We start from the raw sequence: 115343 nt of genomic DNA, 5'->3' as shown, positions 1-115343 counted from the left end.
CTGCACGAATGTGGTTGAATTCTATTATCCGGAGGAAATCGCATTATTTGAACGCGATTTTGTTGAAGCCGAACAGGCGGCATATAAAGAAACTGCGCTCGAAGATGATGAGATTTGCCGCTTAATGACCGCGGGACGACGGGCTCTCTATGAGCAGGGTTTGAATGAGACCGGACCGTACCAAATGCCGATGGAAGAGGGCATGAAGCACTTCCATCAATTCCTGCAGCGCGAAATAGGTCCGTATACCCGGTAACATCGCGCGTCTCCGTAATTCTGATTTTCTAGGAAACAGATAAGTGCGTTCATTGTGGATGCTGGTAGCGGCTTTTATGTTTGCTTGCATGGGTGTCCTGGTTAAGTTTGGCGCTGTTTATTTTTCCAGTACGGAATTGGTATTTTATCGCTCGTTGTTCGGAGTCTGGATGACTTACCTGATCATCCGCTATTATGGGCTTCCGGTAGCAACAGCACATTGGCGAGTTCATTGCTGGCGCGGCATCAGCGGTTTGGTCAGTCTGTTGATGTTTTTTTATTGCTTGACGGAATTACCTTTGGCTGCCGCGATTTCGTTGAATTACACCTGGCCGCTTTTTGTCGCTCTGCTTTCCACGTTAATTCTCAAAGAGAATATACATTGGCCGTTAATTTGCGCGATTCTTGTCGGTTTCGTCGGCGTCATTTTGCTGTTACGGCCGACACTGCCGGAGGATCATTGGATGGCAGGTTTATTGGGGATTGCTTCCGGCTTTTTCGCCGCGATTGCATACATCAATGTTAAACAATTGGGTAATCTCGGTGAATCGGAGTGGCACGTGGTGTTTTACTTTACGCTGATCAGTACGCTGGCTACCGGTTTGTGGTTACTATTCACGACATTTAGTCCAATAACCTGGCATGGTTTGTTATTGCTGCTCGGTACTGGCATAACGGCGACTTTGGCGCAGCTTGCGATGACGCGCGCCTATCACAAAGGCGCTACACTGGTTGTGACGTCGCTGGGTTATAGCACGGTATTGTTTGCCAGTTTGTGGGGCATTGTGTTGTGGAATGAGTTATTGTCTCCTATCGCTTGGTCCGGCATGGGATTGATCGTTCTGGGCGGATTGCTGAGCGGTATTTTAGGTATCAAGCTGGCACCCGCTGTTGCGCAAAAGTAACTTTGTAATCTGCTGAGAAGCGGCAAAATTTGCACCGTTCTGCTTAATTCCCTATGATGGGCTTGTTATCATTTGAGGTGAAACCATGATTACGATTCAAAAGAAAGACAATCTCATTATTGTCGCGATTATCGGCGAATTCACGCTTGCTGATTATAATGAATTCGAGCAGCAAGTGCTTTATCAGTCTCATTTTGGCGGTGTGGCGAATCTTTTGTTCGATTGGCGCGATATGCTGGATTACACCGTTGATGTGGCATGGGAGGAAATCAAATTCATGCGCGATCATGGCAGCGAATTCAATCGGGTGGCGGTTGTTACCGACGATGAATGGCAAGCCTGGGGGGCGTGGGTTTCCAATTTGTTCATCAACGCCAATGTAACGGTATTTCACGATTATGAAGACGCGGAAAAATGGGCCTCGGAGGGCGAACCGTCCCGGTAATCCGCCGATTTACAAAAATATAATAAAACCGGCCGGATTGGTTGCGGCGTGGCGCGCCGCATATGATGCGCGATCGGTTTTTTATTGCTCCTAAATTTTTAATCAGGCAGAAAAATAAATGGATGATATTGTTTTTGCCCGGGTGCTGCATGTGCTGGGTGTTGTGCTGTGGATCGGCGGGGTGGCAATGGTGACTTTTGTGCTGTTGCCGAATTTGGCGCGCATGCAATCAGCTACAGATGCCATGGCGTTTTTTTCCCGTTTCCGCCAACGCTTTGCTGCGCAAGCGCGTATTTATACATTGCTGGTCGGTTTGAGCGGTTTTTATATGGTGTATGCATTGAACGTCTGGCAGCGGTTCATGCAGTGGCAATACTGGTGGATGCATACGATGGTTTTGATTTGGTTATTGTTCAGTGTGATGCTGTTTGTCATGGAACCGCGCAGCCGCCGGCAAGCCGGCACATCAACGCAAACCGGTGTATCACCGGAAACGTTTGTCAGAATCCAGCGTAAACACCTATTTTTACTGATACTTAGTTTGCTAACCATCGCCGGTGCAGTAGCGGGAAGCCATGGCTGGTTGATCACCGGGAGTTGAACGTGAGTTACGCATTGTTGAAAATGATTCATGTCAGTAGCGTGATTTTGAGTTATTCACTGTTTTTTCTACGCGGTATCTGGTTGATGCGCGACTCGGATAGTTTGCGCCAACGCTGGGTCAAGGTTTTGCCGCATGTCATCGACACCGTTTTGCTGACCAGCGCCATTCTGCTTGCGATAGCCATTCAGCAAAACCCGCTGCAAAACTCCTGGCTAACCGCCAAAGTTGCCGGTTTGTTGGTGTATATCGGTCTCGGTATGGTGGCGATGCGTTTCGGTAAAAACCGTCAAGTAAAAATCACTGCTTGGGTAGCTGCACAGTGTGTATTTGTCTATATCGTATTGGTTGCGATCACTAAAAGCCCGTTATTAGGCATCGGCTAAAATCTGTCACGTTGCTTCATCCGGTATCATTGATCATCAGCAATGGATTTCTCGACTTTATGCTTTGAAAAAGCCGGTATCCATCAGGCGCAAGCAATCAGCGATTTGATCAATTTAACATATCGCGGGTCCATAGGTTGGACAACGGAAGCCGCGATCATTCAAGGCGATCGAACCAACCGGCAGGAAATCGAAGCCGCCATGTTGAATCCGGCCGGGCATTTTTTTGTCGTTAACCGGCTCTCCGCACTCGCCGCATGCATTTACATTGCAGCGGAAAATGATCGGGCATACATCGGTTTTTTCTCAGTTCATCCCAGTTTGCAAGGACAAGGATTCGGAAGCTATATGCTCGAACAGGCCGAAATGTTCGCCCGTGACTCCTTGCAGGCACAAACATTTGTTTTATTCGTAATATCGCAGCGACCTGAATTGATCGCTTTTTATCAGCGCAGAGGGTATCGCGGCACGGGACGGATAGAGGTTTTTCCTTCATATCTCGGTGTACCGAAAATTGCCGGATTGACAATTGAATATCTTGAAAAAAGCGCTTTGCTTTGTTGATGTTAATCTCTTGATTACAGAAAAATTGTCATCGAATTTATTTTCTCATCACACACTTTTTTTCCATCTCAGTATAGTCCTTTTGCGTAGGATAATTCTTAATCTAAGTTATAATAACATTACTGTTAATAATTGTTTTAGTTCACATTTTTTTCACAGAAAATACGATTTTTCTTGACGTTTTTTTTACAATTACCATGTTATCGTGATTGCTCCTGCAGTGAATAAGTAACCAAACTTCTATATTAACGAGGGAATTATGCTGATAAAAATATTTTTGGCTATCGCAATGAGTTTAAGCGTTTCATGCTTTGCTCAATCCGGGTCGGATAATTCAAAATCATCCACCGATTCGAAACAACAGGCACAAACTTCACAATCAAGTTCATCGACTAAAAAAGAAAATTCTCAGACGACTGAGGATTCTGAAAAGGATAAAAAACCGTCGATGGTGGACTATTGCAGAAAACATACGTGCTAATCAAATAACAACGATTTGACAATCGGAGATAACCCATGAACAGAAAAGTATTGAGGAATCTGGTTTCAGCAATTTTGACATGCTATGCAACTGCAGCCGTTTCTGCTCCGCACTGGACGCATGAGGAGCAAGCCACGTGGGGCGCTATTCAGGATACGTCGCAAACGGTTGTGCCGCTAAATTATCCGTTTGCTGAATGCAGTATTGGTGCTCATCAATCACCGATCGATTTTGCTGAGGCAAAAATTGATAACAAACGGAAATTGAATGATCTGGAAGTTTGGTACGATGTGGATAAACCGGTATTTTTTAATACTGGCCATGCGGTTCAGGTTAATACTTCAACCAATTATAAAGGTGAGTTAAAAATTGGTGAAGAATCGTTTCCGCTGGTTCAGTTCCATTTTCATGAACCCAGCGAGCACGCAGTCGGCGGAACGAAGTTTCCAGCCGAATTACATTTTGTTCATGTCGGGCAAGATGGAAGACTCATTGTGCTGGGTGTTGCGATCAGAGTCGGAGAGGAAAATGCGACATTTCAGACTATTTTAAATAACATGCCAACCACAGGAGGTGATCAAAACAGCAATACCAGCGGCATCCAGATCGATCCGACAACATTACTGCCGCCGCTTGGCCATAATTCATTTGATTATGTTGCGTTAGCCGGTTCGTTAACAACGCCACCCTGCAGTGAGGGCGTACATTGGTATCTTTTGCTCGATCCCATTACGATATCAGCCGCGCAACTTGATCAGCTGAAGGGATTTTATGCGGGTAACGCCAGAGTGCCACAGAATGTCAATGGGCGGACTGTCTCTTCAACTAAATAATAAACCAAAATTAATCCACACTTTAGCTAAACAGTTTAAGCTAAAGTGTGGTTTTTTAACGTTGTTTCATAAACAGCTATAAACCGATCTAGCCGGTAACCACCTTACCAACAATCAAACGCAAGTACCAGCGCAACAAGATTTCATTTTGCTGTTCGGTGTGAATCGGTCTTCGTCATGCTGCCGCCGAACACTACGCCATGCCTGGGCGCTTACGCATCCGCCGTCATAGCCAAATGGGGGTCTATGACTGGAATCACAAAATCATTCAGTACACTTTATTCTGAGGTCAAAAATTGCTGTTTATGCAGTGACCGGCGATCTTGGCAGCGGTAAATCGCTCATCACGGTCGAACTCTTGCGCGACTATGGCGCGGCTAAAAAGCGCATCGCCACCAATATGAACATCAACCCGCAAAACTTGTGGCCGGACAAAAATGTGCAGTATGGCCTCAAACGTTTGGCTAAAGTAGAGCAAACCATCCAGGAACGTCTCAAGCGCGAAGCGAAGCGCTATAACAAATCTTATCCGGGCGAGCTCGTTCACCTAGATAGCAAGCGGCTTCCATTATTGAAAGGACAGTCTGCCAATAAACCTCGCGAGTACCTGTTTGTGGCCATCGATGATTTCTCCAGGGAATTGTATGCCGATATCTTCCCCGATAAAACTCAATACAGCGCCGCTTGCTTTCTCATCGCTACTGTTGCCCAATGTCCTTATCAAATCGATTGCACTTATTCCGATAACGGCACGGAATTTAAAGGAACTGGCGATCATGCTTTTGTCAAAGCTTGCAGGCAACACGGTATCGGTCAGAAGTTTACTCGTGTCAATCGTCCTCAAACCAACGGGAAAGCTGAGCGCGTGATTCGCACGTTCATGGACATGTGGCACAACAAATTCTGTTTTAAAGACACTGCTGACCGACGTATTCAACTTGTCCGTTTCATTAACTTCTACAATACCGTTAAGCCTCATAAGAGTTTGAATAATGCTACCCCTTATGAAATACTCAACGCTTATTTCAATCAACCTCTCTGTAAACAACCCTGAGATTTCTTACAGTTTTGGCTTCTTTTTCATTTGGATTGTTTGTTTTGTGTTCTTGATTCTTTCCTTTTTCTTGGTTAGGAAGAGTGCTTTGAGAAGTTATACCATCAATGCCACGTAAGTAGCTGAAGAAGCTTACATTGTTATTCTCAGTCTTGTCTGCTGGATCGTCAAATTTCTGAATTTTCTCCAAAATGGAGTACCTCAACATCCAAGCGTAGTAAGTATCCGCTTCGCCGATCAAAGCTATTTGACTGGGCTTATCGGATTCATCAAATTTCAGATCGGTCAGCTTACATTTATCTTTTATATCGTTTTCCTTGCCCTTAAAACGATAGGGGGTCACGCCACGCAACGCCAGTTCGCAAAGCAAGGTATGGGCTACTTTATCTTGGGTGCTGATTGTTCTGACAATGGTCTTGTCGAGCCAATCTAAATTTGCTTTTTCGTAACTCGGATTCCATTTTTGAGTTTTGATCAAGTGATCTTGCGTAGCTGTTGCGGAAGCAGTGTACAGATAGCTGTTACTAAGGTGTTTGTAGTGATTCTTCTCTCGTATCTCAGTGTCTAATCGACTGACTTCCTGGTAGATTTTTTCCAATGTGTCGGAGTTGGACGGTCCAATGATATGAAAATTAATTTCTGGAATAGGTGCATCAGATTTAGTAGAGGATTTTTTATCTATTTCGGATGTTTTTTTATACGCAGTGGTAATGAGAGAATTCAATAAATCGATCATATACAGAGGTTTATCTGCTCTATAGAATGCATCGTTATCCAGCCAAAGCACCAAGACTTTGCCGGGGCGGTCTTTTGCACGTTTTGTCGTTTCTAGATTGTCGAACCACTCGTACGGCATAACGGCAGGCAAATTACAAATATCCGGTGTTTCTTTCTGAGTTTGCCCGGTTTTGTTGATCGTTTTCTTGCAGAATTTAGCGAAATGAATGAATCCGATATGATCGGCATCTTCCGGCACATAGCCCTGCGCTAATAATGCCGATATTGTTGCGTAGCGACTGCGTAATCGCATTTCCCTGTCCTCCGCATAAGGCCCTCCCGGTACCATGACCGCAAGAATTATTACTTCTCCAGACTTATTATCTTCATTGGAAACGGCGGTATTGGCGTTGGCAATTTGACACCCCAGTTCTTGTATGGAGTGAGCTGCTTCCTCACCGTTTTGGTATAGGCCGTCGCGATAACAAACGCGTATCGGATGCTGGGCATTCTCAATCGCTTTCTCAGGGATTGCGGGAAATGGATGTTTTTTGAATTCCGGAGAAACGTCTTTATCAGTTTTTCTTTTACTGTGTTGTTCAGCAATATTCTTGAGCTGCTCAGCTATGTCTTGATACGGTTTTTTATTTTTGCCGATGTGCTCGTTAACAACTTCAAAAGGATCCTGCCATAACCGCGCGCGGATATTTTCGGAAAACCACTGATCCGCATTGATCATCCCGGGGCGGGTTGGATTGAGGATGGTATCCTGGAGAAATAAAAGACCCAGCATAACGGCGATTATGGTGAGTCCTGATGTTACCTGAGGTGATTTCTCATCAGATTTGTTTTGCTCGTTCATGATCTAACTCCTTAATAGTTATCATGCGTTGCATAACTTATCTGCATTATGACAAGTGGGTAATCCCCTGTCTGTGATAATAATCACAGGCTTGAGCGGTGTAAATGGAATGGTATATCGATTAGGGAAGCGCTGATTAATTCGACGAACGTGATGAAGGGCGAGGCACACGGAGCGCAACAACCGAGACATATCAATCAGATAGGCGAGGGGTGAGTGCCGCGCAACGAAGCGATTCGCTCGTGCAGTCAATTAATCAGCGCTTCGTTATGTTTTGGGGGGTGTTTGAAATGTACGCGGCGCTTCTTTATGGCTGAAATGACTCAATGAACTGTCGGCCCCGCTTCGCGGAATATGGCGTCGACCGCCAAGGCATCCAGCCGGTATTCGCGATTGCAAATGTCATCGTGCACGACGACTTCGCCGAATTCTTGCAGAATCGAATCGACTTCTTCCCGGCCGAGTGAACGCAGCATGGCGTAGATTTTGGCGGGATCCTCATGGCAACCGTATTGAATGGTTTGCGCATCGAAGATGCGGATGGTTTCCTGATAAAACAGCCGGGTCAGAATTTCTTCCGCGGTCAAATCGAATAATGCATGATCGTGAACCGTTGCCGCCAGCGCTTCGGCGCGCGGCCAGCCGTCGGGATCCTTTTGATCGGCGGCGGGCAATTTTTGCAGCAGCAAACCGAAAATGGTGTTATCCGTGGTGATCAGGAACAACCGAGAAGGCAATTGTTCCGATTGCCGGAAATAATGTTCGAAGATTTCAGCAATGTTATCGCCATCGAGCGGCACGATGCTTTGGTAACACTCACGCATCGACAGCATATCCAATGTGAGCACCAGCCGGCCGTTCCCGAGCAGATCGGGCACAGTTTGCGCGGTGATATTTTGCTCGCATTTGGCCATGCCGCGGAGATGCAGGGTGTCGGTACAGTCCATGACCAGCATCGAAACCGGGCCGTTGCCGTTCAGTTGAATCGTCAACCGGCCGGTTTGCTTCAGGTTTTCACCCAGCAACAGGGTGATTGCGCTCATCTCTCCCAATAGCCGGGTCACGGCTTGCGGGTAATGGCGTCCGGCCAGCATCGCTTGCCAAACGGAATCCAGATGCACCACGGCGCCGCGGATGTCCAGATTTTCCAGAAGAAAGCGCTGTACGTAATTACTCATGGCAAATTCCTAAGCAGTTTTACAAGAAAACGCCATTATACCTGCATGTGTTGCAGCGCTACCCATGCCTGACCTAACGCAATCGCACTGTCGTCCGGTAATACCTGTTGCCCGCTGAATACATTAAAAGATGTGAAAGCCAACCGGCGGACTAAGCCGTTCCGCAATACGGCGTTGTGAAAACACCCGCCACCCAGCGCTAATCGTGAAATGCCGTGCTGCTTGCCAGCTTGTTCCACCCACGCCGCTAATCCGGCAATCAGCGTCGCGTGGAAAAGCGCGGCGGCTAAATTGGTAGGGTAAGCGGCATCGTGATAATCGGCCATCGCTGCCAATAACAGGGAGAAATCGAGATTGTTATTCGCATCAATGCGGTAGCCATCCGCCATTGCTTCGGTTTCGCCGTAATGCTCGGCCAGTTGTTGCAACTGAATCGCGGCTTGCGCTTCGTGCGATTGCACTGCGCAGATTCCAAGCAAACCGGCGGCGGCGTCGAATAAGCGTCCCATGCTGGAAGTGTGCGGACAATTCACGTTGCTTGTCAGCATCGCAGCTACCGTCGCGGCTGCCGGTTGATCCGGGAAACGCCGGGTAATTTCAGTGCCGCGGTCGAGCCGGGCGAGCGCGGCGGCTGCCATGCGCCAGGGTTCCTGCGCGGCGCGGTCGCCGCCGGGTAAAGCCAGCGGTGTCAAATGACCAAGTCGTTCAAACCGGGCACCATCGACCAACAGCAATTCACCGCCCCACGGTGTGTTATCCGTTCCCAAACCAACGCCATCCAGCGCCAAGCCTAATACCGGTCCGGTCAGTTGATGTTCAGTGCAGACGGCGGCGATATGGGCGTGGTGATGCTGCACTGCAAGCAACGGAATTTGCAGCCGCTCGGCATAGGTTTGCGCAAATTGCGTGCTATAAAAATCCGGGTGCAAATCATGCGTAACGATGGCGGGTTGAATGGAATAATCCCGGCACATGCGCTGCACGGTTTCATCGAACTGATTACGCGCATCCGCCGTCGCCAAATCGCCGATGAGCGGAGAAATATACGCGTGGCTCCCTTGCGTCAGGCAGACGGTATTTTTTAACCAGGCGCCGCAGGCTAAAACGGAAGGGCCGCCGGTGGCCAGGGAAATCTGTGTATCAAGCGGATTAGCCAAGCCGGGAATCGAGCGGTTGCGCTGCGTGAGAGGTTGTAGCGGCGCGATGGCAACCGGCCATGATCCAATCGATCCATTCCGGTATGCCATCGCTTTTCGTGGTGGAAATCTGTATCACGGGCAATCCGGGATGAATGCGCTGCGCATAGGCAATCGCTTGGTTAACGTCGAAAGTCAGATAAGGCAGCAGGTCGCATTTGTTCAGCAACATCAAATCGGCGGCGTGGAACATATCGGGGTACTTCAACGGTTTATCTTCGCCTTCGGTAACCGACAGAATCACCACTTTATGCGCCTCACCCAGATCGAAACCGGAAGGACACACCAGATTGCCGACATTTTCGATGAACAGCAGGCTGTTTTGTTGCAGCAGCAATTGCTGCAGCGCCTGGCCGATCATATGCGCATCCAGATGGCATCCCTTGCCGGTGTTGATTTGTAGCGCAGGAACACCAGTTGCGCGGATGCGCGCGGCATCGTGGTCGGTTTGCTGATCGCCCTCAATTACGGCGACCGGGAAGCGGTCTCGCAGCATTTCGATGGTTTTTACCAGCAAGGTGGTTTTGCCGGAACCCGGACTGGAAACCAGATTGAGTGCGAAGATGCCGCGCTCGGCTAAGTACCGGCGATTCTCGTCCGCGTACTGGTTATTTTTCGCCAGAATATCGCGCTCGATTTTCACCATCCGCGTCTGGCTCATACCGGGTGCATGTGTGCCAGCAATGCCTGCTCCGAAATCGATAGTGTTTGGTATCTGCGGTGCAACCGGGGATGGCGCATAATCATGCTCGTGCGGATGCGTATGATCAGATTGCAACGGGCGGAAACGCAATTGCGCATCCGCGCGCTGCCGTGATTGCACCATTTTGCCATTGATGCGGGTTTGTCCAACACCGCAACCACAAGTCGTACACATAATGACTTCCTTTTATTCCACTTCCAGTTCTCGAATGCGCATTTCATCGCCCTGCGTGATTTGCATCGCATAACTGCCGCAATGCGGGCACGCTTGATGGAGCGCAGCAATCAAAATCGCGCGATGACAATCATCACAAACCGCCCGTCCTGCGATGCCGATAATTTCCAGCTTGGCCTGCCGGGCGATGCTGTCTTCAGTTACCACAGTGAAAAAGAAGCGCAGTGCTTCCTGTTCGACACAAGCCAACTCACCGATTTCCAGCCAAACCGTTTTGGCCCGGCTAAATCGCTGTGCAATCGCGGCGTCCTCGATCTGTTGCAAGATATTTTCGGCGAGCGATAGTTCGTGCATCGATGGCTGGATGTGATGGAGTTAGAAAAAATTAAACGCCACTATAACTAAAAAGCTTCAAATTCAAGGCAAGTTTCTCATGCATGCTGTGCATGCCATTGCTGAATTTTGCGGATTGCCGCCGCCAGATTGTTGTTCGCTTGTGCGCTTAAAGTATCGCCCAGTTCAAAGCGATAACCGCGGATACGCAGTAAAAAAGCTGGTGGCGCCGCGTTTTGCCGGATGTGCCTATAGACGTGCAGCAATGCCGCTGGCGTTAAGGCATGACTGGTATAACTATCGTCTTGTTCCGCGTTCACGACAGAGAATTCGAAAGGCTCCCGGCACGACATATCCGCGTCGGCGAAAATAACCTGATCAAAATCTGTTAAATCGGTAGCATGCTCAATCAACAGCTGCATGTCAACGAGGCAAGTGACGCCTGCTAACTGAAGTTGACTGACGCGCTCCGCCAGCATGGGACCCAAGCCGTCGTCCCCGCGTCCGGGGTTGCCGTAGCCGAATAACAGCAATTTATTCATACTGTGCCTTGCAAAGTGATCTCACAGGGGAATAAATTAGCATGGGCGTAAAAAAAATGACAATCGGGAGAGTATCGATGAAGCGTGCAGTCGAGAGGAAAGCACAGGTCATGCAGTGGCTGATGATTCTTGGCGGCGTGTTGCTGGCAATGTGGGTCATGCAGGCAAAAGCGATGGATCAGAACACCATCGCGATCGGCGTGATTTCGCCGAAAGACGGCAGCAGCCTGGTTCTCGCCGGTGAATCGCACGAAGAAAGCATCCGGCTAGCGTTTGAGCATCTCGGGCCGCTGCAAGTAGGCAATTTGCAGATAAAACTCAAGTTGATTCCGTGGAACGATAACGGCAAACCGGAAATGGCTGCCGAAGGTGCGGCGAAACTGGTGCACGAAGATCATGCCGTGGCGATCTTGGGGCCGGTCAACAGCGGTTCGACCAAGGAAACCTTGCAACGGCTGCGCAACGAACAAATCGAGCTACCGGTGATTTCAGCCATGTCGACCGCGCCTGAACTGACGCGCTCCGAGGGCCGCGACAAGAATTTTTTCCGCCTGATTTTCGATGACGCCGACCGCATGGGGCAGTATGCGACGTTTATCAAGCAGGAAAAAGGCAAAGCCGGTGAGCAGCAGTTTTTGTTTCTGTACGAGGATAATCCTTATGGCGAAGGGTTGAAAAATTCGCTCAAAGACCGGTTTTATACGCCCAATGTCATCGCGCTGTCCTGGCTTGAAACGCGGCGGAGAGACTGTGTCAATCCACAAGGCAATCCGTATGCCGGCGATTTTGAAGCTTTGCGCAGCGGCCAGTGCTTTACCGCGGAATTCATCAAACTGCTTGACGACGCCAATATCAACAATATCGTTTTGCTGGGCGAAATCGCCGGTTCGTTAGCGTTGGTCAATGGATTGCGTCTAGCGGTCAGCGATCTGAAATTCGACTATTTCTTCGTCGGCTCAGGTAAGCGGTTGTTCGATGAAGCGCCGGTCGGATCGCTGACGATCGGCGATCCGGTATTGGATTATCAACGCGCCTCGACCGCCGAACTGGAACATAATTGGCGCAAGCTGCTGGGTGAATTCGAAGAGCGCGCCAAAAAAGACCGCGCCGATTTCATGATGACAGCCTACGAGGCGGCGCTGGTATTGCACAGCGCATTGCGCCTGACGCTCAACGGCCATGACGAACTGCCGCAACCGCACGCGTTGCGGCAAAAGTTATTGCGTGTGCTTGAAAGCGAAATGTTCGATTCGTTGGAGCCGTGGCGCAGCATTAGCTTCAGTCAGGGCGATCTGAATCAGATCCCGACCGCGCCGATTTACCGCATCACCCGCGGCGTTACCCGCGAAGACCCGCTCAATTCGCATCCGTGGATACATATTGCGGTCGCTCCGTATAGTCCATGGCTCGAAGCCCCGGTCGAAGTGCAACTGAATGCGCACGGCGTGGAATCGGGCAAATTGGGTGTGTACCGGGTCGAGCCGTTGAGCAATCACGAACACTTGATCGAAGACCGGACTGTGAAATTCTCCGCCGGTAAGGCGGTTGAGCGATTCCACTTGTTCGAGCGCGGCCTGTATCACTTCAAAATGCTCGATGTGCCGTATTATCCGGCTCTCAGCGAAACTCATGTCGATTTATCCAATACCTACCTGATTTCTGCTTGTGCCGCTCTGGTTGGCGCATTGCTCGCGGTCAGCCGCGCTACCGCGACAATCTGGACCTGGCTCATTCGCCTCCCGGCGGGTGTCGCGGCCGGTTTGCTGCTGACGTTTTGTTCTTTCTATGGGCAGCAAGTTTCCGGTTGGCTGCCGATCCCGTCATTCGGCAGCGAACCGGTGGTCAATGCGATGCTCACCGGTTTGCTGGGCGGATTGCTGGGGCCGCACACCATGACCGATTTGCTGTTGGCGTGGGCAAGGCGGCTGCTGCCGGGTAAATCCGTTTAATCTACGGCAGGTATCATGGCGATTTGTTGCCGTCCTGCGCAGCAGCTCTGGTTTTCGCGCCATTGTCGATCTGTTTCAGCGCATCCTGAAACTCAGCCAGCCATTGATCGGTTTCTTGCCGGATGATGGCGTCCACTTGATACAAAAAAGCCTTGCAGCGATTCAGAACGACTTGTGTCTGTTCTACACTCGGTTGTGCGTTATCCCATCCGGCTTGTTCCAGCTCATAATCCATTTGGAATTCGTGTAAACACTGCCTGATCTGGTGTTCGGCGGCGATGAAGCGCATCCATGCAGTCGAATAACCGCAAAACTTATCGACGGCCAACACCACGCCAGCCGAGCCCAAAGCAACCGAAGCCCAAGCCGGTGACAGCGTGGATTGAAATATCTCGCTGATAATCGGTAAAAGACCGGCTAGCGCCGTCAAACCGATCGTGCCAAGCCTAAGTCCCTGCGCCCAGAATTTCTTTTGGCGCTTGGAATGTAAATACCAGTCGATCGCGTCCAATGCATGCTTCTCGGCGCGCTGATACACCGTATGAATCGACTCGCGCCGGTGCTCCGCACTCCAATCGAGCACATTGCTCGCCTCCGGCTGTACATCGCGGCGTTCGGCATTCATCGATGGATCATGTGTGTTTTCAGTCATGCGGAGTCTCCTTAAGTTGCTCGATTAATTAGTGTTCCGGTGCCGTGAACGTTGTCACGCCGAAGCGGCGGTATTTTTCTTCGATCAAGTTGTGTTCATGCATTTATCTAATGCTGCGGCAATTTTATCGATACGCCGCCAAGTCTCATAAGCTCGAGGGCGAGCAACTTTGCGTTCACTATAAATCAAGATCGCTGCGATGAGAATCGTACACCGGAAATTAGTGGTTGATGGTTCCGAAATCCAAGAGCGCATACGATGTGGCGGTTTGAAGCTAACGATAATCTTCAAATATCTTTGCGCGCGGCAGTATAATGCACGGGTTTTATCCCGATTCATTCCCAGCATGAGCGGTTCCGGCAGCATTGAGGCATGGCCTGGTTCTGATTGTCCGCTTTCCTGATTCTATGTTCGATATCGATTCCATTTTTGCACCGGGTGGTGCGCTTTCCCAGCATATTGCAGGATTCCGCACGCGCGCGCAGCAAGTGGAAATGGCGCGGGCGATTGCGGACACGATCGAGCAGCATGGGGTTCTGGTGGCTGAAGCGGGCACCGGCACGGGCAAGACGTTCGCTTATCTGGCGCCTGCATTGCTGGCGGGCGGCAAGGTGATCATTTCGACCGGCACCAAAACCTTGCAGGATCAGTTGTTCAACCGCGATATTCCGACCGTGCGCGCGGCGCTGAAGATTCCGGTCACCGTGGCATTGCTGAAAGGGCGCGCCAATTATATTTGCCACTATCATCTGGAAAGGAGCTTGCAGGATACTCATCTCAGTTTCATCAATCGGGATGAGATCCATTATTTGCAGTTGATCGAACGCTACGCCCAGCGCAGCCAAAGCGGCGATAAAAGCGGTTTGAGCGAAGTGCCCGAGAATGCCGCGGTCTGGCAAAACGTCACGTCGACGCGCGATAGTTGCCTGGGTTCCGAGTGCCCCAATTACAAGCAATGTTTTGTCATGGAAGCACGCAAGCAGGCTTTGGCGGCGGACGTGGTGGTGGTGAATCATCATTTGTTTTTCGCCGATGTGATGCTGCGCGACGAGGGATTGTCCGAATTGCTGCCAGCGTGCAATACCGTTATTTTTGACGAAGCGCACCAATTGCCGGAAACCGCCAGTCTGTTTTTCGGTGAATCGGTCAGCACCGGGCAGTTGCTCGATCTGGCGCGCGATGCCAAAGTAGAAGCGATACAGGCAGCCGGTGATTTTGCCGCGCTCCCCGAGGCGATCGCGGCGATGGAAAAAGCCGCGCGTGATTTGCGCTTGACGATTACGGAAGACAACACGCGATTGTCGCTGGCGGCGATCAAGCAAAATAGCGGTTTTAGTTCCGCATTGGACGATTTGCTGGAAAAACTGATTGTGTTGGCGAAATTGCTGGAAAGTCAGGCGGAGCGTTCCGAAGGTTTGGAAAATTGCCGTCAGCGCGCGGCTGAGCACCTGTATTTGCTAAAACGCTGGCGTGATGAAACGGAAATGCAGGATCATGTGCGCTGGGTGGAAGTGTATCATCACGCCTTGCAGCTCAATGCAACACCGTTGTCAATTGCGGAGATTTTCCAGCGGCAGATGGTGTCGTCGCCACGCGCGTGGATTTTTACTTCGGCGACGTTGTCGGTCAAAAAGGATTTCAGCCACTACACGGACGAAATGGGACTGACCGCAGCGCAAACGGCATGCTGGGAAAGTCCATTCGATTTCGCGCAACAGGCATTGTTGTATGTACCGGTTGGTTTGCCAGAACCTAATCACAGAAGTTATACCGATCAGGTGGTGCAAGCGGCATTGCCGGTGCTGCGCGCAAGCCGCGGACGGGCTTTTTTTCTCTGTACCAGCTTGCGCGCGATGCAGCGTGTGTATGAATTATTACAGGCTGCCGGTGATTTCGATTTTCCATTGTTGTTGCAAGGGCAGGGGGCGCGTTCCAGCATGTTGGAGCGTTTCCGCGCATTGAACAACGCCGTGCTCATCGGCAGCCAGTCTTTCTGGGAAGGTGTCGACGTGCGTGGTGAAGCGCTGTCGCTGGTAATCATCGACAAACTGCCGTTTGCGCCGCCGGACGATCCGGTGTTGTCCGCGCGTATCGACAAGATGAACCAAGAAGGGCGCAATGCATTCATGGAATATCAATTGCCGCGCGCCGTCATCAATCTGAAGCAGGGTGCGGGCCGGTTGATCCGCGATGAAGCGGATCGCGGCGTATTGATGATTTGCGATCCGCGCCTGACGACGAAAACCTACGGTAAACAGATCTGGCAAAGCTTGCCACCGATGAAGCGCACGCGCGATCTGGCGGAAGTCGAACGTTTTTTCACCGCTTGATGTCTGCAGAATAGACGCCGCTTTGATGATCAGAATCAATATCCATTTGCTGAACTATGAGAATTAATTTTATTTCCAATTTGCTTGTTTTCCTTTTCTCCGGCGCGCTGTTGCTGGCTGCGGGTACTGCCGTCGCTAAGATTGATATCCCTTTGATCGCCGATGAAAAGGAATTGCAAAAAGAACTGGCTGTTGCCAAGCTGAATGACATTATCCGGAACATCAAACTGCAAAAAATGGAAGCGGAAGCGAAATCGCATGTACTGATGAAAGCCAAGACGGAGCAGGAAAAAAAACGCATCCAAACCGAACTGAATGAATTAAGCGACACCATCGCGGAGCAGGAATCGTCGTTTGAAATGATACTGACGGCCGGATTGGAGTTAAGCCGGGAGGAGGCGCTGGAAAAGCGCGAGTTTGATTGGAAAAAGGATTTGCTGGAGATCGTGCAACCGATCATGAGCGAGTTGCGCCAGCTCACGGAATACAAACGCAAAACGGACAGTTTGCAGAAAAAAATCGATTTCTATAAATCGCAAATTCGCACTATTCAGGAAGTATTGAAGCATATTGCCGGAATCAACAAAGCAGGATTTGAGAAAGAAGCGCTGATGGAATTTGAGCGGATCGTCGGCAAGTGGCAAAGCCAATTGGAGGAGAATCAGCATTTGCTGGAAGTGGCGCAATTGCAGCTCGATGAAATGATCAAATCGCAATCCGCTAAGGAAGTGTCCCTCGGTGAGCATATTCAGCAATTTGCCGCCGGGCGCGGTGCAACTTTGCTGATGGCGCTGAGCGCCTTCATTGCCGTTTATTTCTCGATGCTGTTGTTGTTAAAGTTTTTGCGCTGGCTTGCCAATCGCAAGGAAGAGGAAAGAAGCACTTACTATCAGCGCATTATCACTTTGTGTTATCACTTCCTGATGGCTGCGCTATCGATCACGGCGGTTTTTTACGTGCTCAGTGCGCGCAGCGATCAGGTATTGATCGGGATTTCGGTACTGCTGCTGATCAGTATTGTCTGGATATTGAAAAGCTCTATTCCCAGCTATATCAACGAGCTGCGGATATTGCTCAATACCGGATCGGTCCGGGAAGGCGAATGCATTATCTATAATGGTATTCCGATGAAAGTGGAGAGTCTGAATTACTACACTAAACTGACCAATCCGGTGCTTCCCGGACTGGAATTGCGCTTGACGCTGGCGGAATTGGCTAACTACGTTTCCCGGCCGTATGCGGTGAACGAGCCTTGGTTTCCGTGCCAAGTGGGTGATTACGTTATGCTGTCGGATAATACTTTTGCCATGGTTAACTGCATTACCTTGGAAAATATTTTATTATCGCAAACGAACGGGTGGATGCCCATTACGTATAGCATTCCCGATTTCCTTGCGGCCAAGCCGAAAAATTTCTCGCTCGGGTTTACGGTTGTCAGCGATTTCGGCATTGATTACCAACACCAGGCGCAGTGCACCACGGTCATTCCAGAAATATTATGCGCCGGTATCCGCCGCGGTTTGCTGCTGGAAACCTATGGTCCGTCATTAATAGATTTGGCGGTGCATTTTGCCCAAGCCAATATGTCGTCGCTGGATTATAAAATTATCGCATCGTTCGATGGCACGGTCGCCGGAGAGTTTTTCGCCATTAAGCGCGCACTGCAACGTTACGCCGTGGACGTATGCAATCAACAGCAGTGGGTCATTCCATTCAATCAATTGGTTGTGCATAACGCCAAAGATTGAGCGGTATGATAAATTCCGGGCGTACGGTATTTTTCCATGATCCGGTATTTTTGAGGTAATGAAAACAGAATGAAGATAGCCACCTGGAATGTAAACTCGCTCAAAGTGCGGTTGCCGCAAGTAATCGACTGGTTGCAGGCGAATCAACCGGACATGCTGTGTTTGCAGGAAACCAAACTGACCGATGAAAATTTTCCGGTTGGCGAAATCGCTGCGGTTGGCTACCAATCGGTATTTACCGGGCAAAAAACTTACAATGGCGTGGCGATACTCAGCAAACAAAAAGGTAATGAAGTGATTGCCGAGATACCGAAGTTTGCCGATGAGCAAAAAAGAGTGATTGCGGCAACGTATGGTGATGTGCGCGTCATTTCCGTGTATGTGCCGAACGGCGATGCCGTTGAATCGGAGAAATACGGTTATAAATTACGGTGGCTGCCGGCATTGACCGAGTGGTTGCAGCAGGAACTTAAAGATTATAAAAAATTGGCGATATTAGGCGATTTCAATATCGCACCGGAGGATCGTGATGTGTATGATCCGCAGCTGTGGCAAGGAAAAGTATTGTGCAGCCAGCCGGAACGCGCTGCTTTCAACGATTTGCTGAGATTGGGATTGGCGGATAGTTTTCGCTTGTTCGAGCAAGCAGAGAAATCTTATACCTGGTGGGATTACCGCATGATGGCTTTCCGCTTGAACCGGGGATTACGCATCGATCACATCTTGCTGAGTAATGAACTGGCCGGAGCCTGTGTGACTTGTGCCATTGATAAAGCGGCACGCAAACTGGAACGGCCATCCGATCATGCGCCGGTAATGGCCGAGTTATCGTTGTGAATTGGGATTATTACTGCTGCCGGATAATTCCTGAAGTTCTTTTCGCAATCCGTTCAGATTTTTTTCCCGGGCATCGATTTCTTCGCGCATCCGCTCGACGCGATTCAGGTAACGCTGGTAATTACGCTCACTGCCCAGACGATCGGGGTTGCCGTCTTTGTATTCGCTTTTGACTTCATTGAGGCGTTTTTCTTCTTCGGTTATTTTGCTTTGAATTTGTTCGCGCTGTTCTCCGATTTTCATCGCTTCCCTGCGTTTTGCGATTCTTTCCTCCACATCGCCGGAATCAACCGATGGCACCACAACCAGCGGAGGTAGAGCAATTTTTTTTGCGTTGCTGGAAGGCACATTGGAGTAAGTGACATTGCCGTGTTCATCGACATGCTTGTAAACTCCGGCTTGAGTCGAACAGGAAAGAAAAAGCAGGGCGGCAAATAAACCGGTATTTCTTTTCATCAATCAAACCTCATAAGCTATTCGTGATTTTTAGAACAGCTATAGTCTGGCAAGTTCTTTTTTCAATGCCGTGATATTTCTTTGGTGCAGAAACAGCTTGTTTTTAAGTTGTACGATTTTTTCCTGGAAACTGCTTGCTTCTTCAGCGCTGTTGCTGAATTGATCCAGATGCGTTTGGGTTTCGGTGAAGTGCTTTTCTTCTGTCACCAATTCTTTCTGCAAGATTTGACGGCGTACCGTATCGCGCTCTTTTTGCGTCGTGTCTTTTACGCGCGGCGCATTTCCGCTGGATTGCATTCGTACCGAATTGGATTCGGAATTTCTCGAATAAGAAGCAACCGAGATTTTTTCCGCATTCGGGATGCGGCGGTTGGTAAACGTGATATTGCCGTCTTTATCGACGTGTTTGTAGATGTTTGTTTGAGCAATCGCTTGCGGTATAGAACCAAACAAAAGAAGGACTGCTAGGATAAATAATGTTTTGGTCTTCATATTTAGCTAGAAGAATGTTGATAATAATTACCGCAATCTGCTCAGTTTACCAATGATTTCTCCAACGAAAAGCAAAAAAAGAGCAAATAAATCCTATTTATTACGCAATGTCATTTTGTTTTTTCATGCATAGCGATTCTGCAACTGCTTGCATCCGGGTTATATTTTGATTCTTTAATCCCCATGTTTACAGGCTGTAGTACATATCGAATTCAACCGGATGTGTTGTTGTACGCAGCAAAGTGACTTCATCCATTTTCAGTTGAATGTACGCGTCGATCATGTCATTGGAGAAGACACCGCCGCGAATCAGGAAATCGCGGTCTTTGTCCAGACAATCCAAAGCTTCGTCCAATGACGCGCAAGCGTTCGGCACTTTGGCCGCTTCTTCCGGCGGGAGATCGTACAGATTTTTATCCATCGGATCGCCGGGGTGGATTTTGTTCTGGATACCGTCAAGTCCCGCCATCATCAACGCGGTAAACGCCAGGTAAGGATTCGCCATCGGATCGGGGAAGCGGACTTCGATGCGCCGTCCTTTCGGGCTACTGGTGTGCGGAATGCGAATGGCGGCCGAACGGTTACTGGCGGAATAAGCCAGATTGACCGGCGCTTCGAATCCGGGGATCAGGCGTTTGTACGAATTGGTGCCGGGATTGCAGATGGCGTTCAGCGCTTTGGCATGTTTCAAAATACCGCCGATGTAAAACAGCGCAATTTCGGATAAGCCCGCGTAACCGTTGCCGGAAAATAAATTCTTACCGTCTTTCCAGATAGATTGATGCACATGCATGCCGGAGCCGGCATCGCCGACGATCGGTTTGGGCATGAAGGTTGCCGTTTTACCGTACGAATGCGCAACATTGTGAATGACATATTTTAGAATCTGATTCCAGTCCGCGCGTTTAACCAGACTGTTATAGCGCGTGCCGATTTCGCACTGGCCCGCTGTGGCGACTTCGTGATGATGCACTTCGACACCGATCCCCATTTCTTCCAGCGTCAGGCACATGGCCGAGCGGATGTCCTGCAGTGAATCGACCGGCGGCACGGGAAAGTAACCGCCTTTGATCGCCGGACGGTGGCCGATATTGCCACTTTCATACTTGATCGCCGAACTCCAAGCGGCTTCCTCGGATTCAATTTTGACCGAGCAACCGGACATACCGGTATGCCAGCGTACCGAATCAAAAATGAAGAACTCGGGTTCCGGGCCGAAGTAGGCGACATCACCGATGCCAGTGGATTTCAAGTAAATTTCGCCGCGTCTCGCCAAGGAGCGCGGATCACGGCTATAACCCTTGCCATCGGCGGGTTCGACTACATCGCAAGTAAGCAGCAGTGTCGGTTCATCCATGAAAGGATCCATGTTGGCGGTATCGGGATCCGGTATCAGCAGCATGTCGGATGCCTGAATACCTTTCCAGCCGCCTATCGATGAACCGTCAAAGGGGTGGCCGTCTTCAAATTTATCCGCATCAAAATTTTGCGCAGGAATGGTGACATGATGTTCTTTTCCGTTGGTATCGGTAAAACGCAAATCAACAAATCTAACTTCATTGTCTTGAATCAATTTCAAAACATCGGCTACCACCATTTTTTCTCTCCAGACTTGCGTCACAAATTATATAAATAAAGATGCATTTAGATAGAATTATACCAGCACAATACCGCGAATGATTTGAAACGATGCAAACGCTTGCCGCCGAATGGATGAATCGAGTGGCGGTTTGTCGGTGTCAGGGCGTGCATTCTACTGTACTATCGCGCGCTAAGTCTTTACGATTCGCACATATACCCGCTCCGCTTGTTCCAAAACTTGGGAAAACAGCGCGTGGAATTCAAAAAAATGGAAAATTCGGCAATTACACCGGGGATGCCCAGCGCACTTACTATACTCAAGGAAGTTTTCGGTTATCCCGCATTTCGCGGGCAGCAAGCGGAAGTGATCGAGCATCTTGCCAACGGCGGCGATTGTTTGGTGCTGATGCCGACAGGCGGCGGCAAGTCGTTGTGCTATCAAATTCCGGCCTTATTACGCGACGGCACCGCTATCGTCGTGTCTCCGCTGATCGCTTTGATGCAGAATCAAGTGGCGGCGCTGCTTGAATTAGGTGTGCGCGCAGCTGTGCTAAATTCCTCATTATCGTTGCAGGAAGCGGCGGAAGTTGAGCAAAGGCTTCTGGCAGGTGACTATGATCTGTTGTATGTCGCGCCGGAGCGGCTGTTGACGGCGCGCTTTTTAAATCTGATCTCACGGATTTCCATTGCCTTGTTTGCCATTGATGAAGCGCATTGCGTTTCGCAGTGGGGGCATGATTTCCGCCCGGAATACATACAATTATCGGTGCTGCATGAGCGCTTCCCGCAAGTGCCGCGCATTGCCCTCACCGCTACGGCGGATATGGATACCCGCAAGGAAATCATTGAGCGACTAGGACTGGATGAAGCTAGGATATTCGTGTCCAGTTTTGACCGACCGAATATCCGCTATCAGATCGTCGATAAAACCAACAGCCGGGCGCAATTATTGACTTTCCTGCGGACGGAACACCCCGGCGATGCCGGTATCGTGTATTGCCTGTCGCGCAAAAAAGTCGAGGAAACGGCAGCGTGGCTGACTGCACAGGGTTTGCGCGCGGTTGCCTATCACGCCGGTATGAGCATGCAGGAACGCAGCCTGAATCAGGAAAGGTTTTTGCGCGAGGAGGGCATCATCATGGTCGCCACCATCGCCTTCGGTATGGGAATCGATAAGCCCGACGTGCGTTTTGTCGCGCATCTCGATTTGCCCCGCAGCATTGAAGGCTACTACCAGGAAACCGGTCGCGCCGGGCGCGATGGGCAGGCAGCCAACGCCTGGATGGTGTACGGTCTCGGCGATGTCATTCAACAACGGCGCATGATCGAGGAATCGGAAGCGCAGTTCAAATTCAAACAAGTTGCTGTGCGCAAATTGGAAGCCATGCTGTCGCTGTGCGAAACGACCACTTGTCGCCGCTTGAGCATGTTGCGTTATTTCGATGAAGCGGTGGATGATACTGCGGCTTGCGGAAATTGCGATGCCTGTCTGAATCCGCCGCAAGTCTGGGATGCGACCGTGGAAGTGCAAAAGGCGTTATCTTGCGTTTATCGCAGCGGGCAGACTTTCGGCGCGGGGCATTTGATCGATATTTTGCGCGGTAATCAAACGGAGCGGATCAAGGAATGGCATCATGATCGGCTCAGCACTTTCGGCATCGGTAAGGATTTGCCGGAGAGCACTTGGCGCGCGATATTCCGCCAGATCATCGCGCTCGGTTTGCTGACAGTGGATAGCGAAAGTCACGGTGCGTTACATTTGACTGAAGCCAGTCGCGCCGTGCTGAAAGGGCAGCAAACGATACAATTGCGGCGGCAGAACAAACAAACGCAGACATCCGGAAAGCAGTTCAGCGCCGATGCTGCGCTACTGAATGGAGCCGAGCGGTATCTTTGGGAGCAACTGCGTGACTGGCGGGCGAAAATGGCCAAAGAACACGGTGTTCCGGCGTATGTGATTTTTCACGATGCTACGTTACACGAGCTGGCGCGCAAGTGTCCGAAAACGGAAGATGAATTGCGCCAGGTGACCGGCATCGGTGCGCGTAAGTTCGATAAATACGGCAACTATCTGATTGAAATTCTTCGTGGTTGTGAGTCCGGGCTAGGGCAGTAAACTACTTGTTTGAATATTTGAAGTTCTGTTATATACTCGAATCCCTGATTAAATTTGGGTTTTTTAAAGAAAGGAACGATTAGAATGATGAAAAAATCAATTTTTGCTGCAACTTTATTAGTTTTCTTAGCCGCTTGTTCAAACGCCAACATGGGTGATCCCAATGCGAGCACAGATGATTGTAAGTTTGGCGTAGGTGGTAATGGTGAATGCCTCAAAGAAGGACAAGATCCACGGCCTTATGGTGGTACCAGCAAACCTGGACATTAACCCTCAAGTATCAAAGCATCGAATAAAAAAACCGCCCGAAGTGGCGGTTTTTTTATGGCTAAGTAAACCGATGCACATCATCCATCGAATACATCAAATTTGCTTGCGGCGTGCGCTATACCCTACTAAACCCAACCCGACCAGCAATATCGCATAAGTATCGGGTTCCGGAACGGGACTGATGGTATGGGAAAATGAGCCGATTGGATTTGGAATAACGGATTCTACCGCGAACACCAGCTCCCCGCGGGAGTAATTGAGACCTTCCCAGTTCACATACAAATGATTCGAATCGAAACTCAATACCGGTGTGCTGCTCACACCGGTATTCGAAATCAAAGTAAATGCCGTGAACGGATTGATGTTCGCGGTTAAGTCTCTGATGACAAAACCGTTGAACTCGGTAGGCGAAAAGCTGCCACTGTGGGAAAAGGAAACGGTGAATTGGTCGCCACTGAAATCGATCGTACCCAAACCGTCAACGACATCTGAAATTTCCACACCCGAATCCACAAGATAATTGCCATTGCCTGCCGAGGCATACGGTGTGCTTAAGTTTGGAAAATAATACTGGTAGTTCACCGTATGCTCGTCAAAAATGCCGGCAGTGGCAACACCCGTGTTTGAACTCAGCCAAAGCGCAACAGAAACCGTCATTAATCGTAAAGAATTTCGCATCATTTTGCTCCTTTGTTTTTTGAAACTTAACCTGCGTATTGAATAAGTCACCGTTAAATCATGGTGCGTATCATGCAGCAATCGCTCCGGGTTCAATAGAGAAAAATGTCATGAAATGAATGAGATAAATGCACTAAAGTTGCACTAGGCGGTTTGTGGGTAAGATGAACCGGGAGCCGGCAGTCCGGATGCCTTATGTCGTGAAAGGGTGTAGTCTGCTTAGATTCCGCAACCGATTAAATTGATGGAAAAAAATGAACAAGCATAATGTCCTGGTCTGCAAGAACTTTCAGGATTTTTTACAGAGAAGTTGATTGAACATTGAACCCAAGAAATCGAAGCAGAATTGATGAAGCGTAAAGAATGCACTTTTGCAAAGTAACAAAAATATTTTTAACTCCTGAAAAGAGCAAAACTATTCCACTTTAAATCATCACCTCCCAAAACGTACAAAAAAGATTTTTATTCCCTGCAAAACTGCCTTTTTGTTCTCTCGTTGTCCCAACGCTCCCGCTCTCGATGCGGCCTTGCGGTAGCCTCCCGGCTATGCGCTTGGTTTAGCAAAGGGGCGGGGTTGGAACCCCAGCGGCTGTGCAAAGCGGCCGCGCCGGGAACATACCCGCTGACGTCGACTTGAGAACTCCTACGTTTGCGCATAGCGCAAGCCTCGAAGCCTCCCTTCAAGATCGGCTGCTAGTCTTTGTTTTACTTCATTTCTGAACCTTCAGTGCACGCACGATTCGGAATTGGAATAAACCCCCAGCCGGTGGCGTTCTTCCTCGTTCCTCGTCGTCACGCACGCGGCTAGTTACTTCTCGACAACCTTGAGTTGTCGCGGTTGCAGTTTCCTGACGGCATAGCCTCGAAGATCCGGCCCACGCTTGCCCGGTTTGATGTTCAAAGGACAGGTAATGCGCCAGATGTTGGAATCATCCTTGAAGCCAGCTATGCGCCCTTGAGCAAGTAAAGTTCTCACCCGGCGTTCGGAGACTTCAAGAAAATCCGCTACGTCAGAAATGTTCAAAAATTGTGTCAAAAATCCCTCCTTTTTAATGTTCAAAAACACCCCGCAAACCCATTGACTTGGTGCGGAATAGTATTTTCCCCCTGAAAATGATCTAAGTCATTGATGATGCATAAAACAGGGTAGTATCAATAAGTCTCAAAATGAGACTGAACGGCATAGTGTTACTAGCCGATGGACGAATTTTTTTTCCTCCCATTTTTCAGCCGGACAAAGGGCAGCAAATTCGATCTTTCTGGAGGTAATCCGGATTTGCGTTTTTCCTCCCGTTCGAGCCGCCATTGTTTGGCCATTGCGAAAGTAAGTGAAAGGTAATTTAAATCGGCCGCATTGAATTTTTTGCCCTCGGGTGACCACAAGACTTCACCCGAGAACTTCCAGCCCCTCCAAGCGTCACTAGGAAGCTCGTAACCTGTTAGAATGTGCAGAAGCTTAAAAGCCGCATAGGGCACTTGAACCCGCCCGGATTCCCAGTTGTGCATTGTGCGGTATGTGACATGAAGCATTTCTGCTGCTTTCTCCTTGCTAAGCCCTGACAAAATGCGGGTTTCGCGTAGCTTCGAATGACTGACGGGTTTGAAGGGTTTGCGCCGATTCCTGCATTTTTTCTTCACCTAATCAACAATTTAAAGGGTGGATACACAACCCATTGCCATAATTCCCGGTCAAAACGAGCGCCAGCAATCTTCTCGGTTCTACAGTAGTGAATGACTTGGCCAACCCGTAAGCCATGACTGACAGCAAAGCTACGAGCAAGAACAGGGCGGCCGGATCGAATCTCATTCTTTTGATTCATGGTGATAATCCCAACCAATTTGATTAAGTAGCCGTAGCGAGTCATGTACCGGTAGAAAAGCCGGTACCGCAGACCACAGAACCAAGCCAACATCTTGAAGAGATTCGATTTCAAGGCGTTTGTCTTCATCAGATAAGTTCGAAGACTCAAGAACATCATCCACAAAACACAAGTAAGCAGAAAAAAGCTTGCCGTACTGCGATTCGGTCAATGTCAAGGTGACCGTTCTTTCATTTTCCATGTTAAAAGCTCCCATAGTTATACAAAACTATTCCGCCTTCAATCACAAAACTATTCCGCAAAAAGTATAAAGCAATTGCGTATAATTTGTATTATGTAAAATAAGAAAAATAAAGAATAGAATAATCAATAAGTTAAAAAATTGGCTTTTCTGTAGCTTTCCAATCTCATTTCAGCGTGGCGATCCAGCCTATTGCTAAGCGCACGACAATATAACCGCAAGTATTCTGCATCAACGCCTGACACGATCAGGCGTCTTTTTTCCTTTAGAACATATCGATAGTACTTACGCTTCACCGAAGCATTGCGTGTATATCGGATATACCAGTAAAAATTACGCAGTTTAGAAAAATCAGCCATGTAGTATCCTTTGTGTCGTAATTCGCAAAATTTAACGACTTAACAAAAAATGTGCTTAGTGTTAATTTTTATAAAAACGTAATCCTTCAGACAATATTTACCTTGGAAAGATAATGGGTTATCTAGCATAAGGTTAAAATATTCTCTTTGCGCTGCAAAAAACTACTTAAATCACGAAGATTAAAAGGGGTGAGCCCATGCCACAAGAAAAAGTAAAGAAAAAAACTAGCAAAAAAAAAGAAACTAAAATTAATGATGATGCAAGCAGCATAAATAATTTTTCTCAGTCAATTGGAAAGCTAATAGGAAAACTTACTTTTCCAGCTGCAGAGGAAATTGGCAAAGCATTGAAGGCACATGCAAGTCTTTGGCGAATTAGAAATGTCGATAAAATATTGAAAAAAGCTGATGAGTTATCTAAGGATATTGATATTAATGGAAAAAAAATAAATATACGTTTATTACATCACATAATTGATGAAGGATCATGGAATGATAATGAACAAGTAATGGAAATGTGGGCGGGATTGTTAATTTCATCTTGCTCTAACAATGGACAAGATGACAGTAATTTAATATTCATAAATATTTTAAAACAAATGACTAGCAGTGAAGCCTTAATACTCAAACATGCGTGTGAAGAGTACATGCCAACAATAACTACACCGGGTTTAATTGCTTGTGAAGAGCAAGTCATAAAAACGCCACAAGAGTTAATTGAAATAACTAAAATTAATGACATCGATCAAATAGATAGGGAATTAGACCATTTAAGATCATTAGAGGTAATACAGGCGGGTTTCACAGTAGGAATAAGCACAGCGAATATTGCCCCAACGGCATTAGGGATTCAGTTATTTATTCGTTGCAAAGGATACACAGGGTCACCAAAAGAATATTTCGGATTAAATTCACAACAATAAAAATTATGGGCTTAAAAATTTCATAATGAGAGCAGAATATTTTTTTGAAATTGGGATTTATCGTTGTTCACCCGACAAATATTATAAAGAGCTCAAGGAAGGCAAAGATAAATTTCTGGAACCATTGAAAAAAATAAAATCTATTTCGCCTGATAGTTATCAAAATGCTGGTACATTTTATGATCTAAATCACTGGCCTATGTGGAACTACAATGAAGTAATCGGTTGGTTAAAGCTTTATAGATTGGGGTCACAAATTCGCGGCGAATTATGGTTCATAAATTCTAGAAGAATACGTCGTGGTGCAAGAAAAAAATTTTCCAATCTTGGAAAGATTTTTGAGATATCGTTTATAGAGTCACAGTCAGAAAGTGAAATTCGTGAAGAAGTATCAAGCGCAATTCAACGTGCAGCCGAGAAGCCGCCAATAAAAGGTAGATATCTTGATAGGCAGTGCTTTGATTTAGTTTACACACAACTATGTTGGAAAAATATTCTTGGATTAAAAGAATAAGCGCCTAAAAACAAAAATTAATAATAATGCGTTCAGCAATAAAGGAAGTCAGGATCAAATTAATCCATGCTAGGGATCGGGCAGCATGCCCCTTGCGGGGCATACCCTTCGCGCCGGTCGGCGGCGCGACCCTTGCGGGAGAACAGCAAAGCAAGAAACGGGGTCTTACTTATCCATGACGTGAATGTGCTTGCCCCGGACGTAAGCCGGTTTCAAGCCCATTTTCTTGAAGAAAGCGTGAATCTGCTTATTGTGCTTCAACGATGGTGAAAGACCATTCCGGCACAGGTAAGCAAAAACAAAGTAGCTGTCCGAATCAATGACAATCGTCATCGCTACATAGTGCGGATCAGGATAATTCTGACCGTTTTCATAACAACGAACGATAAAAACAGCATCGGATACTTGCTGAATAGACACTTCATCTAGCTTCAGAATCAGTGTATTTGATAGATAAGGATTATTTGAATCTAATTCAATAGAATCAAGCAGATTCTGAGAATCCTTAACAAACTTCTGGATAATATGCATTTTACGGCATCCTTCCGCATCCTGGGTGAAAGCTGCGGAAACTAGCAGGATGTACTAGCGTTCGGGAGCGACCCTATCCGCAGCCGTGGGCATTATGCCCCGACTGCTCCAAAAATTAAATAAAATCAGATCAAAAAATAAACATGCCCCCTACTTTTTATATTCCGACTGCGTAACCGGCTTTGCATGATCCTGAATAAATCGTTTCAAGAAGTGGCCGCAGTGAATTTCTTTAGACAGTTGAAAAAGCACAGAATCCGGAATCCGGATTCCATCAACTTCAAGCCATGAATCCGGCTGTTGATTAAGCAATAAGTACGGGTCGTTGTTGGAACGCAATTCCCGCAGCCAGTAAATAGCATGAGATAAACCGCGAATGGCTAGCGGAAAAGTTCGATGGTCAACGATTTCACCGTTTTTATGATGTTTAATGATGATCATATAAACTCCTTTTACATTTTGGTTGAAGATATCCAGCCATAATCAATGGCTGCATTACAGGTTTGCGGGTCGATGTTGAGGCGTTGCGCTTTGTGGCCGTAGCAGATGCAGTTCGATTTGCTGGACATACAGGCGGCGACTTGTCCCCAGTCGACGGATTCCGAGAGCATGGAAAGCGATTGTTTGACCGGTGCGTTATCGGTGGCCGGTTGGGCCGTGGGTATGACGGTTTGCGGTGTATCGCTCCCCTGCTTCGCGGTTTGTTCTGTTTTTGGTTCTTCCTGCTTGGCCAGGTTTGAACCGATGGGGTTTTCCAGTTTGCTGCTGATGGTGGAATAGGTCATGAAACCCATTGCGGGGACGGCAAACAGCATGAATACTGCTGCATAGACCATTTTCGGGACTGAGCGCTTTTGTTTCGGCAGGTGCTTAGTCGCTGAATAGAATTCACTGAATACCGATTTGTCCAGTTTGTACGGTTTCGATACCGCCCGGCTTTGGTTGCTCGGCATGATCGGATTCACGCAGTATTCCGGCCATTCATACGAGTATGTGCCGCGCCAGTCGGTGACCAGGTGAATATGCTTATCGACGTTCAGCAGTACATGCGGATGCAGGAAATGCGGGTCTTGCGTGAGCAGCAGGAAGTCCAGCGCGTGTTTGCGGTGTTTTCTTAAATACTGTAGGTATTCAGGAATCACTTTTAAGTTGACCGCTGGCCAGACGTCGGCGGCTTCATCAACAACGATAAGAGCATCTTCCTTGACCGTAGTGAGCTCATAAACACCTTTGCGACCCTCTACCGGTTCACGCACATCCCAGCGATTCAAATCTTCATTAGTGAGCTCAATGTGACTGAATTTCAGATCCGGTATGCCATTGGTGTATACGATGCGGCCTTTTTCCAGTTCGGGTTTGATGTATCCGGAGACGGCGAAAACGGTTTTTCCGGTGCCGGGTTTGCCGGTGATTAGAGTAATGCTCATTTCGGTATGACTCCCAAGCGTGACATGAATACGAAAGTTGCCCGGAAGGTGATGGCGCCCGCGATGATGCCGATGGCCTGGCCGAATCCGGCGAGGCCAACGATTTGCAGAGCAAAGGCCGGAATGTTGTTGTAGTAGCCTTGTGCCAGGCTAAACAGTTGCTCGATGACGATCAGCACGGCACCGTAAGAGATTAAGCCGACTCCGACACCGGTTAAAGCCCGGATTGCAAGAAAACCGACACCGGCAGACAGGAAAGCGCCTAAAGGGATAAGTATGTTCATGGGTCATTACGTGGCGTTGCCGCCGCGTACTCCAGAGATGATGTAAATGCCAATTAATGAGGCGATCAGCAGAACAAAGGGATTGATCATTTCTGCTGTGTCACAAACCGGCTGGGTTGGGATGGTGAAAGCAAAATTTGTCAGGGTTACATCGATATTGGGCGGACACGATCCGGAGCCCCAGCTATTTGAAGCGAAGGTGTTCGGGATGCTGTAGGTTTGAAGGGTGGCTTCCGGCACGGTATCGAATGAAATCGTGATTTGTGACGGTTCTTCCTTGGTCGGCTGGTTGGTGTAGCTGGTTGCCGTTTCCGAATTGATCAGCGTATTGCTGTTGTCATAGTAATTCGTGACTTTCGTTTCTTTGATGATCACACTGCCCGGCTTGTCAGCCGTGCCGTTGTCGACGACTTCGGCGGCTGTGGTGGTTTCTTTTCTTCCGGTTATGTTGCCGCTGGAATCCTTGGTGGGTTCTACATCCTTGCCTAAATCCCGTTTTTGTCCCGGTGTGAGAGTTGGCACGGCATCGGTCGGGACGGATTCACCGGCATCGATCAGGTGGGGTGTGAAGCGGTCGTCGTTGAGTTTGGTAGCGGCATTATCCCAATCCGTGCCGGTGAGCGGCGCGTAAGTGTTTTCGACCGTTACCGGAGTGCTGCGGGTCAGTGTGATGGTTCCGGCGAAAGTGCCGCTGATGTAGCGTTTGAAGGTGTACGATAGGCCGTCACTTGCTACCTCGTCGCTGTCACAGGTGACGTTTCCTTTGCCGCAGGCGTAGCCTAGCGTTTGATCGTTGCGGCAGACATTTAAAGACAGTTCCGTCGAGCCGTAGCATATCCACATTGAGTTTCCATCCGGAAGGCCGGGCGTTTTCATCAGCCATTCACCGGCCTGGTTGCAGATGTTGGTCAATTCGCAGACCAAGGAAGCAGCAGTAACCGCCATGCCGAGCGGTCCGGCTTTTTTGGCAAAAGCGGCGACCGCAGGCCCAAGTCTCGATGTGGCAACATTGACCGTTTTTTCGATGTCCATGCCGATTGCGCCTTTTGATGTTTGGACTAAGGCGGTTGAAGTGGTGGTGATACCTTTGGGCGCACTGGTCAGCGTGACTTTCGAGCCGGTGCCGTCGGCATTGGTGAAGGCTTTGGCATAGGTGCCGTCAGTTTGTTTGATCCAGCCGGCGAGATTGACTTCACCGACTCCGTTTCCAAGGGTGGCGAAGGTGATCGAGGGATAGAGGCAGCAGAGAAGAAAGATTAAGCGGTGATAATGAGCCATATTGCCCCCAGGAATGCCAGGATGTAGCCGAGATGATAGATAAGAGGTTCCATGTCATTGATTAAGTGCTTTGATGATTACGCGAATGCCGAAGGCGGTTACAAGGATAAGGGCAAGCTGCCAGGAGAGTGATACCGCATCGCTGATGGCTACCGATGAATCACATGCGATTTGTGGCGGGTTGTAATTCCATGCGGTGCCGGGCGTGCCGTTGGTGGCGTTATAAACCTGCATCACGACAAAGCCGCCTGAATCCGGTGTGCAAGATAGATAGTAGGAGCCAAGGCCGCTACCGGTTGCGTGACAAAATTCTGAAAAAGCGGCGTGCATGTCAAAAAGCGTGTCATGGCAAACGCCTTGAAATCTATAGCCCATAATTCCCCCAATGGTTAAAGAGGGGGTTTCCCCCCTCAGTGATAGGCTACAGAGCTTGTTTAAGCCACTTCCAGACTTTAATACCGACCATCACGACGATGACGGCAGCGCCTACGGTGGCAACGTCGGTTGCGGCCGTGGTGATGGCGGTGGTCACGTCAGCGGGTACGGCGGCGAAGCTGACCGCTGGCAGCATCAGGAAGCAGAACGTCAATGCAAACGCCAGGGAGCCGCGCGGGTTGAAGGAACGGCGCATAACATCGCCCTTCCCTAGATATTCGCCTTCGATTGCTGGCGAAAAGAAAGATTTGATATTGCGACCGATAGCCGTCACGGCATCTACAGATTTGCGGTACAGGTTTTTGATGGTTTGTAACATCGTTTGTTTCTCCTTAAAGGTTGATTGGTGCGGGATTGCACCCCATAAGCCCCGGATTGGAGCCTATAGGCTGGAATCACTTAATTTTTTGGCTTGTTTTATTCGTTCCATGAAATCATTCAATTGAATAGCTTCTTCGAGAGGAAAAAGATTTGTAGATGGACAAATACCCTGACGCTGTAAAGAGTGAAAACGCCAATATCTGCGCTGTAAACGCTTATATTCAACGCATTCGGAAGAAGTCAAAATTTCAGAAATGAGCATAAATCACTCCCCTACCGCTTTTAATCGTGGTTTTTCATCTTCCAGGCTGTACCAGTCGGGCATTGATAAGGGTTTCAAGTCGACGATCTGGACTTTCACCGGGAATTGCTCAATGTTGCGCGGTTCCATGATGTCTATGCCGTATTCGCGCAGGATTTTGGCGTGACGGTACAAGGTACGTTCACTAGCCAAATTCATAAGGTCTTGACCGGCAAACCAAGCGGCAGCGTAGATACGGCTTTTCGCCGGAATGGCATCTAATATGTCCGGTTCGTCGCTGCGGTCGACACGGCGGAAAATCTCGGTTTCACTTTCAAATATTTCGATAAGCTTTTCATCCGTGATGTTTTCCAGTTTGTTCAAGCCTTCGTCATGCAAAAGACGTTTTTTCAGTTCAATTTCCACTCTGACCACTCCTTGTTCTTTGCACCATAGATAGACGGGATCATCTTCAGCGCAGCCGTGTTTCAGCATTTCAATGTGTTTGATGTAGGCTTTGAGCATGTGCCGGGTATTGACCCACCAGACGGACTCATCCCCTGCCCTGCCTTTTTTCATTCTGGACACGGATCGATTTGATAACCATCGAATGAGGGATCTTGCTTGAGATTCTGAACCCGTCGCAAAATTGCAGGTGATGTCCAGACGAGATACACGTGCACCGCGGGTGTCCGCTTGATTAAAGGAATTAAAGCTTTCTCCAGAACTGAAGGGCGGGAGTCCTTTACCCAACAGAATTCTATTAGCTTTGGATAGAGTTTCTGACCAACCCAGATTGAACAGGTTGTCTTTGCGAGAAAACCGGCCGACGTTTCCACTGAGTGATATATGTTTACCGTCACTTTTGATTCTAAGACTTGTTTCATGTGATCCCGGAAAAGTCGCGGCGCAAACTCTTTCATGACGAGCTCTACCGATTGCATCATAGTTGACGACGATTCCCCCGCAGTAAATGGGGTGGAGTTCTTCAGTCTCATGAAGTTGAGAAATGGTGAGCCAATCGATAAAGATTTCATTTGCCATGTCCTTAACCGGGTATCAAATTGAGTGAAAATTTCGGGAAGATTACTGACAATTTGTCAGTGAACGGACTAGTGTTACTATCCGATCAAGCAACTTTTGCCGGTTGAACTGCAACATTAGAAACGCCGGTTACCATGTTTTTAATCTCGCCATATTGCAGAACTTGCTCAATGGTCAGATCGAGGTAAACGGGGTCTTTGAGGTTTTTGAAGTGGTGAAATATGGCCGGGTCAAGTTCCATTGTGGCCGGTACTGTTCCATAACCTTCTTGGTTGTAATTGCCTTGTGAAACTGACTGCAAAGGCAGGGATACAGTGATTTGATACATGTCATAGGGTTTTCCGTCAGATTTTTTGTTTCCGTGGGTACGGGTTACGTTCACAACTAGCATTTTTGGCATTTTTTGTTACTCCATTGAAGATTAAAAAAATGGGTTCCGTGTTTCGCTCTTCGTTTCCTCATCGCTCAACACGGAACCCGGTTACATTGAATCGTTTGCTTCGGTTAAAACTGGGTAATCGCTATCAGATAAAACTGCTTCGGGGTGGTAATTGCGCCAGGTATCGCCTAATTCTGGAAACCGGCCGTTATTGGTGGCTTGAAGAATTGCTAAGTGATATGAGTTCATGATTAACCTCTTTTGACTTAGGGAAAATTGAACTGTATGATCATCCCGCAGACATACAGCTACTAAACGGTAGCCACAATATAGCTACTAAATGGTAGCTGTCAATAGGAAAATTGCACTATGGAAATGAAAAACTATATCGAGCAAGCAGAAAGGAAAGCCGGAAAGCAAGTTGAACTAGCAAAAACGCTAGGAGTAACAGCAGGTTATTTAAGAGCGGTAAAAGCCGGAAAAAAAGGACTTTCTGCAGATATGTGCATCGTTTTAGCAGACTACATAGGTGCAGATCGACTAGAAGTAATAGCAGCAAGCAATCTCGTAACCGAAAAAGACGAAAAGAAAAGGAAGATTTTTGAAAGTTGCTTCTCAACTTCAAGAGCAGCAAGTTTTACGGTCACAGCACTTTTTATAGGCGTCATTTTGATAATGACACCCTCTTCCGCACACGCAAGCTGGGCAACGGTTTCAGATGGTTCTATGTTCGAATATTTTGTATTATGTAAAATTAATAATGTGCTGCTTAAAGCGCGGCAAAAAATTCATAAGTTATTATCAAGTCTTAGTTTCATTTCAAATCCCTTCAGATCATTCACAGTTTGCTGAATGCCCTTATATCCGCTAAGTGATATAAACCTTTTAAATCAATACAAAACATAGCTTTTATTGAACAGCGTTAATTTTAGAAACTTGCCATGATGGCGCTTTTGCGCAGAAAAAATGGAATATTTAATAAAGTATACAAGAGGTTATATATTGAAGGCGATGTAAGCGCACTATTGGGTAAAGATTGGGACGGTCATGTATTCAGGGACAATTTGCTGTTTATTCCTGAATGGCGGCGTGGTTTAACACCTGGAGAAATTAGATCGTTATTCTGGCCTATTGATTCTATTACTTCAACATGCCCAATATGATTACGCAGATTTGATTGTAAAGAAATATCAGCTTCATGAACAATTTGATTTCTACGGCTTACTATAATTTTTAATCTTTTTTTTATTGGATCTTCAGGTTCATTTAGAGCGCAAGCAATTTTTTTCCATTTTTGCGTTTCATCCCAAATAAAACTTAAAGCATCAGCTATTTTTTCAGGATCTTGAAAAGCCAAATGTTTATGCTTAAGAATAATCTCCTGCTCGAAATAGAATTCGGGTGTTACTAATTGAAGGATATCACCCGCTGCATGGTTTATTGATTGAATATTATGGTAAGTTTCTAAAGATATCGCAAAATCATTGAATTTTTTTGTTTTGGTGCGCTGACCCTTAAATGCTTGAAGCATCCCACACTTCACAAGTTCATGTATTAGCTTATCTAAAGCGCTCACTGAGTAAACAATTTGTGATCTTAAAATATCTGATAAATCATTAGGTAACTTTAAAACATTGGTTAGATGATGATAAAGACTTCCCATTTCGTTGATAGCATTAATATTCCCATTAAATTGATTGATCGCTTTTTGCATATCTATCCAGAACAATAATCTTTGTAGCTAAACCCTGAAATTCTGCATAAAATTTATCTCTATTATTTTCTAAACCTTCTAGCACTGGGCCGGATTCCGAAAGCTGATCTCTTGTTAAAGCAAATATTGGTACTCCTGCCTCGTAAGATTTTGGCAATAATCCCTGGAAATCTTTCAATTCCAATACGCAAAAATCCTCTGGAATTTTTGCTTCTTCATAAGCAACACGAGAAAAAAGCATTCCATTTTTTGAGAGTTCGGGAACAAACTTATCACGGATTGTCTCTTTAATTTCGGTAATATTGTCACGATATGGAGTTGCTGCCTTACCTTTTCTCATATTGAACCGCTGAATTAATTCACCGATGAATTTAGGTTGTGAAGACGGTAATGGATAAGTTGCTTCTGCAAACATAGATCGCATCCGATTAGCCCAATCAACCCATCGCGGTAATATAACAGTCAGTGTATTAAGAGCCATAATTGAAAAAGGATCTGGATTAGTAGGGATAATAAAAGCGTCACTTGAGATAAAAAGATTCTGATTAATAGCACTCAGTCCAGGATTAAGATCTATCAGTACAAAATCAATTTCATATAGCTCAGATGTTTTTTTTAATAATTCGTTAAATGCACCAGGCAAATTTTCAAGTGCAGTAATGGCATTATTTGAATTTTGAGCAAAACTCAATGCTGCATCATATTCACTTAAATCCGCATGACCAGCCAATAAGAATAAATTGCCATTGGCGGGAGGACTAAAGCACTTAACTGGCTCAATCGGTTTGGGTTTTCCTTGAAAAGTAACCTTAACACCATCTTTTATATTTTGGTAACAAGTTGCTGGATTTAGATAATATTTCTCAAATTCTTCACCTAGAATTAAACTTGAAAGATTACATTGAGGGTCAGCATCTACCAGTAATACTCGTTTATTTTGCAAAGCTAACATCCAACCTAAATTATAAGTAGTAGTCGTTTTGCTAACACCGCCTTTATGATTAAATAGAACAATATTTGTAGTCATATAATAGTGCCTAAAGAAAAAAATACAGTGTGATAAAGTTAATTACGCAATGCTGCAGTAAATTCAGAAATTGAAACTCCAGCTTGTTTGAGTATCCCTGCTAAAGTTCCAGTTTTTAATTCGCTATGATTAGGCACAACACAGCCGGATGATTCTTTTCGCAAAACGATGTGACTACCGCGCTGGCGCACTACCGAGAAACCGAGTTTTTCAAGCGCTCGGACTGCTTCCATTCCCGAAATAACGGGCAGCTTAGGCATGTTCGGGGACTTGGAAGGTCGTTAGTAGTGAACGCGTTGTGATGGTTGTCGGGAATTCTTCAAGGTAAAGTTCGGTTGCTTCAGCAAGATTGGCCAGGGCTTCTTCAACGGTTTCACCCTGGGTGGTCGTGCCGGTTTCGGGATTGAACGCTACATAACCGCCTTCGGGTGCGGGTGTCAGTACTGCGGATAGTTCCATGATTTTGTCCCCTTTCGGTTTTTTTCAGGATTATACCTCACAAGCAGCATTCGGAATTAAGCAGGAGAATTCAAGGAATTTATTACTTTTTCCCGTACTGTCTGAATGTGGTAGTTCTTGCGGCAAGGGAAGCGGAGCAGTTTCAGGCCGGCAGTTCTGCAGGCTTCCTGGACAAAAATATCTCGACTGCGTGATTTGCTCAATTCGTGACTTCTGTCGTCTAATTCAATAACAGCAACTACAGCAAGCGTTTCTTTGTCGCAAAGGACATAATCAAAATGCTTGGATGAGATTTTGAAAAATGCAGATTTCCAGTTTCTCCGGCTCAGTGTGTGGTCGGGGGTTAATATGTCAGCAATGCGCACCTTTGCAAAGATTTCATACTGATCAGATAAAGATTGCTTTAGCACATGGAAAAAACACTGTTCAGCGTCAGAAAATAATGTTCCCAAGGATTTATATTTAAAATCAACAAGCCTGCCAAGTGATATAAGTGTAAGTTTCAGAAGCAGCATTAAAAATGCCAACGTTACAGAGCCAATAACAAGATATGGAATTAAGGGTTGATTTAGTAATGCATTCATTGAATTGGTTAATGATTCTGCAAAAATTGCCTGAACGTTAATCATATCTAAACACCAGAAATAATAATTATTGATAGTTTAGCGGCGGGCAAGCAAAAATATAAACCAGTTCAGCAATAAGGAATAGGAGGGGAAAAATTTATGAGGTGGTAAGGTTCGGGACAGCATTCCGGGCTTCGCCCTACATGTCCCTCGCGCCGGTCGGCGGCGCGACCCTTGGGCTCGCAGTGCCTTGAACTGCTTTATTCGGGACAGCAATTAGAATTTTGTTGCTGCACAGGCGGACATTTGACGGAACCATAAGAGCAAAAAACGCAGCAATCGCCCGGTTTTGGTTTAAGCAGAGCTCCGCAGCGATAGCAGTCGTAGTAAAACTGACAGGAATTCGTGGGCATCACCGCAGTCTCCATAAAACCACAAAATGGACATGTGATGATTGATTCAAGGGTTATACCTTCCATAACTGCGCACTGAATAAACGATATAGAAAAATTACACTATCAGACTAAGCCGCGGCAACGAAGTAAGAAATAGGCAGATGGTTTATTTTTAACTAAGCCTATTGCTTATATTTTCTCCGATTAGTAAGTCAACGATCTAAAGCCCCGCAAGCCTCAAATCTCTGAATAAACTCAATGCGTCTTTCGGGTGGCAATTTCATGATTTTCTGAACCAGCGGGTGCTTAGGTTTTGATAGCAGCCGTTGTGGTTGCTGGTTGATCTTTTTCGGCGGATTAATGAGTTTTCCGACGACCGAACGAGCGCCCTCCCCGTACCATTGGTGCAGTTGCTTGGATGAAAGCATGACGTAGGGCGCGGAATCGTCGGTGAAGATTTGCCGGGTGTCGTAGCAGGTGAATAGGCTCGGGTATAGAATGACGTGGCCGGTGTAGTACCAGCGGTTGACGACCGGCGCATGATTGCTTTTGCCGTACTTGACGGAAGCGACGTGCAGCTTCATGAACTTGCCGGAGAATCCGGCGATTTGCAGCAGTGAACCGATAAACGGGATTTTCACCCGATCCAGGCGCTTGCACACAACCAGATGCTCAACCACGGCATTCCTGATCTGTTTGTCGAGCATATCGATATGCTGCACCAGCAGGAACACGTCCCAGCCGAGCTTTCGGGTGTGCAGAAAGAATTTGATGATTTCCTTCCTGTCCTTGTCGTTCCAGTCTCGGGTATTCATGGACGCGCCCAGTTCATCGAGGACGAGCGCGCCGAAGGTGGATTCATCCGGCGAATCGCTGCCCTTCCCCATCGCCCACAGTTCTTTTGAACTCGGGAAGTCACTAAGTCTAACCGGCATGATGTCGCTATTGTCCGGCCACAGGTTTTGCGGGTTGATGTTCATATTGGTGGCGATGCGCTTTTTGGCCGCGCCATAGTCGCGCATGAGTCCGACCGTGATGAGGGATTTACCGCTTCCCAAGTCTCCGGTAACTGCATAAACAGCCATTTTTGACCTCAGAATAAAGTGTACTGAATAATCTTGTGATTCCAGTCATAGACCCATTTGGCGATGACGGCGGAAGCATAAGCGCCCAAGCATGGCGTAGTGTTCGGCGGCAGCATGGCGAAGGCCAATTCACCGCCCGGCGGCAAACTGGCTTGAATGCCGACTAGTAAGCCTGTGAACAATGCGACAAGTCCGGCTGTCAAGGCGGTCATAGCAGTGACGACCGCAGCCACTTGCGCAAATTTCTTGGTGAGGAAGAGCGCGAAAACGCTCATGAACCAGCTAAAAATCCCGGTAAACAGCGTAACAAAGATAGGCATTTAATCTCCCTATGTTGTTTTAGGTTGGAAAAACACGTTAAAAATAGCGATGGCCGTCAGCACATAGAACACATAGCCGAGAATCTAGTGAATCAGCGGGATATGCGGACAGGGATCGAGTACCAGGCCTTTTTGCGCATCGATGACCAACGGCGAGCATGAACCGGCGTTGACTTGCCACGGCCAAGCCATACCGGAACCAACACCGCCCGAGCGGCTCAGGATTGAATTATTGGCGGAATCGAATGCAGCGGTGACATTGTTGGTTGCGGTTTGTCCCAAGGGATCGAGCGCGGCAATTGCGGTTTGCACGCCGCGTTCGTCAATCAGAACGTTGCAAGGCTCTTGACCGGGCATGCTGCGCGGGTTGCGGTGTTTGTTGAGTCACTTCGGTGGTGGATTTTGTGATGGTGCCGACAACGTTACCGGTATTGTCGTAGTAAGTCGTCGTCGCTTCTTCCTTGACGTTGATCTGATTCGGTTTGTCCGTTGTTGCGGCATCTTCAATGACAAGCTCGGTCAGGGTTCTTTTAGTGCCGGTTTGGGTTCCGGATGAATTGAATTGCGGATCATAAACGTCGCTGACCAATTGACGCATTGGGGAATTGGTCATGGCTGGAAGATTAATCGGTACTTGCTCGTTTTTGGATACCAATTCATCGACAAACCTTGAATCATTTAACTTCGATTCCGCAAGCGCCCAATCGGAATCTTGCGTTGGCGAACCGGTTGAAGTAACTGAAACTGGTGTTCCACGAGACAACGTAATTAAGGATTGCGGGCCGTTGTTTATCGCACGTTTAAAAGTATAGGTTTTGCCGTCAGGGCCTAATTTATCGTCGGTACATTGCACATTAGCATCGGCACAGGCATAACCAAGGGTGTGATCGTTGCGGCAAACGGAGAGTGTGAGAACGGTTGAGCCGTAGCATGTCCATTGCGTGTTGCCGTCCGGCAGGTCCGGCGTCATTGTGAGCCACTGACCGGCTTGATTGCAGATGTTGGTCAGATCGCAGGCCGATATGGCCATACCGGCGGGACCAAGCCGTTTAGCCATTGTTGTTACGGCGGCACCGATTTTAGGAATGTACGGTGTTGCTTGCCGGACGAAAGCGACTTCCTGAGCGCCGCGCGTGGTATTGACGGGGAATTTGTATTGCAGGCTCATCGCCTTTTTAGGTGAAATCTGTGTGACGTTTTTACCTTCGACAAGGTAATAATTGCCGCTGGATGCTTTGACTATGCCGGAGTTGTTGTAGTCGAAAACGTTGGCAAAGGCGGAAGCTGAAAACCAGCTACTGATGCAGACAAGAGCGGATGCAAGGATCTTGCAGCCAGCGTGAAAAGTCGTCGATTCCTTCATGTTTTTGGTGATATTTCTGATTTAAGTTCATGCAGCTTGATAATGAAATGGCGATCAGCAGAATCCAGATGTCGATATTTCTCATGGTGGTGTGTTTTCAGTTTAAAAAGGGAGTTGTCGCGATCAACTCCCGTTCCTCAGACGAGACTAGGCGCGGATTCCACCACGTTGCAGAGCGGCGCGAACCAGGCCAATGATTGCCAGAGCGGCAAACACGGCGCCGATTACCGGCCAGACCAAGCCCATCATGGAAGTGAAGTCACCTTGGATGGTGGTAAAGGTGGTGGCTACTGCGGGATCGAGCGCAGCGTGAGCCGATACGCCGAACATTAAAGAGAACAGAGCCAGAACCATAAACAGCACTTGTTTAGCCCATTTAAATATGAAAGTTAAAGACAACATAGTAAAAACTCCTATTCATGTTTTAATCCGCGAACTAAAGAGACAAACGCACCGAGAAACAAGCCGCTTGCCATGCCGATTCCATACGCGGACATTATGAAACCGGCTATTTCCGGGATCGTCATGCTGACCCCGTCAATTTGTAGCCATGCCCAAATCCAAGGAGAAGGGAGAAAGTGAGCATGGCGGGAAAGAGAAAATCTTGAACCGCGTAAGCGGAGAATGAAGAAGTCGAGCAGCTAGCGAAGCTCAGGTACAGATCGGCATAGGTAACGTGGTTGTGGTCAATCAAGGTGTAAACCACATCGGAACCGGTCAATGTCGAGGTGAACAAACTGTAATTAATACCATTGCTCATTTGCGGCCAATCCGCCTGAAAGGCGGTATAGGCCGCGTCAGCCGAATAAAAGCAGGTTCCCTTGTATGCCACTGCTGCCAGCGACATACTCGGGGTTGATGCGAGAAGCAGGATTAACAAGGCTTTCACTGTTGTTTAGGTGTAGCAGCAGCGGACGCGATTGGTTTAATCGAGTTCACAATGTTTTTCGACACTGTTCCCGATGTAACGCGCATGAACTCGACTTCGCAGATCAGCGGGAATTCGTTGTGCATCAACGCTTGCGCTTTGCTGGCATCGCCTAGCGGGTATTTCTGGGTTGCGGTGCCTTTCGATCTGCCGGTTTGGAAATTCAAGTGCTCTTCAATGAAAACCGCACCGGAATCGATAGGCTTGCCGTCGATGGTATCTTTGAAGAAGGTAACGCCTGTTACTTTGACTTTTTCTAACATGGTTGAAACTCCTAAACACCGCCTGTTAACGCCATGTGCCCAAGCCGGCAGATATAGAACTTGGAGCGTAAATCAAAAGGTTAAACGCGAAACTTAAGCATATTTCTTGATATACCAATCGGGAGCGGTGAGCGCGGCCAGTTCGATAGTTTTTACTTTAATAGGCATCGTTTGAACGTTGTTTGGTATGGAAATATCGATGCCGTAGGCGAGTAAGGCTTTTCTGTGAATATAGAACTGTGATTTTTTTAGTTCTATTGGAAAACCGTAGCGCCATGAAACATAGGTAGCTCTTAAATGCTTGGGGAGGTCGTTAAAATTCTCATACTGGACTTTTCCAAGTCTTTGCAATTGGGTTCTGTTCATATAAACCTCTATTAGTAATGAGTCGGTGATTGCGCCCAGGTAAGCCAGGCTGTTCTGTAGTAGAAAGTGTAAGAAATCTCAGGGTTGTTTACAGAGAGGTTGATTGAAATAAGCGAAGAGTATTTCATAAGGGGTGGCATTATTCAAACTCTTATGAGGCTTAACGGTATTGTAGAAGTTAATGAAACGGACAAGTTGAATACGTCGGTCAGCAGTGTCTTTAAAACAGAATTTGTTGTGCCACATGTCCATCAGGGTACGGATGACCCGCTCAGCTTTGCCGTTGGTTTGCGGACGATTGACACGAGTAAACTTCTGACCGATACCGTGTTGCCTGCAAGCTTTGACAAAAGCATGACCGTCAGTTCCTTTAAATTCCGTGCCGTTATCGGAATAAGTGCAATCGATTTGATAAGGACATTGGGCAACAGTAGCGATGAGAAAGCAAGCGGCGCTGTATTGAGTTTTATCGGGGAAGATATCGGCATACAATTCCCTGGAGAAATCATCGATGGCCACAAACAGGTACTCGCGAGGTTCATTGGCAGACTGTCCTTTCAATAATGGAAGCCGCTTGCTATCTAGGTGAACGAGCTCGCCCGGATAAGATTTGTTATAGCGCTTCGCTTCACGCTTGAGACGCTCCTGGATGGTTTGCTCTACGTTTGAGGCCATACTGCAGTGTTTTGAAGCGCTGATTGGTACTGCTACGCGGAGTAAATTCCTGGAGTCTGGCTCGTTTCAGTACGTCATAAATCGTTGGCCGGCTGACGTGAAAGTATTCTGCCAGCTGAACTACCTTCCACAGCCGGGTTTGATACAGCCGCCAGATTTCCTGACGATCCAATAATGTTAAACGAGTGCGTTTGTGTATGTTCATCTACAGTATTCTCCTGAATACTGTAAACAACGCTAGAAATTCTTACAGCCGTTACTTACGATAAGGTTATTGACGATTTTACTGGCAAGCTTTCTTTTATACCGCGTATACAAACTAATAAAAATGGGTCTTAGGAAGTTAAGCACTTACTAAAGTGTGCTAACTTTCTGAGATGAATGCTAAAAACAGATACTATTTTCGTTCTCGAATCAGAGAAGCAAAATTCAGGCAACTTATTCGATGTTTTTCGATGGATTTTACTGCTACTGACACAGCCCAATTGACCGGCATTTCTATCCGATCCGTCAATACCATTTATCTTAAAATACGACAGCGAATTGCCCAGAATTGCGAACTTGAATCCCCTCTGCAAGGTTCTGTAGAAGTTGATGAGTCTTACTTTGGTGCCCAGCGAGTCAGGGGTAAAAGGGGGCGGGGCGCTTATGGCAAAACAATAGTCTTTGGTGTGCTTAAACGCCAAGGAAAAGTTTATACAGAGATTGTTCCAGATTGCTCTAAAGCGACATTGCAAGCCATTATCCGTGGGCATGTAGCGCCCGATACCGTAATCCATTCCGATGGATGGCGTGGTTATGACGGATTGGTCGATATCGGCTTTGATAAGCACTTCAGGGTTCACCATGGTGACAATGAGTTTGCCAGTGGCGAGCGGCATATTAATGGTATCGAGTCTTTCTGGAGTTTTGCTAAAAGACGTTTGGCCAAGTTCAATGGTGTGCCCGAACATACTTTCTACCTGCACTTGAAAGAAACCGAATTTCGTTTTAATCATCGCCGTGATAATCTCTATCATGAAATTCTTAAATTGTTACGTTTAAACCCGCTTTAACTTCCTAAGACCCTAAAAATTAACCAGGAAGAAATCCGGGAAGAATTTCTTCCATCACAAACCGCTGAGGTTTATAAAAATCACTCCGAAAATAAAATGGCGGAAAAAGAGCCTTGGAAATCACAACTATCTATCTTATCAATTGATAATTGGAAAATAGATGATTCTGCATTTGAAGCAATCTGGCGCAACTATCGAGAGAAAGCAAAATTAGGATTTTCCATATTCAGAATACTATTCATATTTTTTCTTTTTATTTCTTTTATCATTCTTATTCAAATGTTCGGTGATCAGGCGAATCTCATACCGCCAGCACCATTTCGCGGGGAATTTAATCTAGATTGGATTGGAAGGATTGCTTTTGCTGTGACTGTAGCATACCTCGCATTGATTCTTTATATCGCCGATCACGTACATTTGAGCAGCCATTTTATTAAGCTACTCGCCAATCAACCCGCTATCATCTGGCCGGTCGAATTGACAAAAATTTATAAAAATAAGTACGGCTTACCGGAAAATATCGTTCAATACAAAATCCTGCTTGATTTTATTCACCGGCACACGGCAATCCATAACAAATTTATTTTTTATCCGTTTATTTGTTTGTTTTTAATCATCATTTCTCGCAATCATTATTTTGACAATTGGCTGATCACACCTTATATGGTACTAATCTATCTTTTCTTTGCCTTGGTAACGCTAATGAGCGCGCTCAGACTCAGAGCGGCGGCTATGTATGCAAAAAAAGAAATACTTAAACGGTTGAATACAAATTCCGCGCAATCGCCGATTTATGAATGGCGATATAGAAAAAACGATAACATCGTAAAACTAAAATCGTTAACCGTCGAAATTGAAAATTTCAAGGAGGGAATATTTAAGCCGTTACTTCACCATCCGATGATATTGTCTTTACTCATGCCATTTAGCAGTGTCGGCGGAGTTTATCTGATCGAATATCTCTTATAATTTTGCAGTCATATTACACAATAGCTTTTGACGCTTGACCGTTGGTTGATATTCACATATTTTTCACATTTGCTAAGATATGATCAGGTCAAAATATCCCCGGTGATAAAACGGTTTATCTAAAAAAACCCGTTTCCCGGGCTCACATTACGAAGTAAGGAGAATTAAAATGGTACTACGAATTGCACATGTTGACGATGACGCGGATATCCGCGAGGCGGTTGGACGAATTCTGTGTAAAAACGGCTATGAAGTTGACAGTTATCTGTCGATGCAGGAATTTATCGATTCCTTGGAAGATGAAAACAAGCGCCCTGATCTGGCGATCCTGGATGTCATGGTCGAATCGATGGATTCCGGCCTAACCACCTATGCAAAAATCCACAAGCGTTTTCCGCAAATACAAACCATCTTCCTGACCTCGCTGGGCGATATGATCAGGCCTTATTTCGAGGATGGATCGCATGAATGGGTTTGCATCATGGAAAAACCCGTCGAACCGATCAGCTTACTCGCAACCATTAACGACCGTTTAAAACATACGGGAGCCGCGGCATAATCGGGTTCTGCAAGAATGGCGACTACAGAATTTTCCTGGGATAAGCCAAATAATCAGAATATTCTACTTGAGATAAAAGGAGACAAGCTCAAACTCAGTGACGATGTTTTAATCAGCAATATTCGCTGGTTTATCACTTTCCGCTGGGCGCTGATTGTCACACTGGTTTTTTTCGAAATCTTGATGCTGTCCGCATCGGATGTTCTGGCACAATTTGGTATCAGCGAGCAACAAAAATGGCCTGTTGCGGTAATTATTGTATTAGTGATTGCCAATATCGCTTACATCTTCGCATTAGATCGTTGCAAACCCGGCAAATATAATTCACCCACCATTAATTTGTGGATACAGATCATAGTGGATCTGATCTGCTTGTCCGTTGTTGTGCATTATATCGGCAGCACCACCACGCCGATTTCCTTTTTCTATGTATTGCATATCGCACTGGCTTGCATTTTTTTCTCTACCCGTGAAAGTCTGTATGTAACAATATTAGTCTGTTTGATGGACACGGTTGTAATCGTTCTCGATAATTTTCTAGTTACCCAAGCACCGCTTTCAACGTTGATCAACAATCACTTTCTGTCTGAGAGCTCGCGCCGGGATGGCGCAATGCTGTGGATGTTTTTTCTCGACATTTTGTTTTTTATCGTCTGGTATGTCGTCTCGAGGCTTTCCCTGATTGTTCGTGCACATGAACGTCATCTTCTGGATGCATACAAACAAATCAACCAGGCACAAGTGGAAAAAGATCAATACGCCGTGTTGATGACGCATCAGCTTAAATCGCCCCTCGATGCTATCCGTAGCAAGATTAATCTGATCAAGGGAGGCTATTGCGGCGATGCTTCGGACGGTGTTAACGAAGCGCTGGACAAGATCGATAGCCGGGCCCAAAGCATGTCGAGTTTGATCCTCGATTTGCTCAGACTCGAGCGATTGAAAGATACCTGCCTGAATACCGCAGTTTTTGAGTCTGTTGATATTCAGACCACATTGCAGAAGTGTATTGAGAAATTAACCCCGGTTGCCAATGCCAAACACATCGTATTCAATCTATCGATTGATAATTTTTTCTGTAAAGTCATTCCTGATCAACTCGATATACTGCTGGAAAATATTATTACCAATGCCATCACTTATTCGCATAACAATGCATCGGTTGAAATTGCATCCACTGTTAGCCGGCGTGATCACAGCGCCACCATAACCGTCACCGATCATGGCATCGGCATAGAGAACAAAGACTTACCCAACATATTCAATGAATATTTTTACTCACCTCGGGCGGCGCTGCATAACAAGGCGACCAGCGGGATCGGTTTGTCGATCGTAAAAATTGCCGCGGAGAATAATAAACTGAAAATCAAAGTGACCAGTGAACCCGGCACGGGCACTTCTTTCATCATCATTTTTAGCAATATCGAATTAGCCGATTAATGTTGACCAAGTTTTCAATCCAAACTTTCAACCAAACCCCAGCAGGGTGATGCTTTTTGAGTCGAATTGCTGGATTCAGCTCTGATGCCAATAGCGCCGGTAGATTCTCCGCCAACTTTCAACCGACCAGCCATTTTGCGCAAAACGCAGCAAAATTGCACCGTCTCTGTCGCTGCGCAGTAAATTGCTGTTCGCATTGAGGTAGCGAGCCATTACAGCTGCATGTGGATGATCATAGCGGTTTAAATAACCGACCGTAAAAATAGTCAACGCCGGGTTCACTTGATTTACAAAATCAGCCGTCGATGAAGACAGGCTGCCATGATGCGGCGCAATCAGAACGGTCGCCGCAAGCTTATCGCTGGCGCGGCTAAGCAATGCTTGTTCATTTTTACTTTCGATATCCGCCGGTATCAAAATACTGCCATTAGCCGATGAAATCTTTAATACACAGCTGTTTGCATTCATCCGGCGCTGTGGATTTGCATAATCCTGCGTCAGTGGATGCAGGATTTCAAAATGTATCCCATCCCAGTACCAGGAATGCCCGGCGTGGCATTGCGCTGAACGAGTTGCAGCGCGCGCTATGGGATGATCATCTTGCAAAGACGACAGCAGCAGATCAACCGGCATCTCGGCCATTACCGACAATGCGCCGCCGCTATGATCATTATCCGCGTGTGACACAATCAGTACATCCAATTGCTGTATACCTTCGCCGCGCAAGTAAGGCACGATAACGCGCTTACCGCTGTCGCTATCGCCAAACCCGGGTCCGGTATCAAACACCATCGCATGATGTTCGGTGCGCGCCACGACTGCCAATCCCTGGCCGACATCCAGTACCGTCAACCATAATTCACCGGTTTTAGGCTGTGGCGGCAATACCCAAAACAGCGGCAATACTGCAATAACCCCCAGCCAACGGGCCGGAAAGCCGGCAAAGAATCCTCTCCCCAAGCTTCCCGGCAGTAACGTCCAAAGAATTCCAATTGCGGCCGCGAGGATCGTCCATAGCGGCGGTGCATGCTGCTGCCATACGGCTTGCGGGAAATCGCTCAACGCACGAAGAATCGCCATCAGGAAGCTTAATAGCGCATGCGCCCATGGCAAAACAAAATCAAATACGGGTATCGCGGCCAGCAGTGTGAGCGGCACAACCGCGAGGCTGATCAGAGGAATGGCAATGGCATTGGCAAGCGGCGACAGCACCGGCACTTGCTGGAAAAAGATTAGCAATAATGGAATTAACCCCAGTGTAATTGCCCACTGAACCCGCACCCAACCAGTAAGCCAATGGCTTGCACCAATCCTCCCCACCGTAATCAGCATGATGAGGGCTATGGCACCGAATGACAGCCAAAATCCGGGCGCATTGACGGCCCACGGATCGAGTAAAACCACCCAAAATAACGCCCACGCAAGCACCATTGTTGCCGAGGTACGCTGCCCCCGCCATAATGCAACCGCCACCACGGCGAGCATGTAGAGAGTTCGTTGTGCCGGGATGGCAAAACCGGACAACACCGCATAGGCAAAAGCCGCCAGCAATCCTGCTGCAGTAGCGGCCCGGTACGCCGGTAAACGTAACGTCCAATAAGCACTCCACCGCCATAACCAAAAAACCAGCGCAAAAACCATGCTGGAGATCATCGTGATATGCAGACCGGAAATCGCCATCAGATGATTGGTCCCGGTGCGCGTGAATACTTGCCACTGATCGCGCGGAATCGCATGCTGTTCGCCGATCACCAGAGCTTGCAAAATACCAGTGTAGGCTTGGCCGGATAAGTTTGCGGCAAAACGATGTCGGATTTCTTCGCGCGCATTTTCGATCCAATGCGCCGGCGCCGGAACCCATGCCTGCAAAAGCCGGTTTTCAGCGGAAGGACGCACATAGCCGGTTGCGCGAATATTACGCTCCAATGCCCATGCTTCGTAATCGAAACCATGCGGATTCATGCTGCCGTGCGGTTGTTTAAGTCGAATCGTGATGTACCAGCGCTCCCCTGCACGAAGCGCCGGTACAGCCGCGCCAGCCGTTTCCGCCGGTCGTGCTTTAAACCAAGATAATGCCAAATGCCGGGGAACCACTGCACCTTTAGTGAGCACCCGTTCCACATCAAAGCGGAAGCGGATACCGCGATCGTTTTCCGGCTGCACACTCGTCACAACGCCGGTAATCTGAATATCCTTACGCTCCCAATCGTGCGGCAAAGCATCGGACAAGCGCCACTGAGCAAATGCAGCAGCCCAAAAGAAACCGATTCCGAAGCAAAGCAACCCTACTAAAATTTTATTCAGCACAACAAACTGCTTTGTTGCATAACGCCGCATCAACCCGATGACGATAGCGGTTAAGATTAAAATCCAAACCCATTCCGCTTGCGGTAGCTGCGCTTGTTGCTGTAACAAGCCGACACCGGAAACAAATGCCAGTATATTGAACCGCACTAATAAATCCGCCTAATTTTCAAGGAAACCAATCGGCGCTCCAACCTTACCATGCAAAATGGAAAAAGCTTTCGATGCCCTTCCCGTGCTATTTATTTGTAGGATTTCTCTCATAAAATTACAGCGTTATCATTTGGCATAATTTGATAGTATAGTAATGTATATTCTGAGTTGATGTATTGCGGTTAATCGGCTCAACCGCAATGTGCTCCAGTAATGCTAATGTGAGCCGGGGGAAACGCCATGACGCACACTGAAGAGCAACGAAGAAAAGATGATGATATACGGCAAAGTAAAACCGAGCTACTAAGCGAGTTACAGATTTCTCACCGGGAGCTGGCATTGCAAAACCGGGAGCTCCTTGAAACGCAATTGCTCTTGAACCAATCACACAAACGTTACGCGGATCTCTACGAGTATGCACCAGTCGGTTTTTTGACTTTAAACAAAACCGGACACATTTTGTCGCTGAACCAAGCGGGCGAAGAGCTGCTGAGAAATAACCGGGAGTTCTTGATCGGCAAATCATTTACCGATTGTTTTTTCGATATCGACCAGCAAGCCTTTATCCAATATCTGCAGAAAATTTTCACGGCTTCGGGCAAAGCCGCTGTCGATCTGAAAATCAAAAACGCTAACGATCAACTCAGCTATATCCGGCTGGAAAGCACGCTCATGTGCGATAGCGACACCTGCTTGATGATCATGTCCGATATCAGTCAGCTAAAAAAAACAATCCATCTCAACCGCAATTTATTGCATGAAAACAGACGACTTATGAAAAAGCTGTTCCATATTCAGGAAAAAGAGCGGCGATTGATCGCACGTGAATTGCACGATGAATTGGGGCAATGGCTAACGGTTATCCGCGTGGAAAACGAAGTTATTCTGAACAACACATCAAGTGATTCCATGATCGCTATCAGTACGCGGGCTATCAACGAATCCACTCAGAAAATGAATAAAATAATCCACGGCATTCTGCATCAGTTACGGCCCGTGTTATTGGATACGGTGGGATTAATCGATGCTTTGTCAGAACTCAAGCGGCAATGGCGCACGCACCATCCGCAGATTATTCTCGAACTCAAGTTAAGCGGCGAACTGGATAAGCTGAGCGAATCGATCAATATTGCGGTATACCGCATCGTCCAGGAAGGATTGACCAATATTTACAATCACGCAGAGGCGAGCTGGGCGCAAATCAGCCTAAGCCGCGAAAATGGCGTTGAACCAGCGGATGATTGCCTGTTGCTTACCATTGAAGATAATGGTAAAGGTTATAATATCCATCAGCGATTTCGCGGCTTGGGATTGCTGGGTATGCGCGAGCGCGTCATTGCCATGAGCGGCACATTGTCGGTGCGCAGTGCCTGCAATGAAGGCACGGAAATCAATATTAAATTGCCGATAGAGCATTCCAACTATGACGAAACCAATTTGTATCCTATTGATTGATGATCATCCCGTAGTACGTACTGGATATCGACGTTTACTTGAAAGCACGCCGGATATATACGTAGTGGCGGAAGCCGACGACGGCGAGTCGGGTTATCAGCGATATTTAGAGTACCAGCCTGGCGTCACCATTTTAGACTTGAATATGCCCGGTATCGGCGGCCTGGAAACCATCCGCCGTATCAAAGCCCGGGATTCCGCGGCACACATTTTGGTATTCAGTATGTTGAACAATGCCACCATGGCACAACGCTCATTAAAAGCCGGAGCCACCGGTTTTCTCAGCAAACAAAGCGGAATTGGGGAAATGATCCAAGCAGTACGGCAAGTCAATGCGGGAAAAATCTATATCGAATCGGAATTGGCTGCAACACTGGCGCTCAATGCGACGCGCAGGGAAACCTGCGAAAGTCCGCTGGATACGCTCACCAAACGGGAATTTCAAATTTTCAAATTGATCGCGGAAGGAAATTCCGGTACGCAAATAGCGGAAAAGCTGGCCATCAGCCCGAAGACCGTGGGCGTTCACCATGTCAATCTGATGCGCAAATTACAGTTACAAAACATCACGCAGCTTATCCGCATGGCGATTAACAACGATGTCATTCAAAACTAAATTCCGGCTAGCGTAATTGATACCGCAGCAGAAATAAGGAGAATGCTTATTTTCCCGTTCTTTAGCATCCAGTAAGATTGTTTATTCCGATTAAATTCAGTGTTAAGAAAACTCTGAAAAAGGGAGTAAACAACGGCCTGGCAAGGCAAAATCCGGTGGGAAAGCGCAATTTACAAACCGATAAATGAGCATTTAGAATGCTGATTTCAACACCGCATGGCCGTGTGTAGTAGTTTTTCAGAAACTCCTCAACCCGATCATCCTCTCAACAAGGAGCTAAAATGACCAATATTTCCGCCGCTCTGGGTAGTGAAAGCGAGCAACTGCTCAGCCATGTGTGCAAAACCATACCTAAACAAAGCCTGCAATTGCCCGGCGCCGATTTTGTCGATCGCGTCATGGCTTTGAGCAACCGCAAACCCAGCGTGCTGCGCAATCTGCAGGCGTTTTTTAATCAGGGACGTTTGGCGGGCACCGGCTATCTGTCTCTGCTCCCGGTAGATCAGGGTGTTGAGCATTCCGCCGGCGCTTCATTCGCGCCCAATCCGATGTTTTTTGATCCCAAGCATATCGTCGAGCTGGCGATTGAAGGCGGTTGTAACGGCGTCGCATCCACACTGGGTGTGCTGGGAATCGTAGCGCGCCAGTATGCGCACAAAATCCCGATGATTCTTAAAATCAACCACAATGAGCTGCTGACATATCCCAATAAATACGATCAAACGCTGTTTGCCAGCATCAATCAGGCATTTAATATGGGAGCCTGCGCCGTCGGCGCCACTGTTTTTTTCGGCTCGGAAGAATCCCGCCGCCAGATCCAGGAAGTTTCAGCCGCGTTCGAACATGCGCATAATTTGGGCATGGTCACCATTTTATGGGCTTATACCCGCAACGCCGCGTTTAAAACCGCTGAGCAGGATTATCACGTCAGCGCCGACCTGACCGGCCAAGCGAATCATCTGGCGGTCACCATCGGCGCCGATATCGTCAAGCAGAAAATGGCGACCAATAATGGCGGATACAATGCGATCAAATTCGGTAAAACGCACCCGAAAGTCTATAGCGAGCTGACCACGGAGCATCCGATCGATCTGGTGCGATATCAAGTGGCCAACTGCTATATGGGGCGGATCGGCATGATTAATTCAGGCGGAGAATCGGGCAGCGATGATTTGCATCAGGCGATCCGCACCGCTGTCATCAACAAACGAGCCGGTGGCATGGGATTGATTTCCGGGCGCAAGGCATTCCAAAAACCATTCGCCGAAGGCGTCAAACTGCTGCACGCCATTCAGGATGTTTATTCGTCCAATGAAGTGACCATTGCGTAAGGAAGTTTTGCGGAACCGCCGCACTCGGCCGGATTCATGAAGAACGCAGCCGAGTGAACGGGTCGCTTATTTACCGGATGCCTTAATTGCATCGAGATTGGCGCGCGCGTCCTCATTTCCCTGCGCGGCCGCTTTTTCAAACCATTCGATCGCTTTCTTTTCGTCCCTGGCTACGCCTTCGCCGGTGAAATACATGGCGCCCAGATTATTTTGCGCATCGACATGCCCCTGCTCGGCCGCTTTCTTAAATAATTCCACCGCCTGCTCCATGTCTTGCGGAACACCTTCGCCGTTTGCGTACATCAGTCCTAGATTAAACTGCGCATCGGCATAGCCCTGCTCAGCAGCGCGAAAAAACCAACCGGCAGCCAGTTCCGGATCAGTATCCAATACTTTGCCGGATAAATTCTTTGATACCGCTTCACCGGTGTAGTACATCACACCCAAACTGTTTTGCGCCGCCGGATCCCCTGCTTTTGCGTCGGCCATCAATGCCTTAAACTTCTCTTCGGCAGCTTTAACATCGTCGAAGCCTCCGGGCATAATTTGTTCTTTCAATTCCGCCTTTTCTTCCTCTGACAAACCTTCGCTCATAAACGACGGAATCTCACCCATCTTGGTGATTTCGTTCATAGGAGCGGGTATCGAGTTTGCCGCCGATTTATCACTTCCCTGTTCACCGCCACAACCAGTCAGCAGTGTAACCGTCGCAGCAAGAAATAAAACAGCCAAAACATTCATCTGGGATTTCCTCTATTCATTGGGTTATAACGATAACAACGCATGTTTAAATCCGGCCGGACACCAAGATAGCATAGTAGTTACTACTTAGCTCCCGCCTTTATCAATAAATCAATCACTTCCTTATGATGATAAAGTTTCGCCAAAGTCAATGCAGTCGCGCCATTGCTGGCTTTCAGATTAGGATTGGCGTTTGCCGCCAGCAATGTATGAACCGCGCCTAAATGGCCAAGCTGTGCCGCCAGCATCAGGGCGGTCGCGCCATTTTCCAATTGATAATTAACATCAGCACCGGCATCGATCAATGTCTGAATAACTTGCCGGTGACCTTGCTGTGCAGCCAGCGTCAGTGCTGTCATACTATCGGTGCGTTTTGCACTCACCTCCGCTTTGGCCGCCAGCAACAGATCGATGGCTTTCCGGCGGTCTTTCTCGGCGGCCAGCATTAATGCCGTGCCGTCTTCTTCGCTGGCGGCATTCACATCAGCGCCGGCGGCCAGCAAAATCTCCACTGCCTGATCACGACCGTCGCGCGCCGATCGCATTAGCGGGGTATAGTCATCATCCGCTCTCAAATTAACATCCACGCCTGCTTGCAAGAAGCGCTCGACAGCAGCGGCATGACCTTTTTTAACCGCCGCCAGAAAAGCGGCGTTCAGCTCCTCCTGATCAATACGCTGCGTATCCAGTATTTTTTTGACCAAGGAAATGTTGCCTTTGTCCGCGGCATTGATCAATTCGCTGCCGGTATTCGTTGACCAGACTTCAGTGGAAACAATGGAAAGTAAAAATACGATCCATCCTGCAAGTTTATTTTCTAACAATCCTGCCATGTAAAATTCCTTCCTAATCTTTTATTCACACAGAACATTCTTTAATTATCACTGCAAAATTCCTGAAAAATTCAACCAGACCAATAAACGATGCAGATTATACCGTTTAAGCCACCATCTTGCCCGCGCATTACAGCACACTCATCCAATCGCACATTCCATGACTTGCTGCAATATGCTATTCTCCTGCCCTGATCAATTCTCATAAAAGCAGGATCAAAATCGCGATGCAATGGTTGCCACCGGAGTTTCCGGACATAATATTTCATCCGGTTTATCAATCAGCAATCGATATCCTGAAAAAATTTCAAGCAATCATATGATCAGCACGCATTACGATATGGTCATCATTGGTGGCGGGCCGGTGGGTATGGCTTTGGCACTGGCGCTGCAAGATACCGGTATTTCGAGCTTGCTGCTGGAAGCGCGCGGTTTACCGGAAAAAGACGAAGATCCACGCCCGCTGGCAATATCCTACGGCAGTCACTTAATCCTGCACCGCTTGGGCGTATGGAGCGGATTGACGAAAAAAACACCGATCACGACGATCCACATTTCCAATCGCGGCAGTCTCGGTCAAACCGTTTTGACACCGCAAGACGCTGGTGTTCCCACGCTAGGTTTCGTCGTCAACTATCACGATCTATTTTGCTCGATGCATCAGCGCTTAACGGCAAGCACATCCGGCTACATAGCCGGTGCGATCGTCACCGGACTGGATGCTGCGGAAAATTCGGGCACGGTGCATTTCAATTATCAAAACGAAGCGCAAAAAGTGACTGCCAAGCTGATAGTGCTCGCGGATGGCGGCAAATTGGCGCAGCAATTACCCGATGTCACTTATCAGTCGTATGATTATCAGCAATTTGCTGTAGTCGGCAATGTCAAAGCGGAAAAAAAACAAAGCGGGATCGCCTACGAACGCTTTACCGCCGATGGGCCGATCGCGTTGCTGCCGAACGAAGAAGATTTCGCGCTGGTGTGGACGGTAAGTCCTGAAGCAATCCATGAAATTACTGCGCTGAACGAAACCGATTTTCTGCTTAGACTGCATCACCATTTTGGCGACCGGCTGGGAAAATTTACACAGGCCGGGAAAAGATCGGCATTTCCATTAGCGCTGCGATACGCCTTGAACGTTACGGCACAAAGAGTTGCGCTCATCGGAAATGCGGCGCAAACATTGCACCCCGTTGCGGGACAAGGATTTAATCTGGGTTTGAGAGACGCTTATGAGTTAGCGCAAGAAGCGATCAATGCGCAAAACACATCGCGGGAAATCGGCGCGGCGGCGATGCTGTCGAATTACCGCCGGAAAAGACAAATCGACAGCGGCGGCGGCCGTTTCTTTACCGATTCGCTCATCAAGCTTTTTTCCAATGACAATGCATTACTCAAGCATGCTTGCGGAATCGGATTAACCGCGTTGAATTGCACACCACCGCTGAAACGCTTTGTCGCCCGCCGCATGATCTTTGGCGCACGTGGTTAATCCGTTTTCCTGTCACGCCCCTATCAGCCTGACGAAACAAAAGTTATAATTGCGGCTTTGTGCGCTGTGAGATTTTATATGAATTTTCACCTGCTGCAGCCAAGATTCCCAATATCCAGATTAATTGCTTTTCCAGGTAACTAATTTTATTTACACACTGCGCTTAACATGCAAATCGGCACGCACATTTTGAAAAATAAACTGATTGTTGCTCCTATGGCGGGAGTTACCGACCGGCCGTTTAGGCAATTGTGCAAAACGATGGGTGCAGGTATGGCGGTTTCCGAAATGGTGTCCAGCAATTCGTTGCTGTGGGGTTCAAAAAAAACACAGCGCCGCGCGAATCATGACGGTGAAGTTTCGCCGATTTCCGTGCAAATTGCCGGTGCCGATCCGCACATGCTGGCAGCCGCTGCGCGCTACAATGTTGACAATGGCGCTCAGATTATCGATATCAATATGGGCTGCCCGGCCAAAAAAATCTGCAACGTCATGGCCGGCTCGGCTTTATTACAAGATGAACAATTAGTGGGAAAAATTCTGGACGCGGTGGTCAAAGCCGTAGACACCCCGGTGACACTCAAAATACGCACCGGCTGGGACAAGCAACACAAAAACGCGCTCTCCATCGCGCATATTGCTGAAAACTCGGGTGTCCAAGCGCTTGCAATTCACGGCCGTACACGGGCTTGCGCCTACACCGGCACTGCGGAATACGACACCATCGCAGCGGTTAAAGCCGCAATTAAGATTCCTGTCATCGCCAACGGTGATATCACGACACCTGAGAAAGCGCATGCGATTCTTGCCTATACAAAAGCGGATGCGATCATGATCGGTCGCGCAGCGCAAGGCAGACCGTGGATCTTCCGCGAAATTAATCACTACCTCGCAACCGGCGAACATTTGCCGGCCCCCGAAGTGTCTGAAATCCATCGTGTACTTATTAATCATTTGCATGATTTATATGAATTTTACGGTGAATACTCAGGCGTTCGCATCGCACGCAAGCATATTTCCTGGTATACCAAGGGACTTGTCGGTTCTGCCGGTTTTCGTCAATCCATGAACCAATTACAAACCAGTGATCAGCAAATTCTGGAAACTAATAAATTTTTTTCTACGTTAGCTGAAAAAAGTCAACGATTGAGTTATATCAAAGAAGGGGAATAGTTAGTTTATGAATGCGATCAAGGAAAATGAAATTGCATCGTGTATACGCAAAGCCATAAACGGATATCTCAATGACCTGGATGGTGAGAAACCGTGCCATATTTACAATATGGTCATGCATAGCGTTGAGAAGCCTTTAATTGAAATTGCCATACAATACACCAAAGGAAATCAGACGCAAGCAGCTGATTTACTGGGGATAAACAGAAACACGTTACGTCAAAAAATGAAACAATATCAAATTAAATGACCATTAAACAAGCGCTCATCAGTGTTTCGGATAAAACCGGAATCGTACAATTAGCAAGGGAATTGATTCAACACAGTATCACCATCCTATCGACGGGCGGCACCGCCAAGTTGCTGCACGAAGCCGGGATTCCGGTTGTCGAGGCAGGCGATTATACGGGCTTTCCGGAAATGCTGGACGGCCGGGTCAAAACGTTGCACCCCAAAATTCATGCCGGCATACTCGCGCGCCATGATCTGCCCGATCACCAGCATGCACTCGAACAAGCGTCGATTGCCAACATCGAACTGGTAATCGTCAATCTCTACCCATTCAAGCAAACCGTTGCAAAACCGGATTGCAGTTTCGATGATGCCATTGAAAATATCGATATCGGCGGACCGACTATGGTGCGCGCGGCTGCCAAAAATTACCGCAAAGTCGCCATCGTCACGGATCCGCAAGACTATTCCCAACTCAGCCGGGAATTGGCGGAAAACAATGCCACTGTCAGTTTGGCTACGCGCTTTAAATTGGCGCAAAAAGCGTTTACCCATACTGCCTCATACGACAGCGCCATCAGCAACTATCTGACTTCGTTGGACAATGATTATCAGCGCAAGGATTTTCCCGATTCACTGAATCTGAATTTCACCCTCGCACAGCCTTTGCGCTATGGCGAAAATCCGCATCAAAAAGCCGCTTTCTATCGCGATGAAAACGTCATACCCGGCAGTTTGTCGAATTACCGGCAATTACAGGGCAAAGAATTATCCTACAATAATATTGCGGATACTGATGCCGCTTGGGAATGCGTCAAAACTTTTGACAGCCCTGCATGTGTCATCGTCAAACATGCCAACCCTTGCGGCATTGCCGTTGCGGAAACGATTTTACGCGCCTACCAATTGGCATTCGCAACCGACCCGGTCTCGGCTTTTGGCGGCATCATCGCTTTTAATCGCGCTATCGATAAAGACACGGCTGATGCTGTTCTGAAACAATTCGTCGAAGTCATTATCGCGCCCGAAATCGCACCGGAAGCACAACAGCTTCTGGCACAAAAAAACAATATCCGGGTTTTGCTGGTACCTTTGCAAACTGGATACAATGTTTATGATTTAAAACGCGTCGGCGGCGGTCTTCTGGTACAAACGCCGGATGTTCAGAATATTACTGCTTCCGATTTAAAAATCGTCACCAAACTACAACCTTCACCGCAACAACTGAATGATCTGTTGTTTGCCTGGCGAGCTGCGAAATTCGTTAAATCGAACGCCATCGTATTTTGCCGCAACGGCCAGACGGTCGGTATCGGCGCCGGGCAAATGAGTCGTGTGGACAGCGCGCGCATCGCATCCATCAAAGCACAGCAAGCCGGTCTCACATTGGCGCAATCGGTCGTGGCATCGGATGCGTTTTTCCCGTTCCGGGACGGATTGGACGTCGTCGTCGAAGCAGGCGCGACCGCGATCATTCAGCCCGGCGGCAGCATTCGTGACCACGAAGTAATTGCCGCTGCGGATGAGCATGGTGTCACCATGGTATTCACCGGCATTCGTCATTTCCGCCATTAACTAATCACATCATGAAATTATTAGTGATCGGCGGCGGCGGCAGAGAGCATGCCTTGGCTTGGAAATTAAGCTTGTCGCCGCGCGTGCATAAGGTATTTGTAGCACCCGGCAATGCCGGTACTGCATTGGAGCGCGGATTGGAAAATATTGCCATTACCGCCATTCCTGAGTTAATCGAATTTGTAAAAAAGGAGTCGATTGCAATCACCGTCGTCGGCCCCGAGATTCCACTGGCCGCCGGCATCGTGGATATATTCCAGGCAGCCGGTCTGAAAATCTTCGGCCCAACCCGGCAAGCCGCTCAACTTGAAACTTCGAAGATCTTCGCCAAGGAATTCATGCAGCGGCATCAAATACCGACCGCAGCTTACGCGAGATTTACAGATCCCGATTTGGCGCACGCCTATATTGAGCAACACCCCGCCCCGCTTGTCATAAAAGCCGACGGTCTGGCAGCCGGAAAAGGCGTGGTCGTAGCACAATCGCGGGAAGAAGCACATTGCGCTGTAAACGCACTGTTAGTGGAGAAAAATCTTGGCAATGCGGGCGATGAAATCATTATCGAAGAATTTCTTCAAGGTATTGAAGCCAGCTTTATCGTCATGACGGACGGAAACCATATTCTTCCACTGGCAACCAGCCAGGATCATAAACGGCTTTACGACGGCGATCAGGGTCCGAATACAGGAGGAATGGGCGCCTACTCACCGGTACCTTTCATTTCCCCAAGCTTGCATGCGCAAATCATGCGCACTATTATCGATCCGGTCATCAATGGTTTGAAACAAGATGGCACTCGCTATACCGGATTTCTTTATGCCGGTCTGATGATTACCGCCCATAACCAGGCGAAAGTATTGGAGTTTAACTGCCGATTGGGCGATCCGGAAACGCAACCAATTATGTTGCGTTTAAAAAGCGATCTTTTGCCTCTCATTGAACATGCAATTGATGGCACACTCAATGAAGTGGATGCCGAATGGGATTCACGTACTGCCCTTGGCGTTGTGATGGCGGCAGCAGGATATCCGGAAAATCCAAGAAAGAATGATGTAATTTACGGTTTGCCGGATTTGATTACCGAACAAGAAAGTGCCAGTGATTTTCATATTTTCCATGCCGGCACCCAATCGCAAGGAAAAAAGGGCAATGAAATTGTAACAGCAGGTGGGCGTATTTTATGCGTCGCCGTACTAGGTGAGGATGTTAAAGCTGCTCAGCATACGGCCTATAAAATCGTTGAAAGAATCCGCTTCGACGGTTCACAGATTCGCCACGATATCGGGCATCAAGGTATAAACGACCGGTAACTCAGAAGCGAAAAGCGTGGTTGATTTTCGCTTTTGCTAAATATAATTAAATAAAGATAATCCGGAAATTTTGATATAGGACTGCTGTGCAGCTTGAAGATACAGCTGCTGCCGCTGCAGATCCGATGTTGCTTGCGCAAAATCGACATCTTGCAATTGTGAGAGCATCTGCTCAAATTGAATATTTTGATCACTGCCCACACTTTCCAAAGTATCGATCTCTTGCAGCCGTGCTCCGATAGAAGCCTGTTTCGAAAGCACATGTTCCAAGCTGTTATTGATACTTTGCAACGTCGTTTTTAAGTTGTTCGCCAGCCGAGTACCGCCGGGTTGCCCGCTTGAAGGGGTTTCGAGCGCTGTAATCAGATCGCCCACCGTTTTGAAAATGCTTTGATTACTGCTTGGAGACACCGTAAATTTATCTCCATTAGCCGGATTCCCTTTAATACTCAATTGCATACCATCAAAACTGATTGTATTGTTACTGACATAAGGGTTGGTGGATGAAACGGGCGCTCCTGATGTAGTGTTCACAATGTCGTAGGTTGTAACACCGGTTGCAGATACGGTAAATGTAATCTCATAATCAGCACCGGTAAGGCTCGAAGGGGTAAGCACCGATCCTCCGTCAATAACACCGGTACCCATATTTGTGGAATTAGCAGCCGTTGCAAAAACACCGTTGCCATTCTTAATACGCTCAAAAATATCCGTGCCGGAATCACTAATAGCCAATTGCCGCGCGGGACCAACTTGGTTCAAGCGTTGTCCTTGATCGCCAACATACTGCACGGCTAATCCAGTCTGTGCAAAGGGTTTTGTGTTGGCTTGAAATCCTGAGAACAAAAACTGACTTTTCTCGTCGGTCGTGTTGGCCAAGCCAACTAACGATTCTAATTTACTGCGCAATTCGGTAGCCAGTGTTTTTCTGTCGGCATCTGTCAAAGTCGCATTTCCCGCGTAGATTGTCGAACTATGCACATCTTGCAGAATACCTGTCACTTGCTTTAATACATTTTCTTCCAGCGCCAGCGAGGAACCCGCACTGGATCGATTCACCGAATATTGCTTATTCAGTGACTCCGACTGGGAAATATTTAATACTTGCGCCGCAGAAATCGGATCATCCGAAGGCGTTAAGATCCGCCGGCCGGTAGATAATTGTTGTTGTGTATTGATTAATTTCTCTTGTTGCTGAAGCATCAAATTTGTGCCGGTTTCATAAATTGTACTTGTGCTGATGCGCATCACATTACCCCTACTCTACTTTTAGCCAAAACGCAAAATTGAATCAAATAAGGTACTGCTCATTTCGATGACTTTACTTGATGCTTGATACGCTTGCTGATACCGCAATAAATTCGCAGCTTCTTCATCCAGATTGACACCCGAGACGGATTGAATGGATTCTTCTGTTTGCGCAAGTAAATTGGCTTGCGCTTTGCTTGTTACTTCCAGCTCGCGGGTTTTATTTCCAACTTGACTCACCAGTTGCCCGTAAGCAGTCTGATAATTTGCTGTGCCGTTTTCCAGTGTATTGGTTGCTTGTAGTGCACCCAGCAGCAATATATTACGATTATCGGCAACACCGTTATCGTTGGGTGTGACCGTAAAAACATCGCCTGCGGCAGGACTGCCGCTAATCTGAAATGTATAACCGTTAAAACTGATATCTGCACCCGCTGTATACGCCTGATTAGTGGCGGGTAGCCCGGTCCCAGTCCCAGCGACGTCAAAATATCCGTCATAAGGCGTATGAAACGTAATGGTAAGCGGTTGTTGCAGATTAGTATCCAGTGGTAACGGATTTACAGTCCCGGCACTGATGATGCCAGTTCCGGTATTCGTGGTTGCCGCACTGGTGCGATTGGGTCCGGCCGCTGCTATTTTGGTTGTATCTGTAATATTGACATTGATATCTTTCGCGCCATTAATGGTGGGCTGAATCCGGAATCTTTCGCTCACCAGCATGGTAGCGCTTGTTACCGATATACCATCAAGTGTTAATGGTAAAGCGCCTGAAGATGTAGCCGATACATTATCGGATAATCTGGTTAAGGTATAATTTGTTCCATCGTACGAAAATTCATAATCGCTTGTTGTTAAAGCACTATAATCACTAATTGCTGCTGTAATATTGGATGCAATATTATTGGTTGATGCTGAAATCACCTTGGGCGAAGGCAGAGTGAAGAAATTCGTACCCATATCTCCATTCAAATCCATACCTAATTGATGCTGTGCATTGAAAGTCTGTGCTAGCGTTATGGCAATTCTTCCTAATGAATTTTGTGCATTATCCAGTGAGGTGCTACGGAAAGACATAAGACCTCCTAAAGTACCCCCTGAAATTTGGTCTTCAGGTAGCTGAATCGTGCTATTTCCATTAACCAATCCAATCGTTAAATTGTCCGGACTATCCGGTGACTTAATCGCTTCCAATGAAAGTGTTTGTGCACCCACGACCAGAGCTTGTCCATTTGCGATATAGACATTTAACGTACCATCATTCTGCCGCACAGTATCGGTATTGACCAGTTTATTCAACTGATTAATAAGCTCATCACGTTGATCCAGCATATCATTTGCGGGCTGTCCGCCAGCCGCGCCTTCTGCCCAAATAATTTGCTTATTGATTTCTCCAATTTGCTTGGCTAGCGAGTTGATATGAACCACCGTACTGGTAATCTGCGTATTTATCCCTTCCCTGATTTGCGACATACGCTGATCCATACTGTGAAAACGCGCCACAAGGGCATCGGCATTGCTGAGCATCGACTGGCGCGATGGAATAACGGCCGGGTTGGTAGCGACATCGTGCACGGCACTAAAAAAATTTTGCAATGTTGGAGAGAGTCCGGATGTTGTCTCAGCAAACATATTATCCAGCTGTTTTATCTGAGCATAGTTACTATCCAATGACTGACTCTGTGTTTGTATTTGTAATGATTGACTAGCAAGAAATTGATTGTATATACGTTGTACTGTTGATGAGTGCACACCGCGGCCAATAAAGCCGGCGCCGCCCGATTGCGGCGTATTTGTACTCAATAAGACTTGCTGACGATTAAAACCAGGCGTACCTGCATTACTAATATTATGGCTAGCGGTAAGTAATTGGTTTTGCGCAGATGCTAAGCCGCTTACTGCGATATCAAGAATTCCATTTCCCATATGTTCGCTCTGTTCTTGATTTTAAAAAAGATATAGTGACAATATCGGCAAACGAATGACAGAATTAAAAAATTCCTTCATTAAATAAATTCACGATTCTGCAATTTTTCACTATTCAGGATGCGCATCAACTTCTCCGCATACATCGGATCAGTAGCATACCCGGCACGTTGCAAGCCATTGGCAAAGGTCGCGGCATCGGCCGATTTCAACACTTTCGCATAGCGAGGATTATCCAGCAGCAATTTGGCGTAATCATTAAATCCCTCGGCATAGGAGCTATAAGCGCGAAATTTCTCAACTGACTTCTGTGCTACACCATTGATGTACTCGGTTGTTGATGCCTCTACTACATCTCCTTTCCAGCTGGCTCCCGCTTTGATGCCAAAAAGATTATAGGCAGGACTATTATCCGCATGCCGAATTTCATGTTTACCCCAGCCACTCTCCAGTGCGGCTTGCGCCAGCATATATTGAGGAGGAATGCCGGTTGATTCGGATGCGATTCTTGCATGCGGCAGAAGCTTATCAATAAAATTTTCTGACAGATCTGATGTTTTCTTTTGTTGTGATCCGATCTGTACCGGAAAAGTGGCAATCTCAGTTGCCTGATCGTTTTTCCCTGCTGGCATGATTGCATTTGCCGGAAACCGATTAGCGGACCATAGCTGCACGGATTTATCCTCAGGATGCCCATCACCTACTGGCAATGACTGCTGTACAGAATTAATCGCGGACAATATCGCATCGGTTTGACTGATGGCAGTTTGCGGTTCAACCAATTGATTGGTTTTGGATAATTGCTTCACCATCATGTCAGCAATCCCAATTCCTTTGGTGGAAATGTGCTGTGCCAGCTGCTGGTCGTACATTTGTGTAAAAAATTGCGTCTGCTGGCTATCGAATATTCCATCTTTAGGTGTGGCTTCCCGCATGCTTTTCAGCAGCATATTCATGAATAGCGCTTCAAATTGCTGGGCTACTTTTTGTAGAGCTTCATCTGGATTTCGCTTCGCCATTAAATTCAAGTCATCAATACTTTTGGCATCAATGGCAAGCTTGCTTGAAATATCCGCTGAAATAACCATTCTTACACCCAATCCGTTAAATTATTTCCAAATCGGCGCGCAACGAGCCAGCAGCTTTCAAAGCCTGCAGGATAGACAACAAATCCTGCGTCGTAGCACCAATTGCCGTCAGCGCTTTCACTACTTCGCCGAGATCCGCACCATTCGGCAATAACATTAAATTTCCTTCATCGGTACGGATTTCAACCTGCGATCGCTGCGTAACCACGGTTTCACCTCGCTGCGCCAAGGGGCCAGGTTGACTGATTACCGGTTCGGTATTAATGATGATCGAAAGATTGCCATGCGCAATCGCGCTGGATTCAAGTGTTACCGCTTGATTCATGGCTACCGAGCCGGTGCGGGAATTAACAATCACTTTCGCTGATGCTTTAGCCGGCGCAATATCCAAACTCTCAATCCGGGAGATAAACGTGATGCGCTGACTATTGTCCGCTGGCGCTTTTACCTGAACCATTCGGCCATCCACAGCTGATGCAGCCGCAGGATAAAGCCCATTGATCGCATCAACGATACGGTTCACCGTCGTGAAATCTGTTGAGTTTAATTCAAGATTGATAAAATCACCTTGCCCCACCGTCGTGGGAATCTCACGTTCCACAATACCGCCTCCTGTGATACGCCCGACACTCAGATGATTCACTTGCACGCTGCTACCGCCAGCTGCAGCCCCGATGCCGCCAACCAATATATTCCCCTGCGCCATTGCATACACTTGATTATCCGCCCCTTTGAGAGGCGTCAACAACAATGTCCCACCGCGCAAACTTTTGGCGTTGCCCATGGAAGAAACTGTGATATCGATGTGCTGACCCGGTTTGGCAAATGCCGGCAGCGTCGCCGTCACCATCACAGCGGCAACATTTCGCAATTGCAAATTGGTGCCGGGTGGCAGGTTAACGCCTAATTGGCCCAGCATATTGATGACACTCTGAACGGTAAACGGCGTTTGTGTGGTCATATCACCGCTGCCATCCAATCCAACCACCAATCCGTAACCGATCAATTGATTATTGCGAACACCTTGAATCGATGCCAAATCCTTGATGCGATCGGCCAGGCTGATACCCGGCAAAAGCAGGCATAACGCAAGAAAAGAAAAAATAACAGCGTTTCTTTTTTTCATCATCTTAAATGTCAATAGTTGCAACATTTATCCATCCTGAAATCGGTAGGCTAGAAAGGCGATATCGACAGAAAAAAACGCGATAGCCACCCCATCGTCTGCGCTTCATCGATATACCCATTACTGCGATACTCGACGCGCGCATCGGCAATCTGCGTTGAAGAGATCGTATTTCCCAAAATATGAACCGGATTCACAACCCCGGACAGCCTGATGAATTCCTGCCCTTGATTAATACCGATTTGTTTCTCACCGCTGACAACAAGATTTCCATTTGGCAGCGCTTCGATAACAGTTACCGTAATGGTTCCTTTAAAATTATTTTTGCTTGAACTTTCACCACTGCCATCAAATTTGTTATTGGATTTAGCTTCAACCGATGCATTCTTTAACAGGCTTAATGGGATTCCCATAAAGTTCGGCACGGAAAATTCGATACTCCCGGAACGGTTCGCATTACTTCCCGAGCTTTTACTGGCATTCGTTGTTTCATTTAACGTAACGATAATCGTATCGCCGATGCTTCTTGCACGGCGGTCTTCGAATAATGGCGTATATCGAACCCCGCCTGTTGTGCTATGTACCGTCTGCAGAATGGAGCCGTTGGGTTGGCTCACCGCTGCCGCATGCTGTGGAGCGCGTAATGTATTCGGCTGGTGAGTCACTGTCGATGGTGTCAGTGCGCAGCCGGATGCAAGCGCGGCTAAAGCCAGTATAAAAAAATACCGGCAGAAGTTTTTTATCATCGAATTGCCACTCACAATAACTCGATTACCGATTATCCAATTAATCAAAGTTGCGCCAGCCGTTGCAGCATTTGATCCGAAGTCTCAATGGACTTGGAATTCATCTCATAGGCGCGTTGGGTTTGAATCATATTCACCAGCTCTTCCACTACGTTCACATTCGAAGTTTCTACAAAATTTTGTTCCAGCAATCCCAATCCATTGGTACCTGGCGCATTCTGATTAGGCGCTCCGCTCGATGCGGTTTCCTGATACAAATTCTCACCCATCTTCAACAAACCGGCTGGATTGACGAAGCTCGCCAATTGAATATTGCCAACTTGAATCGGCGCAGTGGAACCCGGAACTGTTGCCGACACTGTTCCATCTCGAGCGATTGTGATACCCAATGCATTCGGCGGAACGGTAATTGCGGGCTGAACGGCATATCCGCTGGATGTCACAAGCTGCCCGTTAAGATCGGACTGGAATGCGCCATCGCGGGTGTAGGCTGTGGTACCGTCCGGCAGCAAAACCTGAAAGAAACCTACGCCGCGTATCGCGACGTCACGCTGGTTTTCGGTTTGCTGCAACCCGCCTTGAGTAAAAATACTTTCGGTAGAAACCGGTTTAACCCCGGTACCCAATTGCAAACCCGACGGTAATTGCGTTTGCTGGGAAGATTGCGCACCGGGCTGACGTACTGTTTGATACAGCAGATCCTCGAAAACAGCACGAGCACGTTTAAATCCATTAGTGCTGACATTCGCCAAGTTATTAGAAATCACATCCATCTTGGTTTGTTGTGCATCAAGCCCTGTTTTTGCAATCCATAGCGAACGTATCATAATGATTTACCTATTAAATATGTTATCGAATTAAACCCTTACCACCATGATCTCACTGGCTTTCTGCGCGTTATTCTGTGCGTTATCAAGCATTTTCATTTGCATATCAAATTGCCGCGCCAAATCGATCATATTGACCATTTCATGCACAACATTCACATTGCTCTCTTCCAATGTGCCGTCGACCAGCTTAACTTTGGCATCTACAGGCGCTTCGCCGCCATCCTTGAGCCGGAACAAGCCATCGGTGCCTTTTACGAGCTTATCTTCCGGTGGATTGACCAGTTTAATCCGGCCTACTTGCGCTACCGTGTTCGGCTGCGGCGTAATCGGCACCGAAGATACGGTTCCATCGACACCGATTGTGATACGCGTGTCAGGCGGTAAGGTAATAATGCCCGTATCGCCTTTTACTTTATGGCCGCTGGCTGTCTGCAAAATGCCGTTTGGATTTACTTGCAGACTGCCGTTCCGGGTATAAGCTTCCTTGCCGTCATCCGTTTGAATCGCAATCCAACCGGAACCTCGAACTGCAACATCGAGATCACGGCCGGTCGTTTGTAACGCACCTGGAGTGAAATCGGCGCCTATCGTGGAATCAACTACAAAGGCTCGCGTCGGCAACCCATCGCCGAATACCGGAACTGCCCGAAATGCATTACTTTCAGCGCGATATCCCGTTGTTGATGCGTTAGCAAGATTTTGAGCAACAGTCGCTTTCTGATTCAGCGTATGGTTTGCTCCGGTCATTGAGGTATAAATCAATCGATCCATTTTTTACTCAACTTTTATAAAAGTTTGATGCTTCGTAATGAAACCTAGGTTAGATTTGAGTAATAGTTTGAATAATCTGATCTTGCGTTTCTATTTGTTTAGCACTGGCTTGATACATGCGTTGTGCCTGTATTAATTTAACCAATTCCGCTGTCAAATCCACGTTTGAATCTTCAATGGCATTGGATTGAAGCACGCCCAGGTTCCCCGTTTTAGGTGGGCCAACCAAAGGTTCGCCTGAAGCGGGGGTTTCCACCCAATGGCCATCTCCGACCGGTACCAGCCCTTGTGGATTAACAAAATTCGCCAGCACGATCTGTCCAAGTACTTTCGATTGACCACTACTATAATTGCCCATAATCACGCCCTCGGCGCTGATGGTAAAACCTGACATACGGCCTGAGGTATAACCATCCTGTGTAATGGCATTAACTCCAAAATCCGAGCCGAACTGCGTGGCGGTCGTCATATCGAGACGGACGGTCTGCGGTGTTGTTGCGCCAAGCGAAGGATTAATTGCGCTAAAATCAATCGCTAAATCAATCGGAGCAGCAGAAGCAGCAGCAATGCTCTGTAATTTTCCATCCGTGTCAAATACCATAGACTGCGAAGGACTTCCACCCATCGTAACACCAACAGGCACTCCGGCAGCATCTACCTTACCATCCACAGTCGCAAAGACAGTCCACGTATTAGCGGTTGCCGTCGCCTTCTGAAAAAATAATGACAAAACATGTGAATTTCCAAGACTGTCAACTACCGTTCCCGAAGTTGTGCTGTTATACGTCTTTGGATCGGTGGCATTAAAAGCAGTGGTAATAGCCGTTTTTCGCGCATCCAGATTAAACCCAAGATCAAATGTTGTCGTCGCTTTAGGTGCAAGATCAGAAGTACCGAATTTTAGGTTTACCGGTACCCCGCTGGCCTTGATATCGCCATTCACATCGGCCATAAAGCCCGTCAGATTGGCACCTGATGCATCAACAATATAACCTGAATCATCGGCATGAAATTGTCCGTTTCGGCTATAACTTACCGTACCGCTATCACTCATGCGAAAAAATCCTTGCCCATTGATCGCGATGTCCAAAGGGTTACTGGTCGGTGTGATAGTGCCTTGACCGAATTGTTGCGCAATTGCGGATATTTTTGATCCAATCCCGATCTGAGCGGTATCGGTACCTTCCATCGAGTTAGCAAAAATATCGGAAAATTGCGCGATGGATTGTTTGAATCCTGCGGTGTTTGCATTGGAGATGTTATTTCCGATTACATCCAGATTGGTCGATGCTGCATTTAAGCCACTTAAGCCATGTTGAAAAGTCATAATAATCTCCTATCAGAACACCTGTTTAACGTTGGATAAACTAATCAATCCTAATTTGTCACCCATATCCAGGTGAGTATCACCTTCGCCAGGCGTCACACTTTTTACCACCCCGAATGAAAGAGTATCGACTTTAACGTCATTACCCCCCTGTTTTGCGCTTACCGCAAAAGTGTAATCGCCATCGACCGCCTTGGTACCGCTATCGGTTAAACCATCCCAAGAAATGGTACTGATACCAGTCGGTTGCGCCCCCAAATCCATTGTACGAATAGCAGCCCCGGCACCATCCAGAATGGTAACTTTGAGTTGATCCACCGGTTGCGCCAATTCGATACCGGCAATAGCGCCGTCTCCGCTCAATGCAATCGCTGTTCCTGGAACGAATGCTTTGTGTCCGATCAGTCCTAATGCTTCTACGGAACGGGTATCGTCAGCGCTGGAAACCAATTTCTGCAGCGTTGAGTTCAACTTATCAAGACCCGATACCGTGCTGATTTGCGCCAATTGACTGGTCACCTCGGCATTGTCCAGCGGTTTTAACGGATCTTGATTTTTCATTTGTGTAACCAATAGCTTCAGAAACCGGTCTTGCGGATTTTCAGCATCCTTCTTACTGGTAGTACCAGCGGCTGCTGTTGAAGCGGTTGCGGCTGTTGCGGTATTGACTTGCGGAACTGAACTCATTGTTTACTCCTTTATTGACCAATCGTCAGTGTTTTTTGCAACAGTGACTTGGTAGTATTCATCATATCGACGCTGTTTTGATACGAACGCGAAGCTGACATCATATTAACCATTTCATCGACAACATTGACATTGGGCATCGTCACATAACCGTTTTTATCCGCTAACGGATGCTTAGGTTCAAACACTTGCCGCATTGGCGATGGGTCGTGAACAATACCCGCAACCTTAACGCCGCTCGCACCGCTCGCATCTGCTTGTAAAGTACTAAAAACCACTTGTCTTCCGCGATAAGGTTCACCGGTTGAACTAGTTACGCTATCAGCGTTTGAAAGATTACTGGCCACTACATTTAAACGTTGTGACTGAGCCGACATGGCGGAGCTTGCGATACCGAATACATTAAATAATGACATTTTCTATCTCTCCAACATGGCTGACGTTAAGTTTCTGAATTCATTATTAATGAATGTAATACTTGCATCATATTTAATGGCGTTATCGGCAAACCGGGTTCGTTCCATATCCATATCTACAGTGTTTCCATCCGCACTGGGTTGCAGAGGAACACGGTATAAAATGTTGTCTCCGAAGACTCCGGATGCAGCAGAATTAATATGCATTGCCGATGTCGTATTCATGTTTACTTTTTTTAAGCTGGGAGTTGATGACAATCTTTCGCTCAAAACACTGGCAAAGTCGATATCCTTCGCTTTAAAATTCGGCGTATCGGCATTGGCCACATTGCTGGAAAGCAATTCTTGCCTTGCAACCCTTAAACTTAGTGCGTTATGGTGATAATTCAATTCTTTATCAAGTTTGTTAATCATCTTCTCTATCGCCTAATTTAAATGAGTGTCTATTCGGTTATTAGCATTTAGCATGCCAGCAATAATATATGCATGGACTAATCGACCAATTCGCAAATAAGACACGAAAGCAGTGTTATCTTTGCGCTTGGATTTTTTTGCAGTCATTTAATATATCGTCATGGTATAGCGGCAATAATTGCCGAATACGGCAAAAATGAAGGATTAGAAACCATGATACGTTGCTTAACGACAATCCTCTGCCTGCTGGCGCTCGTTTTTCCAGCGCTCGCATCGCAGCAAAAAACATCCATTGACCATCAGGAAATCTCAGTGATTAAAAATGCCATTGAGCACTTTCTCTACAGCAATACGGCATCGCTTCCAGGGCAGGTTATTGTGAATGTGGGTCAAATCGACAAGCACTTGTCGCTACCAAAGTGTCCGCAATTAGAACCTTTTGTTCCAGCAGGTGGACGTTTGTGGGGAAAAACCTCAATCGGCGTGCGTTGTGACAGCGAAATCGCGACCTGGACCATCTATGTCCAGACTGAAATTAGTGTCATGACGGATGTACTGCACCTCGCTCGGCCAGTATCATCAGGGCAGACGCTGACTTATGAGGATATTGCACCGCAGAGTGTCAACTTAACGCAAATGCCGGAAGGCATATTGACAAATGCCGCACAAATCATCGGCAAGGTTGCAACCGCTAATCTCCCGGCCGGTCAACCCTTACGGCCACAAATGTTGCGGGCACCCTATGTAATCGTGCGCGGGCAGACGGTGAATCTGGTTGTACAAGGTCGCGGATTCAGCATCCGCTCTGAAGGTCAGGCATTGATCAATGCAACCGAAGGGCAAGTCATACAGGTTCGTAATAAATCCGGACGAATTCTCAATGGGCTTGCGCGCGCCAATTCCATTGTAGAAATACAGCCATAGCTTTTTCCGCCTCAAATACTCTTCTGCGATGATGCAAGCTTTTTGCAACCATTGCATAATCCCGCAATCATTACGCACGATCGGATTTATAATAAGCGATTATTCATAATGCTTGTAAAAACAAACAACTCCTTATTGTGACAAACATAGACCATATCACCGAAATAAAAAAAATTCTGACGGATACCTTGGGACTAGGCGACCGGCTGGATAGAATGGAAGCGGATATGATTCTACTCGGCAATGTTCCCGAACTTGATTCTGTCGCGGTCATTACCGTCATTCTGGCGATAGAAAAAAAATTTTCTATCACAATAAAAGACGACGAAATCAGCGCAAAAACCTTTGCGACACTTGGTACGCTGGTTGATTTTGTGGAAAATAAAATAGCTGAGGGTAATAAACAATCAAAGTGAACAATCGTAAACAAAGAACTCTGATTTTTGCACGAACCAAACTTTAAAAGTGGTAGATGTTGTATTTTGATTTGAATAATGCATAATCATCGACAGCCAATCAATCAACATCAGGAAACACATCATTGAAGCTTCATCTTGCAAATTTTGCGCACCAAAATATCTTCACCGGTTATGGTGAAGGTTATGTACTCATCAATCAGATCCGCTATGAAAAAAGCTTGATTGTGCTGCCTGATCATTTAGTTAAAGATTGGCCTATCTTATCGGTGCACGAGCTGGAGCTTCAACATTTCGAAAGCTTATTGCCGCACTCACCCGAAATTATTCTTCTTGGAACAGGTGCTGATCATAAATTTCCTGGCCACAATTTACTGAGTCAGTTAGCAAAAATGGGAATCGGAATAGAAATAATGGATACAAAAGCTTGCTGCCGAACTTATAATATATTGGTTGAGGAAGGTCGTCGTGTCGCCGCAGCTGTTTTGATTTAGTGCCATTCAAAATTGCAAGAAGACTTTCTTCAAATCCACCGAATTTTAGCTGGATCAACCATGCACGACATGATAGTTCGGTTCTTAATTCGCAAGATTTTAAAAAGAAATGGCCTGACAGTTATGATTGTGATAAATTCATGGTTGGTAAGTCAGGTATATTAAAATTGGCTTCCTTCATAACATTCATATAGGAGTAAAAAATGAGCAAATATCTTATCGCTGTAATCGGTTTAGTCTTTTTGATGGGCTCTTCTGTAACCATGGCAAGTGGCAACAAGGAATCTAAAATGCCACCTATGGCCGCACAAGACATATTGAATAAAATCTCATGTGAAGGCAAAAAAGACGGCGAAAAAATTAGAGATCGCACCGACGGTGAAATGATTACTTGTCCAGCCAAAATAAAACAACCTAATTTTGGTAAATAATAGCCAATCGATTACTATGTGATTGGCAAATAGGTCAAGCTACATCAATGAGTTTTTCTCTGCTGCATCTCAAATACAAAAAATTGGATAGGGATTGAATATTTAGCAGCTGTGAGCTTGACCTATTTTTCTCAGTAATTAAAGAATTTCACGTGTTTTGTCCCATTTACCTACAGCCTATACCCAAGCTACACGAATTGACTGTAGAGAATCACAATTCCAAATTACTCAACAATTTATTTACAATCATAATAATAGCTACAATATCATAATACGATTTATAGTTTGAGTGCTTTAACCTTCTATAAATAAGGATTTATTTACAAGTTTCTATAAAAACTCCAATAAAGTTATAGTAGAATAAAATTTAACATATAAAAAATTCTAAACTGACATTATCCTCGTTCATAAAAATACTGATATGAATTCAATTTTTGTCAATCGGAGAGTAGAAAGAATGAAGCGGGGAATTTTTTTATTTTGCATCTTATCTTTTTTTATTAGTAATACTTTTGCGCAAAAAGATAATCCAGATATAAAGTCACAAGCTGCGCTCATATTTAACGCAAAAAATGAACGCGTTATTTACGACAAAAACGCAGATAAGGTAATGCCGATCGCATCTATTACCAAATTGATGACTGCAATGGTTACATTAGATGCACGGCTGTCACCAAACGAGAGAATCACCATTACCAGCGCGGATGTCGACAAACTCAAACATTCATCTTCGCGTTTACCTGTAGGCAGTACTTTTCCACGCTATGAGTTGTTACGACTGGCTCTGATGTCTTCTGAAAACCGTGCTGCGGCAGCACTTGGTCGCACATATCCCGGCGGTACCAAAGCTTTCGTGCAAGCCATGAATTTGAAAGCGAAGAAACTTGGCATGGCCAACAGCCGTTTTGTCGATGCGACTGGTTTAAATAGCGGCAATGTCGCAACCGCACGCGATTTGGCCAAACTAGTTGCGGCCTCGAACAACTATGCCGCCATCCGCGAATTTTCCACCACCACTCAGCACGCCGTCTCACCGGGTAATAAACGCGGTCAATTACAATACGTCAACTCCAACAGTTTGGTGCGAAATCAAAATTGGAATATTGATGTTTCCAAAACCGGCTATCTGAGTGAAGCCGGACGCTGCTTGGTCATGCAAGCCAAAATCTCCGGGCAACCGATGGTCATTGTTTTACTGAATTCCTGGGGCAAAAATACCCGTATCGGCGACGCCAATCGCGTCAAAAAGTGGATCGAAAGTAATCAAGGTCGCAGGCAAGTATAAAGTTAGCCGATTTCAAGCAAGCTGATAAATATCGCGATACTTGTCCTGGAGGTAATCAATGAAATAATCCGGATTCAACGGTTCACCGGTTACATGCTCAATCAATAGTTGCGGTGTATAGAGTCTGCCTTGACGATGGATTTTTTCATTGAGCCAACTTTTAATCGGCATAAAATTACCGTTGGCGACGCTCAGCTCGGTATCGGGTTGTTCATTCAGCAGCGCTCGATGAAACTGGCATGCATACATCGCGCCTAAGGTATACGAAGGAAAATACCCGAACGCACCGCTGCTCCAATGCGAATCCTGCAACACGCCATGCGCATCATCCGGGGGATTGATTCCCAAATATTTTCGTGTCAACTCGTTCCAAACAAGCGGTAAATCATCAACCGGTATCGAACCGTCAAACAATCCCCTCTCAATTTCATAGCGTAGAATAATGTGCAGCGGATAGGTCACTTCATCCGCTTCGACTCGAATAAAATCGGGTTTACAGATATTGATCGCACGGTAAAAAGAATCCACGGTAACCTGCTGCAAATTTTCCGCGAATGCGGCACGGATCGTAGCGAAATAATGCTGACAAAAAGGCTTGCTTTGCGCGATCATGCGCTCCCAGAACAGCGACTGTGATTCATGGATACCCATCGTCAGCGATTCGGATACCGGCAAATCACCAAGCTCATACGGCCGTCCTTGTTCATATAACGCGTGTCCTGTCTCATGAATCACGGCATACAGCGATTCGATAAAATTACGCTCGTTGTAGCGCGTGGTGATACGCACATCGGTTGGATGACTGCCGCCACAAAACGGATGCACCGACACGTCCATACGGCCTTGCTCAAAATTAAAACCAATATCGCGGCTGATCCTGCGCGCCAGCGCTTCCTGTTTATCCAGTGCAAACCATCCCTGCAAGAACGAAGTATCCGGCTGAACCGCATGATTCTGAATCGCCTGAATCAATGGAATCAATTCCACTTTCAATCGCTCGAATACCGGGGTGATCATACTCATCGTCGTGCCGCGTTCGAACAGATCGATATTCGCATCGTACGGATCTAGATCGGGCGATACGTGCTGCGCCCATTCTCTTTTCAGGTGTAAAAAACGCTGCAATACCGGTGCAAAATCGGCGAACTTATTTTCCTGTCTTGCCGCAACCCAAATACCATGTCCGCGCGAACCGAGTTCCGCCAATTCCTGCACCAGCCGCTTCGGCACTTTGGTTTCAAGTTCATAACTGCGCAGCGCTTCACGGATATTGCACTGTTGCACCGCAGCAAAATCAGCATATCCCGTCACTGCCAATTCATTTAAGCAATCCCCCAATCCAGGATCGGTCATGCGTTCGTGAATCACCCCTGCCAGCGCGGCAATTTGCTTGGCGCGCGCATCAGCGGCACCCGGCGGCATCATCACTTCCTGATCCCAGCCCAGCGTGCTCATTACGCCACTCAGATGAGAAATTTCTTCCAGCCTTTGCACTAAATTTTGATAATGCGGATTCATTCTTTTCCCGTTCCGGATTCGTTTATCTGCATTGCACATACACCCCAAGTTCCGAGGGGATAGCACTAACTTCACAAGCCCAGTATCATAACAACTTTTCCACTCATCGCTGATACTGTCATGCTCTGGATAAAATCACTGCATATCATTTTTATGGTCACCTGGTTCGCGGGGCTTTTTTATCTGCCGCGTTTATTCGTCTATCACGCCATGTGCGAAGACCAACCCGGCAAAGAGCGTTTTAAAATCATGGAACGTAAACTCTATTACGGCATCATGACTCCCGGCGCCGTGCTGACCGTGGTGTTCGGGGTATGGTTATGGCTAGGTTACGGTTTTTCCGGTGATTGGCTGTACGCCAAAGTCGCTCTGGTATTGAATTTGATCTATTACCACTATTACTGCGGAAAATACGTCAAAGCATTTAAAAACGATACCAATCAACATGGTCATGTGTTTTACCGTTGGTTCAATGAATTTCCGGTGCTGATTTTGTTTGTGGTAGTAATGCTGGTGGTGGTTAAACCGAATTTGATCGAATCGATTTCCGAACTGATTAAATAACCCATGCAACACAAAAACCCATGAGCGGCGCCCTACTGCAAAAAGAATTCGCTGACCGGCGCGGGCTTTCCAATGTAGTACCCTTGTGCGTAATCAATATCCATCTTCTCGATGAGTGACAGTATCTCGGCGCTTTCCACAAATTCCGCCGTAATTTTCTTGCCGAAACCGCGGGCTACACTGCACAGTGCGTTAACCAGGATCAGATCATCGCTGCTTTCGGACAAATTACGAATAAACGAGCCATCGATTTTAACAACATCAACCGGCAGCTCTCGGAGATAATAGAACGAAGAAAAACCGACACCGAAATCATCCAGCACGAAACCGCAACCCAGCTCTTTAATTTCGATCATCAATCCGCGCGCACCGGGTAAATCTTCTAGTGCCGCGGTTTCGGTGATTTCGAACATCACACTGGCGGGATCCATTTTTTGCGAGGTCAATTCTTCCTTGAGAATCGGCAATAGCTCAGGATCGTTAAATGCATGCGCAGAGAGGTTGATCGAGAAGCTGACCTTGAATCCCGCTTGATAAATTTTGGCCACTTGCGCAATGGCTTTACGCAGCACCATGTGATCAATCGCGTGAATTAATCCGGTATGTTCGACAGCCGGAATAAATTCACCGGGCGACAATATCGAGCCGTCCTTATCCTGCATCCGCAACAATACTTCATAGTGCGAGATTTCTTTGGTTTTTACTTGCATGATCGGCTGCAAATACAACATGAAGTTATCATGCAAATGCGAATACTCTATTTTCTCTTTCCAATAAACCAACGTATGAATACGCTCACGGCTACGGTCTTTATCGGAGAATAGGTACCAGGCATTGCGTCCCATCGCCTTGGCTTGATACATGGCCAGATCCGCGGCAGCCAGTAAGTCATGAATATTGGCGCCATGCTCGGGAAATAGTGCAATACCGATGCTGGCTGAAATCTTATGGGTGCGGTTGTTAATGGTCAATTGCGCCTGACCCAATTGATCCAAAACTTTCTTGGCCACTTCGATCGCACCGTTGGCGTTGATTTCCGGCAGAATGATGGCAAATTCATCACCGCCTAAACGGCCGGTGATATCATCCGCCCGGATCGTTTGAGTCAGCATGCCGGCCACCATTTTAAGCAGCGTATCTCCTGCTTGATGACCGCTGATGTCATTAATGTATTTAAAGCGATCGAGATCAAAAAATAATAACGCGCCGGGATGACGGTAACGCTCCGCGCGACTGAGCACTTGTTCCAGCTCATCGCTAAATCGTCGCCGGTTATACAAATTGGTCAACGGATCATGGTCCGCCAGCCAAGCTAGGTGCCCCTCAACACGTTTATATTCGGTAACATCCAAGCCTACGGACAAAATCGATGGATCATCCGCCGACTGCTGGCTGAGATGTGAATGCAACCAAGCGACATGCCGCATTGTACCATCTTTGCAATGGGTAATCGCTTCATGCCGCAACTGCATTCTTTGTCCGCTGTGAATTTCTTTAAAGCGCATCAGCAAATCCTGCGATTCATACTCTGGAACTAGGATGCTAAGGAAAGACCTTCCTTGCAGCTCGTTTTCGGTGTAACGGGTCAGCATCTCGCCATAAGCATTCAACGACATGATTTTACCTTCGACATTCTGTGTCAACACGATCGCCTGTGCGGTATCGAGCAGGTTCTCGACGAAATCCCTTTCTTTACTGAGCTCATTCTTTTGCTCAATGAGCATTTTAGTGCGCGTGGACACCTCCTGTTCCAGTTTCTCCAGTTGCAAAGATAAGGACACGGCTGCTTCCGAGAGCGTATCCACCTCATCCCTGAAACGTTGCACGTGATCGTTGGAAGCCAGTGACAAGCGGAACTTCTCAAACTGTCCATTGGCCAGCAAGGGCAAAACAAAAGCAACATCCTTTAGTTTTGCAAGCAACCGGGTAAAAATCAGAAACAATAATATTTCCGAGAAAATCAACCCGAGCAAACCGATCAATGCAATTTTCCAAATGGAGTCGTAAATATTACTGACTGCGGCAGTGACATCGGTAATCACGATCAAGTGCGCTTTATCGGGCTCATACGAATCGAGCGGAAATAATTTTATTTGCAGATACTGATCGTTCCAGCGGATCTGAGTGCCATTATTCAGTGCAATCAGATTCGGGTGCAAATGCGAGGTTTTTTTTAGAACCTCTAAATTCTTTTCCTTATTAGTCAATGCTGAAACATGAATATTCCAGCGTAAATAATCGGCGTCGTTCGGCGGCAGCAGATTATTCTGTTCCTTGATCAGCAAGCCGATATCAGTGCCCGCTATCCGTTTGAACGCCAGAAACATATCCGCCAGCGATATTCCCATCACCACGACGCCGGCTTTTTTTCCTTCCACCAATAAAGGCGCAACGATATATTGAATGCAGTTTTCCCGGCAAAGCAAAGGATTTATCGGCCTTTCCGATTGATTGACATGACTCACCCAAGTTGCCAATAACTTGTTGCCGTCGCTCTGGGTATCCAGACTATCCCAGCTGGCGTTTAACTGATTTTGCAGATTATAAAAATGAACGAACTCAACGCCGTTGTGAAATTGCAGCAACGCCCAATGGGGATCGAAAACTTTACTGATGCTCTCGCCGTCATTGATCAGCAAGGCATTTCTCATTCCATCCAGAAATGGAATCATCTCGGCCAACTGATATAAATTCTGTGACGTGTTTTTGATCAGACTCGTGACTTCCCTGGAATAACGCCGGTATTCGACTTCCCGTTGATTGTCGAAATTGGCCATTAACCCGAGGTAGCTGATGAAGCAAAAAAGCATTACAACCGCCAGCAGAATCATGCTGCTGCTCAGTGAGATCTTCCATCTCAGGCTGCGGAATCTGCGGCCTTTATGGTTTGGCGCAATGGATATTTTTCCCATTTTAGTTCCGGAGCTACTTTCCATCAGAGTTACAGCTTTCTTAGAAACGATAGGATGCTTGAATTGCGAAAAGATCCCAATTTTTTATAGTGTCTCTCGGGTTCGGATTATCCAGCCGTGACAACCACCCGGTTCCATTCACATAATGATACTCCGCGCGCAGCATGAATTCCGGTGTAACATTCCAGCGTAAACCGACGGTGATATCCCTGGCAAAACGCGAGTGTTCCAAACCTTGGCGCATAGGATTCAGCGCAGCCCATTGATTTCCGCTTCGATCCGATCGATCGGTGAATAGCGCATCATACCGCAAAATACCTTCCAATTTCGGGGTAAAGCGATATTCACCTTGAAAGTAGTAGCTTTCACCGACGAAGTGCAATCCGCTCAACGCCGGCGCTTTAAAACTATCATCGTATTTAAACGGCCGGATCGCGTATTCGGATGTTAACGTCCAGCGCTCCGTGTTGTACTGCGCGGAGAAAAAGACCGGAGTAAATTCCAGCGCCCCGGAACCCAGCAGATCATTAACACCAAGCGGATCGTAGGCTGTATTCAACCATATCCCGCTAACGCCCAAACGCAGCCGTTTATCGTTCGTTTCAAAAATCCCGCGGCCTATGTAGGATACTTCCCGTTTCATGTGTCCCGGCTGTATGCCGCCTAGCAATGAGCTTTCCCACTCCTTGTTGCTGACGATCGGCAGCGTCACGCCGAATTGCGTGGACAGCGTACCCCAATCGGATACCGCCACATCACCGTAAAGTTGCACGGAATCACTGGAAAGACCGACATTGCGGGAACGGTCGAAATAAATCGACTGCGGCAGCATGATGCTCGGACGCGTAAAGGCCACATCCCGGGTTTCGTTGTAAAACCCGAACGGATTCTTTATCCTGCCGATGCGAATGCCCAATTGATTCGTTTCATGAGAATATAAGCGGTAATCCAGGAAAGCATAATCGAGCCGCGGCATGCCCGTGTTCCCCTCACCCGCACGGCGCGACAACACTTGCGCCGATAATTGCAGCTTCGGCAATGGCCGCACCGAAGCATTGAGTCCGGCTTCGGTCAAACCAAAACTACCACCCTTGTCGCTATTGCCAAAAACATCATTATCCGAAGTAACCAGATACGCCTGCGAGATGAATCCATGAATTTGCAGATCTCCCGGGCGATCGGCCGAGCGCAGCCACTTTAATGCCGTACTTACCACACCGGCTTTTTCCTGAGCTTTGCCAGTCTCGGTAGCCTCGGCCGGCAAATCTTTCGTTTGCACCCATTTAACCGGAGGGTTGGCGGACTCGGATTGCTTTTGCGGCTGTTCAAGCTGCTGCGCCTGAGCGGAGACACCGACGATAACCGATAGCACAGCAAAGCCCCTTACCAGCCGCCGGACAGAGCGCATGAAATAGCTACTTAATCTCGAGCACGTTAACATTTTCATTAATATTGGCTCTCCATAAATAACCTATTGCGCCCGGTGTGCTGGCAACTTTGGCAAGCATTTCTTCGCTTGAATGAACTTTGATCGGGGCCTGACCGGTACCCGAGAATACTAATCGGTCCCAAGTAGATCTCAATTGATAAGGAAAAACGTTTAACTTTTCCTTGGAAACGATTTGATGCAATTGATCATCATCGGATAATACAAAAACTCTGATCTTGGTTCCGTCAGACCAGGTTTTTAAACGCATGCTGAAAATAGAACGTAACGAATTAGCCGAGAGGATTTTTTCGTTTACACTGGGGTTGGTTACAATTTCGTAATAATCATCCGCCCTGGCTTCACTCTCTATACCGCAAAGGCATAGCGTCAGCGCAAAACACAGGCTGGCTCTAACCCTTAACCAATATCGCTTTGATAATCGGATGCGTATAAGGAAATGAAATAAGTTCAAGAAACAGATTCCCGATTCAGATTTATTCCATTACATTAATTGATATGCATGAGGTTATAGGTACCGCAATCGGTTACGACTTCCCAAGCATCATGATGCTCCTTATACATTTTTTCGAGTGCATCCTCTACTTTGACGTAATAAGGCCGGCGAATGCCATGATAATTTACCGGCGGGCCGATTGGATTAAAATTCAAACCATAAAAACCCATCAGTTTGTTTAGCGCAGGCTCAGCAACAGATAACCAATGCCGGATATTGTATCTAACCGACATACGCATAACGCCGGACATCAGCACTAAGCCAATGCTCAATCCAGAGCGGCGATCTGTTGAGCGGCGATCTTGCGCGCCTCTTTGATCACCGTCAATCTCGGTCGTTTGCTTACGGCGATCTTCTTTGCGCCGCTCGTCTTTACGCCGATCAAATTGGTTAGTCACCAAAAAACGCGAAATTTCGGCAGTTTGCTGCCGCGGAAGCGACTTGATATCGCATAACGCCGGATCCGTTTGGCTGTACAACTCGACGGGCAAAAGTTTTTCAGGTTTTGACAAATCAGGCAAAATTAACCGCACCGTACCAATAAAATCTCCGGTTGGCCGATAGCGCAAAAGCACATGACTTGAGTGATTGTCATAATCGTCTTTTTCCAATTTGTCCGGATAGAGCGAAGCATCAAGAAAATTATGCTCGACACAAAATACCTGATAGCGGATTCTATAAACATGCTCAAGCAATTCAGTTGTATCAGCAACTACAATTTCAAAGAATTTTTGAAAATTTTGATACAAATCATTCATTGAAGCACCCAATTAAGCAAGCAACCAGTTACCCTCATTTTTAACACCTCTGCGAATTATTGTTGTCATTAAAAAAGTGTAAAAATAGTAAACCGCACCCGCGTTATGTCATCCACGAAAAAACACAGAATCTCCAGTGCATTTTCTATTTTCAATTACAAGAAACAAGACCTTCCGTTCAATAAGTGACACATACTGACTTCAGCAGCCATTTAAGTATATTTAAAGCGAATATTCAACTGATCTTTATCATTTATCAGCAGAATTACAACAAAGATAAGCGCTTGTGCACAATAAACAACATCGATGCATAGAGTGATGAAATTGAATGAATCAAACCAGCACTTCGATAGGCTGCGGGTGGTTCAAAAAAGCGGTCGGACTGGCGGTCAAACCATAGGCGCCCGACTGTAACACGACAACCAAATCACCCGCAGATGCTTTGGCCATCGGCAGCTGATCAGCCAACACATCCAGCGGCGTGCATAGAGGCCCGACAACGGAAACCACTTCCCTTTCCGCGCCCCGGACTTTATTGCCGATCAAGACTGGATAATTCTTGCGGATAACCTGGCCGAAATTGCCGGAGGCCGCCAAATGATGATGCAAACCGCCATCCGTGATGAGAAAGACCTGCCCGCGCGAGATTTTACGTTCCAGCACGCGGCAGACATAAATACCCGCTTCGGCGACAATATAGCGCCCTAATTCAAGCGCAATCCGAGCATCTGGCAACTGCTTCCGAACTTCGGGTATCAAGCGCTGTAAATTCTCGCCAATAGCGGCAAGATCCAACGCCCGTTCGCCGGGAAAATACGGTACACCGAAACCGCCGCCGATATTCAGTAAGCGCACCGGTGCCGGCGCATATCCGGCCAGCCGGATAGCAAGCTGCACGGTTTTTCGTGCGCTTCCTGCAACGCTGCCGCATTCAAGTTCTGCGAGCCGCTAAATATGTGAAAGCCGGTAAAATCCAATTCCAGTACGGTCAACCGTCTCAACGCCTCCGGCACGCATTCGGCATCGATACCGAACGGCTTGGGCCCGCCACCCATTTTCATTCCGGAAGACTTGAGTTCAAAATCCGGGTTGACGCGGATAGCGACTTTGGGAGTAATCCCAAGATTCATCCCCAGTTGTGCAACCGATTCCAATTCCTGCACGGATTCAATATTCAGCATCACACCCGCCGCAACCGCGCTGCGCAACTCGTGCTCCCTTTTTCCCGGTCCGGCAAAACTGATCTTTTCCGGCGGCAGACCCGTATCCAGCGCCACACGCATTTCGCCGCTTGAGGCGACATCCAAACCATCGGCCAAACCCGCCACATGCTGCACCACGGCCGGCATCGGATTGGCTTTCATCGCGTAATGCAGTAAAACCTCTTGCGGCAGATGCCGCCGTAACAATGCGATCCGTTCGCTGATTTTTTGCCGGTCGTAGGCATAAAACGGTGTGCTACCGACCCGTTGCGCCAGCCGGGTCAAAATCATGCCGCCGATTTGCAGACAATCGTCCTGCACGGCAAACTGCACCAGCGGCGCATGTTCCGGAGGCGCATTACTCACCGGCCGGGTTCCATAAACAAATGTTGCATTTGCTGCGCCAGTAATTTGCGGTCGATTTTGCCGTTCGGATTGCGCGGCAGGTTGCCTTCACGCAGCTCAATATGACTGGGCAGCATATACGCGGGCAAGCGCTGCCTGCACGCTTGCAGCAGAATATCCTGATCCGGTTTCGCACCATTACGCGCCGTCGCGATCAGCACGATCGTCTGACCCAACACGGGATGCGGCACACCGACGGCAACCGCTTCCGCAACACATTCCGATGCATAAGCCACCTCCTCCACCTCGGTGGGACTGACCCGGTAGCCCGAGGTTTTGATCATTTCATCGCGGCGTTCGATGAAATACAAAAAACCTTCTTCATCCATGCGCACGGTATCGCCGGACCAAGCGGCGATCTCCGCCAACGGCAATCCGGCCTGGCGCGCTTTCACCGGTTTGAAACACTGCGCAGTTCTTTCCGCATCGTTCCAATACCCCAATGCCACCAAAGATCCGCGGTGCACCAGTTCACCCGGCTCGCCCGGCGCACACTGCGAACCGTCTTCGCGCAACACCAACACCTCGGCATTCGGCACCGCTTTGCCAATGGAATCCGGACGCAGCTCCAGTTCTTCCGGCGCCAGAAAAGTCGAACGGAACGCTTCGGTAAAACCGTACATCAAAAAAATTTGCGTTTGCGGTAAAGCGCTGCGTAGCTGATTCAATGTGGCGCGCGGCATGGCGCCGCCGGAATTGGTGATATACCGCAGCGTTGAAGTTTTTCCCCAGTCCAGTTGCGCCAGTTGAATCCACAACGGCGGCACGGCTGCAAGACCGGTGATTTGCTGCTCGTTGACGAGTCGGATGATGTCGCGCGGCAGCAGATAATTCATCAGCACATTGGTTGCACCGGCATAAAAAGCGGTCGTCAACTGATTCAAGCCATAATCGAAACTGAGCGGCAATACCGTCAAAATCCGGTCATCTGCACGATTCTGCAAATACTGCGTCACACTTTTCGCACCGGCCAGCAGATTGCGGTGCGACAACACCACTCCCTTCGGTTTGCCGGTACTGCCCGAGGTATAAATGATCGCCGCCATGTCGCTATCGATCACCTGGCATGACGGATAAGTACTGCCGCCCGATACCGTCGCTTCCCAACTGACAACCGTAAGACCGGCAATGCCAGGCAAATGATCGCCCGCATCGGCCACGATCACGGTATGTAAATCGTGACAAAGCGGCAACACCATTTGCAGCAGCTTCAACCGTTCCAGCGAAGTGACCAATATCCTGACATTACAATCGATCAGAATATACGCCACCTGCTCCGCCTTCAGCACCGGATTCACCGGCACCAGAACACCGCCCGCCGCCGCTGAAGCAAAGAGCGCAATCACGGTCTCGAAACGTTTTTCGAGATAAACCGCCACACGCTCGCCGCGGCTTAAGCCGTGTTCGCGCAAACCGTTGGCCGTTGCCGCGACTGCTCCTGCCAGCATGGCATAGTCCATGCGCCGATCCTGATAGCACAATGCCTCGGCATGCGGCGTCCGGCCGGCAGCGGCAAAAATCAGGTCATGGATCAAATCAGTCATGAGGCAAACGCATCGTCGTGCAAGCAATTTAAGCTGTGGAATAGAAAATTGCGCACATTATAATCGGCTTTGGCTTGCATACGGCTATCAACATGCGCAATGGAATCGCGTAAACTATCGGCTTTCCGATTATTAACACAACAAAATCCCGACAATCATGATGGTACGCACACGATTCGCACCCAGCCCGACCGGTTATCTTCACATTGGCGGCGCACGCACTGCGCTGTTTTCCTGGGCTTATGCCCGCAAGCATGGCGGAAAATTTATCTTGCGCATCGAAGATACCGATCTGGAACGCTCCACGCAGCAATCGATTCAAGCAATTCTGGATGGTATGGAATGGTTGGGATTGGATTACGACGAAGGGCCGTTTTATCAGATGCAGCGACTGGCGCGCTATCATGAAGCGGCTGAGCAATTGCTGCAAAATAATTTGGCCTATTATTGCTACGCCAGCAAAGAAGAATTGGAGGAAATGCGCGAGCAGCAATTGGCAGCCGGCCTAAAGCCGCGCTACGACGGCCGCTGGCGCGACAGCAAAAAAACGCCGCCTGCCGGTGTAAAACCGGTTCTCCGCTTCAAAAATCCGCTGGAAGGCCATGTCACCTTCAGCGATCAGATCAAGGGCAAAATCACCGTCGCCAACAACGAACTCGACGATCTGGTGTTGCTGCGTAGCGATGGTGTGCCGACGTACAACTTCAGTGTCGTCATCGACGATCTGGATATGAATATCACACACGTCATCCGCGGCGACGATCACGTCAACAACACGCCGCGCCAGATCAATATCCTCAAAGCCTTGGGAGCATCCCTGCCGGAATACGCGCATGTGCCGATGATTCTCGGCGCTAACGGCGAGCGTTTGTCGAAACGGCACGGTGCGGTCTCAGTGATGCAATATCGCGACGATGGCTATTTGCCGGAAGCGTTATTGAATTATCTGGCAAGACTGGGATGGTCGCACGGCGACGAGGAAATCTTCAGCCGCGAGCAGTTGGTCGAGTGGTTCGATTTATCCGCAATCAGCCGTTCTCCGGCTAAATTCAATCCGGAAAAACTGCATTGGATCAACCAGCAGTACCTCAAAACAACCGACAATGCGCGTCTGGCTGAACTGGCCGCGCCTTTTCTGACGAATGATGGCTGCCGCCTCGATGGCGGCCCGGATCTGGCGCAAGTTGCCGGGCTGCTCAAGGAACGCGTCAATACCATCGAAGAACTGGCCGACGCCGCCGTGTACTTTTACCGCCCGCTGGAGCCTGCCGAAGAACTGAAGACGCAGCATTTGACCGCGGCTGCCAAACCGATCGTGACCGGCCTGATGGAGGTATTCAAACAGATTGAATGGACACGCGAAGCGATTCATCAGGAAATAAAAACCGCCGCCAAAGCGCACAATGTCAAATTACCGGCAATCGCTATGCCGCTGCGGGTCATGGTAACCGGCGAAGTCCACACTCCCTCGATCGATGCCGTCTTGGCGCTGCTCGGGCGCGAAGAAACACTCAATCGCATGAACAACCACCTCGGCAATTTTCCGGGATGATCTTTGCTTTACAAGCCATCATGGCATCAGTATAATCCCCCTTCCTTTAATCAGGGGGTATAGCTCAGCTGGGAGAGCGCTTGCATGGCATGCAAGAGGTCAGCGGTTCGATCCCGCTTATCTCCACCAGTTTTTTCTCGGATTAAGCGGTGCTATAAACGACACATCACTTTGTCCCCATCGTCTAGAGGCCTAGGACATCGCCCTTTCACGGCGGTAACAGGGGTTCGAATCCCCTTGGGGACGCCAATAGAAATAGAGAGCTGAAAAAATAAATCCTTTCTGCTCTCCTTATGAAAAAAAGTAACTTCCCGTAAATTGAATCGTTTTTCCAAGCCGGCAGCAAACTTTTAACCACCTACAGCCGGTCCAGATTGTCGCCCCAGCTCATGATATCTTCGATCCAGAAGTTATAGCGGCGCTCGCGATTTTTTCCGTCCTCGCCGGATTGAGCTTCCGGAACCAGATCAAGAATGCATAAAGCCCGTCCGATACCGCGCCGGCGATATTTTCCTTTTTTTGCGGTCACGATCTGATCGCGCCAGGCCCCCAGGTTGATATAGGTATAACTTTTATGACTCAGGGAATGAGCTGGTTCCGAAAAATACAATTCTTCCTGCAAGGAAATGTGCGTATGGCCTTCGCTATGGATGCGGAAGCCGTAATTGCGATATTCCGGCAAAAAGGCCGGGAAACTCTGCATTTCCCTATAAGAAGGCGCATCGCTGAAGCTCATCAAGCCGGTTTTCAATTTCGACAGAGCGCGCATCATCAAATAGATCGCTCCCAATTCAAGCCGCGAACTGAAGGGTTTTATCGCCGCTAACAGGATTCTGGTGCACATAATGGCAATTTTAAACAGCGGCCTGGCGCTTTGCCGGGTGAAATCCCAGCTCAGCCATTGGTGCATGGAAAAACGCAGTTGCTTTTCGATGATTTCATTTGCTTGAATCAGGGTTCCTCCCTTCTTCCGTAACCGCCAGGTTTCCTCGATCATTCTTCCCACAGCCAAATAAGTCGGCCGGTATAAATCCAATTCGTCCAGAATCCGCAGCAGCCGCTTAATTTCATCGTGCAAATGCGGTTCATCCTTTATCAGGCTCTGCAATTGCGCCTTAGTCCGGAATATGAATCCCGCCAGCAATCCGGCAGCCACCGTATCGCCGAAACATGGCTCGGTGAAAGGACTATATTGGAGCTTCTGCCAAGCAGCCAAGTCCCAGCCGTCACTTACTTTCCAGCCGGGCAGTCCCGGGTTGGCCTTGACGGCACGGCAATTGTCCTCGTCCCTCCACTGCCCATGCGTGACGAAGAGCCTGAAACCCCGGTCTCCCCAATAAAACGGGAGCCAGGGCGCGGTATCCGGGCTGTTGGTTAAATAATGATCCGGATCGCTGAAATACATTTGCCCGATCCATTGTTTGTAGTTCACCGACAAAGCCGGCAATGGCTGTCCTAAACATTCCTCATAAAACTTCTTCAGCGTCGCGTTATCGGCCAGCATTTCCTTATCGTGGTTACCGAGCAGCACCAATTTCTGAATCCTGACATTGTTCAGATCTTCTGAAAGCTGGTTGAGCCAATAGAAAAATCCGGGCTTGGCAGCGGTCTCGCTGTGATCGGCTACGAATAAACGCTTGAGCCGGGCGAAAAATCCCGATTGAGTGCCGGGCTTGCTATGGTTTTCAATAATCCCTTGGATAATTTCTTGCAGATTTTCTCTAAATTGCGGATTATCCCGCTCCCAAGGATAAACACCGGTTTTTGCCCACTGCGCGGTACGGATCATGTCGACGACATCCCCAACCAATAGCAGATGCAATTCGCGCACATCATGCTGGCGGCACAATTCCTTGATCCGGCCAAATACATTTTCCCAAACCACAGTCTCAGCACTTTGATTGCCGACCGTGCCGTCGGTGAAATGCACGTCGCTGAAACAAACACATAGGCGGTTAGGCCGGTTTTCGTCACCCGGATCGGAAAATCCCGCCTCCTGAAAGACCAGAAAATCTTTTGGTAAGTCTTTATCGGTTCGATACGCATTCATCACAGTATGTCCTCAGTGTATGCCGCCAGAGCCATCCGGATTATCAGCCAGCGCAATTTAAGAAAGGTTCTGGCTCATCGGATTTGAGTTTTACGACTGGCTATCGTAATACATCTGCCTCCTCGCCGCTAATGCGCACTGATTTATTTTTCCGGTTCCGCAACAGATACAGGTAGCAATAGCCAATTTCCCCTGCGCTTGTTGGCCGCCGTGAAACTATGCAACCAACCGGTTATAAACCGGGATCAATATCTCCAATCCTCATGTCTGACCGGCAACCGGTTCAACTCGTCCCGGTAAAAGCGCCACTTCGGCAGGAATCGATCCATCAGTCCGATAAAGCGGCTGTTGTGCGTCGGTTCCAGCAGGTGGGTCATTTCGTGCACGACGATATATTCCAGGCAAGCCAGCGGCTTTTTGGCCAATTCGGTGTTCAACCGGATATTGCCCGAATGGAAGCTGCAACTGCCCCACTTGGTTTTCATCCGCTGAACATAAAATCGATTCACGCACACACCCATAAGTGGTTGCCATTTCTCAATCAGCTCGGGAACCGTTTGCTTGAGATTTTCGCGGTACCAGGCTTCCAGCACAGCCTGTTTTCTTTCCTGCGTCGTTTCGGGGCGGATCGACAGTACCAGCTTGTCATGTTTGAGCTCGATCTTTGGCGGCGCATCTCTTTCTTGTATTTTAAGCAGATAACGCTTGCCCCAGACATAATGGCTTTCACGGTCGATATATTCCCGTGGCGCTTCGCGTTGCTGCGCACGCAATTTGTTTTGCTGTTTCTTGATCCATCCCAGTTTGGAAATCACAAATACGCGAATGGTGTCCTGCGACATGCTGACCGGCGCGGAGACTTTCACCTTGCCATCGGGCGGATAGACGCTCAAATGCACATGCTTGATGTCTTTTTGAATGATTTCGACATCCAGATCATTCAATTTCATTGCCAGGATTTCAGTAGTCACGTTGCTGTTTGACGATGGCGAAAATCCGCTCGACTTCACCGGCATCCTGCACGATGTCGAAAATGGCGCGTTTGATCTCGTTCTCTTTCGCTTGATTCCCGCGCCAGCTATCTTCCTTGCGATTCATCACTGCGTCATTGAGTTGCAACGCCAGCGCCTCGTTTTGGCCTAAATTGCTGTACAGCACGCGCTTGGCTTGGGTATTCAGCGAATCCGGCAGTCCATCCGGTTGTTTCGTTGAAACCTACTTGGCGAGGTCGGCGATCTTTTATTTGCTGATAGATGACGTGATTATTCCGCAACCAGAATTTCAGTTTTTATATAACTTTTGCATTCTTCCGTACTGGTAAAACACCTGAAACCTACCTGACTGGCCAGTGCAATCGTTTCTTTTTCTTCATCCAGCAAAACGGCAATTGGGGTACTCAATCCTTCCTGGATACCATCCGGCCATGCCAAATCAAAGACGGCTTTCTGCTCGCCAGTTTCTTGTTCAGTGTAATCATACGACATGATACCCAGGGGCAGTCCCTGCGCTTGAACCCAGTTATTCAGTTCTTCCAGTTCGGATTCTTCTATTACGCTGGTTATGCCACCCAATACTATGTTTTCCGAATAACGCCTGATCGCACCCTCCAGCCATTGATAATCGTCATGCAGCAGGGACGCCATACGCTTATTGGCTTCTTCGGCCAGCAATAGCTTCCGTTGTTCGAGAAAATCACGATAGTTTTCAATTCGCCATAGCGATGTATCCATCGGTATCCACTGCGTAGTCAGTGCACCGGGGTGCTTCTCTTCCACTTCGGCAAAATAAATTTCAGGTAAACGATCACTGATATTCAGATTGGTATCCTTGGTTAAGAAACAGAAATTGGCAATGGCATTGACTTCGCTTTTTCGGTAGTTGCGTTTATACAATTGCGCTTTGGGGAAAATATGATGCACTTCCAGCCGGCTCATTCTACCGAGCAGATTGGCTCTCAAAGGCAATCCCGTTCCCCAGTCCCGTGACTCACCCATGCGGGTCAGCATATATAAAACCGGGTAGAAACGCGCGCCTAGGCTCCATCCTGTGAAATGCCCCGGTTCTATGCGCAATCCTCCATGCCAAAGGCGTAACTGTTCAAGCAAAGCATCGAGGCTGTTGTTTTCACTGGTTAAGACTTCCAGATCCTTATCGATATAGGATTCTGTCGATCCCGAAAAACGCCCCCACATGCCTGACTGTGCAAACCAAAACAACAGCTTATCCCGATCGATTTCATTCAACGAGCCGCCATACAAATCAAGGTATCGCACCATGACAGGAATCGCAAAACGGCCGAATAACACTTGATCGTGATCCAGTCCCAGACGTCCGGCAATTAAGTTCAAACTGGTATCGATATACTTGGAAGCGCGCTTCAAACCATCTTGAATTTGTGCTGCATCCTTATCGTGCAAATACTGAAACTTGGCTTCACCCGTCAGCACCGTGTTGACTGAACGCAACAGCCAATCCAAATTGAAATCATAGCCCGCCTGATGCCATTCCTTGATTTTTTGTTTCATGCTGTCGCGCGCCTCGGGCCAGTCCGCGCAAATTTTTGCAAGAGCCAGATCGCCTTTGGATAACTTGGTACCGCCGCTATTAACCCGGTTAAAAATATCGACAACCACATCCAGCGTTTTATCTTCCCCCGTCACTTCATCGATATGCAGTTCAATATCCAGTATGGCCAATAACCGGCCCATGCGCGAAGTGTACTCACCGATACGTGGCTCAGTGAGAATTTTGGTAATGAATTCGCCCATTCCCCCATTGCCCTTTTGCATGATCGCTGTGACATCGATCCATAAAGGATTACCCTGCATTCTAATAGGCTGGTAAAAAGCGAAAGTTTCGTTTTCAAGATTAAATTGCAATCCGGTAAACGCTGCCGGGTTACCATCGAAGAACTTTGGCGCTTTACCTCGGATCACGCCATATAACGAAGTAATGCGCTGTTGGCCATCCAGCAGAAGCTTGACGATGCCTCGCGCCAGCTCTCCATCGCCCCGATAGGCTGCAGCGGATGAATCAGTTGCCCAAACCAGCAAGCCGCCAACCGGGTGCTTGCGATAAAGCGAATCGAACAACCCCCTGACCTGCTCCTTGTTCCATACGTACCCGCGCTGAAACTCCGGCAATGCCATGTGACCGTTATCGATGTGATCGAGTATGGTTGAAATTTTCATGTCGGTTCCTTATCAGGGTGGGTTTTTCATTAATCCAATCGGACACGGCTTGTCAGCAGGTCTTGCATCATGTCTTGCATGATTTCCGCGCCGGGGTTGTCGTGCAGGATCATGTTCATTCGCGCCATGATGCGGCTGACTTCCGCCGGGGTGTAGAACTGCCCCTTGCTTTTGCCGCTTTCGGTGGCGAAATGGCGCATCAGATATTCGTAGGCATCGCCGAGTATGTTGTCGCCGATGGTGGGCTTGCCTTTCAGCGCGACCATGTCCTCGAAACTCGCGCCGGGCGGGATGGTGATCGGCGCGAACGGCTGGCCGGCGTATTTGTCGCTGACGTACTTGATGAACAGCATCACCAGCACGTAGTCTTTGTACTGGCTGGCATCCATGCCGCCGCGCAGTTCATCGCAGCTCGACCACAGGGAAGAATAAAGTTCGGATTTTTTGATGGCCATGCGTTGTTATTGTTTTAAAAACGATATTCATTCGACTCAAAAGCTAATTAGCCGAATGGCTGATATTCCACTTCAGTTTTTCGATCATGAGCTGTGAAAAAGCAAAATTATCCGGGCAGATAGCTGTTTCAATAAATCCAAACTTGATTGAAATACCTCACCCGAAGGGTTTCCTTGGAGTTAAAGCCGATTCTCGCATGCTACCGGAACAATTAACAGCGAATGGAGGGATTGCTCAGGGTATAGGACGTACGGTAGCCATCAATGTATTGGGAAGAGGACGCGTTGCCGGGATTCATGCAAAGCCCGGCCATAACTTTAAAAAAAGGGTCAGTTATTATTGAAAATGCATAGCCCCGATCTGGCAAACGGGGTGGCAGCTCTGAAACAGGCTCGCGCGGATGAGTTCCCCGGTCCTCTACTCCTTTTCCTCGTCTTGTCTAATTCGTCCACCTGGGAAATATGCTTAACTTTGGCGGTGAATCCAAATCGGTTCTATGAAAGCTGATTAAGAACAATAAGGTGTATGCGTTATAGTAGGTATCGGCGATGAACGGCGCGGATGAGGTAATGAACCGTCCAGATGGCATCTCAAAAACATCTAAATGAAATTTTGCATAGCCGCTTTGCAGATCAGCTTTAAAGAGTGCCAATTCGGGTAGCGAAATCGGTATTAAAGAGGCTTGAATGGGAGGGATCCCGAAGAATGTATTGCCTGTTTCGGAACCCAGTGAATCGATTACAACGTTAATGCGATGCGTCGCTTTTTCCGCGCCATCCTGCGCTGTGTATCCCAATAGCCCCAGCCATCCGGCCACCACACCTTTCGCCATATCTTTATCCGGTGTCAATCCGGCAACATCCAATTTAATAATCGCCCCTTTTGGCATAGGTAACGGTGAATCAATCTGTTTAGAAAGACTGCGTGAGATTGCTTCACTGAGGAGTAATTGCTCAGTGGCTGTTCTTGCTGAATTCGTTATTTTTTGTGTTGTCGAGCAAGCGGATAATAATCCCATTAACAGTACGCCCAAGAAAACCGCCGAGATCATTTTTTTCATAATGAATTTTCACTCCCAAGTTACACAGGTTTAAGGAAACACTGATCAATCCGGCGGACGAGATGAAGCGCGAGGCGCGCGGAACATAGCAACCGAGACATATCAGTAAGGTAGGCGCGAATGAGAGTACCGCGCAACAAATCGATTCGCTCGTGCAGTCAATTAATCAGCGTTTCCATAAATAATGCAAAGCGCATTGAAATATATAATCAATAGTTCATTTGGGCGGGTGGATTAGAGAATTAAAAACTGCAAAATTTAATTAATAAACAGGGAAGCTTTGTTCAACGGCTGGCTTGGCCATGCTGTGTCGAAATCGGACTCAGAATGTTCACTTACAATTACACCTTGTAAATTGTGCTCTTTTCCCAAATTCCGCCTTGCCTGGCCGCTGCTCGCTTAAAAAATTCAATCATCACCAACCCATTTTTTTATCTTAGAGTTGCCGGTTGACTATGTGAATAAGCATTTTGCTTATTTTTAATTATTTACTCATTCTCAATTTCTCCTTCGCGATGTTTTTGACGGATGCCCGGATTCATTCTCCGCAATGTATATTTTCAGATCAGGTTCGATGCTAGTGAATCCGGCATGAAGCGGGTAGACTGGCACTTCTTAACCATGGCAAGGATTTTAACGTGCTCATCAATTGTGTTGCTTACGAAAACGGCGCCCGCTTGACCGATCTTGCCGTGGAGGAAATCAGCGATTACCTCGAACGTCCGGGGTGTTTCGTCTGGGTTGCGCTGCGCGACGCCACGCATGAAGAACTGGATAAATTGAAATCGGAATTCGATCTTCATGAATTGGCGGTGGAAGACGCGCATCACGGTCACCAGCGTCCTAAGCTGGAGGAATACGGCGAATCGGTTTTCGTGGTCATGCACCTGCTGGATTACCACGACGGAGAAATGAGCCTTGGCGAAATGCATGTTTTTGTCGGCCCGAATTATATTTTGTCAGTCAGGAACCAGAGCCAGCAACATTTCCTCAGCGTGCGCGAACGCTGCGAACGTGAACCGCATCTGTTGCAGCAAGGACCTGGATTTGTTCTGTATGCGTTGATGGATGCCGTAGTCGACCGCTATTTTCCTACCATCGATTTGCTGGAATCCGAACTGGAAGAGATCGAAGAGCAGATTTTCACCAAGGAAGCCGGGCTCAGCAATATCGAACGGCTCTACGCATTGAAGCGGAAAATCACCACCCTGAAGCATGTGGTCGCTCCACTGATGGAAGTTGCCGGAAAACTGTCGGGTAACCGCGGCCCCGTGTTGTGCGCCAATATCCGCGATTATTTCCGCAATGTCTACGATCACTTGATCCGCATTAACGCTTCCATCGACACCATCCGCGATACGATCAGCACGGCTATCCAGGTCAATCTCTCGATCGGCGCCATTGAAAACAACGAGGTCAGCAAGCGCCTGGCCGCATGGGCGGGGATTTTCGCCGCCGCCACGGCATTGGTTGGAATTTGGGGGATGAATTTCGAGCATATGCCCGAATTGCAATGGGAATACGGTTACCCGCTGGCGCTATTGACTATTTGCCTGGCTTGTCTTTTTCTCTATATCCGTTTCAAGCGCATTGGCTGGTTGTAAATAATTACCGGCATTGTCTTGCATATAAGCAATTAGCTTAGACAGAAATAAGTAAATACTTATTTTTTTGCCGGATTGATAGGCCTATCATGAGTAGCGGCTTTCTAACGGATTTTCAAGCAAGTCGGCAAACGAAGTAAAGATCGGTGTGAGGTCTGCACTTTCAAGCGCTTGTGCATGGTCTCGCGTAGTTTCAATTCTAAAAACAAGGAGCTACTCATGAGTAAAAATAAAATCCTGACCGCCTGCATATTGACGTGTTTTCTCATGATGACGTCGCCAGCCAAAGCGGAAAGCTACTTTTTCGACAAACTAAGCCAGGGCGCCGCCAACATAGCTTTCGGTTTTATCGAAATTCCCAAGAACGTGATCAACATCACCAATGATCAAAACATTCTGGTAGGTCTGACATGGGGGCTTATCCGTGGAGTCATACAAGGGGTAAGCCGGACATTGGTGGGTGGCGTGGAAGTCATCACTTCACCGATTCCAACGGCCGAATTTGCTTCACCGGCTTATGTCTGGGATCGTTTCAGTGAAGACAGCCGTTATTTCGGCTTGCATTACCCCGGTTACTGGACCCAATACGGCCCATTGGACGATGGCGAGTAGTTTCGCTGCGACTAATTCAATCACGAGGATATCATCATGAAAAAATATCACGCCTTGCCGCTGGCGATTTCGATCCTGTTTCTAACCGCTTGCGCTACGCCCAAAACCGATACGGAAGATCTGAAAGCCGAAATAAAGGCTGCCCGGATGGGTCACTACGGGCAAGCCATGTTTCATCAAGAGCAATCCGAAGAAGATCTAGAAACCGCTAATGAGATTCTGGGTCATCTGGAAAAGAATCACTACTGGAATATCAACGAGAAGCAAAAAGCGCTGGATGCCGCTAAATCAGCCGCGCGCCATCGTTTGGAAGCCGAGAAGGCAATGTGTCTGTGGCTGACCGAAGTGCACGGCCATAATCACCATAAAAAAGAAGCGATTCACGATACTGTCGCTTACTTCAAAACGGGCAGCGCGGTACCCTTTAAAACCAAGGACGACACGATCGGCAAAGTGGGCAGTTGGTTAAAAGAGCATCCCGATGCGACTGCAACCGTCACGGCATCGACGGATACCGTCGGCAAACCGGACTACAACCAGGATTTGTCGGAGAGGAGAGCCAAAGAAGTAATAAAACGATTGATAGACAATGGCGCCAGGCCCGGTCAACTCATTGCAAAACCGATCGGTGAAGTTCCCGGCGCTGACAACACACCCGATCAGGAAAACCGTGTTGCGATCGTGATCACCTCGCACCCCAATTATGTGGATTGCCCCAATGTAAAATAAGATAAAAGACTCGCCTGGTTAGATAATCACTAGTTAGGCGAGAATCGCTTAATTCCAATCAATAAGAGAGAAATGAACATGAAACTACGCTATTTTTTTATCATCGTCATCGCATTATTGACTTTATCCGCTTGTGAAAAAAAACCAACGGATACTGCAGCAAAGGTCGTGGATAAAGTCGACGATGCGCTGGACCGGCGCCCTCACGAGAAAGCGCGCGATGCTATCGAAGATATCACGAGTGCTGCGAAGGAAGCTTCCGAAGAAGCTCAGGGGAAAATAGAAGAAATCACCGAAGAGATAAAAAATCAAGCCAAGGATGCTGCGAAATAGTCCGGTCGAATCCCCGCTACTGGCGGAAATCCGCCAATACATTGAGTAAATACTCTAAATCCTTACCGGTATGTTCGGCGCAAACCTGCAAGCGGATCTCCTGATCCCCTTGCGGCACGACCGGATAGTTCAAGCCGGTGGCGAGGATGTTGTGATCGAATAAATGCGCGACCAAGGCGGCGGTTTTGGTGGTGTCGCGAATAAACAGCGGCACGATCGGATGCTCCCCGGTGAGTGTCTCGAAGCCTAATTGCTGCAACCCGGATCGTAATCTGCGGCTGAAATCGCGCAGTCGTTCAAGTAACTGCAAGCCTTCCGCGCTTTCCAGAATATCCAGCGCCGCCAATGCGGCAGCCGCTTCGGCGGGTGTGATGGGGTTGGAATAGATATACAGCGGTGCGGTTTCGCGCAAATAGGCAATCGTCGTAGCGCTGGCGGCAACGTAACCGCCGTTGACACCGAATGCCTTACCGAGTGTAGCGATCAATATATCCGCTTGAGCGCCGGTCACTTCCTCGCTGCCTCGCCCGGTTTTTCCGAAAGCGCCGATGCCGTGCGAGTCATCCACGACGGTAACGATCCCTTCGGGATAGTCATCTTGGTGCCTGGCGCAACAAGCATCAAGCTCGGCCAGCGGCGCATGATCGCCGCGCATGCTGAAAATCCCGTCGGTCACGACACACACGCGCTGATAACGGTCACGGTTGGCGTTCAGGATATTCTCCAGCTCACTGATATTGCTATGCGCGTAAATCGCCTTCCCGGCGGGATGCGCCAAGCGGATCGCATTGATGATGCAATTGTGGTTGAGCACATCGCTGACCACCAGCGTTTGTTCGGAAATCAACTGCGGCAGCACGCCGGTCATCGTCGCATAGGCGGCGCTGAACAGCATCGCCGCTTCGCGCCCGTGAAACGCCGCCAACCGCCGTTCCAGTTCGACATGCGGCGCGTACGTGCCGCTGATAAAACGCACCGCGCCGGGACCGGCGCCGAATTCCTCAACCGCGCGCGTTTCCGCTTCGATCACCGCCGGATGCCGCGCGAGACCCAGATAGGAATTTGAGTTCATGCGCAAGAATGCGCGTCCATCATAGCCCTGCAACCGGTAGCGCGGACCGGAGCCGGCGGACGGCGGCAGCACGCCGGTGACGATTTTCTCGTCCCCCTTGCGCACGCCCTGTTGCTGCAAGTAATTGAGTTTTGCCTGGAACAGCGATTCGATTTTCGCGAGTGACATATTACCTCCGGTTATTCGTTGCGTAATTTGACCGTGATATGCCGCAGCATATCGGTCACCATCGCCGCCAAATCGTACTGCGGCTGCCAGCCCCATTCATTGCGGGCAGCGCTATCGTCCATATGGCGCGGCCAGGAATCGGCGATCGCCTGACGCAGCGGATCGATGGCATAGCTGATGGTAAAACCGGGCAAATGCCGTTGTATTTCCGCCGCCAATTGCGCCGGTGTGAAACTCATCGCGGTGGCATTGAAACCGTTGCGATGCGTCAATCGGCGCGCATCGGTTTCCATCAATTGGATCGCCGCCTGGATGGCATCGGGCATGTACATCATGTCGAGTTGTGTATCGGCGCGCAGAAAACAGTCGTAATGCCGCTGTTTCACCGCGGCATAAAAAATATCCACGGCATAATCGGTCGTCCCGCCGCCCGGCAGCACCTGATTGGAAATCAGTCCCGGATAACGCACACCGCGCGCGTCGACGCCGTAGCGGCGATGATAGTAATCGCACAGCAGTTCGCCCGTCACTTTGGTAATCCCATAGATCGTCGACGGATGCTGCACGGTATCCTGCGGCGTATCGAATGGCGGTGTATCGGGACCGAATGCGGCGATGGAGCTTGGAAAAAATACCTGGCAACCATGCTTGCGCGCGCTTTCCAGCACATTCAGCAGGCCGTTCATGTTGATATCCCAGGCGTGCAACGGCTGCTCCTCGGCCACGGCGGAAAGCAATGCGGCGAGATGATAAATGACGGTAACACCCTGCTTCGGCACCAGCGCATCAAGCACCGCCGCGTCGCGCACGTCGAGACTGACATACGGGCCGGTATGCGCCAGATGACCGGACGGTTCACGGCGATGCCCGGCGGCGATGACGTTATCCGCGCCATGGCGCTCGCGCAACGCTAGTGTCAATTCGGCGCCGATTTGACCGGTTGCGCCGGTTACCAGAATTTTAGGCATACCCTACTCTCCACGATCCTGTACCTTAAACAGCGTTATTTCAATACCCGTTAACCGGAAAGTTCTGGGCAAATGACTCGCTTGGATGGTGAACCAAGTGGTCGCAATCACCGGAAAGCTATTTCTTTCCGCGCTTCTCGACCGCATCGGCAAGCTGGTGCAGCACGCGCTCGGTTGTCTCGAAACTGATGCAGCCGTCGGTAATGCTTTGCCCGTAAACCAATTCCTCACGCTTCTTGCCGTCAGCCTTTTGGTTGCCTTCGACCAAATGGCTTTCGATCATCACACCGCAGATCGCGCGATTGCCGTTTGCAATCTGCTCGGCCACGTTGACCGCGACTTCGGCCTGGCGGCGGTAATCCTTGTGACTGTTCGCATGACTGAAATCGATCATCAAATGCGGCGGCAGTTTGGCCTTTTCCAGTTCTTCGATGGCGGACGCCACGCTGGCGGCATCGTAATTCGGTTTTTTACCGCCGCGCAGAATGATGTGGCAATCTTCATTGCCTTTGGTGGCAAAAATTGCGGTATGCCCTTCCTTGGTGACCGACAGGAAATGATGCGGCCGGGAAGCCGCGGCAATCGCGTCGATCGCGATATTCAGATTGCCGTACGTGCCGTTCTTAAACCCGATCGGACAGGATACGCCGGACGCCAATTCCCGATGCCCCTGATTCTCGGTGGTGCGCGCGCCGATGGCCGCCCAGCTGATCAAATCGGACAAATACTGCGGACTGATCAAATCCAGATATTCGGTAGCCGATGGCATGCCGATCGTATTCAGATCCAGCAATAGCCTGCGCGCCGTCCGCAAGCCTTTGTTGATATGAAAACTATTGTCCAGATCGGGATCGTTGATCAAACCTTTCCAGCCGATCGTGGTGCGCGGTTTTTCGAAATACACTCGCATCACAATATGCAATTGCCGCTTCAATTTTTCGCGTAAATGCTTCAGCCGTGCCGCATACTCCAATGCCGCATCGACATCGTGAATCGAGCAAGGACCGACCACGACCAGCAGACGGTCATCTTCGCCATGCAAAATACGATGAGTGCCTTGCCGCGCGGCATAAACCGTTTCCGTCGCAATCTCCGTCATCGGATATTCGCGGTGCAGTTCCACCGGCGGAGTCAGTTCATGCACGCCGACAATGCGCAAATCATCGGTCTGGTATTTCATAACATTTCCTTTTTATTGGCTTCCGGATTCAATCACGAAAATTCACTGGGCAGTAAATCCAACGTGGATTGGAAAAAAGCGTATTTTAACCTATGCGGGGGATTTCATCAGAACGGAAGAATAACCGGACGATCTTCAGGAAAAATGCTCCCGCAACCAGACTTCCAGCCTGCGCGTGGCAATCACGTCGTCGCGGTTGTAGCCCAGTATGGCGGCTTTCAGTTTTTGTTTTTCAACCAAACTCGTTTCCGCGCGGAAACGGTTGAACTGCACCACCGACCATTGCGATCCGGATTCCGCGTTTTCCCATTGAAAATTTACCAACCCCGGATGCTTGCAGATATCTTTCAAACCGTAGCCTTGCAGCGGCAAAACCAGACAATCCAGAACCGGATTTTGCATATCGAACAGCGGACTGTCCGCACCCAGCAGCCAAGTCACGGTGGCGTGTTGGGTCATGCCGTAACGCTCGGCATATTTACCGATGGTGGCTCTTTCGTGATTGGAATAATGCGCCAGTACCAAATCGGGATATTGCGCACGATAGCGGTCAATTTGCTGCAAAAAACCCAACCAGCCTTGGTAATCGCTGACTTCATCGTCGCTCCAGACGTACTCAAAATTTTCCCTGCCGTGCGGCGGCACCAGGAATCCCCACAGATAGACATGGCGCTTGCGATCCGGTGTCAACGGATTATCCTCGATATCGAAATGAATCCAAGTGCCGCGCGGCAAAACGGCTTTGTTCAGTTGAAACACTTCTCCGCTTAAAAACGAGCGCGCTTGCAAAATAGCGCGATGCTTGCGTTTATGGCCTTTGAGATGCGGCACATCGGGAATGGATTCGATCGATTGCACGGCCAACTCGGAAATGGTCGAAACTCCCGCTTCTTCGAGATGATCCGCCGCTTGGCCATGCACACCGTACAACAACGAAATATCCTCCTTGGCTTCAAATTCCGGACGGCAAGCCGCTGCATGCGGGCAAATGCGGCATTTGCTGTGGCTATAGCGAACTGCGGGCGGTTGCGGTAAATCCAGCAATGCGCGCATGCCGGTAATAAATTCATCGACCAGCGATTCGACTTCGTCGCCGAGCTGCGCAATCCGGCCGTCGCCGAGAAAAACCAGCGCCGGTAATTCATTCCTTAGCAAACGGCGGTAGATCCCCAATTGAATCTGGATCGATTTCTTATTTTCACTTAACGAAAGCTTGGCGTCCGCCGGTTGATAGTGACCGCTATCATGCCGGATCAGGAAATCGGGATATCCCACCAAACCTTGTCGCTCATCCATCAAGCGGCCCTGATAAATGACCGCTGCACCTTGCTGCATCAAGGCTTGCGTATGCTCAAAGGAAACCGCTGTGCTGATGGGATACTGACTTTCCAGTCTGGCCAGCATGACAGCTTCATGCTCCAGTCCGAGCTCGCTGAGCAGCCGGTTAAACGCGTCAGGTTCCGATACGGACGGCCGATGTTTATCCAGCCAGACACGCCGGATGCAAGATATCCATGCACTGGCGTCACTGGGCTTGATCAAGATGGGAGCGGAATCACCGGCAGTCATCGCATTATTGCCGAGCTTGAATTAAAAGCGTCAATTTTAGCGAATTTACGCGATTGGCTGCGAACGGATTTTAACGAAGAAACTTGGATGGTTCGGATGTTGAAGGAAATACCGTCAACCGTAGCTATTTTCCTTGAATTGTTGCTGAATTTCCTCCACTTTACTGCGATTTTCGATCAGCGCATTGACACAATCGGCATCGAGCTTTTCACCGGCCAGTTGTTGCAACAGGGCAAATGCCTTTTCGTTGCTCCAGGCTTCCTTATACGGACGATGCGAAGTCAATGCGTCGAAAACATCGGCTACCGCGACAATACGCGCTTCCAGCGGAATTTCATCATAACGTTTACCCGCCGGATAGCCGCCGCCGTTCACCGCTTCATGGTGAAATTCGGCGATATTGCGCAGCACGTCGATGTGATTGATGCTGTTGAAGCCGAAATTCATGACGATATCATCGATCATTTCCCTGCCCTTGCGCGCGTGCGTATTCATCACCGACCGCTCTTCCTCGTTCAACGGCCCCGGTTTCAGCAAAATACTGTCCGGTATGGCGATCTTGCCGATATCGTGCAACGGCGAAAACATGAAAATATGTTCGATATACACATCGTCCAGATCATATTGACCGGCAAGCGCTTCGGCGATGATGCGGCTGTAGCGCGACATGCGATCCAAATGACTGCCCGTTTCGGGATCGCGGAAATGGGTAATGCCGCTGGTCGTTTTCAATGCGGCGTTCATGACTTTCAATGAAGCCAGTTCATTGACGATCATCAGCGCGATCAGGTGGCCGTAGACATCGAGCACGCTCAGTACATTCTCGGTGAATACGTCCGCTTGGTGCGAATTAAAGAACAAAAAGCCGACAAACTCACCGCTGTGAAAAATCGGCATGGTGTAACTCGCAGCGTAACCGGAGCGACCGATACGTTGCGTATGCTCATGCGTGCCGTTCTCGAAAGTCACCAGATTGTTAACCACCCTCGGCAAGCCTTTGGCGAGAATTTCCTTTAGCGACGGTGCGTTATCCAGCGACGCTTGATAATGCGCCAAGGGTTTGTCGCCGCCGCTGCTGTCCATGTAGGTTTTCAGTATGTTGGTATCGGAATCGTACAGCGCAATCGCAATCCGTGAAACGAACGGAAACTTGCTCTGCACCGAGCGGTGCGCGCTGACTATTTTATCTTTCAACGATAACGGCTTATTCAAATCGTCGAGCAGATCGCGATGATGATACATAGTCGGGTCTCAGGAGAAAAATGACATAACGGCCGGATCAAATTTGAGTTTGAATTTTTTTCATTTTAACGGCATGTACACATTCTCCGGCAATTGAAATTGGAGTAATCGGTCATCTGCTGGTATACTGCCGCAACTTTTGCTTTTATGGCGGGCCTCCCCGCATTGCAAGATAGCCAACCTGGTCAGGTCCGGAAGGAAGCAGCCACAGCTATTTATTGCGAGTGCCGGGGGTCGGGCTCGCCACCCGATACGAACTGGGATCTCTCCGGATTTGTTCACTGGCTTAATAGGATCTAATTCGCTTTTCCAATCAAAAACGTGTCCCAAACACAAGTCCTTGCGCGCAAGTGGCGTCCAAGAAATTTCTCCGAACTGACCGGACAAGAACATGTGGTCAGAGCGCTGACCAATGCGCTTGAACAAAACCGCTTGCACCATGCGTATTTGTTCACCGGCACGCGCGGCGTCGGCAAAACCACCATCGCCCGCATCCTGGCCAAGTCGCTCAACTGCGAAACCGGCGTAACCGCCGCCCCCTGCGGCGCTTGCGCGGCGTGCCTGCAAATCGATAGCGGCAGTTTCATTGATCTGATCGAACTGGATGCGGCGTCCAACACGCAAGTCGACAACATGCGCGAACTGCTTGAAAATGCGCTATACGCGCCGACCAGCGCGCGCTTCAAGATTTACATCATCGACGAAGTGCACATGCTGTCGAAATCGGCGTTCAACGCCATGCTGAAAACATTGGAAGAGCCGCCGGAGCATGTCAAATTCGTCTTGGCGACCACCGATCCGCAAAAAATCCCGGTCACGGTGTTGTCGCGCTGTCTGCAATTCAATTTGAAGCAAATTCCGCCGGCGCAAATCGCCGGGCATCTCAAAAATATCCTGGCGCAGGAAGAAATCCCCAGCGATGCGGTATCGTTGCAATTAATCGCTCGCGCCGCACAAGGCAGCATGCGCGATGCACTCAGTCTATTGGATCAAGCCATCGCCTTCGGTGAAGGCAGCATCGAGGAAGCGGGTGTGCGCGAAATGCTCGGCATCATTGATCAAGGCTATCTGTTCGATCTGCTCGAAGCACTGGCGCGGAAAGATGGCGCACAGCTCATGTCGCTGGCGGACGAAATGGAGGCGCAGTGCCTTTCATTCGAAGCCGCATTGCAAGAACTGGCCGCTCTGCTGCATCGCATCGCGCTGGCGCAAACAGTGCCGCAAGCGATCAGCGGCGATACACCGGAATATGCGCGCATTTTCGCGCTGGCAAAAACCTTGCCGCCCGATGACGTGCAATTGTTTTACCAGATTGCATTGCACGGACGCAGCGATCTGAGCTTGGCGCCCGATGAATACGCCGGTTTCACCATGACTTTGTTGCGCATGCTGACGTTTATGCCGGATGATTTGACGGCAAACCGGCAACCGCCGCAAACCGCGCGGGCAAGTTTCACACCGGCCGGTCCTGAGGAAAATAAACCGCAAACGGCAACAGCGCAATCCGCCGCTTCCCCCGCTCCCGCCGCACCCGCTTCCACCCTTGATTGGCCGCAATTGAGCCAGCAACTGAAACTGACCGGCATGGCGAAAATGCTGGCGCAACACAGCGAAGCCAAAACCCTGACTGGGGAAAAAATCGAATTATGCGTGCCCGATGTGCATAAGCACCTGCTGGATAAGAAATATCAGGATAAAATTCAAGCGGCGCTGCACACTTATTTCGGCAAGCCCGTGGCACTGAATTTTTCCGTCGGCAGCATCACCGGACTCACCCCGGTGGCATTGCAGCAACGTGAAGAAGAAGAAAAACAGGCGCAAGCCATCGCAGCGATTGAAACGGATCCGGTGGTGCAAGAATTGATCGAGCAGTTCGATGCAAAATTGATCGTTTCTTCAATAAAACCCATAGAAAAATAAAGGAGAGAACAATGATGAAAGGTAACCTCGGCAACATGATGAAGCAAGCGCAGATGATGCAGGAAAACATGCGCAAAATGCAGGAAAATCTTGCCAGCATCGAAGTGGAAGGCCAATCGGGTGCGGGTATGGTTAAAGTCACGATGACCTGCCGTCATGACGTCAAACGCGTCAGCATCGACAGCAGCCTGATCGGCGACGATAAGGAAATGCTGGAAGACTTGATAGCAGCGGCTTTCAACGATGCCGTGCGCAAAGTCGAAACGACCACGCAGGAAAAAATGTCGGCTCTGACCAGTGGAATGGGTCTGCCGCCGGGATTCAAACTACCCTTCTGAGGACATTTCTTACTTCGTAGAATAACTCGTTTCTTGATACGGCGCGGGGTTCATATCCGCCGATCCGGCGGTACCGGTTTAAAGCGCGGCATTGCACCCAATGCTAACCGAATAAATTGCAGGAATCCTTATGAATGGCAAGCAACTGGAGGTGATACAAACAGTTGTGGCAATGTTCAAAGCAGCGCCAGGGGCACGTTATTTAAGCGAATTTACCGCTTTTATCGATAACGCGGCCGGTTCCGTCAGGGATCTGGCCAACATCCTAGCGCAAACGGAAATATTTAAGCAAGCGCTATATCCGGATACGCTCTCCGATCATGAATTTTCCAGCCGGTTTGTAGAAAACACCGTTAATTCCCTGGTAAGCTCGGAAAATAAGGCATGGGCCGTTTCCGCAATAATGAACATGCTGAATGCGGGCGCAAACCGCGGGGAAGTCATCCATTGGGCGGCAACCGCATTGGCATCGGTTGATCGGGCCGATAGCCAGTGGGGCGCCGCCGCCGCGCAGTTCAATAATAAAGTCGAAATCGCTTCGTTTTACTCCGTCGAGCAAAGCGGACAAGCCACCAGTTTGCCGGTTCTGCAACAAGTGATCGCTCATGTCACTCCGGATAGCGCCAGCGTTTTGCTAGTTAAAGCGCTGCTGATCGCGGGCATCAGTGGAAAAGTAATGGACGGGTATGCCAAAGGGGCGCTGGTATTGGCCGACTTGAACGGAGATGGCGTGCGCAATGCCGCAGAATCCGGCGCAATAACCGATGCAACAGGCAACTTCTCACTGCCGGGGATCGCCGGGTTCGGTCACTTGATCGCATCCGGCGGGATCGATATCGCTACCGGTAAACCTTTTGCCGGCATGATGACAGCACCACCCGGCTCAACCGTGGTCAATCCGCTGACCACGTTGATCGATAAAATAGCGCAAAACGGTGGCAATATCGCTGAAGCAAATGCACACGTGTTGTCATCCTTGGGTCTGGATAAGGATATCGACCTGCTGCACTTCGACCCGATTCAAGAAACCATCCGCACGGACAGCAGCGCAACCGCGACCGGCATCGCCTTGGCGGTGCATGTCGCGGCAACGCAAACCGGATTACTTGTCAAGCAACTAGCGGCTTTATTCAATGGCGTGGGCGTTGTGGCGGGTGAAGCTGCCGCTATTGACCTCGCTTATGAAACATTGGCCGCTTCGCTTGCCAGCCAAACAAACCCAGTGAATTTGGCAGACAGCAGCGTTATTTCCCGGCTCATTCAGGATGCCGCATTGAGCGCCAGCACCGATCATGCCGCATTGCTCAAAGTCGGCGCGTTATTGGCCGACGCGTCACAAGCGATTGCCAATTTAAACCAAGCCATCGTTGATGCAGCCGCAAGCAGCTCGGATAGGTCAACCGTACTCGCCAATATCGCAGCCGTACAGATTGTCGCTGAAAACATCGCAGCGGCAATGCAATCGGGCGCCGCGGCGGGTAATGTGCGGGACACGGTAACCGGCACAACGGGATCGGCTTTAACCGGCGCAATCGCAGCCGCCGGGCCTGCCGTCGGCGATGTGGACGGCGATGGACTGTCCGATCCGCTCCCCGCGCCGCCGCCAATAAGCGGAGGCGGCGGCTCCGCACCCCCGGTCACCGTTTTTTCCTATTTGCCGACCAACACCACACCGTTTTCCGGCACTATGGCGAACGATGTGCTGTCCATTTCGACAGCGGCAGCGTGGACACCTCTGGCAATGACAGCGGTCATATTGGACGGCAACGCCGGTAACAATACGTTGAGTGTGCAGGATGGCTCCAGTATCGCCGCCGCCATTGTGCTTAACTTCCCCAATCTGACCTTTGATGCGACGGGCGTGACGGGAACGCACGACGTCACGATGTCTGCTTCGCAAAATCAACTCTTCACCGGCACCATTACGGCACCGGGTACAGGTGCGAACGGTGAAAAAATCACCGTCACGGGCGATGGCGCTATTACAACGCTGGCGAATGTGGAAAATTATGTGATTGCGGACGACTCCACCAATGCGCGCGCGGTAACCGTTACCAGCACCGGTACCAGCGTCACGGCAAATTCGGCATCCGATGCCATTACGTTTAACCTTGATGCATTGAGCTATACCGGGACGATTTCCGGCGACGGCACAGTGGACGACATCCTCAGCTTGGCAACAGGCGCCAATATCAGTAGCGCTACGATCACCAATGTCGAAGCGCTAACTTTGGCCTCGGGGGCGGCGGTCACGCTCACGGCATCACAAAATCAAAGCTTCACCGGCGCCATCACGGCTCCAGGCAGTGAAAAAATCACCATCACCGGCGATGGTGCGGTAACCATCTTGGCCAATATCGAAACTTATGAGCTGGGCGACGACACAACCAACGCACGCACCGTGACCACCGGCTCCGCCGCGCTGAACCTGATTGCGAACAACGCCAGCGACACCGTGACCGTCAATGTCGCGGCACTGGCGCAAAATACCGCGCTGACACTGGCAGCGGCCAGCGCCTCGGCATTGGTGGTGAATAACTTGGTTGGCGATATTGCCGCGGCAAATTTGAGCGGAACGCTGACGGTAACGACAGCCAATGCAGGCGATAACGGCATCAGCATCGCCACCGGATCGGCCGCCGCATCCGTGAATGTAGCCGCCGGTGCGGCATCCGATACCGTGAGCATCGATGCCGCTGCCTTGCCCAACAATACCGCACTGACGATCACTTCGGGCGGCGGCGCGGCAGGCACCGTCAATATTACGAATTTAACCGGCAATCTGACGGTTTCAAATCCAACCAGCGGCACGATCGGTGTTGCCGTAACCGACAATTCGGTTGACGACGGCATTGCCATCACAGCAGGCGCGCCCAATCTCGCGGTCACGGGTGTTGTCGATGGCGATACCGTAACGGTTACGGGCTTTACTGGGTCAACGTTAACCGGTGCGATTACGGGCACAACCGGCAAATTCAATATCACCACAGGCACGGGAACCAGCAGCATCACGACCGGCGCGGGCGACGATACGTTTACATTTGCCGCAGGCACCGGCCTCACCAGCGCGGACACGGTCGACGGCGACGCTGGAACGGATACGGTGGCGCTGACCGGCAACACGGCGGTGGCGGCCACCAATTTCAATAACGTTAAAAACATCGAAGCCATCACAATGGCCAACACCAGCACGGCTGTCGCCATCACAACGCAGGATACTTTAGTTGCCGCGGGTGCAACCTTAACGCTATCGAATGCCGCCAATTCCGGCATCTTGACCTTTAACGGCAGCGCGGAAACCAACGGCAGTTTCAAAATTACCGGCGGTACGGGCGTCGACAACATTACCGGCGGCGCTGGAGACGATACTTTCACTTTTGTTGCGGGTACCGGTTTGACGACCGACACGGTAAACGGCGGCGCAGGCACCGACACGGTCACGCTGACCGGCACCACGGCGGTTACTGCCGCTCAGTTCAATAATGTCAGCAATATCGAAGCCATTACACTGCCCGACATGGTGAATACCGCAGTCGCCATTACGACGGTGAATAACCTGGTCGCAGCGGGCGCAACCTTGACGTTATCGAATGCCGCGAATGCCGGTGTGCTGACATTTAACGGCGCAGCGGAAACCAACGGCACATTCAATATCACGGGTGGCACCGGTAACGACACGATTACCGGCGGTTCGGGAAACGACACTCTCACCGGCGGCAACGGTAACGACAGCATCACCGCCGGCTTGGGCAGCGATACCTTGGCGGGAGATTCCGGTAACGACACGTTCACGCTGGCGGCGGTTTCCGGTTTAACCAGCGGCGATACGATCGACGGTGGCAGCGGAACGGACACGGTCGCGTTGACCGGCAATACGGCTTTCACTGCGTCAACCGACTTCGACCATGTCAGCAACATCGAAACCATAACACTCGCCAACACCACTACAGCTGTCACGATCACCACCAAGGATACTTTGGTCGCCGCGGGCGCCACGCTGACGTTGTCCACGTCGACCACCGGCGGACTTACTTTTAACGGCGCGGCGGAAACCGATGGCGCGTTCACTATCACCAGCAGCGGCGCTTCCAGCGACACCATTACCGGCGGCGGCGACGCCGACAGCATCACATGCGGCACCGGCACGGATAACATCGGCAGCGGCGGCGGTGACGACACCATCACGTTTGCCGCCGGTAGCGGCCTGACCAGCGCGGATACCGTGGATGGCGGCAGCGGCGTCGATACTGTCGCGCTGACCGGCACCACGGCGGTTGCAGCAACCAATTTTGACAATGTCAGTAATATCGAAATGATCACCGTGGCCAACACCACGACAGCAGTCGCGATTATCGCCAAGGATGCGCTGGTTGCTGCGGGTGCCACGCTGACACTGCAAGCGACAACGCTGACCAGCGGCATCCTGACGTTCGACGGCAGCGCGGAAACAGACAGCGCTTTCTTCATCACCGGCGGCAACGCAGCGGATACGATCAAGGGCGGCGCAGGCAACGACACCTTGGACGGCGGCGCGGGGAACAACAATATCACGGCAGGCTTGGGCGACGATACGCTGACCGGCGGCTCCGGTAATGACACTTTCACGTTTGCCGCCGTCACTGGCCTTACCAGCGCGGATATCGTGGATGGCGGCGGTGGAACGGATACGGTCGCTTTGACCGGCAACACCGCCTTTACGGCATCCAATGATTTTGACAACGTTAAAAATATCGAAGCCATTACACTCGCCAATACCAACACGGCGGTCACCATCACAACCAAGGATATGCTGGTCGCGGCAAGCACCACCTTGACGTTGTCCAACGCCGCCAACTCCGACGCGCTAACTTTTACCGGCAGCGCTGAAACGGACGGCTCTTTTAACATCACCGGCGGCACCGGCAATGACAGTATCACCGGCGGCGCAGGCAACGATACGCTCGCCGGCGGTACCGGAAACGACACGCTCAGCGGTGGCGCGGGCAATGACGGCATTACCGGCGGCGCGGGCAGTGACAGCATCACCGGCAACGCCGGCGCGGATACGATCACTCTGGGCAGCAGCACCAACGACAATACCCGCCAAACCGTCATCTACAACGCAACCTCGGATGGCGCCGCAGCCGGTGCCAGCAGCGGAGCAGACACTATTACCCAATTCGACGCCAATGCGAACGATGCTACCGACGACTTGATTCAAATCGGCAGTGCATTAAAAACCGCGCTCGACGACGATGGTGACGGCACGCTGGATTATTCGGCCAGTGACGGCGCAGACTTGGGAAATCAAGCTATTGTTGGCGGCGCCAATCAGGAAGCGACGGTGCTGTCCGACAGCGAAGTTGAAATTGCACTGGCCGCTTTCACGACGCCCGGATTGGCCAGTCTGACGGCTGAATTGGGGGAAGAAATCGATTTTTCCGGTATTGCCACCGGTCAAGAGCATTTGTTCATCATGAATTTCTCAACGACGCAAACCGCGCTGGTATTGTACACAGCCGGGTCGGGCGGCGATGATACGATTGTTGCAACGGACTTACGGGTGTTAGGGGTCGTGACGCATAACGACGGCACCGGTCTGGCAGCCGATAATCTGAGCTTCTGACAAGCGGGAGCTACCGCCCGCAGGCGATAATCTGTTTCCGTAACGCCACGCCCGGCGCTATTATCGATAGATAAATTCATGACCGGGCAGCGGATGGTTTAAAATCGCCCATCTCTCGTTTCAGCAAATCGTCATTTTTAGTCAGCACAACTCCCAAGGTTAAACCGTCATGAAAGTAAACAGGCCGATCAGACCACCGGCAAAGAAAAAAGCACCCACCGTTCAGCGCGATGCGGCAAAAACCGCACCCGCCACCACCCCTACCCCGCCATCGGCCACTTTCAAACTGCAAAAGCTGCTGGCGCACAAGGGATTGGGTTCGCGGCGCGAAATGGAAACGCTCATCGCCAGTGGTGAAGTCAGCGTCAACGGCAAAACCGCCACACTCGGCGACCGCGCTGGGCCGGGGGATGTGATTCGCATCGGCCGGCGCGTGATCCGCGTGCATGAAGAGGAATTGCCCAAAGTGCTGCTGTATCACAAACCGGAAGGTGAAATCGTCAGCCGTCACGACCCGGAAGGGCGCCCTTCCGTTTTCGACAAACTGCCGCACCTGCGCTCGTCCAAATGGATCGCCATCGGGCGGCTGGATTTCAACACCAGCGGACTGCTGATTTTCACCAACGACGGCACATTGGCCAACCGCCTGATGCACCCACGCTTTGAAATGGAACGCGAATACGCCGTGCGCATACTCGGCGAACTGACCGAAGAACAAATGAAGCAACTCACCACCGGCGTTCAACTTGAAGACGGCCAAGCGGCGTTTACCTATCTCGCCGATCAGGGTGGCGAAGGCGCCAATCACTGGTACCGCATCATCCTGAAAGAAGGCAAAAACCGCGAAGTGCGGCGCATGTTCGAAGCCATCGGCATCACCGTCAGCCGCCTGATGCGTGTACGCTTCGGCCCGCTCAACCTGCCGCCGCGCATCAAACGCGGACAGTGGCTGGAATTGGATGAGAAAGAAACGCGGCGATTGTTGAGTTTGATTGGGTGATTTGTAAATCTCAGTTAAGGAAAATGATCATGATCAAGCAAGGATTACCCACCATTCATCCGGGTGAATATTTGAGCGAAACCTTAACGGAACTGAATATTCCCCAGGCTGAATTCGCGCGTGCCATCAGCGTTTCAGCCATGCGCATTTCGCATATTGTCAAAGGAACCCGCCCGGTCACGGCAGAACTGGCTTTATTCATCGGACGCGCGTTAAATCAATCGCCGCAATATTGACTCAATCTGCAAACTGCTTATGATTTAAAAATTGCTGAGGCTAGTCTTGGTGAGTTGCTGGATGAAGTGCATTTGTTGGCACGGGTTTAATCAGTTGTGCCGATCACTCTAAGCTTGCCAGATAAACACAATAGGATGTTTGTTGAACGCACAAATTCATCTCTACCTACCTGCTCCACACCTCACTTGCCACACCGCCACTAAAAAACCAGACTCGATGAAACGGATGCGCGTGGGATTGAATGCTAGCAAAAATTGTTTTAGCGATAATACTTGCAGGAGTACCAACTCGACCTTCTGTATAACAAAGAAGCTCTATTGGATATCGCGTTTCATACGTTCGACTAAGTTTCTTTTTTATGATTTTAGTTGTTGGATCAGCTATGCGCATGTAATACACACCTCCCACTTCAATTGTAGCGTTGAACTCAGCAAGCTTTGGATCGCAGATTTCGACAAGCTCAAATGCTACTATCCCAGCGACTTGATGAGTACAGATGATATCGGGCTCAGGCGGTGAACACTTTTCGACTGTACCTAGGTCATAGGGAAAATTTCCCTCTATAACGAATTTCGAGAAAATCTCTATTTCACAAGAGCCTTTCGATTGTTCATTGCGCATAAAGTATATTCTGACAGCTAACGACAAAATAATCGAGCGGGTGCAAAGTGTCTGATTCGAAGAAACATAGTTAATTGTTAATACTATACACGACGATGTTCAAACAGCAGCTCTTGTCGTAGGACTTCGCGCTCATCAGATAGAATTGCCACTAGATACCCTTTATCTGGCTTTAGATTTGCCTCGGCAATCGCAACGCAGATACAAAAATACTTTCGAAACCAGTCACCATGATCATTCAAGCCAATTCTAGCGATATTTCCAATATCTATCCAAAACTGATATGCAATGCTCAGATGCCGAAGTTCTTCATTATTCTGCTCTGTGCCTTGATAGACCTTACTTGGAAAATACTGAGGATAAACCTTGGGCGCATAGATATAAAATGACTCAAAAAGCCCATCTGTAGATTCATGACGAATACCACTTGCAACCTCAGATGCATAGGTAGCTGCTTGAGTGTACAAGGCTCGCAGCGATGCATATTCTCCAATCATATCGATGATCCATGATCGACATTCTAAAATTTTATTTCTTGATTTTGAAATTTCCAAGAGACGCAAGCCTGCTATTCGCGAAACGTTGCGTCGAAATTCATTCGTCATCTGAGTCTGGATAACGTGCGATGCAAGATTATCCTTTGCACATTCGTCATTATTCAAATACAAATTAATTGAGATATAGGTTTGGCGTAACCAATCGTCATGTGCTAGCTGGCGTTTCAACTCCGATTCGAAGGCTCTTGCTTCTAACCATTCACTAAGCATTTTCAATAAACCTCTAAACATCAGAATAATTCCCCATTAGATGACAAATTTCTGGAATGACGCTATATATTGACCAGAAATAACATTAATCATTGGTACATGTATAGTTGCTCCATATCTGATACTGTTTTGAGCAAACATAGTCATGAGGTTGTGCGGCTAGCTATTCGGCAACTCCTCCCGCTGCAACAAAAACACAAATTCATCCCCGCCGCTGGTTTCCAGCCAAGTAAATGGTAATTGCGGAAACGCTCGTTCCAGCGCATCGCGGTTGTGGCCGATTTCGACGATCAGAATGCCGTCATCGGTTAAATGCCGCGCGGCTTGTTGCAGGATTTGGCGGGTTGCTTCCAGACCATCGTCGCCGCTGGCCAATGCGTTTTGCGGCTCGTGGCGGTATTCCTGCGGTAGGCGCTCCATCGATTCGGCGTTGACGTACGGCGGGTTGCTGATGATCAGATCGTAGCGTTTTCCTTGCAACGCTGAGAACAGATCGGATTCGACCAGGCCGATGCGGTCTTGCAGGCCGTAATCCTGCACATTCTTTTGGGCGACGGCGAGTGCCTGCGCGGAAATGTCGGCGGCGTCGATGTCTGCATTTTCAAACGCGTGCGCCATTAGGATGGCCAGACAACCGGAGCCGGTGCAAAGATCGAGCGCCGCAGTGATGTGATCGGGATCGGTAATCCACGGTGCCAGTTGCGTTTGCAGCAATTCGGCGATGAACGAGCGCGGAATGATGACGCGTTCGTCGACATAAAAACTGAAATCGCCGAGCCACGCTTCGTGCGTCAGGTAAGCTGCGGGAATGCGGTCTTTGACGCGGCGCTCGATGATTTCCAGCACCTGTTTGCATTCAGTTTCGGTCACGCGCGCATCCAGAAACGGTTCCAGTTGATCCAGTGGCAAATAGAGGGTTTTCAGAATAAGATACGCCGCTTCGTCGTAAGCCGTGGCGGAGCCGTGGCCAAAATGCAGACCAGCTTTGTTAAACTGGCTGACGGCAAAACGTAAAAGATCTCGGATGGTATGAAGTTGCGCTTGTGCTTGGACGATCATAGGTATGGGTTAGAAAGTAAAATGTGATGTTGATGCAACCGGGAAAACAGCATATTCGATCAAAACGGGATGCAATGTAGCATAAAAACTGTGAAGAGAAAGGATCATACAATGCCGGTCATCGCGCACGAAACCGAGGCTGATTTGAAAACCGGGAGCGATGCTTATTTCATGCAAACCGCATTACAGCTTGCGCAGCAGGCGCAGGATTGCGGCGAGGTACCAGTCGGCGCGGTGGTGGTGCGCGATGGTGTCATCATCGGGCGCGGTTATAACTGCCCGATTTCCGCCGCCGATCCCAGCGCGCATGCCGAAATCATGGCCATACGCGCAGCCGGGGTGCATTTGTCCAATTACCGTTTGCTGGATTGCACCTTGTATGTGACATTGGAGCCGTGCGTAATGTGCATCGGCGCGATTTTTCACGCACGCATTCAACGCCTGGTGTATGCGGCGGCCGACCCGAAAACCGGCGCGTGCGGCAGCGTCATCGATCTTCCGG

At 48.7% G+C, this 115343-nt stretch carries 118 protein-coding genes, 2 tRNA genes, 1 other RNA gene and 4 pseudogenes (2 of these 125 cut by a window edge); 50 read left to right on the top strand and 75 right to left on the bottom strand.

Annotated elements, in window-relative coordinates:
• The 8 genes from HRU77_01205 to HRU77_01170 form a co-directional block, all read left to right on the top strand.
• On the top strand, positions 1 to 256 hold the 3' end of the coding sequence (locus HRU77_01205; protein QOJ19430.1) for an aromatic ring-hydroxylating dioxygenase subunit alpha. The gene continues 854 nt to the left of window position 1, outside the view; only the last 256 of its 1110 coding nucleotides appear in the window; the start codon falls outside the window, past its left edge; its stop codon occupies positions 254 to 256.
• Between the two features lie 58 nt (positions 257 to 314).
• Positions 315 to 1160, top strand: a complete 846-nt coding sequence (locus HRU77_01200) for a DMT family transporter (GenBank protein ID QOJ22021.1) — start codon at positions 315 to 317, stop codon at positions 1158 to 1160.
• Between the two features lie 85 nt (positions 1161 to 1245).
• A complete protein-coding gene (locus tag HRU77_01195) occupies positions 1246 to 1605 on the top strand; it encodes an STAS/SEC14 domain-containing protein (GenBank protein QOJ19429.1) in 360 nt (119 codons plus the stop codon).
• 118 nt (positions 1606 to 1723) lie between these two features.
• Positions 1724 to 2206 (top strand): hypothetical protein, encoded by a 483-nt coding sequence (locus HRU77_01190; protein ID QOJ19428.1) that lies wholly within the window; start codon positions 1724 to 1726, stop codon positions 2204 to 2206.
• A 2-nt stretch (positions 2207 to 2208) separates the two neighbouring features.
• On the top strand, positions 2209 to 2592 hold the full coding sequence (locus tag HRU77_01185; GenBank protein QOJ19427.1) for a SirB2 family protein: 384 nt from the start codon (positions 2209 to 2211) through the stop codon (positions 2590 to 2592).
• Between the two features lie 42 nt (positions 2593 to 2634).
• Positions 2635 to 3156, top strand: coding sequence for a GNAT family N-acetyltransferase (locus HRU77_01180; GenBank protein ID QOJ19426.1), 522 nt, complete (start codon positions 2635 to 2637; stop codon positions 3154 to 3156).
• Positions 3157 to 3672: 516 nt separating this feature from the next.
• Positions 3673 to 4470, top strand: coding sequence for a carbonic anhydrase family protein (locus tag HRU77_01175; GenBank protein QOJ19425.1), 798 nt, complete (start codon positions 3673 to 3675; stop codon positions 4468 to 4470).
• 481 nt (positions 4471 to 4951) lie between these two features.
• Positions 4952 to 5524, top strand: coding sequence for a transposase family protein (locus HRU77_01170; protein ID QOJ22020.1), 573 nt, complete (start codon positions 4952 to 4954; stop codon positions 5522 to 5524).
• Here HRU77_01170 and HRU77_01165 read toward each other — a convergent pair.
• From HRU77_01165 to HRU77_01140, 6 genes are all read right to left on the bottom strand, one after another.
• Complete coding sequence (locus tag HRU77_01165) at positions 5496 to 7103, bottom strand: hypothetical protein (GenBank protein QOJ19424.1); 1608 nt, start codon at positions 7101 to 7103, stop codon at positions 5496 to 5498. The two genes, HRU77_01170 and HRU77_01165, sit on opposite strands and share 29 nt — an antisense overlap.
• 323 nt (positions 7104 to 7426) lie before the next feature.
• Positions 7427 to 8281, bottom strand: coding sequence for an Hsp33 family molecular chaperone HslO (locus HRU77_01160; GenBank protein ID QOJ19423.1), 855 nt, complete (start codon positions 8279 to 8281; stop codon positions 7427 to 7429).
• Positions 8282 to 8316: 35 nt separating this feature from the next.
• A complete protein-coding gene (locus HRU77_01155) occupies positions 8317 to 9528 on the bottom strand; it encodes a carbamoyltransferase HypF (GenBank protein ID QOJ19422.1) in 1212 nt (403 codons plus the stop codon).
• Positions 9431 to 10354 carry a hydrogenase nickel incorporation protein HypB gene (hypB, locus tag HRU77_01150; protein ID QOJ19421.1) on the bottom strand — a complete coding sequence of 308 codons (924 nt, stop codon included), beginning with the start codon at positions 10352 to 10354 and terminating at the stop codon, positions 9431 to 9433. Before hypB ends, HRU77_01155 begins: the two co-directional genes overlap by 98 nt.
• Before the next feature lie 12 nt (positions 10355 to 10366).
• Positions 10367 to 10708 carry a hydrogenase maturation nickel metallochaperone HypA gene (gene hypA / locus HRU77_01145; GenBank protein QOJ19420.1) on the bottom strand — a complete coding sequence of 114 codons (342 nt, stop codon included), beginning with the start codon at positions 10706 to 10708 and terminating at the stop codon, positions 10367 to 10369.
• Between the two features lie 77 nt (positions 10709 to 10785).
• Entirely contained in the window at positions 10786 to 11229 is a 444-nt protein-coding gene (locus tag HRU77_01140; GenBank protein QOJ19419.1) for a hydrogenase maturation protease, read from the bottom strand.
• A gap of 77 nt (positions 11230 to 11306) precedes the next feature.
• Here HRU77_01140 and HRU77_01135 point away from each other — a divergent pair, with 77 nt between their 5' ends.
• Positions 11307 to 13178 carry an amino acid ABC transporter substrate-binding protein gene (locus HRU77_01135; GenBank protein ID QOJ19418.1) on the top strand — a complete coding sequence of 624 codons (1872 nt, stop codon included), beginning with the start codon at positions 11307 to 11309 and terminating at the stop codon, positions 13176 to 13178.
• A 13-nt stretch (positions 13179 to 13191) separates the two neighbouring features.
• On the opposite strand, the gene HRU77_01130 is transcribed toward HRU77_01135, so the two are convergent.
• Positions 13192 to 13830, bottom strand: coding sequence for an SLATT domain-containing protein (locus HRU77_01130; GenBank protein QOJ19417.1), 639 nt, complete (start codon positions 13828 to 13830; stop codon positions 13192 to 13194).
• Between the two features lie 407 nt (positions 13831 to 14237).
• On the opposite strand from HRU77_01130, the gene HRU77_01125 reads away from it, so the two are divergent.
• From HRU77_01125 to xth, 3 genes are all read left to right on the top strand, one after another.
• A complete protein-coding gene (locus tag HRU77_01125; protein QOJ19416.1) occupies positions 14238 to 16160 on the top strand; it encodes an ATP-dependent DNA helicase in 1923 nt (640 codons plus the stop codon).
• 56 nt (positions 16161 to 16216) lie between these two features.
• Positions 16217 to 17908 (top strand): hypothetical protein, encoded by a 1692-nt coding sequence (locus HRU77_01120; GenBank protein QOJ19415.1) that lies wholly within the window; start codon positions 16217 to 16219, stop codon positions 17906 to 17908.
• A gap of 69 nt (positions 17909 to 17977) precedes the next feature.
• Positions 17978 to 18745, top strand: coding sequence for an exodeoxyribonuclease III (xth, locus tag HRU77_01115; GenBank protein QOJ19414.1), 768 nt, complete (start codon positions 17978 to 17980; stop codon positions 18743 to 18745).
• Here xth and HRU77_01110 read toward each other — a convergent pair.
• From HRU77_01110 to glnA, 3 genes are all read right to left on the bottom strand, one after another.
• A complete protein-coding gene (locus HRU77_01110; GenBank protein ID QOJ19413.1) occupies positions 18734 to 19201 on the bottom strand; it encodes a DUF4124 domain-containing protein in 468 nt (155 codons plus the stop codon). The two genes, xth and HRU77_01110, sit on opposite strands and share 12 nt — an antisense overlap.
• Before the next feature lie 39 nt (positions 19202 to 19240).
• On the bottom strand, positions 19241 to 19693 hold the full coding sequence (locus tag HRU77_01105) for a DUF4124 domain-containing protein (GenBank protein ID QOJ19412.1): 453 nt from the start codon (positions 19691 to 19693) through the stop codon (positions 19241 to 19243).
• A 187-nt stretch (positions 19694 to 19880) separates the two neighbouring features.
• Positions 19881 to 21290 carry a type I glutamate--ammonia ligase gene (glnA, locus tag HRU77_01100; protein QOJ19411.1) on the bottom strand — a complete coding sequence of 470 codons (1410 nt, stop codon included), beginning with the start codon at positions 21288 to 21290 and terminating at the stop codon, positions 19881 to 19883.
• A 279-nt stretch (positions 21291 to 21569) separates the two neighbouring features.
• Here glnA and recQ point away from each other — a divergent pair, with 279 nt between their 5' ends.
• Both recQ and HRU77_01090 read left to right on the top strand, forming a co-directional pair.
• Complete coding sequence (recQ, locus tag HRU77_01095; protein ID QOJ22019.1) at positions 21570 to 23390, top strand: DNA helicase RecQ; 1821 nt, start codon at positions 21570 to 21572, stop codon at positions 23388 to 23390.
• A gap of 87 nt (positions 23391 to 23477) precedes the next feature.
• On the top strand, positions 23478 to 23660 hold the full coding sequence (locus HRU77_01090) for a membrane lipoprotein lipid attachment site-containing protein (GenBank protein ID QOJ22018.1): 183 nt from the start codon (positions 23478 to 23480) through the stop codon (positions 23658 to 23660).
• A 93-nt stretch (positions 23661 to 23753) separates the two neighbouring features.
• On the opposite strand, the gene HRU77_01085 is transcribed toward HRU77_01090, so the two are convergent.
• From HRU77_01085 to HRU77_01065, 5 genes are all read right to left on the bottom strand, one after another.
• The gene (locus tag HRU77_01085; GenBank protein ID QOJ19410.1) at positions 23754 to 24341 is read right to left on the bottom strand and encodes a PEP-CTERM sorting domain-containing protein; all 588 of its coding nucleotides are present in this window, start codon (positions 24339 to 24341) and stop codon (positions 23754 to 23756) included.
• Positions 24342 to 24800: 459 nt separating this feature from the next.
• Positions 24801 to 24995 carry a hypothetical protein gene (locus HRU77_01080; GenBank protein QOJ19409.1) on the bottom strand — a complete coding sequence of 65 codons (195 nt, stop codon included), beginning with the start codon at positions 24993 to 24995 and terminating at the stop codon, positions 24801 to 24803.
• 151 nt (positions 24996 to 25146) lie between these two features.
• On the bottom strand, positions 25147 to 25374 hold the full coding sequence (locus HRU77_01075; protein QOJ19408.1) for a hypothetical protein: 228 nt from the start codon (positions 25372 to 25374) through the stop codon (positions 25147 to 25149).
• Between the two features lie 155 nt (positions 25375 to 25529).
• Positions 25530 to 25976 carry a hypothetical protein gene (locus HRU77_01070; GenBank protein QOJ19407.1) on the bottom strand — a complete coding sequence of 149 codons (447 nt, stop codon included), beginning with the start codon at positions 25974 to 25976 and terminating at the stop codon, positions 25530 to 25532.
• A 165-nt stretch (positions 25977 to 26141) separates the two neighbouring features.
• Positions 26142 to 26399 (bottom strand): hypothetical protein, encoded by a 258-nt coding sequence (locus tag HRU77_01065; protein ID QOJ19406.1) that lies wholly within the window; start codon positions 26397 to 26399, stop codon positions 26142 to 26144.
• Positions 26400 to 26955: 556 nt separating this feature from the next.
• Here HRU77_01065 and HRU77_01060 point away from each other — a divergent pair.
• Both HRU77_01060 and HRU77_01055 read left to right on the top strand, forming a co-directional pair.
• The gene (locus HRU77_01060; GenBank protein ID QOJ19405.1) at positions 26956 to 27681 is read left to right on the top strand and encodes a DUF4393 domain-containing protein; all 726 of its coding nucleotides are present in this window, start codon (positions 26956 to 26958) and stop codon (positions 27679 to 27681) included.
• Between the two features lie 25 nt (positions 27682 to 27706).
• Positions 27707 to 28195, top strand: coding sequence for a hypothetical protein (locus tag HRU77_01055; GenBank protein QOJ19404.1), 489 nt, complete (start codon positions 27707 to 27709; stop codon positions 28193 to 28195).
• A 165-nt stretch (positions 28196 to 28360) separates the two neighbouring features.
• Here HRU77_01055 and HRU77_01050 read toward each other — a convergent pair whose 3' ends face one another.
• The 11 genes from HRU77_01050 to HRU77_01000 form a co-directional block, all read right to left on the bottom strand.
• Positions 28361 to 28615: a hypothetical protein gene (locus tag HRU77_01050; protein QOJ19403.1), complete on the bottom strand. Its 255-nt coding sequence runs from the start codon at positions 28613 to 28615 to the stop codon at positions 28361 to 28363.
• 261 nt (positions 28616 to 28876) lie between these two features.
• Positions 28877 to 29167, bottom strand: a complete 291-nt coding sequence (locus tag HRU77_01045; GenBank protein QOJ19402.1) for a hypothetical protein — start codon at positions 29165 to 29167, stop codon at positions 28877 to 28879.
• Positions 29168 to 29178: 11 nt separating this feature from the next.
• Positions 29179 to 30153 (bottom strand): zonular occludens toxin, encoded by a 975-nt coding sequence (locus HRU77_01040; GenBank protein ID QOJ19401.1) that lies wholly within the window; start codon positions 30151 to 30153, stop codon positions 29179 to 29181.
• Entirely contained in the window at positions 30150 to 30437 is a 288-nt protein-coding gene (locus HRU77_01035) for a DUF2523 domain-containing protein (protein QOJ19400.1), read from the bottom strand. Before HRU77_01035 ends, HRU77_01040 begins: the two co-directional genes overlap by 4 nt.
• Positions 30438 to 30443: 6 nt before the next feature.
• A complete protein-coding gene (locus HRU77_01030) occupies positions 30444 to 31715 on the bottom strand; it encodes a hypothetical protein (protein QOJ19399.1) in 1272 nt (423 codons plus the stop codon).
• A 54-nt stretch (positions 31716 to 31769) separates the two neighbouring features.
• Positions 31770 to 32090 (bottom strand): hypothetical protein, encoded by a 321-nt coding sequence (locus HRU77_01025; protein QOJ19398.1) that lies wholly within the window; start codon positions 32088 to 32090, stop codon positions 31770 to 31772.
• A gap of 46 nt (positions 32091 to 32136) precedes the next feature.
• On the bottom strand, positions 32137 to 32286 hold the full coding sequence (locus HRU77_01020) for a methyltransferase (GenBank protein QOJ22017.1): 150 nt from the start codon (positions 32284 to 32286) through the stop codon (positions 32137 to 32139).
• 246 nt (positions 32287 to 32532) lie between these two features.
• Positions 32533 to 32733, bottom strand: a complete 201-nt coding sequence (locus HRU77_01015; GenBank protein QOJ19397.1) for a hypothetical protein — start codon at positions 32731 to 32733, stop codon at positions 32533 to 32535.
• Between the two features lie 3 nt (positions 32734 to 32736).
• The gene (locus HRU77_01010) at positions 32737 to 33291 is read right to left on the bottom strand and encodes a hypothetical protein (GenBank protein ID QOJ22016.1); all 555 of its coding nucleotides are present in this window, start codon (positions 33289 to 33291) and stop codon (positions 32737 to 32739) included.
• A 550-nt stretch (positions 33292 to 33841) separates the two neighbouring features.
• Positions 33842 to 34156, bottom strand: a complete 315-nt coding sequence (locus HRU77_01005; GenBank protein QOJ19396.1) for a hypothetical protein — start codon at positions 34154 to 34156, stop codon at positions 33842 to 33844.
• An 81-nt stretch (positions 34157 to 34237) separates the two neighbouring features.
• Positions 34238 to 34384 (bottom strand): hypothetical protein, encoded by a 147-nt coding sequence (locus HRU77_01000; protein QOJ19395.1) that lies wholly within the window; start codon positions 34382 to 34384, stop codon positions 34238 to 34240.
• 120 nt (positions 34385 to 34504) lie between these two features.
• Between HRU77_01000 and HRU77_00995 the strand changes: the two genes are divergently transcribed.
• On the top strand, positions 34505 to 34987 hold the full coding sequence (locus HRU77_00995) for a hypothetical protein (GenBank protein QOJ19394.1): 483 nt from the start codon (positions 34505 to 34507) through the stop codon (positions 34985 to 34987).
• A gap of 193 nt (positions 34988 to 35180) precedes the next feature.
• Here the strand turns inward: HRU77_00995 and HRU77_00990 are convergent, their stop codons facing one another.
• From HRU77_00990 to HRU77_00925, 14 genes and pseudogenes are all read right to left on the bottom strand, one after another.
• The gene (locus HRU77_00990) at positions 35181 to 35849 is read right to left on the bottom strand and encodes a hypothetical protein (GenBank protein QOJ19393.1); all 669 of its coding nucleotides are present in this window, start codon (positions 35847 to 35849) and stop codon (positions 35181 to 35183) included.
• The gene (locus HRU77_00985) at positions 35824 to 36876 is read right to left on the bottom strand and encodes a ParA family protein (protein QOJ19392.1); all 1053 of its coding nucleotides are present in this window, start codon (positions 36874 to 36876) and stop codon (positions 35824 to 35826) included. Before HRU77_00985 ends, HRU77_00990 begins: the two co-directional genes overlap by 26 nt.
• Positions 36877 to 36914: 38 nt before the next feature.
• Complete coding sequence (locus tag HRU77_00980; protein QOJ19391.1) at positions 36915 to 37136, bottom strand: type II toxin-antitoxin system HicA family toxin; 222 nt, start codon at positions 37134 to 37136, stop codon at positions 36915 to 36917.
• Positions 37129 to 37335, bottom strand: coding sequence for a type II toxin-antitoxin system HicB family antitoxin (locus HRU77_00975; GenBank protein QOJ19390.1), 207 nt, complete (start codon positions 37333 to 37335; stop codon positions 37129 to 37131). Before HRU77_00975 ends, HRU77_00980 begins: the two co-directional genes overlap by 8 nt.
• Before the next feature lie 56 nt (positions 37336 to 37391).
• The gene (locus HRU77_00970; protein QOJ22015.1) at positions 37392 to 37919 is read right to left on the bottom strand and encodes a DUF2726 domain-containing protein; all 528 of its coding nucleotides are present in this window, start codon (positions 37917 to 37919) and stop codon (positions 37392 to 37394) included.
• A 589-nt stretch (positions 37920 to 38508) separates the two neighbouring features.
• Positions 38509 to 39381 carry a zonular occludens toxin gene (locus tag HRU77_00965; protein QOJ19389.1) on the bottom strand — a complete coding sequence of 291 codons (873 nt, stop codon included), beginning with the start codon at positions 39379 to 39381 and terminating at the stop codon, positions 38509 to 38511.
• A gap of 8 nt (positions 39382 to 39389) precedes the next feature.
• Positions 39390 to 39701 (bottom strand): DUF5455 family protein, encoded by a 312-nt coding sequence (locus HRU77_00960; protein QOJ19388.1) that lies wholly within the window; start codon positions 39699 to 39701, stop codon positions 39390 to 39392.
• A gap of 84 nt (positions 39702 to 39785) precedes the next feature.
• Complete coding sequence (locus HRU77_00955; protein ID QOJ19387.1) at positions 39786 to 40058, bottom strand: hypothetical protein; 273 nt, start codon at positions 40056 to 40058, stop codon at positions 39786 to 39788.
• Entirely contained in the window at positions 40024 to 41064 is a 1041-nt protein-coding gene (locus HRU77_00950; protein QOJ19386.1) for a hypothetical protein, read from the bottom strand. Before HRU77_00950 ends, HRU77_00955 begins: the two co-directional genes overlap by 35 nt.
• Positions 41065 to 41211: 147 nt before the next feature.
• Positions 41212 to 41466, bottom strand: coding sequence for a hypothetical protein (locus tag HRU77_00945; GenBank protein ID QOJ19385.1), 255 nt, complete (start codon positions 41464 to 41466; stop codon positions 41212 to 41214).
• Between the two features lie 121 nt (positions 41467 to 41587).
• Complete coding sequence (locus HRU77_00940; GenBank protein ID QOJ19384.1) at positions 41588 to 41944, bottom strand: hypothetical protein; 357 nt, start codon at positions 41942 to 41944, stop codon at positions 41588 to 41590.
• Between the two features lie 5 nt (positions 41945 to 41949).
• Entirely contained in the window at positions 41950 to 42255 is a 306-nt protein-coding gene (locus tag HRU77_00935; GenBank protein QOJ19383.1) for a hypothetical protein, read from the bottom strand.
• A gap of 93 nt (positions 42256 to 42348) precedes the next feature.
• Positions 42349 to 42687 (bottom strand): annotated as a pseudogene (locus tag HRU77_00930) (DNA replication protein).
• A gap of 12 nt (positions 42688 to 42699) precedes the next feature.
• Positions 42700 to 43501 (bottom strand): annotated as a pseudogene (locus HRU77_00925) (transposase family protein).
• 172 nt (positions 43502 to 43673) lie between these two features.
• On the opposite strand from HRU77_00925, the gene HRU77_00920 reads away from it, so the two are divergent.
• The 4 genes from HRU77_00920 (at position 43674) to HRU77_00905 (ending at position 47319) form a co-directional block, all read left to right on the top strand.
• Positions 43674 to 44351: an IS1595 family transposase gene (locus HRU77_00920; protein ID QOJ19382.1), complete on the top strand. Its 678-nt coding sequence runs from the start codon at positions 43674 to 43676 to the stop codon at positions 44349 to 44351.
• Positions 44352 to 44447: 96 nt separating this feature from the next.
• On the top strand, positions 44448 to 45320 hold the full coding sequence (locus tag HRU77_00915) for a hypothetical protein (GenBank protein QOJ19381.1): 873 nt from the start codon (positions 44448 to 44450) through the stop codon (positions 45318 to 45320).
• A gap of 169 nt (positions 45321 to 45489) precedes the next feature.
• Complete coding sequence (locus HRU77_00910) at positions 45490 to 45879, top strand: response regulator (protein QOJ19380.1); 390 nt, start codon at positions 45490 to 45492, stop codon at positions 45877 to 45879.
• Positions 45880 to 45894: 15 nt separating this feature from the next.
• On the top strand, positions 45895 to 47319 hold the full coding sequence (locus HRU77_00905) for a HAMP domain-containing histidine kinase (protein ID QOJ19379.1): 1425 nt from the start codon (positions 45895 to 45897) through the stop codon (positions 47317 to 47319).
• Between the two features lie 75 nt (positions 47320 to 47394).
• Here HRU77_00905 and HRU77_00900 read toward each other — a convergent pair whose 3' ends face one another.
• A complete protein-coding gene (locus HRU77_00900) occupies positions 47395 to 49773 on the bottom strand; it encodes a DNA internalization-related competence protein ComEC/Rec2 (protein QOJ19378.1) in 2379 nt (792 codons plus the stop codon).
• Between the two features lie 243 nt (positions 49774 to 50016).
• Between HRU77_00900 and HRU77_00895 the strand changes: the two genes are divergently transcribed.
• The 3 genes from HRU77_00895 (at position 50017) to HRU77_00885 (ending at position 53178) form a co-directional block, all read left to right on the top strand.
• Positions 50017 to 51231 carry a PAS domain S-box protein gene (locus HRU77_00895; protein ID QOJ19377.1) on the top strand — a complete coding sequence of 405 codons (1215 nt, stop codon included), beginning with the start codon at positions 50017 to 50019 and terminating at the stop codon, positions 51229 to 51231.
• A complete protein-coding gene (locus HRU77_00890; protein ID QOJ19376.1) occupies positions 51200 to 51847 on the top strand; it encodes a response regulator transcription factor in 648 nt (215 codons plus the stop codon). The genes HRU77_00895 and HRU77_00890 overlap by 32 nt, the downstream gene beginning before the upstream one ends.
• A gap of 281 nt (positions 51848 to 52128) precedes the next feature.
• Positions 52129 to 53178: a class I fructose-bisphosphate aldolase gene (locus HRU77_00885; GenBank protein QOJ19375.1), complete on the top strand. Its 1050-nt coding sequence runs from the start codon at positions 52129 to 52131 to the stop codon at positions 53176 to 53178.
• 66 nt (positions 53179 to 53244) lie between these two features.
• On the opposite strand, the gene HRU77_00880 is transcribed toward HRU77_00885, so the two are convergent.
• The gene (locus HRU77_00880; protein ID QOJ19374.1) at positions 53245 to 53919 is read right to left on the bottom strand and encodes a sel1 repeat family protein; all 675 of its coding nucleotides are present in this window, start codon (positions 53917 to 53919) and stop codon (positions 53245 to 53247) included.
• 83 nt (positions 53920 to 54002) lie between these two features.
• Positions 54003 to 54752, bottom strand: coding sequence for an ankyrin repeat domain-containing protein (locus tag HRU77_00875; protein ID QOJ19373.1), 750 nt, complete (start codon positions 54750 to 54752; stop codon positions 54003 to 54005).
• A 319-nt stretch (positions 54753 to 55071) separates the two neighbouring features.
• Between HRU77_00875 and HRU77_00870 the strand changes: the two genes are divergently transcribed.
• The 5 genes from HRU77_00870 to purD all read left to right on the top strand — a co-directional run bounded on the left by HRU77_00870 (position 55072) and on the right by purD (position 60533).
• A complete protein-coding gene (locus tag HRU77_00870) occupies positions 55072 to 56244 on the top strand; it encodes an FAD-dependent monooxygenase (GenBank protein QOJ19372.1) in 1173 nt (390 codons plus the stop codon).
• A gap of 168 nt (positions 56245 to 56412) precedes the next feature.
• Positions 56413 to 57417 carry a tRNA dihydrouridine synthase DusB gene (dusB, locus tag HRU77_00865; GenBank protein QOJ19371.1) on the top strand — a complete coding sequence of 335 codons (1005 nt, stop codon included), beginning with the start codon at positions 56413 to 56415 and terminating at the stop codon, positions 57415 to 57417.
• Between the two features lie 7 nt (positions 57418 to 57424).
• Entirely contained in the window at positions 57425 to 57667 is a 243-nt protein-coding gene (locus HRU77_00860) for a Fis family transcriptional regulator (GenBank protein ID QOJ19370.1), read from the top strand.
• Positions 57664 to 59223, top strand: coding sequence for a bifunctional phosphoribosylaminoimidazolecarboxamide formyltransferase/IMP cyclohydrolase (purH, locus tag HRU77_00855; protein ID QOJ19369.1), 1560 nt, complete (start codon positions 57664 to 57666; stop codon positions 59221 to 59223). Before HRU77_00860 ends, purH begins: the two co-directional genes overlap by 4 nt.
• A gap of 11 nt (positions 59224 to 59234) precedes the next feature.
• Positions 59235 to 60533 (top strand): phosphoribosylamine--glycine ligase, encoded by a 1299-nt coding sequence (gene purD, locus HRU77_00850; protein QOJ19368.1) that lies wholly within the window; start codon positions 59235 to 59237, stop codon positions 60531 to 60533.
• 36 nt (positions 60534 to 60569) lie between these two features.
• On the opposite strand, the gene flgL is transcribed toward purD, so the two are convergent.
• The 11 genes from flgL to flgB all read right to left on the bottom strand — a co-directional run bounded on the left by flgL (position 60570) and on the right by flgB (position 71112).
• Positions 60570 to 61781, bottom strand: a complete 1212-nt coding sequence (gene flgL / locus HRU77_00845) for a flagellar hook-associated protein FlgL (protein ID QOJ19367.1) — start codon at positions 61779 to 61781, stop codon at positions 60570 to 60572.
• A 21-nt stretch (positions 61782 to 61802) separates the two neighbouring features.
• On the bottom strand, positions 61803 to 63707 hold the full coding sequence (gene flgK, locus HRU77_00840; GenBank protein QOJ19366.1) for a flagellar hook-associated protein FlgK: 1905 nt from the start codon (positions 63705 to 63707) through the stop codon (positions 61803 to 61805).
• An 80-nt stretch (positions 63708 to 63787) separates the two neighbouring features.
• Positions 63788 to 64795, bottom strand: a complete 1008-nt coding sequence (flgJ, locus tag HRU77_00835) for a flagellar assembly peptidoglycan hydrolase FlgJ (protein QOJ19365.1) — start codon at positions 64793 to 64795, stop codon at positions 63788 to 63790.
• A gap of 16 nt (positions 64796 to 64811) precedes the next feature.
• Positions 64812 to 65900 carry a flagellar basal body P-ring protein FlgI gene (locus HRU77_00830; GenBank protein ID QOJ22014.1) on the bottom strand — a complete coding sequence of 363 codons (1089 nt, stop codon included), beginning with the start codon at positions 65898 to 65900 and terminating at the stop codon, positions 64812 to 64814.
• Between the two features lie 71 nt (positions 65901 to 65971).
• Positions 65972 to 66667 (bottom strand): flagellar basal body L-ring protein FlgH, encoded by a 696-nt coding sequence (locus HRU77_00825; GenBank protein ID QOJ19364.1) that lies wholly within the window; start codon positions 66665 to 66667, stop codon positions 65972 to 65974.
• Between the two features lie 44 nt (positions 66668 to 66711).
• Positions 66712 to 67494, bottom strand: coding sequence for a flagellar basal-body rod protein FlgG (flgG, locus tag HRU77_00820; GenBank protein QOJ19363.1), 783 nt, complete (start codon positions 67492 to 67494; stop codon positions 66712 to 66714).
• A 30-nt stretch (positions 67495 to 67524) separates the two neighbouring features.
• Complete coding sequence (gene flgF / locus HRU77_00815) at positions 67525 to 68268, bottom strand: flagellar basal-body rod protein FlgF (GenBank protein QOJ19362.1); 744 nt, start codon at positions 68266 to 68268, stop codon at positions 67525 to 67527.
• A 49-nt stretch (positions 68269 to 68317) separates the two neighbouring features.
• Complete coding sequence (gene flgE, locus HRU77_00810) at positions 68318 to 69595, bottom strand: flagellar hook protein FlgE (GenBank protein ID QOJ19361.1); 1278 nt, start codon at positions 69593 to 69595, stop codon at positions 68318 to 68320.
• Between the two features lie 12 nt (positions 69596 to 69607).
• Positions 69608 to 70282: a flagellar hook assembly protein FlgD gene (locus HRU77_00805; GenBank protein ID QOJ19360.1), complete on the bottom strand. Its 675-nt coding sequence runs from the start codon at positions 70280 to 70282 to the stop codon at positions 69608 to 69610.
• An 11-nt stretch (positions 70283 to 70293) separates the two neighbouring features.
• The gene (gene flgC / locus HRU77_00800; GenBank protein ID QOJ19359.1) at positions 70294 to 70698 is read right to left on the bottom strand and encodes a flagellar basal body rod protein FlgC; all 405 of its coding nucleotides are present in this window, start codon (positions 70696 to 70698) and stop codon (positions 70294 to 70296) included.
• A gap of 3 nt (positions 70699 to 70701) precedes the next feature.
• Positions 70702 to 71112: a flagellar basal body rod protein FlgB gene (gene flgB / locus HRU77_00795; GenBank protein ID QOJ19358.1), complete on the bottom strand. Its 411-nt coding sequence runs from the start codon at positions 71110 to 71112 to the stop codon at positions 70702 to 70704.
• Between the two features lie 213 nt (positions 71113 to 71325).
• Between flgB and flgA the strand changes: the two genes are divergently transcribed.
• From flgA to pbpG, 5 genes are all read left to right on the top strand, one after another.
• A complete protein-coding gene (gene flgA, locus HRU77_00790) occupies positions 71326 to 72036 on the top strand; it encodes a flagellar basal body P-ring formation protein FlgA (protein QOJ19357.1) in 711 nt (236 codons plus the stop codon).
• Between the two features lie 146 nt (positions 72037 to 72182).
• Positions 72183 to 72452 carry an acyl carrier protein gene (locus HRU77_00785; protein QOJ22013.1) on the top strand — a complete coding sequence of 90 codons (270 nt, stop codon included), beginning with the start codon at positions 72183 to 72185 and terminating at the stop codon, positions 72450 to 72452.
• A 125-nt stretch (positions 72453 to 72577) separates the two neighbouring features.
• Positions 72578 to 72946, top strand: coding sequence for an Xcc1710-like domain-containing protein (locus HRU77_00780; GenBank protein QOJ19356.1), 369 nt, complete (start codon positions 72578 to 72580; stop codon positions 72944 to 72946).
• 203 nt (positions 72947 to 73149) lie between these two features.
• Positions 73150 to 73377 carry a hypothetical protein gene (locus HRU77_00775; GenBank protein QOJ19355.1) on the top strand — a complete coding sequence of 76 codons (228 nt, stop codon included), beginning with the start codon at positions 73150 to 73152 and terminating at the stop codon, positions 73375 to 73377.
• Between the two features lie 457 nt (positions 73378 to 73834).
• Positions 73835 to 74662 carry a D-alanyl-D-alanine endopeptidase gene (gene pbpG / locus HRU77_00770; protein QOJ22012.1) on the top strand — a complete coding sequence of 276 codons (828 nt, stop codon included), beginning with the start codon at positions 73835 to 73837 and terminating at the stop codon, positions 74660 to 74662.
• A 12-nt stretch (positions 74663 to 74674) separates the two neighbouring features.
• Here the strand turns inward: pbpG and HRU77_00765 are convergent, their stop codons facing one another.
• A complete protein-coding gene (locus HRU77_00765) occupies positions 74675 to 76180 on the bottom strand; it encodes a carboxypeptidase M32 (protein ID QOJ19354.1) in 1506 nt (501 codons plus the stop codon).
• A 120-nt stretch (positions 76181 to 76300) separates the two neighbouring features.
• Here HRU77_00765 and HRU77_00760 point away from each other — a divergent pair, with 120 nt between their 5' ends.
• Positions 76301 to 76744 (top strand): CopD family protein, encoded by a 444-nt coding sequence (locus HRU77_00760; protein ID QOJ19353.1) that lies wholly within the window; start codon positions 76301 to 76303, stop codon positions 76742 to 76744.
• A 32-nt stretch (positions 76745 to 76776) separates the two neighbouring features.
• On the opposite strand, the gene HRU77_00755 is transcribed toward HRU77_00760, so the two are convergent.
• From HRU77_00755 to HRU77_00730, 6 genes and pseudogenes are all read right to left on the bottom strand, one after another.
• Complete coding sequence (locus tag HRU77_00755) at positions 76777 to 79680, bottom strand: EAL domain-containing protein (protein QOJ19352.1); 2904 nt, start codon at positions 79678 to 79680, stop codon at positions 76777 to 76779.
• Positions 79681 to 79696: 16 nt separating this feature from the next.
• Positions 79697 to 81103 carry a hypothetical protein gene (locus HRU77_00750; GenBank protein ID QOJ19351.1) on the bottom strand — a complete coding sequence of 469 codons (1407 nt, stop codon included), beginning with the start codon at positions 81101 to 81103 and terminating at the stop codon, positions 79697 to 79699.
• A complete protein-coding gene (locus HRU77_00745) occupies positions 81072 to 81557 on the bottom strand; it encodes a hypothetical protein (protein QOJ19350.1) in 486 nt (161 codons plus the stop codon). Before HRU77_00745 ends, HRU77_00750 begins: the two co-directional genes overlap by 32 nt.
• Before the next feature lie 35 nt (positions 81558 to 81592).
• Positions 81593 to 82357: a PEP-CTERM/exosortase system-associated acyltransferase gene (locus tag HRU77_00740; GenBank protein QOJ19349.1), complete on the bottom strand. Its 765-nt coding sequence runs from the start codon at positions 82355 to 82357 to the stop codon at positions 81593 to 81595.
• Between the two features lie 333 nt (positions 82358 to 82690).
• Positions 82691 to 83925, bottom strand: a pseudogene (locus HRU77_00735) (pyridoxal-dependent decarboxylase, exosortase A system-associated).
• The gene (locus HRU77_00730; GenBank protein ID QOJ19348.1) at positions 83922 to 85508 is read right to left on the bottom strand and encodes an acyl-CoA ligase (AMP-forming), exosortase A system-associated; all 1587 of its coding nucleotides are present in this window, start codon (positions 85506 to 85508) and stop codon (positions 83922 to 83924) included. Before HRU77_00730 ends, HRU77_00735 begins: the two are co-directional and overlap by 4 nt.
• A gap of 160 nt (positions 85509 to 85668) precedes the next feature.
• Between HRU77_00730 and gltX the strand changes: the two genes are divergently transcribed.
• The 3 genes from gltX (at position 85669) to HRU77_00715 (ending at position 87309) form a co-directional block, all read left to right on the top strand.
• Complete coding sequence (gene gltX / locus HRU77_00725; protein QOJ22011.1) at positions 85669 to 87060, top strand: glutamate--tRNA ligase; 1392 nt, start codon at positions 85669 to 85671, stop codon at positions 87058 to 87060.
• 53 nt (positions 87061 to 87113) lie between these two features.
• Positions 87114 to 87189 (top strand) — tRNA-Ala (locus tag HRU77_00720).
• Positions 87190 to 87233: 44 nt separating this feature from the next.
• Positions 87234 to 87309: transfer RNA gene (locus HRU77_00715), tRNA-Glu, on the top strand.
• Positions 87310 to 87418: 109 nt separating this feature from the next.
• On the opposite strand, the gene HRU77_00710 is transcribed toward HRU77_00715, so the two are convergent.
• From HRU77_00710 to HRU77_00690, 5 genes are all read right to left on the bottom strand, one after another.
• Positions 87419 to 89110, bottom strand: coding sequence for a hypothetical protein (locus tag HRU77_00710; GenBank protein QOJ19347.1), 1692 nt, complete (start codon positions 89108 to 89110; stop codon positions 87419 to 87421).
• A 245-nt stretch (positions 89111 to 89355) separates the two neighbouring features.
• The gene (locus HRU77_00705) at positions 89356 to 90060 is read right to left on the bottom strand and encodes a M48 family metallopeptidase (protein QOJ19346.1); all 705 of its coding nucleotides are present in this window, start codon (positions 90058 to 90060) and stop codon (positions 89356 to 89358) included.
• A gap of 10 nt (positions 90061 to 90070) precedes the next feature.
• Positions 90071 to 90268 carry a hypothetical protein gene (locus HRU77_00700; GenBank protein QOJ19345.1) on the bottom strand — a complete coding sequence of 66 codons (198 nt, stop codon included), beginning with the start codon at positions 90266 to 90268 and terminating at the stop codon, positions 90071 to 90073.
• A 104-nt stretch (positions 90269 to 90372) separates the two neighbouring features.
• Positions 90373 to 92301, bottom strand: coding sequence for a DUF262 domain-containing protein (locus HRU77_00695; GenBank protein QOJ19344.1), 1929 nt, complete (start codon positions 92299 to 92301; stop codon positions 90373 to 90375).
• Between the two features lie 29 nt (positions 92302 to 92330).
• Positions 92331 to 92756 carry an SAM-dependent DNA methyltransferase gene (locus tag HRU77_00690; protein QOJ19343.1) on the bottom strand — a complete coding sequence of 142 codons (426 nt, stop codon included), beginning with the start codon at positions 92754 to 92756 and terminating at the stop codon, positions 92331 to 92333.
• 86 nt (positions 92757 to 92842) lie between these two features.
• Between HRU77_00690 and HRU77_00685 the strand changes: the two genes are divergently transcribed.
• The gene (locus tag HRU77_00685) at positions 92843 to 93100 is read left to right on the top strand and encodes a hypothetical protein (protein ID QOJ19342.1); all 258 of its coding nucleotides are present in this window, start codon (positions 92843 to 92845) and stop codon (positions 93098 to 93100) included.
• A gap of 96 nt (positions 93101 to 93196) precedes the next feature.
• Here HRU77_00685 and HRU77_00680 read toward each other — a convergent pair whose 3' ends face one another.
• The gene (locus HRU77_00680; protein ID QOJ22010.1) at positions 93197 to 93820 is read right to left on the bottom strand and encodes a hypothetical protein; all 624 of its coding nucleotides are present in this window, start codon (positions 93818 to 93820) and stop codon (positions 93197 to 93199) included.
• 635 nt (positions 93821 to 94455) lie between these two features.
• On the opposite strand from HRU77_00680, the gene corA reads away from it, so the two are divergent.
• The 4 genes from corA to HRU77_00660 all read left to right on the top strand — a co-directional run bounded on the left by corA (position 94456) and on the right by HRU77_00660 (position 97095).
• The gene (gene corA / locus HRU77_00675) at positions 94456 to 95421 is read left to right on the top strand and encodes a magnesium/cobalt transporter CorA (protein QOJ19341.1); all 966 of its coding nucleotides are present in this window, start codon (positions 94456 to 94458) and stop codon (positions 95419 to 95421) included.
• 219 nt (positions 95422 to 95640) lie between these two features.
• A complete protein-coding gene (locus HRU77_00670) occupies positions 95641 to 96033 on the top strand; it encodes an exosortase system-associated protein, TIGR04073 family (protein QOJ19340.1) in 393 nt (130 codons plus the stop codon).
• Positions 96034 to 96069: 36 nt separating this feature from the next.
• Positions 96070 to 96762: an OmpA family protein gene (locus HRU77_00665; GenBank protein QOJ19339.1), complete on the top strand. Its 693-nt coding sequence runs from the start codon at positions 96070 to 96072 to the stop codon at positions 96760 to 96762.
• A gap of 78 nt (positions 96763 to 96840) precedes the next feature.
• Positions 96841 to 97095: a hypothetical protein gene (locus HRU77_00660; GenBank protein ID QOJ19338.1), complete on the top strand. Its 255-nt coding sequence runs from the start codon at positions 96841 to 96843 to the stop codon at positions 97093 to 97095.
• Positions 97096 to 97111: 16 nt separating this feature from the next.
• Here HRU77_00660 and HRU77_00655 read toward each other — a convergent pair whose 3' ends face one another.
• From HRU77_00655 to HRU77_00635, 5 genes are all read right to left on the bottom strand, one after another.
• Positions 97112 to 98335, bottom strand: a complete 1224-nt coding sequence (locus tag HRU77_00655; GenBank protein QOJ19337.1) for an aminotransferase class I/II-fold pyridoxal phosphate-dependent enzyme — start codon at positions 98333 to 98335, stop codon at positions 97112 to 97114.
• Between the two features lie 11 nt (positions 98336 to 98346).
• Complete coding sequence (locus HRU77_00650) at positions 98347 to 99303, bottom strand: NAD-dependent epimerase/dehydratase family protein (protein ID QOJ19336.1); 957 nt, start codon at positions 99301 to 99303, stop codon at positions 98347 to 98349.
• A 118-nt stretch (positions 99304 to 99421) separates the two neighbouring features.
• Complete coding sequence (gene aroG / locus HRU77_00645) at positions 99422 to 100483, bottom strand: 3-deoxy-7-phosphoheptulonate synthase AroG (protein QOJ19335.1); 1062 nt, start codon at positions 100481 to 100483, stop codon at positions 99422 to 99424.
• Between the two features lie 135 nt (positions 100484 to 100618).
• Positions 100619 to 102052: a TM0106 family RecB-like putative nuclease gene (locus tag HRU77_00640; protein QOJ19334.1), complete on the bottom strand. Its 1434-nt coding sequence runs from the start codon at positions 102050 to 102052 to the stop codon at positions 100619 to 100621.
• A gap of 114 nt (positions 102053 to 102166) precedes the next feature.
• Complete coding sequence (locus tag HRU77_00635; GenBank protein ID QOJ19333.1) at positions 102167 to 103294, bottom strand: HD domain-containing protein; 1128 nt, start codon at positions 103292 to 103294, stop codon at positions 102167 to 102169.
• A 149-nt stretch (positions 103295 to 103443) separates the two neighbouring features.
• On the opposite strand from HRU77_00635, the gene ffs reads away from it, so the two are divergent.
• The 6 genes and pseudogenes from ffs to HRU77_00605 all read left to right on the top strand — a co-directional run bounded on the left by ffs (position 103444) and on the right by HRU77_00605 (position 112483).
• An RNA gene (gene ffs / locus HRU77_00630) (signal recognition particle sRNA small type) lies at positions 103444 to 103542 on the top strand.
• Between the two features lie 73 nt (positions 103543 to 103615).
• Complete coding sequence (dnaX, locus tag HRU77_00625; GenBank protein ID QOJ19332.1) at positions 103616 to 105214, top strand: DNA polymerase III subunit gamma/tau; 1599 nt, start codon at positions 103616 to 103618, stop codon at positions 105212 to 105214.
• Positions 105215 to 105225: 11 nt separating this feature from the next.
• A complete protein-coding gene (locus tag HRU77_00620) occupies positions 105226 to 105552 on the top strand; it encodes a YbaB/EbfC family nucleoid-associated protein (protein QOJ19331.1) in 327 nt (108 codons plus the stop codon).
• Between the two features lie 130 nt (positions 105553 to 105682).
• On the top strand, positions 105683 to 111157 hold the full coding sequence (locus HRU77_00615) for a calcium-binding protein (GenBank protein QOJ19330.1): 5475 nt from the start codon (positions 105683 to 105685) through the stop codon (positions 111155 to 111157).
• 169 nt (positions 111158 to 111326) lie between these two features.
• Complete coding sequence (locus HRU77_00610; protein ID QOJ19329.1) at positions 111327 to 112157, top strand: pseudouridine synthase; 831 nt, start codon at positions 111327 to 111329, stop codon at positions 112155 to 112157.
• Positions 112158 to 112186: 29 nt separating this feature from the next.
• Positions 112187 to 112483 (top strand): annotated as a pseudogene (locus tag HRU77_00605) (HigA family addiction module antidote protein).
• 76 nt (positions 112484 to 112559) lie between these two features.
• On the opposite strand, the gene HRU77_00600 reads toward HRU77_00605, so the two are convergent.
• The 3 genes from HRU77_00600 to prmB form a co-directional block, all read right to left on the bottom strand.
• On the bottom strand, positions 112560 to 113015 hold the full coding sequence (locus tag HRU77_00600; GenBank protein ID QOJ19328.1) for a hypothetical protein: 456 nt from the start codon (positions 113013 to 113015) through the stop codon (positions 112560 to 112562).
• A gap of 83 nt (positions 113016 to 113098) precedes the next feature.
• Entirely contained in the window at positions 113099 to 113803 is a 705-nt protein-coding gene (locus HRU77_00595; GenBank protein ID QOJ19327.1) for a hypothetical protein, read from the bottom strand.
• Between the two features lie 138 nt (positions 113804 to 113941).
• A complete protein-coding gene (gene prmB / locus HRU77_00590) occupies positions 113942 to 114841 on the bottom strand; it encodes a 50S ribosomal protein L3 N(5)-glutamine methyltransferase (GenBank protein ID QOJ19326.1) in 900 nt (299 codons plus the stop codon).
• Positions 114842 to 114952: 111 nt separating this feature from the next.
• Here prmB and tadA point away from each other — a divergent pair, with 111 nt between their 5' ends.
• Positions 114953 to 115343, top strand: the 5' portion of a protein-coding gene (gene tadA / locus HRU77_00585; protein ID QOJ19325.1) for a tRNA adenosine(34) deaminase TadA. It continues 128 nt past the right edge of the window; 391 of the gene's 519 nt are visible here — the first part of the coding sequence; the start codon lies at positions 114953 to 114955; its stop codon lies off the right edge, out of view.

The sequence above is a fragment of the Gammaproteobacteria bacterium genome, from assembly GCA_015709615.1.
Classification (GTDB): domain Bacteria; phylum Pseudomonadota; class Gammaproteobacteria; order Burkholderiales; family Nitrosomonadaceae; genus Nitrosomonas.
The sequence above is the reverse complement of the archived record's forward strand: the minus strand, read 5'-3'. Positions and strand labels throughout refer to the sequence as shown.

What these genes read in the sequence shown, in the direction of transcription:
- HRU77_00985 (QOJ19392.1), bottom strand. Translation starts at nt 36,876, where the DNA reads ATGACTACAAATATTGTTCTATTTAATCATAAAGGCGGTGTTAGCAAA.
- HRU77_01015 (QOJ19397.1), bottom strand. Translation starts at nt 32,733, where the DNA reads ATGCTCATTTCTGAAATTTTGACTTCTTCCGAATGCGTTGAATATAAG.
- flgJ (QOJ19365.1), bottom strand. Translation starts at nt 64,795, where the DNA reads ATGGTTATTTCAGCGGATATTTCAAGCAAGCTTGCCATTGATGCCAAA.
- HRU77_00960 (QOJ19388.1), bottom strand. Translation starts at nt 39,701, where the DNA reads ATGCCTATCTTTGTTACGCTGTTTACCGGGATTTTTAGCTGGTTCATG.
- hypA (QOJ19420.1), bottom strand. Translation starts at nt 10,708, where the DNA reads ATGCACGAACTATCGCTCGCCGAAAATATCTTGCAACAGATCGAGGAC.
- gltX (QOJ22011.1), top strand. Translation starts at nt 85,669, where the DNA reads ATGGTACGCACACGATTCGCACCCAGCCCGACCGGTTATCTTCACATT.
- HRU77_00640 (QOJ19334.1), bottom strand. Translation starts at nt 102,052, where the DNA reads ATGACTGCCGGTGATTCCGCTCCCATCTTGATCAAGCCCAGTGACGCC.
- HRU77_01030 (QOJ19399.1), bottom strand. Translation starts at nt 31,715, where the DNA reads ATGGCTCATTATCACCGCTTAATCTTTCTTCTCTGCTGCCTCTATCCC.
- flgK (QOJ19366.1), bottom strand. Translation starts at nt 63,707, where the DNA reads ATGGGAAATGGAATTCTTGATATCGCAGTAAGCGGCTTAGCATCTGCG.
- HRU77_01035 (QOJ19400.1), bottom strand. Translation starts at nt 30,437, where the DNA reads ATGAACATACTTATCCCTTTAGGCGCTTTCCTGTCTGCCGGTGTCGGT.
- HRU77_01020 (QOJ22017.1), bottom strand. Translation starts at nt 32,286, where the DNA reads ATGCTGCCAGCGGTCAGCTTCGCCGCCGTACCCGCTGACGTGACCACC.
- HRU77_01005 (QOJ19396.1), bottom strand. Translation starts at nt 34,156, where the DNA reads ATGCCAAAAATGCTAGTTGTGAACGTAACCCGTACCCACGGAAACAAA.
- HRU77_01165 (QOJ19424.1), bottom strand. Translation starts at nt 7,103, where the DNA reads ATGAACGAGCAAAACAAATCTGATGAGAAATCACCTCAGGTAACATCA.
- HRU77_00595 (QOJ19327.1), bottom strand. Translation starts at nt 113,803, where the DNA reads ATGTTTAGAGGTTTATTGAAAATGCTTAGTGAATGGTTAGAAGCAAGA.
- HRU77_00870 (QOJ19372.1), top strand. Translation starts at nt 55,072, where the DNA reads ATGATCAGCACGCATTACGATATGGTCATCATTGGTGGCGGGCCGGTG.
- HRU77_01060 (QOJ19405.1), top strand. Translation starts at nt 26,956, where the DNA reads ATGCCACAAGAAAAAGTAAAGAAAAAAACTAGCAAAAAAAAAGAAACT.
- HRU77_00660 (QOJ19338.1), top strand. Translation starts at nt 96,841, where the DNA reads ATGAAACTACGCTATTTTTTTATCATCGTCATCGCATTATTGACTTTA.
- flgG (QOJ19363.1), bottom strand. Translation starts at nt 67,494, where the DNA reads ATGATACGTTCGCTATGGATTGCAAAAACAGGGCTTGATGCACAACAA.
- HRU77_00965 (QOJ19389.1), bottom strand. Translation starts at nt 39,381, where the DNA reads ATGGCTGTTTATGCAGTTACCGGAGACTTGGGAAGCGGTAAATCCCTC.
- HRU77_01025 (QOJ19398.1), bottom strand. Translation starts at nt 32,090, where the DNA reads ATGGGCTATAGATTTCAAGGCGTTTGCCATGACACGCTTTTTGACATG.
- HRU77_01040 (QOJ19401.1), bottom strand. Translation starts at nt 30,153, where the DNA reads ATGAGCATTACTCTAATCACCGGCAAACCCGGCACCGGAAAAACCGTT.
- HRU77_01175 (QOJ19425.1), top strand. Translation starts at nt 3,673, where the DNA reads ATGAACAGAAAAGTATTGAGGAATCTGGTTTCAGCAATTTTGACATGC.
- HRU77_00755 (QOJ19352.1), bottom strand. Translation starts at nt 79,680, where the DNA reads ATGGAAAGTAGCTCCGGAACTAAAATGGGAAAAATATCCATTGCGCCA.
- HRU77_00665 (QOJ19339.1), top strand. Translation starts at nt 96,070, where the DNA reads ATGAAAAAATATCACGCCTTGCCGCTGGCGATTTCGATCCTGTTTCTA.
- hypB (QOJ19421.1), bottom strand. Translation starts at nt 10,354, where the DNA reads ATGTGTACGACTTGTGGTTGCGGTGTTGGACAAACCCGCATCAATGGC.
- flgB (QOJ19358.1), bottom strand. Translation starts at nt 71,112, where the DNA reads ATGATTAACAAACTTGATAAAGAATTGAATTATCACCATAACGCACTA.
- pbpG (QOJ22012.1), top strand. Translation starts at nt 73,835, where the DNA reads ATGAAGCGGGGAATTTTTTTATTTTGCATCTTATCTTTTTTTATTAGT.
- HRU77_00600 (QOJ19328.1), bottom strand. Translation starts at nt 113,015, where the DNA reads ATGCGCAATGAACAATCGAAAGGCTCTTGTGAAATAGAGATTTTCTCG.
- HRU77_00905 (QOJ19379.1), top strand. Translation starts at nt 45,895, where the DNA reads ATGGCGACTACAGAATTTTCCTGGGATAAGCCAAATAATCAGAATATT.
- HRU77_00880 (QOJ19374.1), bottom strand. Translation starts at nt 53,919, where the DNA reads ATGAATGTTTTGGCTGTTTTATTTCTTGCTGCGACGGTTACACTGCTG.
- HRU77_01090 (QOJ22018.1), top strand. Translation starts at nt 23,478, where the DNA reads ATGAAAAAATCAATTTTTGCTGCAACTTTATTAGTTTTCTTAGCCGCT.
- HRU77_00945 (QOJ19385.1), bottom strand. Translation starts at nt 41,466, where the DNA reads ATGTTGTCTTTAACTTTCATATTTAAATGGGCTAAACAAGTGCTGTTT.
- HRU77_00655 (QOJ19337.1), bottom strand. Translation starts at nt 98,335, where the DNA reads ATGTCACTCGCGAAAATCGAATCGCTGTTCCAGGCAAAACTCAATTAC.
- purH (QOJ19369.1), top strand. Translation starts at nt 57,664, where the DNA reads ATGACCATTAAACAAGCGCTCATCAGTGTTTCGGATAAAACCGGAATC.
- HRU77_00920 (QOJ19382.1), top strand. Translation starts at nt 43,674, where the DNA reads ATGAATGCTAAAAACAGATACTATTTTCGTTCTCGAATCAGAGAAGCA.
- HRU77_00650 (QOJ19336.1), bottom strand. Translation starts at nt 99,303, where the DNA reads ATGCCTAAAATTCTGGTAACCGGCGCAACCGGTCAAATCGGCGCCGAA.
- HRU77_01125 (QOJ19416.1), top strand. Translation starts at nt 14,238, where the DNA reads ATGTTCGATATCGATTCCATTTTTGCACCGGGTGGTGCGCTTTCCCAG.
- HRU77_01180 (QOJ19426.1), top strand. Translation starts at nt 2,635, where the DNA reads ATGGATTTCTCGACTTTATGCTTTGAAAAAGCCGGTATCCATCAGGCG.
- HRU77_00670 (QOJ19340.1), top strand. Translation starts at nt 95,641, where the DNA reads ATGAGTAAAAATAAAATCCTGACCGCCTGCATATTGACGTGTTTTCTC.
- HRU77_00705 (QOJ19346.1), bottom strand. Translation starts at nt 90,060, where the DNA reads ATGAAATTGAATGATCTGGATGTCGAAATCATTCAAAAAGACATCAAG.
- HRU77_00635 (QOJ19333.1), bottom strand. Translation starts at nt 103,294, where the DNA reads ATGTATCATCATCGCGATCTGCTCGACGATTTGAATAAGCCGTTATCG.
- HRU77_01135 (QOJ19418.1), top strand. Translation starts at nt 11,307, where the DNA reads ATGAAGCGTGCAGTCGAGAGGAAAGCACAGGTCATGCAGTGGCTGATG.
- HRU77_00730 (QOJ19348.1), bottom strand. Translation starts at nt 85,508, where the DNA reads ATGACTGATTTGATCCATGACCTGATTTTTGCCGCTGCCGGCCGGACG.
- HRU77_00875 (QOJ19373.1), bottom strand. Translation starts at nt 54,752, where the DNA reads ATGGCAGGATTGTTAGAAAATAAACTTGCAGGATGGATCGTATTTTTA.
- HRU77_00990 (QOJ19393.1), bottom strand. Translation starts at nt 35,849, where the DNA reads ATGCAAAAAGCGATCAATCAATTTAATGGGAATATTAATGCTATCAAC.
- dusB (QOJ19371.1), top strand. Translation starts at nt 56,413, where the DNA reads ATGCAAATCGGCACGCACATTTTGAAAAATAAACTGATTGTTGCTCCT.
- HRU77_00980 (QOJ19391.1), bottom strand. Translation starts at nt 37,136, where the DNA reads ATGCCTAAGCTGCCCGTTATTTCGGGAATGGAAGCAGTCCGAGCGCTT.
- HRU77_01080 (QOJ19409.1), bottom strand. Translation starts at nt 24,995, where the DNA reads ATGCGCAAACGTAGGAGTTCTCAAGTCGACGTCAGCGGGTATGTTCCC.
- HRU77_01120 (QOJ19415.1), top strand. Translation starts at nt 16,217, where the DNA reads ATGAGAATTAATTTTATTTCCAATTTGCTTGTTTTCCTTTTCTCCGGC.
- glnA (QOJ19411.1), bottom strand. Translation starts at nt 21,290, where the DNA reads ATGGTGGTAGCCGATGTTTTGAAATTGATTCAAGACAATGAAGTTAGA.
- purD (QOJ19368.1), top strand. Translation starts at nt 59,235, where the DNA reads ATGAAATTATTAGTGATCGGCGGCGGCGGCAGAGAGCATGCCTTGGCT.
- HRU77_00975 (QOJ19390.1), bottom strand. Translation starts at nt 37,335, where the DNA reads ATGGAACTATCCGCAGTACTGACACCCGCACCCGAAGGCGGTTATGTA.
- HRU77_01140 (QOJ19419.1), bottom strand. Translation starts at nt 11,229, where the DNA reads ATGAATAAATTGCTGTTATTCGGCTACGGCAACCCCGGACGCGGGGAC.
- HRU77_00610 (QOJ19329.1), top strand. Translation starts at nt 111,327, where the DNA reads ATGAAAGTAAACAGGCCGATCAGACCACCGGCAAAGAAAAAAGCACCC.
- HRU77_00950 (QOJ19386.1), bottom strand. Translation starts at nt 41,064, where the DNA reads ATGAAGGAATCGACGACTTTTCACGCTGGCTGCAAGATCCTTGCATCC.
- HRU77_00805 (QOJ19360.1), bottom strand. Translation starts at nt 70,282, where the DNA reads ATGAGTTCAGTTCCGCAAGTCAATACCGCAACAGCCGCAACCGCTTCA.
- HRU77_01000 (QOJ19395.1), bottom strand. Translation starts at nt 34,384, where the DNA reads ATGAACTCATATCACTTAGCAATTCTTCAAGCCACCAATAACGGCCGG.
- flgF (QOJ19362.1), bottom strand. Translation starts at nt 68,268, where the DNA reads ATGGATCGATTGATTTATACCTCAATGACCGGAGCAAACCATACGCTG.
- HRU77_00750 (QOJ19351.1), bottom strand. Translation starts at nt 81,103, where the DNA reads ATGAAAATGTTAACGTGCTCGAGATTAAGTAGCTATTTCATGCGCTCT.
- HRU77_00910 (QOJ19380.1), top strand. Translation starts at nt 45,490, where the DNA reads ATGGTACTACGAATTGCACATGTTGACGATGACGCGGATATCCGCGAG.
- HRU77_01055 (QOJ19404.1), top strand. Translation starts at nt 27,707, where the DNA reads ATGAGAGCAGAATATTTTTTTGAAATTGGGATTTATCGTTGTTCACCC.
- HRU77_01105 (QOJ19412.1), bottom strand. Translation starts at nt 19,693, where the DNA reads ATGAAGACCAAAACATTATTTATCCTAGCAGTCCTTCTTTTGTTTGGT.
- HRU77_00620 (QOJ19331.1), top strand. Translation starts at nt 105,226, where the DNA reads ATGATGAAAGGTAACCTCGGCAACATGATGAAGCAAGCGCAGATGATG.
- flgC (QOJ19359.1), bottom strand. Translation starts at nt 70,698, where the DNA reads ATGTCATTATTTAATGTATTCGGTATCGCAAGCTCCGCCATGTCGGCT.
- HRU77_00740 (QOJ19349.1), bottom strand. Translation starts at nt 82,357, where the DNA reads ATGAATGATTTGTATCAAAATTTTCAAAAATTCTTTGAAATTGTAGTT.
- flgA (QOJ19357.1), top strand. Translation starts at nt 71,326, where the DNA reads ATGATACGTTGCTTAACGACAATCCTCTGCCTGCTGGCGCTCGTTTTT.
- HRU77_00690 (QOJ19343.1), bottom strand. Translation starts at nt 92,756, where the DNA reads ATGGCCATCAAAAAATCCGAACTTTATTCTTCCCTGTGGTCGAGCTGC.
- HRU77_00970 (QOJ22015.1), bottom strand. Translation starts at nt 37,919, where the DNA reads ATGAATGCATTACTAAATCAACCCTTAATTCCATATCTTGTTATTGGC.
- HRU77_01065 (QOJ19406.1), bottom strand. Translation starts at nt 26,399, where the DNA reads ATGGAAAATGAAAGAACGGTCACCTTGACATTGACCGAATCGCAGTAC.
- HRU77_01160 (QOJ19423.1), bottom strand. Translation starts at nt 8,281, where the DNA reads ATGAGTAATTACGTACAGCGCTTTCTTCTGGAAAATCTGGACATCCGC.
- HRU77_00765 (QOJ19354.1), bottom strand. Translation starts at nt 76,180, where the DNA reads ATGAATCCGCATTATCAAAATTTAGTGCAAAGGCTGGAAGAAATTTCT.
- HRU77_00860 (QOJ19370.1), top strand. Translation starts at nt 57,425, where the DNA reads ATGAATGCGATCAAGGAAAATGAAATTGCATCGTGTATACGCAAAGCC.
- recQ (QOJ22019.1), top strand. Translation starts at nt 21,570, where the DNA reads ATGCCCAGCGCACTTACTATACTCAAGGAAGTTTTCGGTTATCCCGCA.
- HRU77_01200 (QOJ22021.1), top strand. Translation starts at nt 315, where the DNA reads ATGCTGGTAGCGGCTTTTATGTTTGCTTGCATGGGTGTCCTGGTTAAG.
- HRU77_00685 (QOJ19342.1), top strand. Translation starts at nt 92,843, where the DNA reads ATGAGCTGTGAAAAAGCAAAATTATCCGGGCAGATAGCTGTTTCAATA.
- HRU77_00760 (QOJ19353.1), top strand. Translation starts at nt 76,301, where the DNA reads ATGCTCTGGATAAAATCACTGCATATCATTTTTATGGTCACCTGGTTC.
- HRU77_01195 (QOJ19429.1), top strand. Translation starts at nt 1,246, where the DNA reads ATGATTACGATTCAAAAGAAAGACAATCTCATTATTGTCGCGATTATC.
- HRU77_00615 (QOJ19330.1), top strand. Translation starts at nt 105,683, where the DNA reads ATGAATGGCAAGCAACTGGAGGTGATACAAACAGTTGTGGCAATGTTC.
- flgL (QOJ19367.1), bottom strand. Translation starts at nt 61,781, where the DNA reads ATGCGCATCAGCACAAGTACAATTTATGAAACCGGCACAAATTTGATG.
- HRU77_00895 (QOJ19377.1), top strand. Translation starts at nt 50,017, where the DNA reads ATGACGCACACTGAAGAGCAACGAAGAAAAGATGATGATATACGGCAA.
- HRU77_00955 (QOJ19387.1), bottom strand. Translation starts at nt 40,058, where the DNA reads ATGCCCGGTCAAGAGCCTTGCAACGTTCTGATTGACGAACGCGGCGTG.
- HRU77_00885 (QOJ19375.1), top strand. Translation starts at nt 52,129, where the DNA reads ATGACCAATATTTCCGCCGCTCTGGGTAGTGAAAGCGAGCAACTGCTC.
- HRU77_00825 (QOJ19364.1), bottom strand. Translation starts at nt 66,667, where the DNA reads ATGATAAAAAACTTCTGCCGGTATTTTTTTATACTGGCTTTAGCCGCG.
- HRU77_00710 (QOJ19347.1), bottom strand. Translation starts at nt 89,110, where the DNA reads ATGAATGCGTATCGAACCGATAAAGACTTACCAAAAGATTTTCTGGTC.
- HRU77_00935 (QOJ19383.1), bottom strand. Translation starts at nt 42,255, where the DNA reads ATGTTAGAAAAAGTCAAAGTAACAGGCGTTACCTTCTTCAAAGATACC.
- aroG (QOJ19335.1), bottom strand. Translation starts at nt 100,483, where the DNA reads ATGAAATACCAGACCGATGATTTGCGCATTGTCGGCGTGCATGAACTG.
- HRU77_01085 (QOJ19410.1), bottom strand. Translation starts at nt 24,341, where the DNA reads ATGATGCGAAATTCTTTACGATTAATGACGGTTTCTGTTGCGCTTTGG.
- HRU77_00695 (QOJ19344.1), bottom strand. Translation starts at nt 92,301, where the DNA reads ATGAAAATTTCAACCATACTCGATCACATCGATAACGGTCACATGGCA.
- HRU77_00915 (QOJ19381.1), top strand. Translation starts at nt 44,448, where the DNA reads ATGGCGGAAAAAGAGCCTTGGAAATCACAACTATCTATCTTATCAATT.
- HRU77_01010 (QOJ22016.1), bottom strand. Translation starts at nt 33,291, where the DNA reads ATGAAAAAAGGCAGGGCAGGGGATGAGTCCGTCTGGTGGGTCAATACC.
- HRU77_01155 (QOJ19422.1), bottom strand. Translation starts at nt 9,528, where the DNA reads ATGGCATACCGGAATGGATCGATTGGATCATGGCCGGTTGCCATCGCG.
- xth (QOJ19414.1), top strand. Translation starts at nt 17,978, where the DNA reads ATGAAGATAGCCACCTGGAATGTAAACTCGCTCAAAGTGCGGTTGCCG.
- HRU77_01190 (QOJ19428.1), top strand. Translation starts at nt 1,724, where the DNA reads ATGGATGATATTGTTTTTGCCCGGGTGCTGCATGTGCTGGGTGTTGTG.
- HRU77_01110 (QOJ19413.1), bottom strand. Translation starts at nt 19,201, where the DNA reads ATGAAAAGAAATACCGGTTTATTTGCCGCCCTGCTTTTTCTTTCCTGT.
- HRU77_00890 (QOJ19376.1), top strand. Translation starts at nt 51,200, where the DNA reads ATGACGAAACCAATTTGTATCCTATTGATTGATGATCATCCCGTAGTA.
- HRU77_01045 (QOJ19402.1), bottom strand. Translation starts at nt 29,167, where the DNA reads ATGATCATCATTAAACATCATAAAAACGGTGAAATCGTTGACCATCGA.
- HRU77_00995 (QOJ19394.1), top strand. Translation starts at nt 34,505, where the DNA reads ATGGAAATGAAAAACTATATCGAGCAAGCAGAAAGGAAAGCCGGAAAG.
- flgE (QOJ19361.1), bottom strand. Translation starts at nt 69,595, where the DNA reads ATGACTTTTCAACATGGCTTAAGTGGCTTAAATGCAGCATCGACCAAT.
- prmB (QOJ19326.1), bottom strand. Translation starts at nt 114,841, where the DNA reads ATGATCGTCCAAGCACAAGCGCAACTTCATACCATCCGAGATCTTTTA.
- HRU77_00775 (QOJ19355.1), top strand. Translation starts at nt 73,150, where the DNA reads ATGAGCAAATATCTTATCGCTGTAATCGGTTTAGTCTTTTTGATGGGC.
- HRU77_01130 (QOJ19417.1), bottom strand. Translation starts at nt 13,830, where the DNA reads ATGACTGAAAACACACATGATCCATCGATGAATGCCGAACGCCGCGAT.